Below are 115,343 nucleotides of genomic sequence, written 5' to 3'. Positions count from 1 at the left end.
CTGCCCAAGGCCCCTTCGCGCTTCAACCCCCTGGCCAACCCGGCGCGCAGCAAAGAGCGCCGCGACTGGATCCTGGGGCGCATGTACAAGCTGGGCAAGATCGACCAGGCCGCCTATGAAAGTGCGGTGGCCGAGCCGTTGAACGCCAGCTACCACGTGCCGACGCCGGAGGTGAATGCCCCGTATATCGCTGAAATGGCGCGTGCGGAGATGGTCGGTCGTTACGGCAGCGAGGCCTACACCGAAGGCTTCCGCGTGACCACGACGGTTCCGAGCGACTTGCAGGACATCGCCAATGACTCCGTGCATTCCGGCCTGATCACCTACGACCAGCGCCACGGCTACCGAGGCCCTGAGTCGCGCCTGCCAGGCAAGACCCTGAGCGCCTGGACGGCCGAGCTGGGCAAACAGCGTGCGATCAGCGGCCTGGAACCGGCCATCGTCACCCAGGTGAAGAAAGATGGCGTACAGGTACTGACCCGCACCGGCGAAGCCCACGTGGCCTGGGACAGCATGAAATGGGCACGCCCGTTCCTGAACACCAACAGCATGGGCCCGATGCCGAAGCAACCGTCGGATGTCGCGCAAGTGGGTGACCTGATCCGCGTGCAACGCCAGAAGGACGACAGCCTGAAATTCAGCCAGGTGCCGCTGGCCCAGGGCGCACTGGTATCGCTGGACCCGCAGAACGGTGCAATCCGCGCCCTGGTGGGTGGCTTCGCGTTCGAGCAGAGCAACTACAACCGGGCCACCCAGGCCAAGCGCCAGCCAGGCTCGAGCTTCAAGCCGTTCATCTACAGCGCCGCCCTGGATAACGGCTACACCGCCGCCAGCCTGGTCAACGATGCACCCATCGTGTTCGTCGACGAGTACCTGGACAAAGTCTGGCGCCCCAAGAACGACACCAACACCTTCCTCGGCCCGATCCGTATCCGCGAGGCGCTGTACAAGTCGCGCAACCTGGTGTCGATCCGCTTGCTTCAGGCGATGGGTGTAGGCAAGACCATCGACTACATCACGCGCTTTGGCTTCAACAAGTCGGACCTGCCGCCGAACCTGTCCCTGGCCTTGGGTACCGCGACCCTCACGCCGATGGAAATCGCCACTGGCTGGAGCACCTTTGCCAACGGCGGCTACAAGATCGCGCCGTACCTGATCGACAAGATCGAAAGCCGCAACGGCGACACCCTGTTCACCGCCAACCCACCACGTGTGCCGGGTGATGTGGTCAACGGCATCGCTGCGACGGATGGCCTGGCGGCGCCAGGCAATGGCGGCATCACCATCGAGCCGACTCCAGGCACCGCGCCAGCCACCACCCCCGCTGCAACCGAACCGCAGGCACCCGCCGTGGCCGAGCGCATTGTGGATGGCCGTACCACCTATATCCTCAACAGCATCCTCGAAGACGTAATCAAGAAGGGTACCGGCCGTCGCGCCCTGGCCTTGGGCCGCGCAGATATCGCGGGCAAGACTGGTACCACCAACGAATCCAAGGACGCCTGGTTCTCCGGCTATAACGCCGACTACGTGACCACCGTGTGGACCGGCTACGACCAGCCGGAAAGCCTTGGCCGCCGCGAGTTCGGCGGCACCGTCGCGCTGCCGATCTGGATGAGCTACATGGGCGCCGCCCTGAAAGACAAGCCGCTGCACACCCAACCGGAGCCGGAAGGCATCCTCAGCCTGCGGATCGACCCGATCAGTGGCCGTGCGGCCTCGCCGAGCACGCCGAATGCGTACTTCGAACTGTTCAAGAGCGAAGACACGCCGCCGTCGGTCAATGAGCTGGGCAACGGCATCGTACCGGGCAGCCCGCTGCCGGCGGATGAGGCGGCGCCGATCGATCTCTTTTAGAGAGCGGCAAGCTGTCAGCTACAAGCGGCAAGTTAAGAACTGCGATGTGCCGCTCTTGAACTTGCCGCTTGCAGCTTGAAACTTCCCCATAAAAAAACCCGGCGTTCTGAGCCGGGTTTTTTTATGGGTCTACGGCTTAGCCGTTGAACACATCATCCACGCTTTGCAGCGGGTAGTTTTTCGGATACGGCAGGGTGGCCACACCGGTCTCGATCGCGGCCTTGGCCACGGCATCGGAGATCAGGGTGATCAGGCGCTTATCCATTGGTTTCGGGATGATGTACTCACGACCGAATTCCAGCTTGGCGCCACCGTAGGCGTCGCACACATCCTGAGGCACCGGCAGCTTGGCCAGTTCACGCAGGGCGTTGGCGGCAGCCACTTTCATCTCTTCGTTGATGCGCTTGGCGCGAACGTCCAGGGCACCACGGAAGATGAACGGGAAGCCCAATACGTTGTTGACCTGGTTCGGGTAGTCCGAACGACCGGTGGCCATGATCACGTCGTCGCGGGTGGCGTGGGCCAGTTCCGGGGCGATTTCCGGATCAGGGTTGGAGCAGGCGAACACGATCGGGTTGGCCGCCATGGACTTCAGGCCTTCAGCGCTCAGCAGGTTCGGGCCGGACAGGCCGACGAACACGTCGGCACCGTTCAGGGCGTCAGCCAGGGTACGCTTGGAGGACGGGTGGGCAAACATCGCCTTGTACTGGTTCAGGTCGGTACGCTCGGACTGGATCACGCCCTTGCTGTCGACCATATAGATGTTTTCCAGCTTGGCGCCCATGCTGACGATCAGCTTCATGCAGGAGATGGCCGCAGCGCCGGCGCCCAGGCAGACGATCTTGGCGTCAGCCAGGGTCTTGCCGGCGATTTCCAGGGCGTTGATCATGCCGGCCGCGGTGACGATCGCGGTGCCGTGCTGGTCATCGTGGAATACCGGAATGTCGCACTGCTCGATCAGGGCCTTTTCGATCTCGAAGCACTCAGGTGCCTTGATGTCTTCCAGGTTGATGCCACCGAAGGTGATGGAGATGCGCTTGACCGTGTCGATGAAAGCCTGCGGGCTCTCGGAATCGACTTCGATATCGAAAACGTCGATGCCGGCGAAGCGCTTGAACAGCACGCCCTTACCTTCCATGACTGGCTTGGAGGCCAGTGGGCCGAGGTTACCCAGGCCGAGAATCGCGGTGCCATCGGAAATCACTGCAACCAGGTTGCCTTTGCCGGTGTACTTGTACGCCAGTTCGGGGTCGCGGGCGATTTCACGTACGGGCTCGGCCACGCCAGGGCTGTAGGCCAGCGACAGGTCGCGGGCGGTGGCGGTGGCTTTGGTGAGCTCTACACTCAGCTTTCCTGGACGAGGATGGGCATGATATTCGAGAGCGGCAGTTTTCAAATCAGACATATCGGCATTCCGCTTTTACTGTTGGTCGACGGACCGCCGAGGATACTCGTGTCGTAAAGTCCCTACAAGACTGGGCAGTCACAGGTGTCAAGGGCCCTGCACTAAGACTTTCGGCCAAGAGCCACAGGATACAAGGGCTCAACTGTTCACAATCGACCTAAAAAATGTCTACAATTTTTTCTCAGTGCGTCGATTTGAGCATGCTTGGATCGGTCAACGGCAGAAGCCAGCGCGCCTGACCTTTTTTCAGCCCGCCACGTCGCGAGCGATCCTGTACCCAGCCCCGCGCCTCAACAGTGCGGCCTTGCAGACCATTGAGCCCGACAGCGTCGAATTGACTGACCAGAGCAGGCGAGACACGTAATACCAATGATCCCTGCATTTCAATCCAGATACCGCCGCGATTGCGCTTTACCTGGCTGACCCGGCCACTGACCACGGCAAACCCGGAGCGCTTGAGCTGCGCCACAGACTGTATCGGCGATTGGCGCCACAGGCCCAGGCGCGCGCTACGGGCGCTGTTTTCAGCCGCCTGCTGACAGGCGACGAGATCGACATTCGGCGCCACGCCAACCTGGAACCCCAGGCCCTCGGCCAACAGTTGCGCCTCCAGGTTCTCGCCGTCGGCACCATAGAGGTGGGCCAGGGTGCGACCGTAATGATCCTTGCGCTCACGCCCCGGCACCAGGCCGACACGACCACCGCTGGCACCCACCAATGCCTGCAGGCGTTGACGCGCGGCGACCGCGAAAGGCTCGTCGGCGCGCCCCTTCTTGCCTGTTTCCGGGGCATTGATACCGATCATCCGCACACTGCGGCCATCCTTGAGGCGCACCGTGTCGCCATCCACCACCCGCTGCACTTCCACGCGGGCCAGGGCCGTCGGCGCCGGGCAGAATACCTCGGCCTGCACGGCCGTCACCCAAATTACAGGCACAAAAAAGGCGCCCGCAAGGGACGCCTTTTTCAACAGCTGGCAAAAGCCCATAAGGCTTTTGAGCCTTACTCTGCTGGAGTAGCAGCAGGCTTCTTGCCGAAAGCACCAAAGCGATCTGCGAAGCGCTGTACACGGCCGCCGGTGTCCAGAGTTTTCTGCTTACCGGTGTAGAACGGGTGGCACTCGTTGCATACGTCAGTACCCAGTGGCTTGCACAGGTTCGAGCGAGTTTCGAACTTGTTGCCGCAGCTGCAGGTCACTTCGATGGTTTCGTACGCTGGATGGATATCGGCTTTCATGGTGACTTCCTCGGGCTAGCGTGCCGCCACTCGACACTATTGTCGAATACCGCACGTAATTAGGCCGCGGATTCTACCAGACCTTTTTAAACGCGCAAGCGGCGACACCCATCGCGTGTCAACATAAAAGCACCTTTCATCAGAAAACTGGCGGCTACCCCAAGCCTCCCCCGGTCTGCTAGGCTCCCGCCCCTGCGCCACCGCCTGCCTTTATAGATGAGACCTCTCGCGTGCCCGACGCCATTTTGCGCCTAGCCCTGCCCTCGCCCCTGCGCCGCCTGTTCGACTACCGGGCCCCGGCCGGTGTGCTGCGTGCGCAGTTGCAGCCGGGCATGCGCGTGCGCGTGCCGTTTGGCCGTCGAGAGATGATCGGCATCCTGGTGGAAGTCGCCGACCACAGTGAAGTGCCGGCCGAGAAGCTCAAGCCGGCCATCGCCATGCTCGATGCCACGCCGCCGTTACCGCCCGCGCTGTTCAAGCTGTGCCTGTGGACCGCCCAGTATTACCAGCACAGCCTCGGTGACACGTTGAGCTGGGCACTGCCGGTGCTGTTGCGCCAGGGTGAACTGGCCGAAACGCGCCAGGAACGCTTCTGGTCGACGGTGCCCGGCGCACGCCTCGACGACCCACGCATCGCCCGCGCCCCGCGCCAGCGTGAAGCCCTGGCAACCCTGGCCCAGCACCCCCATGGCGTCGCCCATCAGCTATTGAGCAAGCTGATGCTGAGCAAGGACAGCCTCGACCTGTTGCTGGCCAAGGGCTTGGTGCAGGTGGAAATCCGCAGGCACGCCCCCGACCCGCGCCACGAACACTGGCTGGCCCAGCCCGAACTGCCGCTGAACCCTGAACAACGCGCCGCCTATGAAGCGATTCGCGCAGGTTTCGACAGCTTCCATGCGTTCCTGCTGGCGGGCGTCACCGGCAGCGGCAAGACCGAAGTCTATTTGCAGCTGATCCGCGAAACCCTGCAGGCCGGCAAACAGGCACTGGTGCTGATCCCCGAGATCAACCTGGGCCCGCAGACCCTGGCGCGCTTCGAACAGCGTTTCAATGCGCGCATCGCCCTGGTGCATTCGGCGGTCAATGACCGTGAGCGCCTGGAGTCGTGGCTGGCGGCGCGGGATGGCGAAGCCGACATTATTATCGGCACCCGCTCGGCGCTGTTCACGCCGATGAAAAACCCCGGGCTGATCATCATCGACGAGGAACACGACGGCTCCTATAAGCAACAGGAAGGCCTGCGCTACCACGCCCGCGACCTGGCGCTGGTGCGCGCACGCCAGGAAGACATCCCGATTGTGCTGGGCTCGGCCACACCCTCCCTGGAAAGCCTGCACAATGCCTACACCGGTCGTTACGGGCTGCTGCGCCTGAACGAGCGCGCCGGCGGCGCCAAGCAACCCCGTTTCCTGCGCCTGGACGTAAAAAGCCGGCCGCTGGACAGCGGCATTTCCGGGCCGATGCAACAAGCCATCGGCCAGACCCTGGCGGCCGGCCAGCAGGTCTTGGTGTTTCTCAACCGCCGAGGCTTTGCACCGACGCTGCTGTGCCATGACTGCGGCTGGATGTCCGAGTGCGAGCGTTGCGATGCGCGCATGACCGTGCACCAGCGCCATGGCGAACTACGTTGCCACCATTGCGGCCATGTGGAACGTGTACCGCGCCATTGCCCGCAGTGCGGCAAGGTCGACCTGCGCCCGGTGGGTGCAGGCACCGAGCGCGCCGAGGAGCGCCTGGGGATTCTGTTCCCGGACTACCCGGTTTTGCGGGTCGACCGCGACAGCACCTCGCGCAAGGACGCGATGAACCAACTGTTCGCCACCATCCAGAAGGGCCAGCCGTGCATCCTCGTGGGTACACAGATGCTCGCCAAAGGGCACCACTTCCCACGGGTGACCCTGGTGTCGATCCTGGATGCCGACGGCGGCCTGTTCTCCGGCGACTTCCGCGCCAGCGAGCGCATGGCGCAGTTGATCGTGCAGGTCGCCGGCCGCGCCGGGCGTGCCGAAGAGCCGGGCAAGGTGATTATCCAGACCCACCTGGCCGACCATCCGCTGCTGATTCAACTGACCGAACAAGGCTACTTTGCCTTCGCCGAACAGGCGCTGAGCGAACGTCGCTCCGCCGGCCTGCCGCCCTTTGCGCACCTGGCGCTGTTGCGCGCCGAAGCCCATAAACCAGGGCAGGCCGAGGGTTTTCTGGATGAAGCCTGCAGCGCCGCCGAACGCTTGCTCGGCGAGCTGGGGCTGAGCGGCATCGAACTGCTCGGACCGGTACCCGCGCCCATGGAGCGTCGTGCCGGGCGTTATCGTGCCCAGCTACTCTTGCAGGCCACGTCCCGCGCAACGTTGCATCGGCTATTAAGTAGCTGGTTACTTGCGCTGGAGCAAATGCCCAGTGGCCGCCAGGTGCGATGGTCGTTGGATGTAGACCCGGTAGATTTGTATTAAGCCTGGCCATAGGTCCCGCGAAGGTTGGCAAGCCCGCCCTCGCCACGGATAATGCCCAGTTTTTCCACCTGCGCATCGCGCGCCGCCGCTTGCGGTCGAAAGAGAACACCATGAAAGACACCATTCGCCAGCTGATCCAACAAGCCCTCACCCAACTCGTCAACGAAGGTGTGTTGCCTGAAGGCCTGACGCCGGCGATCCAGGTGGAAAACACCCGCGACAAGACCCACGGCGACTTCGCCAGCAACATCGCGATGATGCTGTCCAAGCCGGCCGGCATGAAACCGCGCGACCTGGCGGAAAAAATCATCGCCGCGCTGCCTGCCGACGAGAGCGTTACCAAGGCCGAAATCGCCGGCCCGGGCTTTATCAACTTCTTCCAGAACACCCAGGCCCTGGCTTCACGCCTGGATGCGGCACTGGCCGACGCCAGGATCGGCGTACGCAAGGCCGGCCCGGCTCAGCGCGTGGCCATCGACCTGTCGGCACCCAACCTGGCCAAGGAGATGCATGTCGGTCACCTGCGCTCGACCATCATCGGCGACGGCGTGGCCCGGGTACTGGAGTTTCTCGGCGACACCGTGATCCGCCAGAACCACGTGGGCGACTGGGGCACCCAGTTCGGCATGCTGATGGCCTACCTGCAGGAAAACCCGATCACCAGCAACGAGCTGTCGGACCTGGAGAACTTCTACCGCGCCGCCAAGAAGCGTTTCGACGAATCCGAAGAGTTCGCCGACCGCGCGCGCGGCCTGGTGGTCAAGCTGCAAGCCGGCGACAAGGAATGCCTGGAACTGTGGGGCCGCTTCCGCGAGATCTCGCTGTCCCACTGCCAGGAAATCTACGAACTGCTCAACGTCAAGCTGACCATGGCCGATGTAATGGGCGAAAGCGCCTACAACGACGACCTGATCAACGTGGTCAACGACCTCAAGGCCAAGGGCCTGTTGGTGGAGAGCAACGGCGCGCAGTGCGTGTTCCTCGAAGAATTCAAGACCGCCGACGGCGAGCCGCTGCCGGTGATCATCGTCAAGGCCGATGGCGGCTACCTCTACGCCACCACCGACCTCGCGGCCGTGCGCTACCGTAGTGGCGTGCTCAAGGCCGACCGTGCGCTGTATTTCGTCGACCAGCGCCAGGCCCTGCACTTCCAACAGGTGTTCGAAGTGGCACGTCGCGCCGGTTTCGTCACCCATCCGATGCACATGGAGCACATGGGCTTCGGCACCATGAACGGCGCCGATGGCCGCCCGTTCAAGACCCGCGACGGCGGCACCGTCAAGCTGATCGACCTGCTCAACGAAGCCCAGGACCGCGCCTACAACCTGGTGAAGGAAAAGAACCCGGAGTTGGCGGAGGCCGACCTGCGCAATATTGCCCGCGTGGTGGGTATTGGCGCGGTGAAATACGCCGACCTGTCCAAGCACCGCACCAGCGACTACAGCTTCAACTTCGAACTGATGCTCAACTTCGAGGGCAACACCGCGCCGTACCTGCTGTACGCCTACACCCGCGTGGCCGGTGTGTTCCGAAAGCTGGGCAAGGACTTCAGCGAAGTCGAAGGCCGGATCGTGCTGGACGCGCCCCATGAACAGGAGCTGGCCGCCAAGCTCGCGCAGTTCGGCGAAGTGCTGAACAGCGTCGGCGAGAAAGGCACGCCGCATATCCTGTGCACCTACCTGTACGAAGTCGCCGGGTTGTTCTCCAGCTTCTACGAGAACTGCCCGATCCTCACCGCCGACGACGAAGCCCAGAAGCAAAGTCGCCTGCGCCTCGCCGCACTGGCTGGACGGACCCTCAAGCAAGGCCTGGAACTGTTGGGCCTGGAAACTCTGGAGCGTATGTAAGTTGGCTGCCAAGAAAAAACCTGCACCCAAGCGCGGCGCCAGCCGCTACCAGGCCCCGGCGAAGAAGCCGATCCCGGGTTGGTTGTGGATGGCGATCGGCCTTACGGTCGGCGCGTTCATTGTGTTCCTGATGAAGCTGGACCCAGGCCAGGGCGATGACGTCAAACGGGTCAAGCAGGAACAGCAGAAGGCCACGAAAATGGCTGAAGCCAACAAGACTGCGCCGAGCCCGACGGCACCGGTAAAGCCGAAGTACGATTTCTATACGCTGCTGCCGGAATCGGAAGTCATCGTGCCGCCTGACGCCGTGCCGGAGAAAACCCTGCCGACGCCGCAAGTGCCGACCACCCCGGTAACCCCTGCGGAAGCGGCGAAAATCGACACGGCGCGGGCCCAGGCGGCGTTGGCCGGGATTACTCCGCCGCCAGCACCACCGGTTGCCGAAACCAAGGCCGCGCCGGTGACCAAGTTCTTCCTGCAGGCGGGCTCGTTCCCGAAGCAGGCGGATGCGGATCGTGTGCGTGCGCAGATCATTCTGCTGGGCCAGACGGTGACGGTGGAGTCCGGCACGGTGAAGGACGCAACCTGGTATCGCGTGCTGGTGGGGCCGTTCAGCAACCGCGAACAGCTGACCGTGGCGCAGAAGCAATTGGCCGGCGCCGGGTTTAGCAACCTGTTGTTACAACAGCGCCAGAGCCGCTGATTCAAACTCAACACCGATCAAAATGTGGGAGGGGGCTTGCCCCCGATAGCGGTGTATCAGTCACCGAAAATATTGACTGATCTACCGCCATCGGGAGCAAGCCCCCTCCCACATTTGGTTTTGCAGCGCCCTGAAATGTGTGTCAGACCGATAAACACCACTCGTCCGCCTTAAACCCCCACGGTTGAAATCCCCCCCGCCACCCCCATATGAGTTTCCATCAGGGCATTTTCGCCCCGCTGCGTGGAGACTCTCCCCTTGACCACCATCGTTTCAGTACGTCGCCACGGCAAAGTCGTCATGGGCGGCGACGGCCAGGTTTCCCTGGGCAATACCGTGATGAAAGGCAACGCCAAGAAAGTCCGTCGCCTGTACCACGGCCAGGTCCTCGCCGGGTTTGCCGGTGCCACCGCCGACGCCTTCACCCTCTTCGAGCGTTTCGAAGGCCAGCTGGAAAAACACCAGGGCCACCTCGTACGCGCCGCGGTCGAACTCGCCAAGGAATGGCGCACCGACCGCTCCCTCAGCCGCCTGGAAGCCATGCTGGCCGTCGCCAACAAAGATGCGTCCCTGATCATCACCGGTAACGGCGATGTGGTTGAGCCTGAACATGGCCTGATCGCCATGGGCTCCGGCGGTGGTTATGCACAAGCCGCAGCCAGCGCACTGTTGAAGAAAACCGACCTGTCGGCCCGCGAAATCGTCGAGACTGCCCTGGGCATCGCCGGCGACATCTGCGTGTTCACCAACCACAACTTCACCATTGAGGAGCAGGACCTCGCCGAGTAAGCCGTAGGCTTATTCCCGCTTGAGGCCGCCAAACACTATGTCCATGACTCCCCGCGAAATCGTCCATGAACTCAATCGCCATATCATCGGCCAGGACGATGCCAAGCGCGCGGTTGCCATCGCGCTGCGTAACCGCTGGCGCCGGATGCAACTGCCCGAAGAATTGCGCGTTGAAGTAACACCGAAGAACATCCTGATGATCGGCCCGACCGGCGTCGGTAAAACCGAGATCGCGCGACGCCTGGCCAAGCTGGCCAACGCGCCGTTCATCAAGGTCGAAGCGACCAAGTTCACCGAAGTCGGCTATGTGGGCCGCGATGTCGAGTCGATCATTCGTGATCTGGCCGACGCTGCCCTGAAGCTGCTGCGCGAGCAGGAAATGACCAAGGTCAGCCACCGCGCCGAAGACGCCGCCGAAGAACGCATCCTCGACGCCCTGCTGCCACCGGCGCGCATGGGCTTCAACGAAGACGCCGCACCGGCCTCGGATTCCAACACCCGCCAGCTGTTCCGCAAGCGCCTGCGTGAAGGCCAGCTGGATGACAAGGAAATCGAGATCGAAGTCGCTGAAGTCTCTGGCGTCGACATTTCCGCACCGCCTGGCATGGAAGAAATGACCAGCCAGTTGCAGAACCTGTTCGCCAACATGGGCAAGGGCAAGAAGAAAAGCCGCAAGCTCAAGGTCAAGGACGCGCTGAAGCTGGTGCGCGATGAAGAAGCCGGACGCCTGGTCAACGACGAAGAGCTCAAGGCCAAGGCCCTGGAAGCCGTTGAGCAGCATGGCATCGTGTTTATCGACGAGATCGACAAGGTCGCCAAGCGCGGCAACTCCGGCGGCGTCGATGTATCCCGCGAAGGTGTGCAGCGCGACCTGCTGCCGCTGATCGAAGGCTGCACCGTCAATACCAAGCTGGGCATGGTCAAGACCGACCACATCCTGTTTATCGCTTCGGGTGCGTTCCACCTGAGCAAGCCAAGCGACCTGGTGCCCGAGCTGCAAGGCCGCCTGCCGATTCGCGTAGAGCTCAAGGCGCTGACCCCCGGCGACTTCGAGCGCATCCTCAGCGAACCCCATGCGTCGCTCACCGAGCAGTACCGTGAGCTGCTGAAAACCGAAGGGCTGGGCATCGAGTTCCTGCCGGACGGCATCAAGCGCCTGGCGGAGATTGCCTGGCAGGTCAACGAGAAGACCGAGAACATCGGTGCGCGCCGCCTGCACACCTTGCTTGAGCGCCTGCTTGAGGAAGTGTCCTTCAGCGCCGGCGACATGGCCGGGGCGCAGAATGGCGTAGCGATCAAGATCGACGCCGACTACGTCAACAGCCACCTGGGTGAATTGGCGCAGAACGAGGACTTGTCACGGTACATTCTGTAAGCCGCAAGCTGTAAGCTACAAGCCGCAAGTTGAGCACATTCAACTCGCAGCTTGTAGCTTGCAGCCAAAGGTGTCCCCAATGCCGAAATTCCCCACCGCTGTTAATTTGCACAAAACCTCCAACACCCTCGGCCTCACCTATGGGCCCGACGAGGTCTACCAGTTGCCCGCCGAACTGCTGCGGGTGCATTCGCCTTCCGCCGAGGTCCAGGGCCACGGCAAACCCATCCTGCAATTCGGCAAGCTCAACGTGCGCCTGACCAAGATCGAACCGGCCGGCCAGTACGCACTGAAATTGACCTTCGACGATGGCCATGACAGCGGACTGTTCACCTGGGACTACCTCTACCAATTGGCCGTGCGTCAGGACGCGTTGTGGGCCGATTATCTTGCCGAGCTCAAGGCAGCCGGCAAAACCCGCGATCCGAGCGAGTCGGTCGTGCGGCTGATGCTCTAGTCCAGGCTTCTTGCTCTTTAGAGGGCATTTTCTAATTTCATCTGCTTGAATGCCCTGTCGCGTGGCCAACGATTGGCCCGCTTGCGAAAAAAATTAAACTCGGGTAACCAATGGAACTGGCAAGTTCCCTGCATTTGACGATGCGGTATCAACGGTCACCCGAGTCGCAGTACCTGGCTTGTGTTGTGTATCGAAACCTGGTGCGCAGCGGTACCCGGTACTCGTCTTTCGGACAATGGAGCGTCGTAGATGAGTAACAAGAACAACGATGACTTGAAACGCCAGGCCTCGGAAAACACCCTGGGGCTTAACCCGATCATCGCGTTACGTAAAAAGGATTTACTGGCCTCGGCCAAGATGGTGCTGACCCAAGCCATCAAGCAACCGTTGCACAGCGTCAAGCACGTCGCCCACTTTGGCGTTGAATTGAAGAACGTGATGTTCGGCAAATCGCAGCTGCAACCCGAAAGCGATGACCGTCGCTTTCACGACCCAGCCTGGAGCCAGAACCCGCTCTACAAACGCTACCTGCAAACCTACCTGGCGTGGCGCAAGGAACTGCACGACTGGATCGGCGACAGTAACCTGTCGGACCAGGACATCAGCCGCGGCCACTTCGTGATCAACCTGATGACCGAAGCCATGGCTCCTACCAACAGCGCGGCCAACCCGGCGGCGGTCAAACGCTTCTTTGAAACCGGCGGCAAGAGCCTGCTCGACGGCCTGTCGCACCTGGCCAAGGACATGGTGCACAACGGCGGCATGCCGAGCCAGGTCAACATGGGCGCGTTCGAAGTGGGCAAGACCCTGGGCATCACCGAAGGGGCGGTGGTATTTCGCAACGACGTGCTGGAGCTGATCCAGTACAAGCCGATCACCGAACAGGTGCACGAACGCCCGTTGCTGGTGGTACCGCCGCAGATCAACAAATTCTATGTATTCGACCTGAGCCCGGAAAAGAGCCTGGCGCGCTTCTGCCTGCGCAATGGGCAGCAGACCTTTATCGTCAGTTGGCGCAACCCGACCAAGGCCCAGCGCGAATGGGGCCTGTCGACCTATATCGAAGCGCTCAAGGAAGCGGTCGATGTAGTCACGGCAATCACCGGAAGCAAGGATATCAACATGCTCGGCGCCTGCTCCGGCGGAATCACCTGCACCGCCCTGCTGGGCCACTACGCGGCGCTGGGTGAGAAGAAGGTCAACGCCCTGACCCTGCTGGTGAGTGTGCTGGACACCACCCTGGACACCCAGGTGGCGCTGTTCGTGGATGAGCAGACCCTGGAAGCGGCCAAGCGCCACTCCTACCAGGCCGGCGTGCTGGAAGGCCGCGACATGGCCAAGGTGTTTGCCTGGATGCGTCCCAACGACCTGATCTGGAACTACTGGGTGAACAACTACCTGCTGGGCAATGAGCCGCCGGTGTTCGACATCCTGTTCTGGAACAACGACACCACGCGCTTACCGGCGGCGTTCCATGGCGACCTGATCGAACTGTTCAAAAACAACCCGCTCGTGCGCGCCAATGCCCTGGAAGTGTGCGGCACGCCGATCGACCTCAAGCAGGTCACGGCCGACATCTATTCACTGGCCGGCACCAACGACCACATCACCCCCTGGCAGTCGTGCTACAAGTCGGCACAGCTGTTTGGTGGCAAAGTGGAATTCGTGCTGTCGAGCAGCGGGCATATCCAGAGCATCCTCAACCCGCCCGGTAACCCCAAGGCGCGCTACCAGACCAGCGACAGCCTGGCGGGCAAGCCACTGGAGTGGCAGGAGAATGCGACCAAGCACACTGATTCGTGGTGGTTGCATTGGCAGGTGTGGCAAGCGGAACGGGCGGGCAAGCTGAAGAAGGCACCGACGGTATTAGGCAACAAGACGTACGCCGCAGCCGAAGCGGCGCCGGGTACCTATGTGCATGAACGCTAGTCCTGTAGGAGCGAGCTTGCTCGCGAAAGGCTCAAGATCAACACGGGACATCAGCTATCCCGCGTTATCGTTGACGACCTTCGCGAGCAAGCTCGCTCCTACAAGGGATTGAAGTACCTATCGAAGGGTTCCCCCATGCCGCAACCGTTCATCTTCCGTACCATCGACCTGGATGGCCAGACCATCCGCACGGCGGTACGCCCGGGCAAGCCCCACTTGACGCCGTTGCTGATCTTCAACGGCATCGGCGCCAACCTTGAGCTGGTGTTTCCGTTCGTCCAGGCTCTGGACCCGGACCTGGAAGTGATCGCCTTCGATGTGCCGGGCGTGGGTGGCTCCTCGACGCCCAACCGACCCTATCGATTTCCCGGCCTGGCCAAGCTCACCGCACGCATGCTGGACTACCTGGACTATGGCCAGGTGAATGCGGTGGGCGTGTCCTGGGGTGGCGCGTTGGCGCAGCAGTTTGCCTATGACTACCCGGAGCGCTGCAAGAAGCTGATCCTGGCGGCGACCGCTGCCGGGGCCTTTATGGTGCCGGGCAAGCCGAAGGTGCTGTGGCTGATGGCGAGCCCCCGGCGTTATATCCAGCCGTCCCACGTGGTGCGCATTGCACCGATGATTTATGGCGGTTCGTTCCGCCGCGATTCGAAACTGGCCGCCGAGCACGCGAGCAAAGTGCGCTCGGCCGGCAAGCTGGGCTACTACTGGCAACTGTTCGCGGGGTTGGGCTGGACCAGCATCCACTGGCTGCACAAGATCCGCCAGCCCACCCTGGTGCTGGCCGGGGACGACGACCCGCTGATCCCGCTGGTCAACATGCGCATGCTGGCCTGGCGCATTCCCAACGCACAGTTGCACATCATCGATGACGGCCACCTGTTCCTGATCACCCGGGCTGAAGCCGTGGCGCCGATCATCATGAAGTTTCTCGAGGAGGAGCGCATGCGGGCCGTGATTCACCCGCGACCAGCGGTGTAAGGAGCACACCGCCGCGCAACTTGCCGAGAACCGACTATGGTTCTGAATTGGCGTGCCTGTTGATGGCTTGACGAAGGAGTGTTGGCTCATGCGAGAAAGACCCGTGACGAACCCGGCGCCCACCCCTGCCGCGTTCATCAACGCACAAAACGCGATCACCGGCCTGCGCGGTCGGGATTTGCTGTCGACCTTGCGCAGCGTTGCCGCCCACGGCTGGCGCAACCCGGTGCATACCGCCCGTCACGCCCTGGCCCTGGGCAGTCAACTGGGTCGTGTGCTGCTGGGTGAGACCGTGCACGAGCCCAACCCACGGGACAGCCGCTTCAGCGACCCGACCTGGACGCTCAACCCGTTCTACCGACGCAGCCTGCAAGCCTATTTGAGCTGGCAGAAGCAGACCCGCCAGTGGATCGATGACAGCTCACTGAGCGCCGACGACCGCGCCCGCGCACACTTTGCCTTCGCCTTGATCAACGACGCCGTGTCGCCCTCCAACACCCTGCTCAACCCGCTGGCCGTCAAGGAGCTGCTCAACTCCGGCGGCAACAGTGTGGTGCGCGGCGTGAGCAACCTGTTCGACGACCTGCTGCACAACAACGGCCTGCCGCGCCAGGTGAGCAAACAGGCCTTTGAAGTCGGCAAGACCGTGGCCACCACCCCAGGCTCGGTGGTATTTCGCAATGAGCTGCTGGAGTTGATCCAATACAAGCCCATGAGCGAAAAACAGTACGCCAGGCCGCTGCTGATCGTGCCGCCGCAAATCAACAAGTACTACATCTTCGACCTGAGCCCGGCCAATAGCTTCGTGCAGTACGCCCTCAAGAACGGCCTGCAGACCTTCATGGTCAGCTGGCGCAACCCGGATGTACGCCACCGCGAATGGGGCCTGTCCACCTATGTGGCGGCGCTGGAGGAAGCGCTCAATGTCTGTCGGGCCATCACCGGCGCCCGCGAGGTCAACCTGATGGGCGCCTGCGCCGGTGGCCTGACCATCGCCGCCCTGCAAGGCCACTTGCAAGCCAAGCGCCAGCTGCGTCGTATCTCCAGCGCCAGCTACCTGGTGAGCCTGCTGGACAGCCAGATCGACAGCCCCGCCATGCTGTTCGCCGATGAGCAAACCCTCGAGGCGGCCAAGCGTCGTTCCTACCAGCAAGGAGTGCTGGACGGCCGCGACATGGCCAAGGTGTTCGCCTGGATGCGCCCCAACGACCTGATCTGGAACTACTGGATCAACAATTACCTGCTGGGCAAGAAACCGCCGGCCTTCGACATTTTGTACTGGAACAACGACAACACGCGCCTGCCCGCCGCACTGCATGGCGACCTGCTCGATTTCTTCAAGCACAACCCGCTGAGCCATCCCGGCGGCCTGGAAGTGTGCGGCACGCCCATCGACCTGCAGAAGGTCACGGTGGACAGCTTCAGCGTGGCCGGGATCAACGACCACATCACGCCGTGGGACGCGGTGTATCGCTCCACGCAATTGCTGGGTGGCGAGCGGCGCTTCGTGCTGTCCAACAGCGGGCATATCCAGAGCATCCTCAACCCGCCGGGCAACCCCAAGGCCAACTACGTCGAAAACCCCAAGCTGAGCAGCGACCCGCGTGCCTGGTACTACGACGCCAACCACGTCGAGGGCAGTTGGTGGCCGCAGTGGCTGGCGTGGATCCAGCAGCGCTCGGGCGTACAGCGCGAAACCCTCACCGCCCTGGGCAACCAGAACTATCCACCGATGGAAGCGGCGCCCGGCACCTACGTGCGAGTGCGCTGAGCTCAACGATCAGATTAAGAAGACTGGATGAAGACCCGCGACCGTATCCTTGAATGTGCCTTGCAGTTGTTCAACCAGAAGGGCGAGCCGAACGTGTCGACCATGGAGGTGGCCAATGAAATGGGGATCAGCCCCGGCAACCTCTACTACCACTTCCATGGCAAGGAGCCACTGGTGCTCGGGCTGTTCGAGCGCTTCCAGGGCGAATTGGCGCCGCTGCTCGACCCGCCGGCGGACGCGCAACTGCAGGCCCAGGATTACTGGCTGTTCCTGCACCTGATCGTCGAACGCATGGCCCAATACCGGTTTTTGTTCCAGGACCTGTCGAACCTGGCGGGGCGCCTGCCGAAACTGGCCAAGGGCATTCGCAACCTGCTGACCGCACTCAAGCGCACCCTCGCGTCCTTGCTGGCGCGCCTGAAGGCGGACGGGCAACTGGTCAGTGACACCCAGGCGCTGGGCCAGTTGGTGGAGCAGATCACCATGACTCTGCTGTTCTCCCTGGACTACCAACGCATTCTCGACCGTAAGGGCGAGGTGCGGGTGGTGGTGTATCAGGTCATGATGCTGGTGGCGCCGCATCTGCTACCTGCGGCGCGGCAGGCCACGGAGCGATTGGCGCTGCGCTATCTGGACGATCATGTTTAAGCATTATCCGAAAACCTGCGGCTGACATTTGAGCCGAATCAATCAAACTCCCCGAATTGCTGGGTAAACTTGAACAACTCACTGTCATTCTTGATTCCCAATTTTCTATAAGCCGATTGTTTCTGCGTACTGATCGTACTCGCACTGCGTGAGAACTTTGCGGCAATCGAATTCACCGACATTCCATCCAGAAAACACCGCAGCACCTCCTGTTCTTTAGGCGTAAGACAGGCGTGCAAGCGCAACGGCGTTGCATAGTCCATTTTCGACTTCATACTCACGACTTCCAGCATTGACTGCATGCCCTGCAAAGCAGGCACCATGCAAGGCTGCAGATAAATTCGACCTTGGGCGACGGTTCGAATAGCCGTGATCAACTCCGTCAGGTTCTGGGTTTTACCCAGGATTCCCCAACAGCCAGCCTTCAGCGACAGTGATACGGTAGCGGGCGTGTAATGCGAACAGACAATCAACGGCCGGCACTGGCTGAAGCGCCGGTTCAGCGCTTGTATAAGACTCAGGCCATCGTTGTCCGAAGGGGCCAGGATGAAGTCCATTACCACCACATCCGCCGGACGCCGCGCAAGGGCTTCCAGTAATTCCTTGGCCGTCCCGAAAGAGCCGACCACATGGAGGTCGGCCTCGTTGCTCAACCCCAACTCGATCCCCTGCCGAAGCATCGCATGGTCATCTAGCAGCATGACGGTATACGTGGTGGATATTGAAGTAGGCATAAATAAACCCGCATAAGTAAATACAACACCGCAACATTATTCGCTGCTGCGAGCACGGTATACCCTGCCCCATCAAGGGATCAACATAGCGGGGCAATAAGCGTTACCCCTTCAGCAACATCCTACAGATAATTCCCAGTACTACAGACAATTCCTAAGTTAACTCGATTATTTTTCGAACTATCACGAGATAAAACTCGCCACTTCGCTATAGATGCCATCTGGCACTGCACGCCAAATTATATAACCGCCATTAGAGACTAGTTCGAAACGAACTACAGGTGCTGCTTTTTACCTGTGGCGGCTCTCGTTTATTAAAATCACGACCGGAATCATCATGAAATTTACCGCTATCTCCACCGCTGCAACACTGCTTGCCCTGACGGCTGCGTTATCACGGCCCGCATTCGCCACCAACGACGGGGTCATCAACTTCACGGGGTTGGTGACCGATGTGACCTGCACCGTCGAGGGTGCCGCACCTGGCACAGGCGCAGTGGTCAAGGACGTCAACCTGGGCGGCGTCTCTGCTTCACGCCTGGCAACCGCTGGCAGTCGCGCCAACCTCACCGGTTTCACCATTCGCATTGGCGGGCCCGGCGAAGGCAGTTGCACCAACGGCCGCACGGCCATGGTGGCTTTCGACCCAACCAGCCCAGCCATTGACGTCGCTACCGGCCGCTTGAACATCGACGGCTACGACGACCCTTCCGACACCACCAACGCCAAGAACGTACAGGTCGAAGTCACTAACCGCGACGGCTCCCCGATCAACGTCTACACCGAAAAATCCGAGGGCGTTGTGATCGCCGATAACCAGGCCATTATCCCGCTGGCAGCCCAAATGTACGCCAGCGGCGCCGCAACCGAAGGCACGGTGAAAACACGCGTCGGCTTCCTGGTCGAATACGCCGAGTAAGGGATAACACGTCTGCACACGCAGACCTCGAAGCCCAGGACCTGCAACTGCGTTGCGGGTCCGCCCCCAGACTCGAAGAGACTTCAAATGATTAAAAGAATGGCCCGCCGTGCTCTCGCCACCTGTGCCCTCGGGCTGCTGTCGCTGCACGCGCTCAACGCCCATGCCGGCATCATTATCCATGGCACACGCGTGATCTACCCCGCTGAGCAGCAGGAGGTCGTTGTGCGCCTGGAGAATAAAGCCGATCGTCCGGCATTGGTACAGACCTGGCTGGATACGGGCGACCGAAACTCGACACCAGCGACTGCGCGGACTCCGTTCACCCTCTCACCGCCGATGTTTCGCATCGAACCGCACCAACAACAGGCATTGCGCCTGCGTTATTCCGGCGCCCCGTTGCCTACTGATCGCGAAAGCCTGTTCTGGTTGAACATATTCGAAGTGCCGCCGACTTCCGCCGACGCCGCGCAAAACAACCAGATCGAATTGTCGTTTCGCACTCGCTTGCGGGTCTTCCTGCGCCCACAAGGATTGCCATACCCCGTCAGCAGCGCGGCAACCAAACTGCAGTGGAAACTGGTCCCCCATAACCATGGGTTCGCCCTGCAAGCGACCAACCCCACGCCCTACCATATTTCGCTGGCATCGGTCGCGTTGCTGAGCGAAGGCAAACGGTTCAACAAGGCGCCGAGCCAGGCGGCCAATGACGGTCTGTTATTGCCGGCCGGAGACATGAAACTGTTTGCATTGCCCCAGTTGCGTATTCGTCCCAACGGCAACCCCCAGGTCGAGTTCGTTTCCGTCAGCGATTTTGGCGCCCGCGTGCAGCACACGGCGGCTGTCACCCTTTCGTCCGCAGGATAACCCGCAGCATGAACGCGACTTTGATCTCACATTGGCTAACCAGACTCAGCCTGTTGACGCTTGCACTGATCTGTCCCGTCATGGCGCAGGCAAGCGTTGTGATCAGCAGCACACGGATCATCTATCCGCAACAGGACAAGGAAGTCACAGTAAGGCTGGAAAGCAAGAATCAGGTACCCGTCCTGATGCAGGCATGGCTGGACAAGGGTGACGAGCACTCCACCCCGGACGCCGGCGGAATCCCCTTTGTCGTTACGCCGCCGATCTTTCGTATCGAGCCAGGCCGGCAACACGTCGTGCGCTTGGCATACACCGGCGAAACGCTGCCGTCTGCGCAGGAAAGCCTGTACTGGTTCAACTTACTCGAAGTGCCTTCGCAGGCCGAAGATGCCGCCCAGGGTAACCAGTTGCAACTTGCCTTCCGCTCCAGGATCAAGGTGTTTCTCCGACCGCCCAGCCTGCCCTTTGCGGCCGAAGCCGCGCCGGCCAAATTGCAGTGGCGCAGCGTAACCACCGAGCACGGCCCGTCACTGGAGGTCTATAACCCGACCCCCTATTACGTGAATTTCGACAAGATCGAAGTGGTCGCGAAGGGGCAGCGCCATGCGCGCAAATCCGCCGCATCGAGCGGCGACAATATGGTGGCGCCCGATAGCCGCAACCACTTCCAGATTGCAGGGCTTGCGTCGTTGCGTACGGCCGAGATGACCGTGGAGTTCCAGACGCTCGACGACTTCGGGCTCACGATCCAGCACAGCGCCAAGGTGTCGCCATGATCGCCCCACCCTGAGTTCATCAGGGTCCAGTCCCTGCCTCTCGAGGTTGATTGACCCGCCGCAGCACAAATCAAACACGTCCGTTCAGTACTTGTTCGTCAGGACAGGGCCGCGCTTTGTCGCAATTCGGACCACAACTTTCCCCGGGAACGGTATCCATGAGTTCGAAAACACCGGCCAGACCCGAAAACGGGTTTATATCGCCTTTCAGGTTGACGCTTGTAGCTCAAGGTCTATTGCTGTTGGGTGGCGCCCACACTGCAGCGGCCCAAGACGCCACGCATTCTGTATTCAACCCGGCCTTTTTTCCCGGCGGGGCAGCGGGCTTGCAGGTCGACATTTCAAAGTTCAACCAAGGCAACGTCGTGCTACCCGGCAGCTACCGTGCGGAGGTTTATCTCAACGGCCAATGGATAGGCAGAGAGACGCTATCGTTCAAGGCCATGGACGGACAAGACACTGCGCAGATGTGCCTTGAGCGTGACGCGCTCTTCAGGTTCGGCATCGACATGGAGGCGGTCGACAGGCAATCGACCGACGCCGTATTTTCCGCATGCGCCGATATTGCCAGCTACCTGCCAGGCGCCAGCAGCCGGTTCGATTCTGGTGAAAATCGCCTTGACCTGCAGATCCCGCAGATTTACCTCGCACGCAAGGCTCGGGGCTATATCGATCCCAAACACTGGGACAGTGGCATCGACGCAGCCTTCGTGCGTTACAACGCCAACACCTTTGCCACCCAAACCAGGCATCAGTCGCTCAACTCCAACTACCTGGGCCTGAACACCGGGCTCAACCTGGGCGACTGGCATTGGCGCCACAACGGCAGCTACAGCCAATCATCGGTGGGCTCTGGCTACCAGAGCAGCAGCACCTACGTTCAGCGTGAAATGAGCTCGCTGCAGTCTCAATTGATGGTCGGCGAAATCTACACGCCGGGCGAGCTGTTCGACAGCGTCCGCCTGCGGGGTGCGAGCCTGTTCAGTGATGACCGGATGCTGCCTGATTCCCAGACCGGTTTTGCCCCCGTGGTGCGCGGCGTTGCCGAGACCAACGCGCGGGTTACCGTGCGCCAGCGCGGGGTACTGCTGGATGAGGTGTCGGTGGCGCCCGGGCCGTTTGTACTCAATGATTTATTCCCTACCGGATATGGCGGCGACCTGACCGTCACGATCACCGAGGCGGATGGCCGTCAGCGGGAGTTCATCGTCCCCTTTGCGGCCAACGCCAACCTCCTGCGACCCGGCCACCACCGCTATTCGCTGAGCATCGGCCAGCTCGATGAACTTGGCCTTCGGCACCCTCCCACACTGATGCAGGCGACCTACCAGCATGGCCTCAGCAATCTACTGACCGGCTATACCGGCGCGGTGGTGGGCCAAGACTACAATTCACAATTATTGGGAACGGCACTCAACACGCCATTGGGTGCGGTGTCGTTTGACTTGACCCACTCCAATGCCCATGTACCTGGGCACGGTTCGCGGGAGGGACAAAGCCTGCAACTGCGCTACAGCAAGAATTTCGCAGACACCGGCACTCACTTCGCATTGGGGGCCTACCGCTATTCCACTGAAGGGTTCCTGAGCGTAGGCGATGCCGCACGGATTCGCGACCTTGCCATCGACGGACTCAGCCTCGACAGCGTCTCGCGCCTGCGCGACAGAATGGACATAAGCCTCAACCAGAGCCTGGGCAACGGCTCGGTTTACCTGACCGGTTCTTCGCAAAACTATTGGAACCGCACAAGTGGCAACCTGACCTTTACCGCGGGATACAGCGGCACCTGGAAGGGCCTTCACTATACCGTCAGTGCACAGCGCACCCGTGACCTGTTGAGCGACCGAGTCGACAAGCAGGTGGATCTGACCTTGAGCCTGCCCCTGGGCAGCGGCGCGCGTTCGCCGACCCTGACCACCACGGTCTATCACGGCGACCAAAACAGTGGCGAGCGCGTGAACGTCGGCGGCAGCCTTGGCGAACGCAGCGAATTCAGCTATGGCCTTGGTGCCAGTCGAACCCGAGGCAGTGGTAACGCCGCGAGTGCCGATATGAAATACCAGGCCAGTCATGGCGTGCTGTCTGCCGGTTACGGGCAGAGCAGCGACTACCGCTCGGTATCGCTGGGGATGACCGGCGGCATCGTTGCCCACGCCGGCGGCGTGACCTTCGCTCCGGAGCTGGGCGACACCATCGGCATCGTCCAGGCGCCCGACGCCCAGGGTGCGCGGATCAACGGTAACCACAGCGCGCAAGTCGGTAACAGCGGCTACGCCGTGGTACCCCACCTTACCCCGTATCGCCAGAACGTCGTGGAGCTGGACCCGAAGGATCTTTCGGTCGATGTGGAACTCAAGACCGCCGCCCAGAACGTAGCGCCCCGTGCCGGTTCGGTGGTGAAGCTTAAGTTCGAGACGGTCAGCGGCCAGGCCATGTTGATCACGGCACTGCGCGAGGATGGCAGCTCCTTGCCGTTTGGTGCGGATGTGTTTGATGAGGACGGCGCGAGCGTCGGGGTGGTCGGGCAGGGTGGTCAAGCCTTTGTTCGAGTGTCTCGTACACAGGGACCATTGACGATCAAGTGGGGCCCCCATGCCGGCGCCGCATGCCAGTTGCATTACGACTTGGGCGCACAGTCGAACATTGCCGGCACCCAACGGTTGCTTAATCTCGACGCGGGCACCTGCCGGCTCGATACAGCACAGCACATGCCACCGTCGAGCGAGCGCAATGCAAGCAGTTGATCCGGCGCAGGCAAGCACGCCCAGTGCACTGCTTGCCTGCAACCGCCCTATTTCTTTTGCGGGACTGAAGATGAAACGCGCCATACAACTCATGTCAACAGTGCTGGTCCTTGGCTCGCCGATTGCGGCTCAAGCGGCGTGTGACAGGTATCAGAACGACACATTCACACTCACCCTTCCGTCCACAATCGTCGTACCGGACAGCCTCCCAGTGGAGTCTGAAATTGTCATTAAGGAATTCACTGGTACGGCACCCAATTACACCATGAATTGCGGCCACACTTTAGGAACGATCACCGGGCGCTACAGCGCAAGGTCTCACGTAAAGTACTACGAGACCGAAGTTCCTGGTGTGGGTGTACACATGCGCATCCGACATTCCGGCGCGCTTTACCCTTTCTTTGCCATGCAGAGCCGACAAAACACCTTCAGTGGCCCCGTCACCAGCTTTATGGCCGCGGAATTAAGGTTCTATAAATCCGGACCTGTGACAGACGGGACAGTGCCTGCCGGAAACATTTGGGTGAAGAGACTGGATAACCGTCCAGAGAGGTTCACCCTGAGGCTCGGCAACGCAGTGCGCTTTGTCAGGCCCGCCGCCACCTGCGACCTGGCGACCGGCGACGTCAACCGCACGATCTCGCTCGACCCGGTGCAAGTCGGCGCATTCAATAACGCAACGACCGCAGGCCCACGCAACTTCGAGTTAACCGCAAACTGCACCAACGCTTCCAACGTGACCTTCCGCTTTTCCGGTACCCCCGCACCTGGCAATGATCGGCTCTTCGCCAATACGGGCACTGCCGGTGGCGTCGCCCTGTGGCTGTATTCACGCATTGGCGGTGGTATCCAGAACATCCTCGCCAACGGCACCGAAAACACCCGCACGGTGCCGGTCTCCGGGGGGCGCGCGGTGCTGCCGCTGGGTGCGGCGTATCACAAGAACGGCACGGTCAGCCAAGGCAGGCTCGAAACGACCGCGACCGTCAACATCACCTATAACTAAAAACCTGAGGAGTATGTAATGAGGATTCGAGCCCTGCCCCTGCTGCTGGCTATCACCGCGAGCCTGGCCGCCACTGCGGTCCAGGCCGCAACCACGGGCACCTTGCGCTTTACCGGCCAGGTCAATGCCGGCACCTGCAACCTGGCCGCCGGTGATGTGACCCGCACCATCACCCTGCCCTCGATCAAAGTATCGGATTTTGATTCATCCGAAGAAGTGGGTACGACAAATTTCGACATTACCGCCGAGTGCGAATCGGACATTCAAAATGTGTTCTTTCTGTTCGCGGGCACTCCGTCCAGCGGCAACGGCGCATTGTTCGCCAACACCGGAACCTCAGCCGGGACGGCGCTCTCGCTTTCCCACCGAAACGTCGCTGACATTCCCGCCAATGGTTCTGTCGCCCAGCGCACCCGCCAGATCGCCACAAGCGGCGCAAGAGCGTTGTTACCGATGAATGCGTCGTACCGGAAAACCGGCTCCGCGATTACCGCAGGTACCCTGGACAGCACTGTCACCGTTTCCATCACTTATAATTGATGGGGTAACCGCGCACAAAAAAAATGCCCAGCTTTTGCAGGCCGGGCATTTTTTGCGCGTCCCGGAAAAATCAGGACTGACTGGTTGGCGTCGGGGTGACCGGCGTTGCAGTCGGGGTGGCGGCAGGCGTGGGTGCCGACACCGAGTTGGCCGCCGAAGCAGCCGGTGCCGTGGTTGCCGGCTTGGCGGCAACAGCAGGCTTAGGCGCTGCCGTTTTTTTCGCTGCAGCTGGCTTTTTCGCCGCAGCAGGTTTGGCGGCTGGCTTGGCCACCGGTTTCGCGGCGGCGGGCTTGGCTGCAGGTTTAGCAGCGGCAGGCTTGGCCGCGGGTTTGGCGGCTGCGGTTTTGGCTGCGGGCTTAGCGGCCGGTTTTGCGGCGGCCTTGGCTGCTGGCTTGGCCGCAGGTTTGGCAGTTGCTTTCGCAGCCACGGGTTTAGCTGTGGTCTTGGCAGCCGGTTTGGCCGCTGCGGTTTTGGCAGCCGGTTTAGCGACTGCTTTTACAGCTGCCTTGGCCGCGGGTTTTGCAGCTGGCTTGGCGGCAGCTTTCACCAGAGGTTTGGCAGCCGTTTTAGCCGCTGGTTTGGCAGCGGCCGTTTTTGCAGCAGGCTTGGCAGCCGGCTTAGCTGCAGCCGCTTTCACAGGAGCCACTTTGGCACCGGTGAGTTTTTCGATCTGCTTGGTCAGGGTATCGACCTTGCCGTGCAATGCCTTCAATTCAGCTTTACTCGGCACACCCAGGCGCGAAATAGCACTGTTGAGGCGCTTGTCCAGCGCCCCTTCGAGTTCGCCCCAAGTACCCAATACCTGTTTCTTCGCATCGCTGATGCGCGAACCGGCAGTCGCTTTAGCAGCGCCTACTTGTTTACCGACTGCGCTCTTGGTCAACTTCTCGGCCTTCTCGCCGTCTTTAACCAAGGTCTCGAAGAGTTTGCTGCCGTCACTGTCGATCTTCGAGTAAACGCCTAAACCAGCCAGCCAGATCTTGCGGGAGTATTCTTCAACTTTCCCGACCCACGAGCTGCCTTCTTTCTGAGTAGTCTTTTTAACAGCCATCCCGATGTCTCCTTAGTGTTTACGCGCGACACGTTCGAGCAATGCCGTCAGCTCTTCGAGCTTAGCAGAGAGTGTCTCCACGTCATGTTTAGACGCAATGCCAATTCGATTCAAGGCACTGGCAACGCGAGTATCAAAAGCTTTTTCAACTTTATCCAGCTGAACTTCTACCAGACCTTTGACCGCGGAGACATTACTCTTTACTTGATCAATCTGACTGTTGGCCGCATCAAGTTGTTCCACTGCAACTTTTTTGCCTTTACTTTCAACATGTTGACCGGTTTTAACCAGCTCTTTGAAGTAGTCGCCGCCCTCGCTGCCGACCTTCGCGTAGGCACCAAGACCCGCCAACCAGATCTTGCGGGCATAGGTTTTAACGTCACTCAACGCGCCGGTCTGAGCATCGATTTTTTTCTTCAGGATAACTTTGGCCATGGTGCACCTCACGCAGAAAAGGGGGGAGGAACGGCCCGCAGGAGTTGAGGACCTGGGCACAAAGTAGGCTGGAAAATTAGAATCGGCACCCTAAGTACTCGCGGATCAGGCCAAGGCTTTATCCAGGGCTTTCTCGATTTCGGACTTGATGGTGCCACTCATGGCCGACATCAACAGGCCCAGTTCCACATCAATGCGCAGCGAATCATCCGCCACCAACACGGTGCCTTTAACCCCCGAACGCTTGAGGTTCAAGGTATCGCCGGACCACGAGGGCTCCAGGCCATATTGCTCCTGGAGTTTATGCGCCAACTTCTCGGCCTTTGCGCGTGCCCCTTCTTTACCCAGGGAATGCGCACGCTCAACGGTTATACGGGCCATTGCAATGACTCCTCTTTATAGGGATTTGAATACCTTGAATGCGGCAAAAGGTCTCGGTGCCTGCCTATCTTACCTGCAGCCTTGCCAAGACAAAGCAGGCCTTGGGGATTATCATGTCCCGCATTCTCTTTTGGTGACAGCGATATGACTGATCAGCGCAAAGGCAGCGATGCCGAACCCACCACTCACTTCGGCTTCAAGAACGTCCCGGAAAGCCAGAAAGCGGAAAAAGTCGCTGAGGTGTTCCACTCCGTAGCGGCCAAGTACGACCTGATGAACGACGTGCTCTCCGGCGGCATGCACCGCTTGTGGAAGCGCTTCACCATCGAGCTGTCGGGTGTACGCACCGGCAACCGCGTGCTGGACATCGCCGGCGGCACGGGCGACCTGGCGGCCAAGTTTTCCAAGCTCGTCGGCCCTACCGGCCAGGTGGTGCTGGCGGACATCAACGGCTCGATGCTCAAGGTCGGCCGTGATCGCCTGCTCGACAAAGGCGTGGCCGGCAATATCGAATTCGTCCAGGCCGACGCTGAAAAGCTGCCGTTCCCCGACAACCATTTCGACTGCGTGACTATCGCCTTCGGCCTGCGCAACGTGACCCACAAGGAAGACGCGATCCGCTCGATGCTGCGCGTCCTCAAGCCGGGCGGTCGCCTGTTGGTACTGGAGTTCTCCAAGCCGACCAACGCGCTGATGTCCAAGGTCTACGACACCTACTCCTTCGCCTTCATGCCGTTGATGGGCAAGCTGATCACCAATGACGCCGAAAGCTACCGCTACCTGGCCGAATCGATCCGCATGCACCCCGACCAGGAAACCCTGAAGTCGATGATGGTAGAAGCCGGTTTCGACCGCGTGACCTACCACAACATGACTTCGGGCATTGTCGCCCTGCACCGTGGCATCAAGCCCTGATGCTGCTCAAAGGCCTTCTCGCCAGCGTCGAACACGGTATCAACCGTGTACTGCGCCTGGACAGCACCGCCCTGGCACGGCTCGCGCACTTGAACGGCAAGGTCATCGCCGTGGACTGCACCAGCCCCGCCCTGCAGCTGTTTATCCTGCCCAGCGATGAAGGCCTGCTGCTCGCCACTCAATGGGCTGCCGAAGCCGACTGCACCCTGCGTGCACCGGCCTCCAGCCTGTTGCACCTAACGCTGAGCCGCAACAAGACCGCCATCCTCCACGGCCCCGAAGTGCACCTGGAAGGCGACAGCGCGGTCCTGATGGACCTGGCCGCCGTACTGCAGGACCTGGAACTGGACTGGGAATACGAGCTGTCCCGCTGGATCGGCCCCGTCGCCACCCAGTTGATCAGCGGGCACCTGCGCAGTCGCACGCGCTGGTACCAGCAGGGGTTCGCCAGCCTCAACCAGAACCTTGCCGAATACCTGAGCGAAGAATCGCGCACCCTGGTCGGAGAACGCGAAGCGCAAGCGCGCTTTCGTGAGCTCGACAAGGCCAAAATCGACCTGGAACGCCTCGAGGCCCGCTTCGAGCGCCTGAGCCGTTCCCTTGATCCAAGCGATAACGCATGAAGCTGCTCGCCGTCCGCCGTTTGTTTCGTATCCAGCGCGTCGTAATCCGCTACCGCCTCGATGACCTGCTGTTCGCCCTGCCCCTGCCGTGGTTCCTGCTGGCAGTGCGCTATGTGCTGCCGTGGCGCTGGTTCCCGCGCAAACAGCTGGAACTAAGCCGGGGCGCGCGCCTGCGCCTGGCCTTGCAGGACCTGGGGCCGATCTTTATCAAATTCGGGCAGATCCTCTCCACGCGCCGCGACCTGCTGCCCGAAGACATCGCCGACGAACTGATGCTGCTGCAGGATCGCGTGCCGCCGTTCGATTCCCAGCAGTCGATGAAGCTGATCGAAGAGCAACTGGGCAAGAAGATCAGCGAGGTGTTCAGCCGCTTCGACGTCGAACCGCTGGCCTCGGCCTCGGTGGCGCAAGTGCACGCCGCACAGTTGAAGAGCGGCGAAGAAGTGGTGGTGAAGGTGATCCGTCCGGGCCTCAAGCCGATCATCGGCCAGGACCTGGCGTGGCTGTTTATCCTGGCCCGCGCCGCCGAACGTTTCTCTGCCGATGCGCGCCTGCTGCACCCGGTGGACGTGGTCGCCGACTACGAGAAAACCATCTACGACGAACTCGACCTGCTGCGCGAAGCAGCCAACGCCAGCCAGCTCAAGCGCAACTTCGAAGGTTCGCCGTTGCTGTACGTGCCGCAGGTGTATTGGGACTGGTGCCGCCCGAAAGTGCTGGTGATGGAGCGCATCTACGGCGTGCAGGTCACCGACCTCGCCACCCTGGCCGACCAGCGCACCGACATGAAGATGCTCGCCGAGCGCGGCGTGGAGATCTTCTTCACCCAGGTGTTCCGCGACAGTTTCTTCCACGCCGACATGCACCCCGGCAATATCTTCGTCAGCACCGTCAATCCGTGGAGCCCGCAGTACATTGCGATCGACTGCGGCATCGTCGGCAGCCTGACCCCGGAAGACCAGGACTACCTGGCGCGCAACCTGTTCGCCTTCTTCAAGCGTGACTACCGCCGCGTGGCGCAGCTGCACATCGATTCGGGCTGGGTGCCGGCGGAAACCAAGCTCAATGAATTCGAAGCGGCGATCCGCACCGTGTGCGAGCCGATCTTTGAAAAGCCACTGAAAGATATCTCCTTCGGCCAGGTGCTGATGCGACTGTTCCAGACCGCGCGGCGCTTCAATATGGAAGTGCAGCCGCAGTTGGTGTTGCTGCAAAAGACCTTGCTCAATATCGAAGGCCTGGGCCGCCAGCTGTACCCGGACCTTGACCTGTGGAACACCGCGCAGCCTTTCCTGGAACGCTGGATGCGCGAGCGCATGAGCCCCAAGACCATGCTGGGCAACTTGCATAGCCAGATGGAACAACTGCCCCACCTGGCCAACATGACCCGCGACCTACTGGAGCGCATGTCCCAGCCCCACGCCAAAGACCCGGAACCGCCATGGCGCAAGCGCAAGGACGATTGGTTCCTGCGCCTGCTGGGCGCCGCGCACCTGGTGGGCGGGGCAATGCTGGCCATTGGCGGACCGCTGAACCAACTGGGCCACTGGCCGGCCGGCATCATGGTCGCCGTGGGTGTTTATCTGATCGTGCGTCGATAGCCCATCCGGTTATACACTGTCGCAAATTGCCGGAGCCGAAGATGAAAGACTGGCTGGACGAGATCAAGTGGGACAGTGACGGCCTGGTGCCGGCCATTGCCCAGGACTACAAGACCGGGCGCGTGCTGATGATGGCCTGGATGAACCGCGAGGCCCTGAGCCTCACCGCCACTGAGCAGCGCGCCATTTACTGGTCACGTTCCCGTGGCAAACTGTGGCGCAAGGGCGAAGAGTCCGGGCACGTGCAGACCCTGCACGAGATGCGCATCGACTGCGACGCCGACGTGGTGATCCTCAAGGTCGAGCAGATCGGCGACATCGCCTGCCACACCGGCCGCCACAGCTGCTTCTATCGCGTGTTCGAGAACGGCGAATGGAAGGTTGTAGAGCCGGTGCTCAAAGACCCGCACGCCATCTACTCGCCAGGACACTGAACATGAGCGATACCCTCAACCGTGTGGCCCAGGTGCTGGAGGACCGCAAAGGTGCGGACGCCGACAGCTCCTACGTCGCCAGCCTGTACCACAAGGGCCTGAACAAGATTCTGGAAAAACTCGGCGAAGAGTCCATCGAGACCATCATCGCCGCCAAGGACGCGCAAATCAGCGGCGATTGCAGCGATGTCATCTATGAGACCGCCGACTTGTGGTTCCATAGCCTGGTCATGCTCGCCCAACTGGGGCAGCATCCACAGGCCGTGCTGGATGAACTGGACCGTCGCTTCGGCTTGTCCGGGCACGCCGAAAAGGCCTCGCGCCCGTCCGCTTGAATAACTTTTACTAGAGGATTTGCAGCATGGGCATTTTTGACTGGAAACACTGGATCGTCATCCTGGTGGTAGTGGTACTGGTATTCGGCACCAAGAAACTCAAAAATCTCGGCACCGACGTGGGCGAGTCGATCAAGGGCTTCCGTAAAGCCATGAACGACGATGAGAAGCCTGCCGACCCGGCCGCCAACCCGGTGCCACCGGCCCAGCCTGTACACCCCCAGGCCACCCAGCCGATCACCGAGCGTCGTACCTTCGACGTGCAGGCTGAAAAAGTCGAAGAGACGACCCGCAAAGACTCGTGAGCACTGACTAATGTTTGGTATCAGCTTCTCTGAACTGCTGCTCGTCGGCCTGGTTGCCTTGCTGGTACTGGGGCCGGAACGCCTGCCCGGTGCCGCGCGCACGGCCGGCCTGTGGATCGGGCGCCTGAAACGCAGTTTCAACGCCATCAAACAGGAAGTTGAACGGGAAATCGGCGCCGACGAGATCCGTCGCCAACTGCACAACGAACATATTCTGTCGCTGGAGCAGGAAGCCCGGAAGATCCTGTCGCCGGTGCAGGAGCCCGCCAAACCGGTGGAGCCTGGGGCCGAGCACAGCATCGCGCCTGCGGTGGATACCCCACCCGCCGCCCCGACCCCGACCGCTCCAACCGAGCCTGCGCCGACGCCCGCTGCGTCGCCCGCGCCCCATGACCCTACATTGCCGCCGCGAGCCCCATGAGCGCTGATAAACCGGAAAACGACCAGCATATGCCGCTGGTCTCGCACCTGACCGAGCTGCGGACCCGCCTGCTGCGTTGCGTGGCCGCGATCTTCGTGATCTTTGCCGGGCTGTTCGCCTTTACCCAGCAGATCTACACCTTCGTCTCCACGCCACTGCGCCAGTACCTGCCGGCCGGCGCGACGATGATTGCCACCGATGTGTCATCGCCCTTCCTGACGCCGTTGAAGCTGACGATGATGGTCTCGCTGTTCCTGGCGATCCCGGTGATCCTGCACCAGATCTGGGGCTTTATCGCACCGGGCCTGTACAAGCATGAGAAGCGCATCGCCGTGCCCTTGCTGGTATCGAGCATCCTGCTGTTCTACACCGGCATGGCCTTCGCCTACTTCCTGGTGTTCCCGTTGATCTTCAAGTTCTTCGCCGCCGCCACCCCGGCCGGCGTGGAGATGATGACCGACATCACCAGCTACCTTGACTTCGTCATGACGCTGTTCTTCGCCTTTGGCGTCGCCTTCGAAATCCCGGTGGCCGTGGTGTTGCTGGTGTGGATCGGCGTGGTCAACGTGCAGTACCTGAAGAAGATCCGCCCGTACGTGATCATCGGCTGCTTCGTGGTCGGCATGATCCTCACGCCGCCGGACATCTTCTCCCAGACCCTGCTGGCCGTGCCGATGTGGATGCTGTTCGAGATCGGCATCCTGTTCAGCGGCCTGATCAGCAAGCGTGGCGATCACCCGGATGACCAACCCGCCGACGACGACCAGCCGCCAGCGACCCAGCCGTGAACCTGCTGCTGCTGTTCGATGCCGACTTTATCGCGGCCGACCGGGTGATCCTGCGTGATCGGCGCCTGGTGCATATGCAGGAAGTCCACCGTGCCGCCGTAGGCGACAGCCTGCGGGTCGGGCGCCTTGGCGGGTTGATGGGCAACGCGCAATTGCTGCGCCTGGAAGCCCGCGAAGCCGAACTGCAAGTGAGCTTCGACCAACCACCGCCGGTCAAACTGCCCCTGACCCTGCTGCTGGCCCTGCCACGTCCGAAGATGCTGCGCCGGGTCCTGCAAACCGTGGCGGCCATGGGCGTGCCGAAAGTGGTGCTGGTCAACAGCTACCGGGTGGAAAAAAGCTTCTGGCAGACCCCCTTCCTGGAGCCCGAGGCCATTCGCGAACAACTGATCCTCGGCCTGGAACAGGCGCGGGACACGGTACTGCCGCAAATCGTTATCGAAAAGCGCTTCAAGCCCTTCGTCGAAGACCGCCTGCCGGCCATGACCGCAGGCACCCTTGGCCTGATTGGCCATCCAGGCGACTACCCAGCCTGCCCCCGTGGGCTGGATGAACCGGTCACCCTGGCCATAGGCCCGGAAGGTGGCTGGATCCCCTATGAGGTGGACCTGCTGGCCAAGGCCGGCTTGCAGCCGGTGCAATTGGGCGCCCGCATCCTGCGCGTCGAAACGGCCGTCACCGCCCTGCTCGCCCGCCTTTTCTAACCACACCGCATAACCCTGTGGGAGGGGGCTTGCTCCCCCCCACAGGGGACAGCGTCGCTACAGAATTCCGTATGCAAGCCGATAACCCGTGAATAAGTCCAAGCTTTGTTCCAGGGGAGTTCGCAGCATGTATCGTTGGTTAGCCGAAAAACTGGGAAATGTCAGCGTCAAAACCAAGCTGGCGGTGGGCTTTGGCCTGGTATTGCTGTTGACACTGATGATCACCTTCACCGGCTGGAGCGGCCTGGGCGACGTGATCAGCCGTGGTGACAAGCTGGGTTACATCTCCAGCCTCAACGGCTTGACCAAAGACCTGCGCCTGGCACGCCTCGACTACGAGATGCGCCGTGGCGAACAAGGCCCGACCGCCGTCAGCGAGCTGCTGAACAAGCTGGACACTGGCCTGAAGACCGCACGCAGCCTGATCGAACAACCCACGGATGCCGCCCTGGTCGATGAGCAATTGGCCGCCGTGGACCAGTACAAGCGCGCGTTCAACGATATGGTGCAGGCAGGCACCAACCGCGAAAATGCCCGCAGCAAGCTGGGCGATACCGCCGATAATGCGGTACTCAAGGTCAGCGAAGTGGAGAAATCCCTGCTGCAAGGCGACAGTGTCACGCTGTTCAACAGCGTGGTGGACCTGAGCAAACTGATCCAGCAAGCGCGCTTCCAAGTACGGGGCTACACCTACAGCGGCAAGGTCGAGGCCGAGCAGCCCGCGCTGGATGCCATCGACAACGCGCTGAAAAAAATCACCAGCCTCACCAGCCAAATACCTGATCAGTATTCAGCCAACCTGCAACAGGCCAGCGTCTCACTGCAAGCCTACCGCGCCGCCGTCAGCCAATACCGCGACTCTCAAGTGGCCAGCGCAGCGGCACTCAAGACCATGTCTGCCCAGGGCGATATCCTGCTGGGCCACAGTGACAAACTGACGGTTTCCCAGACCGCGGTACGCGATGCGGATGCCGCGCAAGCCAAATACTTGCTGCTAATGGCCACCGTGCTGGCGCTGATCTTCGGCCTGGTTGCCGCCTGGGCCATCACCCGCCAGATCATCCTCCCCCTGAACCAGACCCTGCAGGTCGCCGAGCGTGTCGCGTCGGGCGACCTGAGCCACAACCTCACCTCCTTGCGCCAGGATGAGCTGGGCCAATTGCAACGCGCCATGCAAAGCATGACCATGGGCCTGCGCGAGTTGATCGGCGGCATCAGTGAAGGGGTCACCCAGATCGCCAGCGCTGCCGAGCAACTGTCGGCCGTGACCGAACAGACCAGCGCCGGGGTCAACAGCCAGAAAGTCGAGACCGACCAGGTGGCCACCGCCATGAATGAAATGGCCGCTACCGTGCAGGAAGTGGCGCGCAATGCCGAGGAAGCCTCGGAAGCCGCGCTGGCCGCCGACCAGCAGGCCCGTGAAGGCGACAAAGTGGTCGGCGAAGCGATCGCCCAGATCGAACGCCTCGCCACTGAAGTCGGCAACTCCACGGTCGCCATGGCCGATCTGAAGCGCGAAAGCGACAAGATCGGCAGCGTGCTCGATGTGATCAAGTCCGTGGCCCAGCAAACCAACCTGCTGGCCCTCAACGCAGCCATTGAAGCGGCACGGGCCGGTGAGGCCGGACGCGGTTTCGCGGTGGTGGCCGATGAAGTACGCAGCCTGGCCCAGCGCACCCAGAAGTCCACCGAAGAGATCGAAGAGCTGATCGTCGGCCTGCAAAGCGGCACCCAGCAGGTGGCGAACATCATGGACAACAGCCGTGGCCTCACCGACAGCAGTGTCGAGTTGACGCGCCGCGCCGGCAGCGCCTTGGAGAACATCACACGCACGGTCTCGACCATCCAGGCGATGAACTCCCAGATCGCCACCGCCGCCGAGCAGCAAAGCGCCGTGGCGGAAGAGATCAATCGCAGTGTGTTGAACGTGCGTGATATCTCCGAGCAGACCGCTTCGGCCAGTGAAGAGACTGCCGCATCGAGTACCGAACTGGCGCGCCTGGGCACCCATCTCCAGGCGCTGGTCGGCCGCTTCCGGGTCTGACCCCTTCCCCGCGTGGCGACCCGCCCTGGGTCGCCGCCTGCAATCTGTGAAATTTCCTACGCGTTTATCAGCCCCACCTCTGCGCCGAGAGAACTAGCGTTCAATTCAGCTCAATGTGCCTGCGCATGTTGAGAACGCCCACTGTTCACTTGTCGGAGGTTGATCATGCTTCGTCGAATGACTTACCTGTTGGGTGACGCCAGTGTCACTCTCAAACTGGCCCTGGGCTTCTCCCTGGTCCTGGCATTGAGCCTTGTGATTGCCGTGACTGGCTGGCAGGCGCTGGCCGCGTCCCTTTACCGCTCGCAAACCCTGACCGTGCTCGCGCAACTGGCCGTGACGGGTGAAGAACTGCGGGCCGACAGAATCGTCTACCGAACCCTGGACGATACCAACAGCCTCAACAAATTGAGCGTGAGCATAGAAAAAATCGACGGATTCCTGAGCGAGCTTTCCAACCGGCTCAAAGTCCCCAAATCCATTCAATACCTGCAGGAGATGACCCGCCTCTCCGCAACGTTCAAAACCACGCTCAAGGAGGTGCCTGCCCTGGTCGAGAAACGTGAGAGTGCCCGTGAACAACTGAAGCAGAGCTCCGTACGCACCGGTGACGTGCTGGCACAACTGGCCAGCGACTTACCCGACCAGGAGGATGAAAAAGCCCTCGATGCCATCGAAAACCTGCGCCAGGCCATAGAGCAGGCGGAGGATCGCGCCCAAACCCCTGCCTGGGCCGCCAGCTCGCTGGATGCCTACGCCCAGGCCGTCAGCGACGCCGAGCGTAACCTCGAACTCGCCCAGGCTGGCGTAGCAAAATTGCCGGTCGACAGCGGCGCCCTGAAAAATACCGTGCTCAGTATCCGCACCCACCTCACACGCCTCAAGGACACGCAACTCACAACCGAAGGCGCGCAAAATCAATTGGAACAGCAGCTGGACCAACTGCTCGCCCAGAGCGATCTCTTGAGCCAGGACCAGACTCAACGACGCGAACGCGAAGCCGAACAAGCCCGCACCCAAACCCTTGGTACGACCGCTGCAGCCTTGCTCCTCGGAGCCCTGGCGGCCTGGCTGATTGCCGGGCAAATCGTGAAACCGCTGCGCAAAGCGCTGTCCGCCGCCAATCGCATTGCGCAAGGCGACCTGAGCCATGACGTGCAATCCCGACGGCGTGACGAGTTGGGTCAACTGCAACGCAGCATGAGCCAAATGACGCTGAACCTGCGGGGGCTGATTGGCAACATCAGCGACAACGCGCGGCAAATTGCCAGCGCCGCCGAGGAGCTCTCCACCGTGACCGAACAAACTCGCGCAGGGGTGAATAATCAGCGCGATGAAACCGAGCAGGTCGCCGCCGCCATGAACCAGATGCTCGCCACCGCCCAGGAGGTTGCGCGCCACGCCGAGCAGGCGTCCCTCGCCGCCGGACAGGCCAATCAACAGACTGAGCTGGGCGATCAGGTGGTGACGGATGTCGTGGCGCAAATCGAGCACCTTGCCCATGAAATGGCGCGCGCAGGCCAGGCCATGATTGGGCTGCAACGGGAAAGCCAGAAAATCAGCAGCGTGCTGGATGTGATCAAGTCCGTGTCACAGCAGACCAACCTGCTGGCGCTCAACGCTGCGATAGAAGCCGCACGGGCCGGCGAGGCCGGTCAAGGCTTCGCGGTGGTCGCCGATGAGGTGCGCGGTCTCGCCCAACGGACCCAGCAGTCCGCCGAGGAAATCGAAGAGCTGATTGGCGGCCTGCACAGCGGAACCCAACAAGTGGCCGACATCATGGATTACAGCCGCACCCTGACCGACAACAGCGTCGGCCTGGCCCGCAACGCCGGGGACTCCCTGACGGAGATAGCCCGCACGGTGTCGGTCATCCAGGAAATGAACCCGCAGATCGCCGCTGCCGCCGAGGAGCAAAGTGCGGTGGCCGAAGAGATCAATCGCAGCGTATTGAAAGTACGCGACGCCTCGGAGCAAACCGCCGCCGCCAGTGAACAGACGGCAGCGGCCAGTATCGAACTGGCGCGGTTGGGAACGGATTTGCAGCAATGCGTGGGGCGGTTCAAGGTATGAACGCCCCGCGCCCTATAGCACCTGGCGCAGGAACGCCTGGGCACGCGGGTCTTTGGGCGCCGCGAAGAACTCGGCCGGGGCCGCATCTTCCAGCAACTTGCCATGATCGAAGAACAGCACCCGGTCCGCCACTTCACGGGCAAAACCCATTTCGTGAGTGACGCAGACCATGGTCATGCCTTCCAGGGCCAGGGTCTTCATCACGTCCAGCACCTCGCCGACCATTTCCGGGTCGAGGGCCGAGGTGGGCTCGTCGAACAGCATCACCTTGGGCTCCATCGCCAACGCCCGGGCAATCGCCACGCGCTGTTGCTGGCCACCGGAAAGCCGCGACGGGAACTCGTTGGCTTTCTGCGCAATGCCGACCTTTTCCAGCAGCGCCAGGGCCTTGGCTTCGCGCTCTTTCTTACCGCGCTTGCGCACGACTTTTTGCGCCAGGCACAGGTTTTCCAGCACGGTCATGTGGGGGAACAGGTTGAAGTGCTGGAACACCATGCCGACTTCACGGCGATAGGCATTCACATCGGTTTTCGGGTCGGCCAGTTGCAGGCCATCGATGCTCACCGAGCCGGAATCGAACTCTTCCAGGCCATTGAGGCAACGCAGGAACGTGGACTTGCCGGAGCCGGACGGGCCGATCACCACCAACACTTCGCCCTTGGCCACCTGGGTGGTCACATGGTCCACCGCGCGCACCACATGCCCGCGGGTATCGAAGACTTTTACCAGATCGCGGACTTCAATCACTTTGGGCGAGCCTCCGCTCAAGCCGGCTGGCCATTTTCGACAGCGGCAGGTTGATCAGCAGGTACAACCCTGCGACGCAGAACAGGATTTCAAACGGCGAGAACGAGGTGGTGATCACTTCGCGACCGCTTTTGAGCAGCTCGGTAATCGCGATCACCGAGACCAGCGAGGTGTCTTTCACCAGGCTGATAAATTGCCCGGCCAGCGGCGGCAACACGCGCTTGAAGGCCTGCGGCAGCACCACATGACGCATCGACTGGCTGGCGCTCAGGCCCAGGGAGCGAGCCGCCTCGTTCTGGCCACGGGTGATGGACTGCACCCCCGCGCGGACGATTTCCGCCACATAGGCGCCGGTGAACAACGACAGGGCGGCGATCCCGGCGAATTCCCGGGACAGGTTGAGCACCGTGCCGATAAAAAAGTAGAAAATGAAGATCTGCACCAACAGTGGCGTACCACGCACCAGCTCGACGTAGATCGTCGACAGATCGCGCAGGGTCGGGTTATTGGACAGTCGGCACAACCCGGTTGCAAGACCGATCGCCAGGCCGAGAATCCCGGATACCACCGACAGCCACAACGTGGTCCACAGCCCCCACATCAAGGGGCCCAACGCCCAATGGCGGTTAACCCCGATGACATCGCCTTCGGCCACATCATCGCCGCGCGCCACTTGCAGGCTGTTGTCGGCCACGCTCACGCGTTGTTCGACGCCGGCATCGTTGCGCAGGGTGACTTCGGCCACATCGCCCTTGCGGACCAGCTCCACGACAGTGGAGATGTCCGCAGCGCGCTGGGACTCTTCGGCCTGGTAAGCGAAGTATTGCGGGACCCGGTTCCAGCGCCATTCGTAGGACATCAGCGAGGTAGCGTAGTACAAGGCGCCAGCCAGGCCGACCAGCACGACGACGGTCAGCAGGTGCCAGGGCCATTGGGCTTTTTTCTGTTTCATCTACTCAGCATCCAAAAAATTCGAGGCCCGCACACTTGAGGTGGCAAGCCCGCTCCCCACATCAAGCCCTCTCACAACAGAAAACAGTCCCGCTTTATTCCATGTCCTTGAGCCACTCGGAGCTCTTGAACCACTTGTCATGGATGCGATCGTAGGTGCCGTCGTTCTTGATCTGGTGCAGGAAATTGTTGATGAAGTTGATGCTGTCGTAGTCACCCTTCTTCAGGCCGAACGCCAGGGGTTCAAAGGTGAAGGGTTCTTCGAGGAACACCAGCTTGCCGTTACCGACTTTTTTCTCGGCGACCACGTTGTATGGCGCGTCATACACAAAGGCATCGGCCTTGCCGTTGACCACGTCCAGCACACCTTCCTGCTCGTTGTCATAGCCGTGGTACTTGGCCTTGGAGATCAGCTTCTTGGCGACCATCTCACCGGTGGTGCCGAGCTTGGAGGTCAGGCGGTACTTCTCGTCGTTCAGGTCTTTGTAGGACTTGATGGTGCCTTCCAGCTCCTTGCGGATCAGCAGGGTCTGGCCAACCACAATGAAGGGTTCGCTGAAGTTCAGGCGCAGGTTGCGTTCCTGAGTCAGGGTCATGCCGCTGCCGATCATGTCGAACTTGCCGGTGAGGAACGCCGGGATGATGCCGTCATAGCCGGTGGACACCAGCTCCAGCTTGACACCCATGGACTTGGCCATGGCCTTGAGGATATCGACCTCGAACCCAATGATTTCGCCGCGTTTGTCGGTCATTTCGAACGGCATGTAGGTCGGGTCCATGCCGACTTTCAGCGTGCCGCGCTTGACCGCATCATCGATGGCACCGGCCTGGGCGGCATTGGCCGCAACCAGCGCGGCGACGCCGAGCAGCAGCATCGAAAGATACTTTTTCATCATCAAGTCCCCTGAACGATTCTTATACGGTCGGCGCGCAAAAGGGCTGCACCAATTCGGGGTGCGATCCTAACCCACTCATTGCCTGTCACAAAGGTTTCACGGGTATTTGTTATCTGCGTATGTCGGAAAAGTCCCACAACAACGCAGCCAACTGCTGGGATAGACGCTTGCGTTGGTAGCGCTGGCAACGGATTGATGTGTAAGAAGTTATGACTTCCAGTCGACCTCTACCAGCCAGTCCATGTCCTTGAACCACTTGTCGTGCAAGCGATCGTAGGTCCCGTCCTGGGCGACTTGATTGAGGAAATGGTTGATCCAGTTGAGGCTGTCAAAATCGCCTTTCTTCACGCCAAACGCCAAGGGTTCAAAGGTGAACGGCTGTTCAAGCGCCAGCAGCTCGCGGTTTTCCGGCAAGCTCAGGGCGATCAGGTTGTAGGGCGCATCGTAAATAAAGGCATCGGCGGCACCGTTCACCACTTGGCGCACAGCTTCCCGGGGCGTTGCAAAACTGCTCAAGCGCGCCGCCCCCAGGAAGCGTTGCGCCGCCGCCTCGCCAGTGGTGCCCTGGACGGTGGTGACACGGTAAGTGGCGTCGTCCAGGTCTTCGACACTGGCGACCTTGTCCTTCAGGCTGGGGTGCAGCAACACGGTTTGCCCCACCACGATAAAGGAGTCGCTGAAATTCAGCTTCAGGTTGCGCTCCTGGGTGACGGTCATGCCGCTGCCGATCAGGTCGAACTTTTTCGCCTGTAGCCCAGGCAGCAACTCGGTATAGGGCACGCTGACCAATTCAAGCTCAACGCCCAGGGCCTGGCTCATCACCTTGAGCAGGTCGATTTCAAAGCCAACGATACGGCCCTCTTTATCGGTCATTTCAAAGGGGACATAGGTGGGCGTAGTACCCACTTTCAACACACCACGCCGAACCGCATCGTCGATGGCACCGGCCTGCACCAGACCAGCGTGAATCAATGCAATAACGCCGATCAGCAATGCCGAACAATACCTTTTGATCATGAATCCCCCTGTGACCGAGTCAAATTTGGGGGGCGATCCTACCCCACTCGCGGGCACGCAAATACGCCTCGGACAAGGGACTTTTGTTTCGAAATAACAAGGAGTTAGAGCGATAGAGAAACGCTGTAGGACCAGCGCTTCGAACGCCCCCGAAGTGAACCCTCGGGGGCGCCTGAATCAGGCCGGTTGGGCCTGGGACGACAGCGGTTGCAGCGGCAGTAACGGCGCGTGCGGGTCGGCCTTGATCGAATTACGCCAGGCAGCGAGCCACTCGGCATGCCCTTCGCTCCAGATCTGCTCATGCAAGCGGGCCAGGGCTACCGGGTCGCTGAGCAACGCCAGGCGTTCGCCGTTGTTGAGGCCGGCAGGGCCGACTTTCAACGCGTGGCGCACACGCTCGGCACGCAGGTACTCGATCGGCTCGGCCTGACCGTGACGCGAGGTCGCCAGGGCACAGGCCAGGGCGTTCTGCTGCGGGTCGACCACCGAGCGCACAAAGCCGTCTTTCAGCGCGTGCCAACGGTTTTCGTGGGTGTACTTGTCGGTGGACAGCAACGCTTGCGGCGGATTGTATTCCTCAGGGATCAGGAACAGGCTCTCATCGCGGGACTTCAGGCCAAGGTTGACCCGGCTGGAGATCACCGACACCGGGATCGACAGCATCAACGAACCGACGATCGGTACCAGCCACCACAGGAAGCTCGGGTTCAACCACACCACCAGCAGGGCCCAGAAGAAGCCCAGCAGGGTCTGCGTGCCGTGACGCTTGATCGCTTCGCCCCACGGGGTGGAGTCGTCGTCACGCTGCGGCGAGTTCCAGGTCGCGGCCCAGCCGAGGAACGCGGCGAGCACGAAACGGGTGTGGAAAATCATCCGCACCGGCGCCAGCAGCATGGAGAACAGCATCTCCAGCAGCATGGACATCGTCACCTTGAACTTGCCACCGAACTCCTTCGCACCTTTGGCCCAGATCAGGATGATGCTCAGCAACTTCGGCAGGAACAGCAGCACGATGGTGGTGGAGAACAGCGCCACCGCCTTGTCCGGATGCCATTGCGGCCACAGTGGGTACAACTGGCGTGGCGCCATGAAGTACTGCGGCTCCATCAGGGTGTTGACCGCCAGCAAGGCCGTCGACAGCACCAGGAACAGGAACCACAACGGCGCCGACAGGTAGGACATCACACCGGTCAGGAACACCGCGCGGTGCACCGGGTGCATGCCCTTGACCAGGAACAGGCGGAAGTTCATCAGGTTGCCGTGGCACCAGCGACGGTCACGCTTGAGTTCATCCAGCAGGTTCGGCGGCAGTTCTTCGTAGCTGCCCGGCAGGTCGTAGGCAATCCACACGCCCCAGCCGGCACGGCGCATCAGCGCCGCTTCAACGAAGTCGTGGGACAGGATGGAACCTGCGAACGCACCTTTACCCGGCAATGGCGCCAAGGCGCAGTGCTCGATAAACGGTTTCATGCGGATGATCGCGTTGTGACCCCAGTAGTGGGATTCACCCAACTGCCAGAAGTGCAGGCCGGCGGTGAACAGCGGGCCGTACACCCGGGTGGCGAATTGCTGCATGCGCGCATACAGGGTGTCCATGCCCGACGCACGCGGAGCGGTCTGGATAATCCCGGCATCCGGCGTGGCTTCCATCAGGCGCACCAGGCTGGTCAGGCATTCGCCGCTCATCACGCTGTCGGCGTCGAGAACCACCATGTACTTGTAGTCGCCGCCCCAACGACGGCAGAAGTCGTCGAGGTTGCCGCTTTTACGCTTCACGCGACGGCGACGGCGGCGATAGAAGATCTTGCCGAAGCCACCCGCCTCACGGCAGACGTCGAGCCAGGCTTGCTGCTCGGCGATGCAGATGTCGGCCTCGTTACTGTCGCTGAGCACGAAGAAGTCGAAACGATCGAGGTCACCGGTGGCGGCCACCGATTCGAACGTCGCGCGCAAACCGGCGAATACCCGCGGCACGTCTTCGTTGCAGATCGGCATGACCAGCGCGGTGCGCGCCTCTTTCGGGATCGGCTCGTCGCCGGCACTTTTACCGGAAATCCGGTATTTATCGTGGCCGGTGAGCAGTTCGAGGAAGCCCATCAATGCAGTCCAGAAACCGGCCGAGACCCAGCAGAACAAGATTCCGAACATGATCAGGATGCTGGTCTGCAGGGCGTAAGGCAGCACCTGGGTGGCGGTTTGCAGCAGGGTCTGGTTGCGGATCTCGTCGAAGTCGACCAGCGACCAGCCCTGGTACGGCATGATGCCTTTCATGTACCAGCCGGCCACGATGGTCTGGCCGAGCATCAGCACCAGCAGGATGTAACGACGAATCGAACCCACGGTACGCCAGCGGGCCGCCGGCAATACGCGCTCATCCTTCGGCGGGGTCGGCGGGTTGCTGCGGCCGGTGATCCGTCGCCAGCCGCGCACCAGGATATTGGTGCGCCACGGTTCAGGCACCACGCGGGTACGGCGGATGGGCGGCGTGGCCTTGAGGCACACGCGCCCACTGGCGTCGAGCCCGAGCATTTCGGCGTCTTGCAGCTCTTCGGCCGTGCTGAGGGTCAAGCGGCGACCCACCGACGCCTGGGCGGCGTCGACGGGTGCATCGAACGCCTTGGACGACAAGCGCTCGTGCAACTCGGTGAAGGATGTGCAGCCCGCCAACTCGGCGCGCTGCTCAGCGGTCATCGGAAGATGCGCCAGGTACTCGGAGAGAGTCTCTGGCTGGACTTGAGAATTACTCATCGGCAGGCAACTGATAGCTCCAGGTTTCGGTCAGGACTTGCTCGGTCTTGATCGGCTCCGGTGTGGCTGGGGCAGCTTCTGGCTGCTTGGCTTCCTTGTCTTTCGCGTCTTTCTTGGCCTGTTTATCATGCTGCTTGGCCAGGACCTTGTCGGCCTTCAGCACCTGGGTGGAAACATGCTCAGGCTCAGGCGGCGTGATGTCCTGGACCAGGGCTGCACGCATCTCGGTCGGCTTGCCTGCGTCCTTGATCTTCATACGCAGGGTCAGGCGCCAGCCTTTGGTGTGTTCGTTGTAGCGCACGCTGTTTTCTACCAGCTCCGCGTTGTCACTCACGCTCACCTGGCTGCGCACCGGGGCGTCCGGCAGCAGTTTCTTCAAGGACGGGCCCTCGAAGTCCACCAGGTAAGCCACGCTGCCATCCGGCTGACGGATCAGGTTGGATTGCTTCACGTCACCGGTGGAGCGCAGGGTCTGCTTGACCCAGGCGCTGTCCGGCGAATGGAACGCGGCATCATCGAGGGTCCAGTGCAGGCGGTAGGCCACTTCCAGCGGCTTGCCGACTTCCGGTAACTCGGCCGGGCTCCAGAACGCAACGATGTTGTCGTTGGTTTCATCGGCAGTCGGGATCTCGACCAGGTCGACGGAGCCCTTGCCCCAGTCGCCTTCAGGCTCGATCCACGCGCTTGGACGCTTGTCGTAGTTGTCGTCGAGGTCTTCGTAGTGGCTGAAGTTGCGACCGCGTTGCAGCAGGCCGAACCCACGCGGGTTCTCCACGGTGAAGTTGCTGACCGACAGGTGTTTAGGGTTGTTCAGGGGGCGCCAGATCCACTCGCCGTTGCCGGCATGGATCGACAGGCCGCTGGAGTCATGCAACTCGCGACGGTAGTTGAGCACCTTGGACGGCTGGTTGGCGCCGAACAGGAACATGGAGGTCAACGGGGCAACGCCCAGCTTGCTGACCTTGTCACGCAGGAACATCTGGGATTTCACATCGACAACCGTGTCGGTGCCCGGACGCAGGATCAGGCGATAGGCGCCGGTCGCACGTGGGGAATCCAGCAGGGCAAAGATCACCAGGTGCTTGTCACCCGGTTTTGGACGTTCGATCCAGAACTCGGTGAAACGCGGGAATTCTTCACCCGACGGCAGCGCGGTATCGATCGCCATGCCACGGGCGGACAGGCCATAGACCTGGTCCTTGCCGACGACGCGGAAATAGCTGGCGCCGAGCATGGTCATGATTTCGTCTTGCTTGTCGCCCTTGTTGATCGGGTACAGCACACGGAAACCGGCGTAACCCAGCTGTTCGGTGGCTTTAGGATCAAACTTCACGTCGCCGAAATCGAAGCGAGTCGGGTCGTATTTGATTTCCTGGACGCTGTCGGCGGTCACTTCGTTGATTTTCACCGGTGTATCGAAATGCATACCCTGGTGATAGAAGGACAACTTGAACGGGGTGTTCTGATCGGCCCATTCGGCTTTTTCATTGCGGAAACGAATCTTCTGGTAGTCCGCGAACTTCATTTCGCGGAACTCGTTCGGCAGATTGCTGCGCGGAGCTTCGTATTTCTGCCCGGCCAGCTCTTTTGCCTTGGCCGACACATCATCCAGACTGAATGCCCACAGTTGACCCGCGCCGAACAGGCAAAACAGGGCTGAGCCCGTCACCAGTGCGTTTCGTAACCGTTTGGCAGACAATTTTGGTGCATTACAGGGACTAACAATCACGAGCAACCCTCGCCGAAAACAGATCAAAAAACCAACGGCCAGCTATCTATATGCCAGGTTGGCGAGCATTGTTCCGACTCCCCAGGGTCCAAATGATTCCCCTGAGGCCGTCGGACAAGTCTCTACCTAAGTCAAAAATGGACCAAACAACGCTGATCCCCGTAGCGCGCGATTATCTAGTAGCCCGCGAGACAACGCATCAGGGACAACGAAGTATTTGTAGCGAAACCCTACGTTTTTAGGCATTAAAGTCGTTTTTAATACATTCATGTCTGTAAGAGAAAGGTCACAGGGCCATCATTGACCAGATGCACCTGCATATCTGCGCCAAAACGCCCCGAGGCCACCTTGCCATGCAATTGTTGCGCTTGTAACAGCAAGTGATCAAAAAGCGCCGCTCCCAGGGCCGGCGGTGCAGCGGTTGAGAAGCTTGGCCGCAGGCCGCTCTTGGTATCCGCCGCCAGGGTGAACTGCGACACCAGCAGCAATCCGCCATCGATATCCTTCAACGACAGGTTCATCTTGCCCTCGTCGTCGCTGAACACCCGGTAGTTAAGCAGCTTGTGCAGCAGTTTGTCGGCGCTCTCGGGCGTATCTGCAGGTTCGACGGCCACCAGCACCAGCAAACCTTGGTCAATCGCTCCGACGATTTCGTCCGCCACTTCGACCCGGGCGCTACGCACCCGTTGCAGCAAGGCCTTCATGCTTCTTCTGGCGGCAGATCAAGCAGGCGCCGTGCCATTTCGCCGGTCGCGCGCACCAGTGCATCGGTAATCCCGGGCTCGGACGCCGCATGACCCGCTTCACGAATGACCTGCAGTTCGCTGTTCGGCCAGGCCTGATGCAGCTCCCAGGCGTTATCCAACGGGCAGATCATATCGTAGCGGCCATGGATGATGACGCCAGGCAGATGGGCGATCTTGTGCATATCGCGAATCAGCTGGTTGGGCTCCAGGAAGGAGTTGTTGGTGAAGTAGTGGCACTCGATACGGGCGATGGACAGCGCGCGCTGAGGCTCGGAAAAACGCTCCACGTGCTGCGGGCTCGGGCACAGGCCGAGCATGCGCCCTTCCCAGCCGGACCAGGCCTTGGCGGCGTGCATCTGGGCGATCTGGTCGTTGCCGGTCAGGCGCTTGTGGTAGGCCGCGATCATGTCGTGACGCTCATCGGCGGGAATCGGCGCGATGTAGTCCTGCCAGTAGTCCGGGAACAGGCGGCTGGCACCAGCCTGGTAGAACCATTCGATGTCCTGGGGGCGGGCGAGGAAAATACCGCGCACGATCAGGCCATGCACACGTTCGGGGTGGGTTTGCGCGTAGGCCAGGGCCAGGGTCGAGCCCCAGGAGCCGCCGAACAGCACCCATTTGTCGATGCCAAGATGTTCGCGGATGCGCTCGAGGTCGGCGACCAGGTCCCAGGTGGTGTTGTTTTCCAGGCTCGCGCGCGGGGTGGAACGGCCGCAGCCACGCTGGTCGAAGGTGACGATGCGGTACAGGTTGGGATCGAAATAGCAGCGGCTCTGGGCATCGCAACCGGCGCCAGGGCCACCGTGGATGAATACGACAGGCAAGCCTTCGGGGGAGCCACTTTCATCGACGTACAGCGTGTGGGTGTCATCGACGGCCAGATCGTGCCGGGCGTAGGGTTTGATCTGCGGGTACCAAGTCTGCATTGCGCGCTCCGTAGGGGGTCGGGTTCATCCCTGGGGGGACGTCTTTTATTTTGCCGTCTGGCACTATAAACCCGAATTGTGCAATGAGCATGTCCTTGAGCGCTTAGAGCTGCGTCAGTAGTTCGCTCCTCAGGTAATCCAACAGGTAGCCGTACAGCCGATCCACCTCCGGGGCCTGGCCCTTTGCGCGCAGACAGCCGTGGACCAGGCCTTTGCCCGGATACAACCGCGCAGGCACACCGGCCTGTTGCAGGCGCTCGGCGTACAGCATGCCGTCGTCGCGCAGCGGGTCGAATTGGGCTACTGCGATCAAGGCCTTGGGCAAACCACTGAAATCCTCGGCCAGCAGCGGCATAGCATAGGGCGATGGTTTAGCCAAACCACGCAGGTAGAGCGCCAGGTAGTAGTCGGTGTCGGCAGTGCTGAGCAGCGGCGCGTCCATGCAGTCACGGCGCGAGGGCAAATCAGCCGGGCCGCCCAGTCCGGGGTAAATAAGGACCTGGGCCCGCGGCATAGGCTGGCCATCATCGCGCAACCCCAGGCACAACGCCGCCGTCAGGTTGCCGCCCGCACTGTCACCGACCACTGCCAGGCGTTGCCGATCGATGGCGTGTGGCGCCTGCCCTTTCTGGATCGCCTGCCACACTGCGCGGCAATCGTCGTAGGCGGCCGGGAATGGGTGCTCGGGCGCCAGGCGGTAGTCGATGGCGATCACCAGCACCCGGAGGGCATTGGCCAGCTCGAAGCAGATGACGTCGTGGGAATCCAGGCCGCCGACCACCCAGCCACCGCCGTGTATATAGAGGAGACATGGCCAGCCGTCGGCGGGTGGCGGTGTGGGGGGCAGATAACTGCGCACGTCCACGCCGGCCAGGGTGAAGTCCGTGAGCTGCAAGCCTTCCGGTTTCGGCGGGGTGAATGCCTGGCACATGCGTTCGTAACTTTGGCGCAGGCTCGCCAGGGAAGAGTCGGCGCTGGTGAAAGACTCGGTTTTTTCAACGAACGCGACAAGTTGCGGGGATATCGGGTACATACGCAATGATCTCTGGCGCGGCAGGTTCAAGGTCGGAGGTTTCCGATTGCGATGGATCAGTCACTTGATAGGTGGCCCGGCATGGCGCTATCGGGGCAGTCGTATCTACACATCTTCGGTGAAAGCATAACCTGAGGTAATGAAGCCCTTGTGGTGAGCGGGGGCTGCACTTGGCTTAGGGTTTGAGGTAGGCCTGGAGCGACGCCAAGCCATCGCTGCCATCAAATGCTGTAACCCCGGCCAACCAGCGCTGCAAATCCTCGGGGTGGTCGCGCAGCCATTGCCTGGCCACGTCCTGCGGTGACTGGCGCTCCATGATCGGCACCATGAGCTGGCTTTCCTGGGCCGCGGTGAAGGTCAGGTTCTCGAGCAATCGGTTAGCGTTGGGGCAGCGTTCGGCGAAGTCCGGCGCGGTCACGGTGGAGACCGTGGCGCGCCCTTCGTCAGGACCGAACACGTCTTCGCTGCCAGTGAGATAGGCCATTTTCATATTGATGTTCATGGGGTGCGGGGTCCACCCGACAAATACCACGAACTCCTTGCGGTTCACCGCGCGCTGCACCGCCGCCAACATGCCAGCCTCACCGGAAGCCACCAGCTTGAAGCCGCCCAGGCCGAAGTGGTTGGTGTCGATCATTTTCTGGATATCGGTATTGGCGCCGCTGCCGGGCTCGATGCCGTAGATCTTGCCGCCCAGCTTGTCCTTGAAGCGGGCGATGTCGGCAAAGGTCTTCAGCCCGGCGTCAGCCACGTATTGCGGTACGGCCAGGGTGGCCTGGGCGTCGGCGAGGCTGGGTTTATCAAAGACTTTGACCTGCCTGGCGGCCAGAAACGGCGCGATGTTGTTGTCCATCGCCGGCTTCCAATAGCCGAGGAACACGTCCAGGCGTTTATCGCGGATACCGGCAAAGATGATCTGCTGCACGGCGCTGGTCTGCTTGCTGTCATAGCCCAGGCCGCTGAGCAGCACGTCGGCCATGCCCGAGGTGGCGACCACATCGGTCCAACTGACCACGCCCATGCGAATGGATTTGCAGGAGGCCGGTTCGGCGGCCATGGCTTGGGCACTGAGGAGTGCGGCGCCGGTGAGGGTCAACAGGTAACGGTTGAACAGTCTTCTCATGAAAGAGGTCTCACTCGGCAGCTTTTATTATGGGAAGTGGCGTCTGGTGCGCCATAACCACAACCTTACCGAGCGAGACCTCTCCCAACACGACCTGTGGCGACTGTGAGTTGCACAGGGGCGACCGTTCGTCACTCGTAGCGCTTGCGCCCCCACGCCAGCAAGCCTTCCAGCAGCTGCTTCAACACCACCTGCGTCGGCTCGGCCAGATCCGGGCGATAGCGGAACGGCTCGAACTCTTCCATATACGTGCTCTGGCACAATTCCAGCTGCACCGCATGGATATCCTGCGCCGGATTGCCGTAATGGCGGGTGATATGGCCGCCCTTGAAGCGCCCGTTCAATACATGGGTGTACTGAGGATGGGTGGCACAAATGGCCTCGAGCTGGCTGGCCAGTTCCGGATCACAGGCGGCGCCGTTGAAGGTGCCCAGGTTGAAATCCGGCAGTTTGCCGTCGAACAGGTGCGGGATCACCGAGCGGATCGAGTGCGCATCGAACAGCAACGCATAACCGAACTCGGCCTTGAGCCGCGCCAGTTCCTCTTGCAGCGCGCGGTGATACGGGCCCCAGATCTTTTGCAGGTAACTGGCGCGCTCTGTCTCGCTCGGCTCCAGACCTTCGCGGAACAACGGCACGCCATCGAACAGGGTCGCCGGGTACAGGCCCGTGGTGGCACCGGCGTACAGCGGCTTGTCGTCCGAGGGCCGGTTCAGGTCAATGACAAACCGCGAGTACTCCGCCGACAGGGTGCTGGCACCCAGCGCTTCGGCGAAGTCATACAGCGTGGGGATGTGCCAATCGGTGTCCGGCAGGCTTTGCGCTTCGGGGATCAACCCGGCTTCCACCGCAGGCGTCAGGCGCAGGCCGGCGTGGGGCATGCTGATCAGCAGCGGCACACGGCCTTGTTTGAAGTTCAGAACCTTATCCACAGCAGTGCTCCTTATAGGGTGACGTCGACGCCGTGGCGCACGACGCGTTTATCCAGCTCACCGCCCAGCCAATAGGCGAGGTCGGCGGGGCGATCAATCTGCCAGGCGACAAAGTCGGCGACCTTGCCCACTTCCAGGGACCCATGGGTGTCGCCCATGCCCAGGGCGGTGGCCGCATGTTGTGTGACACCGGCCAGGGCTTCTTCCGGGGTCATACGGAACAGGGTGCAGGCCATGTTCAGCATCAGGCGTACCGACAACGCCGGCGAGGTGCCGGGGTTGAGGTCACTGGCGATGGCGATCTTCACGCCGTGCCTGCGCAGGGCGTCCATCGGCGGCAGTTGGGTTTCGCGCAGGAAGTAGAACGCCCCCGGCAGCAACACGGCGACGGTGCCGGCAGCGGCCATGGCGATGGCGTCTTCTTCGGTCATGAATTCCAGGTGATCCGCCGACAGCGCGTGGTAACGCGCCGCCAGGCTGGAGCCGTGCAGCGACGACAGCTGCTCGGCATGCAGTTTCACCGGCAGGCCGAGTTGCTGGGCGACCTTGAACACCCGCTCCACCTGCTCGGTGGAAAACGCCAGGTATTCGCAGAACGCATCCACCGCGTCCACCAACCCCTGCGCCGCCAAGGCCGGCAGCATTTCATTGCAGATGTGCTCGATGTAATCGTCGGCGCGGTCCTTGTACTCCGGCGGCAATGCATGGGCCGCCAGGCACGTGGCACGCACGCTGACCGGCAGCGCTTCGCCCAGGCGCCGAGCCACACGCAACATCTTGCGCTCGTTGGCCAGGTCCAGGCCGTAGCCGGACTTGATCTCCACCGTGGTCACGCCATCGCGCAGCAGGCTGCGCAGGCGCTTATGGGCGCTGGCGAAGAGTTCATCCTCCGTGGCGGCGCGGGTGGCGCGCACGGTGCTGGCAATACCGCCGCCCTTGGCCGCGATGTCGGCATAGCTCACGCCCTCGAGGCGCTGCTCGAATTCGCCGCTGCGATTGCCGCCAAACACCGCGTGGGTGTGGCAGTCGATCAGCCCGGGGGTGACCCACGCGCCTTGCAGGTCATGCACCTGGGCGTAATCCGCCGTCGGTACTTCGCTGCGCGGACCGATCCACTCGATGAGCGAACCGGCGGTGACCAGGGCGGCATCCTCGATGATCGAGTATTTGCCCTGGGCCATGGTTGCGACGTGGCAGTGTTGCCAAAGGGTTTTCATCAACGCCTCCCTAAGTTATCGATGAGACAAGGCCGGGTCGTAATGGACCTTGGCCGCTTGCCCGGCGGCGGGCTTGACCCACAGCAGATAGGCAACGACCAGCAACACGATCCACACCGCACCGACCAGCAAGGCCGCCTGGGTGTCCGGGAAGTAACCGAGCACGCCAAACACAAACAGCATGAACACGATGGCCGCAGCCGGCGCGTAGGGCCAGAACGGCACCGGGAATTTCAATTCGGCGACCTGCTCTTTCGTCATCGAGCGGCGCATGGCGACCTGGGTGAACAGGATCATCAGCCACACCCATACGGTGGCGAAGGTGGCAATCGACGCGATCAGCAGGAACACGTTTTCCGGGATCAGGTAGTTGAGCAGCACACCGCCGAGCAAGGCGGCGCCCATCACCACCACCGTCATCCACGGTACGCCTTGCCTGGACAACCGGGCAAAGCCCTTGGGCGCCTGCCCTTGCTGCGCCAGGCCGTACATCATGCGGCCGGCACCGAAGATGTCGCTGTTGATAGCCGACACGGCCGCCGAAATCACCACGATATTGAGGAGGGTCGCCGCCGAGCCTATCCCGAGGTTGCTGAAGATCTGCACGAACGGACTGCCCTGGCTGCCGATCTGCGGCCATGGGTAGATGGCCATCAAGACAAACAACGTCAGCACGTAGAACAACAGGATGCGCAGCGGCACGGCGTTGATCGCCTTGGGGATCACGCGCTGCGGATCCTTGGCTTCACCGGCGGTGATGCCGATGATCTCGATGCCGCCAAACGCGAACATCACCACTGCAAACGAGGCGATCAGCCCACCAATGCCGTTGGGCATGAAGCCGCCGTGGGCCCACAGGTTGCTCAGGCCGCTGGCCTGGGTTTCGCCGGCCGAGTGGATGCCGAACAGCATGATGCCGAAACCGCCGAGGATCATCGCCACGATGGCGCCGACCTTGAGCAGCGACAGCCAGAACTCCATCTCGCCAAAGACCTTGACGTTGCACAGGTTCAGGCCGCCGATCAAAAACACGATGCCGAGCACCCAGACCCAGCGTGCGACCTCGGGAAACCAGAAGCCCATGTAGATGCCGAAGGCGGTGACGTCGGCGAGACAGACGATGATCATTTCAAAGGCGTAGGTCCAGCCCAGGATAAAACCGGCCAACGGGCCCAGGTAGGTGCTGGCGTATTGGCCGAAGGAGCCGGAGACCGGGTTGTGCACGGCCATTTCACCGAGGGCGCGCATCACCATGAACACCGCGGCGCCGCCGATCAGGTAGGCCAGCAGCACGGCGGGGCCAGCCATCTGGATGGCCGAGGCGGACCCGTAGAACAGCCCGGTGCCGATCGCGGAACCGAGGGCCATGAAGCGAATATGTCGGGCGCTCAGCCCGCGTTTCAAACCCTTTTCTTGCTGGTGCATTTCTCGTCCCTAATTATTTTTATCCTGAGAAAGTTGTTTGTGGTGAGCGAGCCTGCTCGCGCTCGAGTGCGAAGCGCTCGCGGCCTTTTTTGGGGCTGCTGCGCAGCCCGGCGCGAGCAAGCTCGCTCACCACAGAGAGCCATGCCGTTGTCTGAACCGCTTACAGGCTCGGCAGCAACGTGGCCGGCACCAGCTCATTCAGGCAGCGGCTGGCGAGCAGTTCGCTGGCGGCGATGATGTCCGGGGCGAAGAAGCGGTCCTTGTCGTAGAACGCCACTTTGTCGCGCAGGATGCCACGGGCTTTTTCCAGCTTCGGCGAGGTTTTCAGGCCTTCGCGCAGGTCCAGGCCCTGGCACGCGGCCAGCCATTCCACGGCGAGGATGCCGCGAGTGTTCTCGGCCATTTCCCACAGGCGCTTGCCGGCAGCCGGGGCCATCGACACGTGGTCTTCCTGGTTGGCGGACGTCGGGATGCTGTCGACGCTATGGGGATGAGCCAATGCCTTGTTCTCACTGGCGAGGGCGGCGGCGGTCACCTGGGCGATCATGAAACCGGAGTTCACCCCACCATTGCCCACCAGGAACGGCGGCAGTTGCGACATGTGCTTGTCCATCATCAGCGAAATACGACGCTCGCTCAGGGAGCCGATTTCAGCGATGGCCAGGGCCATGTTGTCAGCGGCCATGGCCACCGGTTCGGCGTGGAAGTTGCCACCGGAGATCACGTCACCCTCAGCGGCAAATACCAACGGGTTATCGGACACGGCGTTGGCTTCGACCACCAGTACCTCGGCCGCCTGGCGCAACTGGGTCAGGCAGGCGCCCATGACTTGTGGCTGGCAGCGCAGGGAGTACGGGTCCTGCACCTTGTCGCAGTTCTGGTGCGACTGCGACACCTGGCTGCTCTCACCCAGCAGGTCACGGTAGGCCGCCGCCGAATCGATCTGCCCACGTTGACCGCGAGCCGCATGAATACGGGCGTCGAACGGCGAGCGCGAACCCAGCACCGCTTCCACGGTAAGGCCGCCGCACGCCAGGGCGCCAGCGAACAGGTCTTCGCCTTCGAACAGGCCACGCAAGGCATAGGCGGTGGACACCTGGGTGCCGTTGAGCAGCGCCAGGCCTTCCTTGGCGGCGAGGGTCAGCGGCGTCAGGCCGGCGACTTTCAGCGCGTCGGTGGCCTCCAGCCATTCGCCCTTGTAGCGCGCCTTGCCTTCGCCCAGCAGCACCAGGGACATGTGCGCCAACGGCGCCAGGTCACCGGAAGCACCAACGGAGCCTTTCAGAGGAATATGCGGGTACACCTCGGCATTGATCAGCGCAATCAGCGCGTCGATCACCTGCCGGCGAATCCCGGAGAACCCACGGCTGAGGCTGTTGACCTTGAGCACCATGACCAGCCGCACCAGCGCATCGCTGATCGGCTCACCGACGCCGGCGGCGTGGGACAACACCAGGGAACGCTGGAGGTTTTCCAGGTCTTCGCTGGCGATGCGGGTCGAGGCCAGCAGGCCGAAACCAGTGTTGATGCCATAGGCGGTGCGGTTCTCGGCGAGAATCTGTTCCACGCAGGCCACACTGGCTTCGATCTGGGCCGAGGCACTGTCATCCAGACTGAGGGTTACCGGCTGCTGGTAGATGGCCCGCAGTTGGGCGAGGCTCAGTTGGCCTGGAATCAGGTTTAGCGCAGTCACATTCATACTCCTTGTGAATTATTCTTTTGAAATAAGTATTCAGTACAGATTCGGTAATGCGGTGTCCTTGAGCACCTTGGCGGCGGCCGCAATATCCGGCGCCAGCCAACGGTCCTGCTCATAGGCCGGCACCACTTCACGCAACAGGCGCCAGGCGCGATCGGTGCCCGCGCCGAAGCGTTGGTTTTTCAGGAATTCGAAGGCCTGGGCCGCCAACAGGTACTCGATGGCGAGGATCTGGGTGACGTTGGCCACTACCTGGTGCAGCTTGAGCGCGGCGTTGGTGCCCATGCTCAGGTGGTCTTCCTGCAGCCCCGAGGTGACGAAGTTGTCGAGCACCGCCGGTTGCGCCAACTGGCGGTTTTGCCCGCACAGCGAGGCGGCGACGTACTGCACGATCATCATCCCGGAATTGACCCCTGGGTTGCTCACCAGGAACGCCGGCAGGCCGCTGACGTGGGGGTTGATCAGGCGGTCGAGGCGGCGCTCGGCCACCGAGCCGATTTCGGCCAGGGCAATCGCCAGCATGTCGGCGGCCAGGGCGACGGACTGGCCGTGGGGGTTGGCCTGGGACACCACGCGGTAGTGGTCCGGCGTGCCGAGCACCAGCGGGTTGTCGGTGGCGCTGTTGAGTTCGGTCTCGATCTGGCGAGTGGCGTGTTCCACCTGGTCGCGCGCCGCGCCGTGGATCTGCGGGATCGAGCGCAGGCTCAGGGCGTCCTGGGTGCGGATGCCTTTGCTGCTCGCAATCACTTCACTGCCATCGAGCAACGCACGCAGGTTGCGGCCGACATGCTGCATGCCCGGGTGCGGCTTGAGGGCGATGATTTCTTCGTCGAAGGCGTCGATCTGGCCGCGCTGGGCTTCGAAGCTCATGGCACCGATCACGTCGGCCCATTGCAGCAAATGATGGGCGTCGGCCAGGGCCAGGCAGCTCAGGCCGGTCATGCACGGCGTGCCGTTGACCAGGCACAGGCCGTCCTTGGCGCCGAGGACCACCGGCTGCAAACCTTCTTCGTCCAGGGCCTGTTGCGCCGGGACGATCCGGCCGCGATAGCTCACATTTCCGACACCCAGCAGCGCCACGCCGACATGGGCCATATGGGTCAGGTAACCCACCGAGCCCTGGGACGGTACTTGTGGCGTGATGCCGTGGTTGAGCAGCGCCAGCAGCGAATGCACCACCTGCGGATGCAGGCCGGATTTGCCGTGGCTGTAGTTGATGACCGCCGCGCAGATGATCGCGCGGGTCTGCTCGTCGCTGAGGACCGGGCCGACGCCACAGGCGTGACTCAACAGGGTATTGCGCGACAGCTGGCTCAGTTGCTCGCCTTTAAGCGACACGTTGCACAATGCGCCCAACCCGGTGTTCACGCCGTAGGCGCGTTCGCCGCTGGTAACGATGCGCTGCACGATGGCCTGGGCATTGTCGATACGCGCCCAGGCCTGGCCCGAGAGTTCGAGCACCGCACCGTGACGGGCCACGGCGACCACGTCCTGCCAGCGCAGGGGGGTGTCGGCGATGATGATTTTTGCTGCCTGGGACATTGTTGACCTCTTCATATTCTCTACAGCTTTGCCGGCCTCACCACAGAACCTGGGTCAGACCACCGCCGCACGCCGCTGGACAAACCGATCCACATACTCATCCGCCGGCGAATGCAGGATCTCCCGCGGCGTGCCGACCTGGATCAGCCGGCCGTCCTTGAGAATCGCGATGCGGTTGCCGATACGCACGGCCTCGTCGAGGTCGTGGGTGATGAACACGATGGTCTTGTGCAGGGTCTTTTGCAGCTCGAGCAACTGGTCCTGCATCTCGGCGCGGATCAGCGGGTCGAGGGCGCTGAAGGCTTCGTCCATCAGGATGATGTCGGTGTCAGCGGCCAGGGCGCGGGCCAGGCCGACACGCTGGCGCATGCCGCCGGAGAGCTGGTGCGGGTACTTGTTTTCGTAGCCCTTGAGGCCCACGGTTTCGATCCAGTGCAGCGCGCGTTCAGCGCAGACCTGCTTGGTTTCGCCACGCACCTTGAGGCCGTAGGCGACGTTGTCGAGCACGCTCTTGTGGGGCAGCAGGCCGAAGCTCTGGAACACCATGCTGATCTTGTGCCGACGGAATTGGCGCAGGGCGTCCATGTCCAGTTGCAGGATGTCTTCGCCGTCCACCAGGATCGCGCCGCTGGTGGGGTCGATCAGGCGGTTGAAGTGGCGCACCAGCGTGGATTTGCCCGAGCCCGACAGGCCCATGATCACGAAGATCTCACCGGTGCCGATGCTCAGGGACAAATCGTTCACGCCGACCACGCAGCCGGTCTCGGCCAGCACCTGGTCCTTGGTCTTGCCCTGGCCAACCATCGCCAGCGCCTCCTTGGAGCGGGCGCCGAAGATCTTGAAGACGTTTTTAACTTCGATTTTGCTGACAGTAGTCATTTGCTCGCCTCATGCCGTGGACGACCATAGGCCTGAGTAATGCGGTCGATGACCACGGCGAGAATCACGATCGCCAGCCCGGCTTCGAGGCCACGGCCGACGTTGAGGGTCTGGATGCCGACCAGGACGTCTTCACCCAAGCCACGGGCGCCGATCATCGAGGCGATCACTACCATCGACAACGCCATCATGGTGGTCTGGTTGATACCGGCCATGATGCTCGGCAGCGCCAGCGGCAATTGCACGCCGAACAGCTGTTGCCAGCGGTTGGCACCAAAGGCGTTGATGGCTTCCATGACTTCGCCGTCGACCTGGCGAATCCCCAGGTCGGTCAAGCGAATCAGCGGCGGTGCGGCATAGATCACCGTGGCGAAAATCGCCGGCACCTTGCCCAGGCCGAACAGCATCAGCACCGGGATCAGGTACACGAAGCTGGGCATGGTCTGCATGATGTCGAGCAGCGGCATCAGCACCGAACGCAGGCGATTGCTGCGCGCCGATAGGATGCCCAGCGGGATGCCGATCAACACCGAGATCACCGTGGCAACCATCATCAGCGCCAGGGTCTGCATCAGCTTGTCCCACAGGCCGACCGCGCCCACCAGGAACAGCAAACCAACGATCACCGCCGTGGTCAGCACCTTGCGGGTGGCATGCCAGGCAACGGCGCCGACGATGGCCAGCATCAGCCACCAGGGGGCGGCGCGCAGCAGCCCTTCCAGGTTGACGATGGCCCACAGCAGGGTGTCGGAGATGTGCCGGAACACATCGCCGTAGTTGGTGACCAGTGAATCCACCCAACCATTGACCCAGTCGGCGATGGAAAACGTAAAACTCTCAGGAAACATAGCGTGCTCTCGATCCAGTGGGTTGTGGCCAGGCGCCCGGCTACCCATGAGGGTAGCCGTGCACACTTGACCTACAAGGCCGCGTCGATTTTCTTGGCTGCGTCTTCACTGACCCAGGCGTGCCAGACTTCAGGATGTTCCTTGAGGAAAATTTTCGCCAGTTTCGGCGACTCAATGCGTTCCTTGGCCATGCGCCCCAGGTTCTGGTTCAGCAGGTCGATGGGCAGGTTGACTTTTTCCAGCACGGCCACCAGTTCCGGGGCTTGTTCGTGGAAGGTCTTGGACAGGCCGACCTTGATGCTCACGGTCTTATCCACACCAGGTTTTTCTTCCAGCTTGACCAGGTCGACCTGGCCCATCAGCGGGGTTGGCGACCAGTAGTAGAACAGGATCGGCTCGCCGCGCTTGTAGCTCGACAGCACCGCCGCATCCAGCGCCGGGCCGGTGCCTGGGCGGAAGTTGGTGTAGGTGCTTTCCAGGCCGTAGCTCTTGAGCATTTCGCTGTTGTCCAGCTCGCAGGTCCAGCCGGCCGGGCAGTTGTAGAAACGGCCCTTGGACGGTTCTTCCTGGTCCTTGAACACCGCGGCGTACTTGGCCAGGTCGGCGATGTTTTTCAGGTCCGGCGCCTTGGCTTCCAGCTTGCGCTTGGCGTCGCCTTCGATCACGTAGCGCGGTACGTACCAGCCTTCGACGGCGCCCACCACCGGGGCACCGACACCGACGACTTTGCCGGCCTTCTCGGCCTTGTTCCAGACTTCGCTGCGGCCGACCCATTCTTCGGCAAACACTTGGATGTCGTTGCTGCTCAGGGCGTTTTCCATGGTGATGGAGTTGCCTGGCAAGCTGTCGGTTTTGCAGTCGTAGCCTTTTTCCAGCACGGTTTGCAGGATGTCGGTGAGCAACATGCCGCTTTCCCAGTTCAGGCCGGCGAATTTCACCGGTTTGCCGGATTCACACCAACCGGCCGCCTGGGCGCCAGCAGTGGCCAGCAAGCCCGCGGAAAACACGGTGGCCAACAGGGTCTTATGCATTTTCATTGTTGTGACGCTCCCAAATCTTGAAATGGATTACGGCAGTCAGTAGGCATCCTGCCCTGTCCACGTCCCATCAGGCCTGTGCAACCAGCCCGTTTGTCGTCGTCGGTGCAGCGCCCTGCTCTGTCGGCAGGGTCAGGTGTTCAGGCGTTGCGCGAGGCCACTTTTTCGCCGCCCAGTAATAGAGCGCGGCGGGAAGAACCAGGCCGATGATCCAGGAAATATCCACATCCCCCAGGGCCGCCACCAGGGGACCGGTGTAGAACTTGGTGGAGATGAACGGCAATTGCACCAGCACACCGAAGACATACACGCTGATACCGAGCAGGTTCCAACGGCCATAGCGCCCGTTCGGATCGGCCAGCGCCGGCACGTCGTAGCGATCGCGGGTGATGCAGTAGTAGTCGACCAGATTGATCGCGCTCCATGGGGTAAAAAACGCCAGCAGGAACAGGATGAAGGACTTGAACGCCCCCAGGAACGAGTGCTGCCCGAGCAAGGCGATCAGGGTCGCCGTACCGACGATGGCCAGTACGAAAAACAGGCGCTGCAAGCGCGTGACCTCGAGGCGACCGCGAAAGCCGCTGATGATCGTGGCAATGCACATGAAGCTGCCGTAGGAGTTCAGCGTGGAGATGGTGACCTTGCCGAACGCGATGCTGAAATACAGCAGCGCCGCAGTGGCTCCGGTACCGCCCAGGCCGACGATGTAGGCCACTTCGTGACCGGCAAATTGCCCGTTGGACATGGCCGCGGCAAACACGCCGAGGATCATCGCCACTTGTGCACCCACCACCGAACCTGCGCCTGCGGCAAGAAAGGTTTTCAGCGAGGACGTGTTGCTCGGCAGGTAGCGTGAATAGTCCGCCACGTACGGGCCGAAGGCGATTTGCCAGGAGGCCGCGAGCGACACCGCCAGCAGGAAGCTGCTCCAGCTGAAGTGGCGGATTTGCAGGAGTGCGCCTACGTCGGCCTGGCTCATCAGACGGCTGAACAGGTAGACAAAGGCAATCACGCCAATGACGCTGGCAACGCGGCCGATGAAGTGGATCACCCGGTAACCGAGCACCGTGACCAGCACGATGACACTGGCGAAGATCAGGATCCCGACGCTGTCGCTGACACCAAACAACTGGCCCAGGGCCTGGCCGGAAAGCACGGTGCCGGTTGCGGTGAAACCAAGGTACATCAGGCAGACCAGCACGATCGGAATCGCCGCGCCGTACACACCGAACTGCACCCGGCTGGAGATCATCTGCGGCAGGCCCAGCCTGGGCCCTTGCGCCGCATGCAACGCCATGACGCCACCGCCCAGCAGTTGACCGATCAACAGACCGAGCAACGACCAGAACACATCACCGCCCAGCACCACGGCCAGGGCCCCGGTGACGATCGCGGTGATCTGCAGGTTGGCACCCAGCCACAGGGTGAACTGGCTCAAGAGACGACCGTGTCTTTCCGCTTCCGGGATGTAGTCGATCGAACGCCTTTCGATCAACGGGGTGGTGCTTGCACGCGCGTCACTTGCAGCCATGGGTGTTCAACCTCTGATGGATTGTCTTGGGGGTCGCCGCCGCTCAACTGTGGGAGGGGGCTTGCTCCCGATAGCAGTGGGTCAGTCACCAGACCTATTGGCTGATACACCGCCATCGGGAGCAAGCCCCCTCCCACATTGGTTACTTGATCATTGGAAGATTGAGGCCCTGCTCTTTGGCGCAGTCGATGGCGATCTGGTAACCGGCGTCCGCATGACGCATCACACCGGTGGCCGGGTCGTTGTGCAGCACGCGGGCGATGCGCTCGGCCGCTTCGTCGGTCCCGTCACAGACGATCACCATGCCGGAGTGCTGGGAGAAGCCCATGCCCACGCCGCCACCGTGGTGCAGCGAAACCCAGGTCGCGCCGCTGGCGGTGTTGAGCAAGGCGTTGAGCAGCGGCCAGTCGGACACGGCGTCGGAACCGTCCTGCATGGATTCGGTTTCGCGGTTGGGGCTGGCGACCGAACCGGAGTCCAAGTGGTCACGACCGATCACCACCGGTGCCGACAGCTCGCCGCTACGCACCATCTCGTTGAACGCCAGGCCGAGCTTGGCGCGTTGGCCCAGGCCAACCCAGCAGATACGCGCTGGCAGGCCCTGGAAGCTGATGCGCTCGCGCGCCATGTCCAACCAGTTGTGCAGGTGCGCGTCATCGGGGATCAGCTCTTTGACCTTGGCGTCGGTCTTGTAGATGTCCTGCGGGTCGCCCGACAGCGCAGCCCAGCGGAACGGGCCGATGCCACGGCAGAACAGCGGACGGATGTACGCCGGTACGAAGCCTGGGAAGTCGAAGGCATTTTCCACGCCCTCTTCCTGGGCCATCTGGCGGATGTTGTTGCCGTAGTCGAAGGTCGGGATGCCTTGCTTCTGGAAGTCCAGCATGGCTTTGACGTGCACTGCCATCGACTGCTTGGCGGCCTTGATCACGGCAGCCGGTTCGGTCTTGGCGCGGGCGCGGTATTCGTCCCAGGTCCAGCCGGCCGGCAGGTAACCGTTGAGCGGGTCGTGGGCGCTGGTCTGGTCGGTAACCATGTCCGGGCGCACGCCACGCTTGACCAGTTCCGGCAGGATTTCAGCGGCGTTACCCAGCAACGCGATGGAGATGGCCTTGCCTTCCTTTGTGTACTTGGCGATGCGGGCCAGGGCGTCATCGAGGTCGGTGGCCTGCTCGTCGACATAGCGGCTATTGAGGCGGAAATCGATGCTGACCTGCTGGCATTCAATGTTCAGCGAGCACGCGCCAGCGAGGGTTGCGGCCAGAGGCTGGGCACCGCCCATGCCGCCGAGGCCGGCGGTGAGGACCCAACGACCCTTCAAGTTGCTGTCGTAATGCTGGCGACCGGCTTCGACGAAGGTTTCGTAGGTGCCCTGGACGATGCCCTGGCTGCCTATGTAGATCCAGCTGCCGGCGGTCATCTGGCCGTACATGGCCAGGCCCTTGGCATCCAGTTCATTGAAGTGCTCCCAGCTGGCCCAGTGCGGTACCAGGTTGGAGTTGGCGATCAGCACACGCGGGGCATTGCTGTGGGTCTTGAACACGCCGACCGGCTTGCCGGATTGCACCAGCAGGGTTTCGTCGTCATTCAGGTGGGTGAGGCTCTCGACGATCTGGTCGTAGCACTCCCAGTTGCGCGCTGCACGGCCAATACCGCCGTACACCACCAGTTCCTTGGGGTTCTCGGCCACTTGCGGATCGAGGTTGTTCATGAGCATGCGCAGCGGTGCTTCAGTCAGCCAGCTTTTGGCGGTGAGCTTGTTACCGCGGGCGGCGCGGATTTCGACGTCACGGTATTTTGTAGGCTTGGTCACAACAAGAACTCCTCGGCGATCGATGCGCGAACATGGATGGTGCGAAGGAGAGTCTTACGCACACATCTTTACTTGTACATACAAGCATATGCAATCAAGCGGCCAACTTTCCGAGAGAGGTGTTAGGATTTTTCCGAAAAGCGTGTGCGAGCCTTGTAAATTAAGGCTTCGAGGCGTGATGAAATTTCTTGCGAAGGGGTTTTATAGCGAGGGAGGTGTGTCACGACAGCGCGGTTTTGCGCCGAGCTGGGGCGTTCGGTAACAAATTGGTGCAGGGACTGGAAACAGATTCTATAAGCGACACAAAAACAAATGTGGGAGGGGGCTTGCTCCCGATTGCGGTGTGTCAGCCCAGGATATACCCACTGATCCACCGCTATCGGGAGCAAGCCCCCTCCCACATTTTTTAACCCCGCGGGGTCAGTTCGATGATGCAGCAGCGACCCGTGACGGAAATATCCAGCAGACCGCTGTTACCGTCCACTTGCAGGCAATCGTGATGGCCCAGTACCTCGTCCAGCACCTTCACTTCATCCGCCACACTGAACACCAGCACCGTCTGCGCCGTGCTGAAAAACCGTTGCACACCATCCACCCACTGCAACCGCGCATGGTAACGCTGGGGCGAGTAGATCAGGTTGAAGTCGCGGATCGGCCCGGTAATCAAGCGGCATGAAACCTGGCTGTCGCCTTTGAAGGCGAACGGTTGCAGCGGTAACAACCCGCGCTGCTCCTCGCCATCCACGGTCAGCACCATGCCTGCGCCTTTGATCACGGTGATCACGCGCTGGTAGCCGGCGAAGGTGGAAAACCCACCCGACTCGCCGATATCGGCAATCGACAGGCGCCAGCCGAAGCCTTCCAGGCCCTCGCCGGCATCGCGGGTGATTTCTTCGGTGCTGCCGCCGCCGTTTTTCCACGGCATGCGCACGTAATCGGCGGCGCGCCAGACTTTCACTGCACTCATTTACTGAACCGTCCTTCCAGGCTGTGACGGGAACCGGGGTGGATCAAACGTGCGGCAGTCACCGGCTGACGGCCGGACCAGGTACGCCGGCGAATCAACAGGCACGGCTCGCTCGGCTCGATCTGCAGCAACTTGCACTCGGCAACGTCGGCGAGAATCGCTTCGACCACATGCTCGCCTTCGGTCAACGGCGCCACCTGGTTGAGATAGGCATAGGGGGTTTGCAGGGTGAAGTCCTGTTGCAGGTACTCCGGCGCGACCAGGGCGTTGACGAAACGGTCCTCGATTTGCACGGGAATATCGTTTTCGTAATGCACGATCAACGAGTGGAACACCCGCCCGCCTTCGCGCATTTCCAGGGCGACGGCGCGCTCGGAACCGGCAGCCTCTTCGCCCAGGGTGATGACCTGGCAGGTATGCCGATGACCGCGGGAGGCGATCTCATCGGCAATGTTGTGCACTTCGAACAGCGCCGACTGGCTCTTGGGCTCGGCGACGAACGTACCGACACCTTGCATGCGCACCAGCAAACCTTCGGCGGTAAGCTCGCGCAGGGCACGGTTGATGGTCATGCGGCTGAAGCCCAACTGGCTGACCAGTTCGCTCTCCGACGGTACGCGGTAATGGGGCGGCCAGTTGCCGTTGAGGATCTGCTGGCTGATCATCTGTTTGACGCGGGCATACAAGGGCGCCGGACTTTCGTCCATGTGGGCAGCCAGTGAAGACTTGGCGGGCGGAGTCGGCACAGGGAATCCTTGCAAGGGGAAAAGATGCATAGATTGCCGGAGTTTACCGAGCAGGCAAACGTCTGTATATGTATATACAAATAAACACACGACCGGGGTGCTCTAATCATGTCCGCTTTCTTTGCCGAACGCGCGCTGCTGCCTAGTGGATGGGCCAACGATGTACGTCTTGAAGTCAGCGCCGATGGCCTGCTGACACAGGTTGAGGCCAACGCCAGCGCAGACGGTGCCGAACGGCTCAGGGGCCCGGTATTGGCGGGCATGCCGAACCTGCACTCCCACGCCTTTCAGCGCGCCATGGCCGGGTTGGCCGAAGTGGCCGGCAACCCGAATGACAGTTTCTGGACCTGGCGCGACCTAATGTACCGCATGGTCGGCAAGATCAGCCCGGAGCAACTGCAGGTGATTGCCCGCCAGCTGTACATGGAGATGCTCAAGGCCGGCTACACCTCGGTGGCCGAATTCCACTACGTGCATCATGACGTCAGCGGTCAGCCGTACGCCGACCGCACGGAACTGTCGCGGCAGATCAGCCAAGCCGCAGCGAGCAGCGGTATCGGGCTGACGCTGGTACCGGTGCTCTATACCCACTCCGGGTTCGGCGGCCAGGCGCCCAATGAGGGCCAGCGACGGTTTATCAACAGCACCGAAAACTACCTGGACCTGCAGGCGCGCCTCAAACCGATCCTCGCGGCGCAACCGGCGCAGCAACTGGGGCTGTGCTTCCACTCGCTGCGCGCGGTTACGCCACAGCAGATCAATGAGGTATTGGCTGCCAGCGACAAGACGTGCCCGGTGCATATCCATATCGCCGAACAGCAAAAGGAAGTCGACGACTGCCTGGCCTGGAGCGGCAAACGCCCGTTGCAATGGCTGTACGACAACGCCGAGGTCGATGAGCGCTGGTGCCTGGTCCACGCCACCCATGCCAACCCGGAAGAAGTGACACGCATGGCCACGAGCCGCGCGATTGCCGGCTTGTGCCTGACCACCGAAGCCAACCTGGGCGACGGGATTTTCCCGGCCGTGGATTTCCTCGCCCAGGGCGGACGCCTGGGAATCGGTTCCGACAGCCATGTATCACTGAGCGTGGTGGAAGAACTGCGCTGGCTGGAATACGGCCAACGCCTGCGCGATCAACGGCGCAATCGCTTGTATCGCAGCGACCAGCCGATGGTCGGCCGTACGTTGTTCGATGCGGCGCTGGACGGCGGCGCACAAGCGCTGGGGCAGCCGATAGGTCGACTGGAAGTGGGCAAGCGTGCGGATTGGATCGTGCTGGACGGTAACGACCCTTACCTGGCGACAGCGACACAAGACGGCATCCTCAATCGCTGGCTGTTTGCCGGCGGTGATCGGCAGGTGCGCGATGTGCTGGTGAACGGCAAGTGGGTGGTGCGCGATGGGCGGCATGCCGGCGAGGAAGAAAGCAACCGGGCGTTCACTGAAGTCTTGAGAGATTTGCTGAGCTGACAGGCAACACATAACAAATATGGGAGGGGGCTTGCTCCCGATTGCGGTGTGTCAGCTAGAAATAATCTGCTGATACACCGCAATCGGGAGCAAGCCCCCTCCCACAATTGGATCTGTAGTGATCCTGGGTTATTGCGAAGTCTTGGCCATCTGCTTATCCGACGTGCGCCAGATCAACCGCGTGGTGTCATACCCTTGCTGCCGCGCCCTGCTCAACAGGTCTTCACGGGTGTCCGCACTGACCGTCGGCGTGCGCGACAGGATCCACATATAGCGCCGGCTCGGGCTGCCGACAATGGCGGTCTTGTAGTCATCGCTGACGTACAGCACCCAGTAATCGCCCTTGGCGACGCCTGGCAGCAGTGACGTAAACCAGTTGTTGAATTCCACCCAGAGCTTGTCGGTCTTGCCAGGCACCTGCGGCGTGGCCGTGCCCTTGGCTTCTTCCCACTTCCACTCGGTGGTGAGGCAGCGGTTGAATACCGACATATCGCCATCAGGCAGCAATGTGTAGCGGGCTTCGGACTGCGCGCAGTTGCGCTGGAAGTACATCGGCAATCGAGCCAACTCATACCAGGTGCCCTGGTAACGCTTGAGGTTGACGTTGCTCGCTGTCTTGGGTTGCAGATCATCGCCAGAATGGCTGGCGCAGCCCGCCAAAAACAGGCTGGCGCAAAGGAACAAAACAAAACGCATCATTCTTCTTCTCCCGCAGGCTTTCGCCCCGGTTTACTTCAGGCCTTGCCCGGAAAACATCAGAACTTTGTCACCGGCATATTGAACGCTGATAAAGCTGTTTTTATCGCCCCATGTGCAGCTGGACATGCCCAGTGCGCCGGAACAATCGGTCGGCTTGCCCAGCAGCGACTCCACCTCGGCCTTAGGCATGCCGGCCGACAACTTTGCGTAGTTTTCTTGATTGACCTTGCTGCAAGCGGCCAACAGCACGCAAAAGGCCAGCAAAGCGAGACGGCGTAACGACATGGAATAACTCCTGGAGGGACGAAGCAGCTTGGGTATCTGCCAGAAGCTTAGAAGGGAAAAGAGGTGTCTGGTTCCCGACGAACGAAAACAAAAAAGCCCCGAAAACGCTGAAACGTTTCGGGGCTTCTTTAAGGGTGAACCGGCTCACAACAACGCCGTTCACTTATCGCCGCAGCTTACTTCTTGTGGTAGGCGGTCACACGCTCAACTTCTTCCTTGGAACCCAGGAACACCGCCACACGCTGGTGCAAGCCGTCGGGCTGGATATCGAGGATGCGCTGGTGGCCGTCGGTGGACGCACCGCCCGCCTGTTCTACCAGGAAGGACATCGGGTTGGCTTCGTACATCAGGCGCAGTTTGCCCGGTTTGGACGGCTCGCGGCTGTCGCGTGGGTACATGAACAGGCCGCCACGGGTCAGGATACGGTGTACGTCGGCTACCATCGCCGCGACCCAACGCATGTTGAAGTTCTTCTTCAACGGGCCTTCTTCGCCTTCCATCAACTCGTTCACATAGCGCTTGACCGGCTCTTCCCAGTGGCGCTGGTTGGACATGTTGATCGCGAATTCCTGGGTGGAAGCCGGAATGGTGATGTCTTCATGGGTGAGGACGAAGCTGCCCATTTCACGGTCCAGGGTGAAGCCTTTGACTCCATCGCCCAGGGTCAGCACCAGCATGGTCTGTGGGCCGTAGATCGCGTAGCCGGCAGCGACCTGCTCAGTGCCCGGCTGCAGGAAGGCCTTTTCGTTCAGGGCTTCGTTCTGGCTCAGGTATTCGTTCGGGCAACGCAGTACCGAGAAGATGGTGCCGACCGGGGCGTTGATGTCGATGTTGGACGAACCGTCCAGTGGGTCGAACACCAGCAGGTAGGCGCCCTTCGGGTATTTGCCCGGGATCTGGTAGGCATTGTCCATTTCTTCGGACGCCATGCCGGCCAGGTGACCGCCCCATTCGTTGGCTTCGAGCAGGATTTCGTTGGAAATCACGTCGAGCTTCTTCTGCACTTCGCCCTGCACGTTTTCAGTGCCCATGCTGCCCAGGACACCACCCAATGCGCCTTTGGACACGGCGTGGCTGATTTCCTTGCAAGCACGCGCCACCACTTCGATAAGGAAGCGCAGATCGGCAGGCGTGTTGTTGCTGCGGGTCTGCTCAATCAAATAGCGACTCAAGGTAACGCGGGACATGGAAGGCTCCGATGAAGGGGGGGGCTAAAAACCCGCGCAGTTTAACGCGAGTCTGGGGTGTATTTCCTCCTATCAGAGGATTTAAACCCAATAGAGTTCATGGACTTTATTTAACGTGCCTCCGGCGGCTTGCGCAGCAAACTGTAGGCCATGCCTCCCAGCGCCGCCACGCCGAGCAGTAATACGGCCCAGAGTCCGAGTTTTTTCCAGTTCGGCCCGCTGTCGACAGCCGCCGGGACCGCTGGCGAAGTGACCGCGACGGCCCCGGCCACCTTGGCCTGTCCCAAGGTGTTGAGGCGCTCGGCGGTGTAATCCGGGATCAGCGTCGACAACGGCAGGTTCGCCGCCTTCACCGAAGCATTCCCCAGCGCCAGCGTGAACGGCGGCTCGCCCCGCGCCAGGAACACCAACTGCGTGGCGCGCACCGCGAAGCGCAGGGACGGCGCTTCGACGCCCAGGCCGCCGCCGCGCTCGTCGACCTGCAACTTGAGTTCGGTGACCGTCTGGCCGGGCAGTTGCAACTCGTCCTGCACCACGTCCTGGCCATTCTGGGTCAGGCGGTAGAGCAGACCATTGCTCAGCGGCTGCCAGGCTTGATTGCCATCGCGTCGCCCCGCCAAGGTCACCGGCGCCAGCGTATTGGCCTGCTTCAGCTCGACACGCAAGCGCTCGACACCCAGCCCGGTGGGCAACTTCCAAGTGTACTCACCCGCCTTGAGCCGCGTGCCCGAGAGCGGCTGCGACCATACCAGCGGCAGCGGCAGGCTGCTGCTGGTGGCACTGGCCAACCTGGCCGAGGTCAGCAATGGTGCCGCCTGCCCCTTCCACACCAGACGCAGGTAACGCGCGGACTGGCCCGGCAAACTGACGTCATGCTGCTCGACCCGCTCGTCGGCAAACGACAAACGCGCCACTTGCCCATCCCCCCAGGATTGCCAGTGCTGCAAATCATCACTGGCTTCAATGCTGAAGCGCTGGAAGCCGTCCTGCTCGCGGCTCCAGTCCAGGCTCAACTGCTGCAACGGCGCCTTGATTTTACTGGCATCGAGCACCCAGCCGCGCAGCACCTGCTTGCCGGGCTTGGGTGCGGTGGACGGTTTGATTTCCACCAGGGTGCCTTCGGCCGTGGTTTTCATCACCACACCGGGCAAGGTTGCCTGGGTGTCGGCGGCATACAGCGGGAACCACTTCACGTCGGTGACTTCACGACTTTCGGTGCGTTGCGACGCTTGACGCGCCAGCGCGTAGGCCTGGGGTTCACCGGCGGCGTTGAACACGCGCACATCGCTGAGGTCAGCCTGGCGCGCATTCAGTTGCACGGCCAAGGGCAACTCAAGGCGATACCAGGGGCCGTTGCCGCTGACGCTCAGCGGCACCTGGCTGCTGAAGTCGGCCGGCGTTTCCTGCGCCCACGCCGACAACGCCGTACACATGCCCAGCACGACCACGCTCAACTTACCGATCAAGAGGATGCTCCTTCAGTGTCCAACACAGGTTCGGCACGCTTGGGCGGCAGCGGCGCAAAGTAGCCCACCACCAGCAACAACCCGCCCACGCCGATAAACGACACGATCCGCGCCAGGCCGCCACGGTTGCTCAGCTCGACAAAGAACAGCTTGGCCACCACCACCGCGATCAGCGCCGCGCCGATCAGCCACACTTCGCGACGATGGCGCAGGTGACCGCCGATCATCAGGCCGAGGGCGATCAGGGTCCAGACAATCGACAGGCCGGCTTGCACCAACATCGATTCCAGCAACCCATCCAGATGGAACGGCACGCCGCCCCAGTGGTGTGCGGTGCGCATCACCAGGGCCGTAAAGAACGCGAACAGCGAAATACCGGCAATGCCTTGGGCGATCAATTCAGCACGCGGCCCGCGTTGCGGCGCCACGCTGCGCGACCACAGGTACACGCCCAGCAGCGCAAACAGCAAGCCGAGGTCCAGCGGGTTGAGCAACGGCACATAGGGCAGCGGCCTGGCCGTGCCGTCGCTGAAGGTATTCGCCAGCCAGAACCAGCCCAGCATCAGCACCGCCAATGGGAGTGCCGCCAGCACTCGATATTCCCGTGGATACGCCGACACCGGCCACGGCCAGCGACGCGGTGCAGCAGCCAGCACCAGGTACAGACTTGGCAGGATTGCCCAGCCCAGCCAGCGCCAGGCGTTGTATTCGCTCGACAGCAACAACAGGCCGTAGCGCAGCTCCAGCGCCAATACGCCGATCAGCATCCAGCAACCCAACACGTGAGCAACGCTCAGGACGGTGGCCGGCACCAGCGTCGCCAAACGCCGCAGCGCGATGAAATGCACCCCGAACACCGCCAGCCAGGCCAGCCAGCCGTAGTGCGCTGCCGGGTGGTAATAATTATGCGCAGACACCAGCAATACCATCCCCGCCGCCGGCATCAACAGGGTGCAGAGCATGCCCAGGGACGCCCAGCGCAGGCGCGTCGCGAGCAACGCCCAGATCGCCACGCTGACCGCCGCACTACCCAGCAGGAGCGCACCCCGCAGCTCATCGGGTATAAACCGCAGCACTTCAGCGATCAGCGCCAACGCCCACCACGCCGCGCCCCACACCAGCAGCAGGTCCGACAGGCGTTGCAGCTTGAGTACGGCAAACACCGGCGCATGGGGTTCACGCTGCAGGCGCCAGGCACCGATCAAGGCGGCCAGGCCCAACACCATCGGTGTCCAGAACCCGCTATGCCCCAGGGGACGCAGGCCCTCGCTGGCCAAAGGCCCGAGCAGCTCCGGCACCGCCAGCAGGAACGACGCGCCGCCGATCACTTGCAGCAGTAACCCGAACACGAAACTGACGCGCTGTTGCAGGTACAGGCTCAACCAGATGATCAACAACCCACTGGCCGCCCACACACCGCTGGCGCTTTCCCATGGCAGTACAAACAGCACGGCAAGGTTGATCAGCACCAACCCGGCCAGCAGCACCACGGACAGCCCGCGCAACAGCCGTACATCGCTGCGCACCATGTCATCGCGCGCCGCCAGCAGCATGCCGCCGATCAACGCCAGGCCGATCAACGACGCGCTGAGCAGGCCGCTCCAGCCGGCGTTGAATACCGCTGCCGAGTCGCCGCCTTGCAAGCGCAGCAGGAACAACGCCCCGCCCAGCAGTTGCACGGCAAACGCCGTGAACAGGAAGGTGCGCGAGCCAATCCGCAAGCCGATGAACAGGGTCGCCAGGCCGGCGAGCGCCCAACTGATGGCAGTGCCTTGAGTCAGCAACAACAGCGGCGCGAGCAGGTACACAAAGGCCAGGCCGAGGCTGGCCAGAACCGGCAGGCCCTTGCGCTCCCACTCCGCCGCCTGCTCCGTCGCGGCCCTGCGCAGTTGGTCGAAGCTGAACAGCAACGCCGCGCCCAGCAGCAACGCCCCCAGGGGCGCCCCCTCCAGCAGCGTGTGTTCGCCGATGCGCAGCTCACTGAGAAACGCCAGCGCCGAGCCCAATTGCAGCAACAGGCCAAATGCCCGCGCCAACGGCCGCTGCTGGCGCAAGCCGAGCCAGAAGATCCCGGCACCTTCCACCGCCCAGGCGGCTGCGGTCCATCGGGCATCGAGGCCCAGGGGAATCGCCAGGCTGGCAAAGATCACCCCCAGGGCCAGGCAGGTTTCCGCCAGCAGCAAGGCGCGCCCGCCATTGAGCACGCGGGCCAGGCCCATGTAGAGGATGCCCAGGCCCAGCGCGCTGAATGCTGCGGCGAACTCAAGGTGCTGCACCAGCGCGAACTGCAGGCCAAACCCCACCAGCGGCGGGCCGAACAGCATGCTGCCATCAACGTAATCGCCCTTGGCCGCCGACCAGCGCAACAACGCATCGCGACCTTCGGGGGCGTCGCCCATCTCCCGCAATTTGCGCCGGGCGAACAACAGGCCGATAGCCAGGTACATCAGGAAAAACAGGATCAGGAACGGCTCGGTACTCCACAGCAACTCAGGCGTATAGGAACGCATGCCCCAGGCAAAGCCGATACCGAAGGTGCCGACAAAGCCGATCAGGTTGAGCAGGCGCCAGGCCTTGAACCAGGCGATGGCGAGGATACCGGCATTGAGCAGGGCAAAATAACTGAACAGCGCGACATGATTACCGGCGCCGGTGGACGTGAGGATCGGCGCCGCGAAGCCGCCGAGCGCTGCCGCACAGGCCAGTCCCAGCGCATCCTGGGTAATCGCCAGGATCGCCGAGAACACCGTGACCGCCACCAGCAGGCCCAGCGCCGCGCTCGGGTCGATCAACGGGTGCAGGCGCATCGCGGCAAACACCGTCAGGTACAGCACCGCGATCCCGGTGCCTTGCAGCATCAAGCCGTAGTTGCTGTTGCGCAGCCGCAGCCACCAGCCCAGGCCCAGCAGGCCAAGGGCCGCCGCCGCAACGCCGGCGTAACGCAGTTCGATCGGCACCACCACACCTTCGGTGGCGTAGCGCAGCAGGAACGCCAGGCCGAGGAACAACAGCACCACGCCGACACGCAGCACGGTGTTGCCACCAAACAGCCAATTGCGTGCACCGCTGATGGCGCGTTCGATCAGGTTGGGGCCACGTGGAGCGGCAGGTTCTTGAGGCGGGCGTGGCGTCGGGGCAGGCGTCCAGACGTCATCCGGCAAGGGCTGGCTCGGTTCGGCGACCATGGCGACAGGCGTCAATTCAGCCGGCAGCTCCCACACCAGTTCAGGCGCCTTGGCGACAGGTGCCGCCTCAGGGACAGGCGGCTCGACGATGACAGTGCGTGTCGGCGTGGGTACTTCCAGTTGCCGCAGGCGCTCACCCAGGGCGATCAACGCCTTCTGCGTGGCTTCCAACTGAACAGCCTGTTGCTGCGCCTGGGCCGCCAGCTTCGACAGGCGAATCGCCTGGCCAATGCCCAACCCCAACAGCGCACCAATGCCCGCATCATAGAACGACTCATCGAGCGTCCAGCCGAGCACCAGGCCAATCAGCATGAAAATCCATTGCATGGTCGATATTCCCTAAACAAACCGTGCTGTAGGAGCGAGCTTGCTCGCGAAGAACGCAAAGATACCGCGTTAAATCAGAAAGCACGCGTTATCGTTGGCGTTTTTCGCGAGCAAGCTCGCTCCTACAGTAGATCTAGTCGAGGGCTTTCCAGATTTCCGTAGCGTACTCGCGGATCGTCCGGTCCGACGAGAACCAGCCCATCCGTGCGGTATTGAGCACCGCCGAACGCCACCACGCCTTGGAATCATGCCAATGCGCTTCGACCCGCGCCTGGGCGTCCCAGTAGGAATCGAAGTCGGCGCAGACCAGGAAGCGGTCGTAGTCGATCAACCCGTCGATCAAGCCCACATAGCGGCCCGGATCGTCCGGCGAGAACACCCCGCCCCGAATCGCTTGCAGCACATCGTTCAGACGATGGGACGCCGCAATATCGGGCCCGGCGTTGAATTCCCCGGCGTGTTTACGTGCCTCGACCTGCTGTGCGCTGAGACCGAAGATAAACATGTGATCGGCGCCCACGCGCTCGTGCATCTCCACGTTGGCGCCGTCCATGGTGCCGATGGTCAGCGCGCCGTTGAGGCCGAACTTCATGTTGCTGGTGCCCGAGGCTTCAAAGCCGGCGGTGGAGATCTGCTCCGACAAGTCCGCCGCCGGGATGATGCTTTCCGCCAGGCTGACGTTGTAGTTGGGCAGGAACACCACCTTGAGCAGCCCACGTACGGTCGGGTCGTTGTTGACGGTGCGCGCGATGTCGTTGGTCAGCTTGATGATCAACTTGGCCTGGTGATAGCTGGCCGCCGCCTTGCCCGCGAAGATCTTCACCCGTGGCACCCAGTCGGTGCCCGGCTCGGCACGGATCGCCTGGTACAGCGCCACGGTGTGCAGCAGGTTCAGCAGTTGGCGCTTGTATTCGTGGATACGCTTGACCTGCACGTCGAACATCGCCGCCGGGTTCACCGAAATGCCCAGGCGCTCATGGATGATCTCGGCCAGCGCACGCTTGCTGTGCAGGCGCTGGTCGGCAAAGGCTTTGCGGAAGGTCTGTTTCTCGGCGAAGGTTTCCAGCTCGCCCAGGCGGGTTTCGATGTTGTCGAGAATGTCCGGGCCCAAGGCTTCCACCAGCATATCGGTGAGCTTGGGGTTGGCCTGGTACAGCCAGCGGCGGAAGGTAATGCCGTTGGTCTTGTTGTTGATGCGCTCCGGGTAGAGCTTGTGCAGTTCGGAGAACACCGTGCTGCGCATCAGTTGGGTGTGCAGGCCGGACACGCCGTTGACGCTGTGGGAGCCGAGGAACGCCAGATTGCCCATGCGCACACGGCGGCCGTTGTCTTCTTCGATCAGGGACACAGCGCGCAGCACGTCGAAGTCATGGATGCCCTTGGCGCGCAGCGCATCGATGTGCTGGGCGTTGATCAGGTAGATGATCTGCATGTGCCGGGGCAGCATGCGCTCCATCAGGCCGACCGGCCAGGTTTCCAGGGCTTCGGGCAACAGGGTGTGGTTGGTGTACGACAGGGTTTCGACGGTCACATCCCACGCGGCTTCCCACGGAATGTCGTGCAGGTCGACCAACTGGCGCATCAACTCAGCCACGGCGATCGAGGGGTGGGTGTCGTTGAGTTGGATCGCCGCGTGTTCGCCCAGGCTCAGGACCGAGCCGTGCATGTTTTTGTGGCGGCGCAACAGGTCTTGCAAGGAGGCGGCGACGAAGAAGTATTCCTGGCGCAGGCGCAGTTCCTGCCCCGCTTCGGTGCTGTCCGCCGGGTAAAGCACTCGGGAGATGCTCTCGGCGCGGGCCACTTCGGCGACGGCGCCCAGGTGGTCACCGGCGTTGAAGCGCTCCAGGTGCAGGTCTTCCACCGCACGGGCACGCCACAGGCGCAAGGTATTCACGCTGGCGCCGCGCCAGCCGACCACCGGGGTGTCGTAGGCAACGGCACGCACGGTTTCGTTGGGCGTCCACACCTGGATCAGCTTGCCGGAGGCATCCGGCAGGGTCTCGACGCTGCCGCCAAAGCCAATCGGGTAAATCACCTCGGCCCGCTCGAATTCCCACGGGTTGCCGAAATCCAGCCAGCGTTCGGTCTGTTCCTGCTGCCAGCCATCGACAATCGCCTGGCGGAACAAGCCGTGCTCATAACGAATGCCATAACCATGGCCGGCGATGCCCAAGGTCGACATGCTTTCCATAAAGCACGCGGCCAGACGGCCGAGGCCGCCGTTGCCAAGCGCCGCGTCGGGCTCCAGCAGGCGAATGCGTTCGAGGTCCACACCCAGCTCGGACAAGGCTTCGCGAGCGATCTCCAGCACGCCGAGGTTGCTCAGGCTGTCGTAGAGCAGGCGGCCGATAAGGAATTCCAGGGAGAGGTAATAAACCCGCTTCTGGCCTTTGCGGTAGATACGCCGCGTGTGATCCATCCAGTGGTCGACCATCTGGTCGCGGGCGGCCAGGGCAATGGCTTCGAACCAGTCATGGTCGAAGGCATGGTCCGGGTCTTTGCCCACCGCGTAGGTGAGTTTGGTCAAGACAGCATCGCGGAATGCGGCTACCTCTGCTTCTCGTGCAAGCGGTTCCTGAGACATCGGTGTGACCTCGGGCGAGATTGAAAGAGTTGCTAGAGCCTAGTCGGTCTGACAGACGGTAGACGCTCTGGTTCGGCAGTTTTTTAACTCATTCACCTTTACAGGCATTTGATGCAGGGGTCGTGCCCGATCGGCCCATGTCCAGCCTTTGAGCTGAAATACGCAAAATATTGTTCAAAAAACCACCAATCCCGGTATGATCGCGCGCCCGGATACAGCCCCACCTTTTGGAACCCCGATGAAGCCTCAACTGATCGCCGCCGCGGAACTCGACCGTCTCGAGACTTGGCAGAAATATTCCGCCCATATGTGCGGCGGCTGCGTGTCCAGCTGCTGCACGCTGCCGGTTGAGGTGAAGATCAAGGACCTGATCCGCATTGGCATCGTCGATGAATTCGAGCGCGGCGACCCGCCGAAGAACATCGCCAAGCGGTTGCAGAAGGAAGGCATCGTCGAGCGCTACAACAACAAATCCGAGATTTTTACCCTGCAGCGCATGAGCAACAACGACTGCCTGTACCTGGATCGTAAGACGCGCTTCTGCACTATTTATGACAAGCGCCCGGATACTTGCCGCAACCACCCGAAGATCGGGCCGCGCCCGGGGTATTGCGCGTACAAGCCGAAGGAAGTGGTGCGCGAGACCAAGTTCAAGACCCTCGACAAGTTCTGATCACAACCTTGTAGTTAGCGGGCTTGTTGTGGTGAGCGGGCTTGCCCCGCGCTGGGCTGCGAAGCGGCCCTAACCCGGTCTCTGCATTTTTCCAGATAAAACTCAGGTTCCTGGATTTGGGGTGGCTTCGCCACCCAGCGCGGGGCAAGCCCGCTCACTACAAGAGCCCGCACAACACAAATTGCAGGCATAAAAAAACGCCCCCGGCCTTTCGACCGGGGGCGTTTTTCATTCAGCCTGAGTTAACTCAGTTCTTGGCTTTCTTGGCAGCGCGGGTACGCTCGCCTTCGTCCAGGATCTTCTTACGCAGGCGGATCGACTTAGGCGTGACTTCGCACAGCTCGTCGTCCTGGATGAATTCCAGGGCCTGTTCCAGGGTGAAGCGAACAGGTGGGACCAGGGCGATGGTTTCGTCTTTGCCCGAAGCACGCATGTTGTCGAGCTTCTTGCCTTTGGTTGGGTTGACGCCCATGTCGTTGTCACGGCTGTTCAGACCAACGATCTGACCGTTGTAGATCTCTTGACCGTGCTCAACGAACAGCTTGCCACGCGCCTGGAGGGTTTCCAGGGAGTAGGTCAGGGCCTTGCCGGTTTCTACCGATACCAGAACACCGTTCTGACGGCCGGACATGTCGCCGGACTTCATGGTGTCGTAGCGATCGAAGATCGAGGTCAGGATGCCAGCACCGTTGGTCAGGGTCAGGAACTGGTTACGGAAACCGATCAGACCACGAGCAGGAATGTTGTATTCCAGACGCACACGGCCTTTGCCATCCGGCACCATGTTGGTCAGGTCGCCTTTACGCAGACCCATCTCTTCCATGACCTTGCCCTGGGATTCTTCCGGGGTGTCGATGGTGACGTTTTCGAACGGTTCCTGCTTCACGCCGTCAACCTGACGGATGATCACTTCTGGACGACCAACGCCCATTTCGAAGCCTTCGCGACGCATGGTTTCGATCAGTACCGAGAGGTGCAGCTCACCACGGCCGGAAACCTTGAACTTGTCAGCCGAGTCGCCTTCTTCAACGCGCAGTGCAACGTTGTACAGCAGCTCTTTGTCCAGACGTTCCTTGATGTTACGGGAAGTCACGAACTTGCCTTCTTTACCGCAGAAAGGCGAGTCGTTTACCTGGAAGGTCATGGAAACGGTTGGCTCGTCGACGGTCAGAGGCTTCATCGCCTCAACGTTGTCCGGCTGGCACAGGGTGTCGGAGATGAACAGGGAGTCCATGCCGCTCACGCAGACGATGTCGCCAGCGAAAGCTTCTTCAACGTCGATACGGTGCAGACCGTGGTGACCCATCAGCTTCAGGATACGACCGTTACGCTTCTTGCCGTCGGCGCCGATAGCAACAACCGGGGTGTTCGGCTTGACGCTACCACGAGCGATACGGCCAACGCCGATAACACCCAGGAAGCTGTTGTAGTCCAGTGCCGAGATTTGCATCTGGAACGGACCATCACGGTCAACTTTAGGCGCCGGTACGTTGTCGACGATCGACTGGTACAGCGGGGTCATGTCTTCAGCCATGTCGGTGTGTTCCAGACCGGCAATGCCGTTCAGGGCCGAGGCGTAGACGACTTTGAAGTCCAGCTGTTCTTCGGTGGCACCCAGGTTGTCGAACAGGTCGAAGATCTGGTCCAGAACCCAGTCCGGACGCGCGCCTGGACGGTCAACCTTGTTGATGCACACGATCGGACGCAGGCCGGCTTCGAAAGCCTTCTTGGTCACGAAACGGGTTTGCGGCATAGGGCCGTCTTGAGCGTCAACCAGCAGCAGAACGGAGTCAACCATCGACATTACGCGTTCTACTTCGCCGCCGAAGTCGGCGTGGCCCGGGGTATCCACGATGTTGATGTGGTAGCCGTTCCAGTTGATAGCGGTGTTTTTTGCCAGGATGGTAATACCGCGCTCTTTTTCCTGGTCGTTGGAGTCCATCACGCGCTCGTCGTTGAGCTCGTTGCGCTCCAGGGTGCCGGATTGACGCAGGAGTTTGTCTACCAGGGTGGTTTTACCATGGTCAACGTGGGCAATGATGGCGATGTTACGTAGATTTTCGATCACTTGTGTATCTCGATCAGAGGATTCGGTGTGCTGACAGGTCGTGGCAGCGATTAACAGTAGAGTCAGGCCTTGCCGTTACAGCTTGACGGCAGAGTCGGGGGGCCGGTGACGCAGGCCACAGGCAAACAGCCCCGGGCTCTTAGCTCGGTCGATAAACGCGCACATTGGCATGCCCCTCACTGAGCAAATGGTGGGCATGCAGGCGACTCATCACGCCTTTGTCGCAATACAACAGGTACTGACGGCTGTTATCCAGTTCCTTGAAACGCGCGTTCAATGCATAGAACGGCAGCGTTTGTACGTCGATGCCGGCGACTTCCAGCGGCTCATCTTCAGCGGCATCCGGGTGACGGATGTCGATGACGATTTGTCCGGCCAGGGCTTCGCTGACTTCTTCGATCTGCACATCCTGGCCCAGTTCGTCGATAACACGATCGATCGGGACCAGCTTGGCGTTCTCGAGCGCACGCTCCAGAACCGCCATATCAAACTGTTGTTCTTCGTACTCCACGCGGTTGCGCTTGGCGTGGGTCTTGGGGTTCACCGAAATGACCCCGCAATATTCAGGCATGTGCTTGGCAAAGTCGGCGGTGCCGATTTCTTCTGCCAAGTCGATGATGTCCTGCTTGTGGCTGGCGATCAGCGGACGCAGTACCAGCTTTTCAGTCACGCAATCGATCAGTGACAGGTTCGGCAGCGTCTGACTGGAAACCTGGGAAATCGCTTCACCGGTCACCAGCGCGTCGATCTGCAACTGATCGGCGATTCGGGACGCAGCGCGCAACATCATACGCTTCAAAACTACGCCCATATGACTGTTATCGACTTTACCGAGAATTTCGCCCAGCACTTCCTCGAACGGTACGCTCACAAATAGCACGCGCTGGGAGCTGCCGTACTTCTTCCAGATAAAGTGCGCAACCTCCATCACGCCCAATTCGTGTGCACGCCCGCCCAGGTTAAAGAAGCAGAAGTGGCTCATCAGGCCGCGGCGCATGATCTGGTAGGCCGCCACCGTGGAATCGAAACCGCCGGACATGAGGACCAGGGTCTGTTCCAGGGCGCCCAGCGGGTAGCCGCCGATGCTGTCGTGCTGGCTGTGAATCACAAACAACCGTTGGTCGCGAATTTCCATGCGCACTTCAATTTGCGGCGCCTTGAGGGAAATTCCGGCGGCGCCGCACTCGCGACGCAGCTTGCTGCCGACGTATTTCTCGACGTCCATGGAGCTGAACGGGTGCTTGCCGGCACGCTTGCACCGCACCGAAAAAATCTTGCCTTCAAGGCTGTCGCCGAAGTGCCGTTTGCATTTTTCGGTGATGTCGTCGAAGTCCCCCAGCGGGTACTCATCCACCTGCAGGAAATGCGCGATACCCGGCATGCAGCTCAGGCGCTCGGTCATGTCCTTCAAGGCTTTGACGTCGGTCAGGCGGGTTTCCAGCTCGAGGTTGTCCCACACACCGTTCACCACCACAGCCGGGTCCAGATCGCGGAGCACGGCACGGATGTTCTTGGCCAACTGACGGATGAAACGCATCCGTACCGGTCGGCTCTTGATGGTGATCTCGGGGAAGACTTTAACGATTAATTTCATGGAAACAGCGCGCGCAGGGCCTGCCGAAAAAGGGGGGCGCGGATTATAGCGGAAATCGCTCAAGGTTTAACCAGTTAATATGCACAACACTCGACTCGCACTAAAGAGGTGCATTTGCATCGCCTTGCGCCACATTTCGGTGCTCGTATTTCAGGCTTTTGTCGCTATGTACCCTTTATAGGGCGTTTTTGGAGCAAAAAACCCATGTTGGCGCACTGGCATGCAATTTGCTCTCTTGTGAGGCAGGTTGCCATGGCGGACTATCCGCGCCGGCATCACCCACATTCTAAGGGCTAACTCCACTACCCCAGCCCGAAGCCACCCGGAGGACACTATGTCGAAGTCGGTTCAACTCATCAAAGATCATGACGTTAAATGGATTGATCTGCGCTTCACGGACACCAAAGGCACTCAGCACCACGTGACCATGCCGGCTCGCGACGCGCTGGATGATGCTTTCTTCGAAGAAGGCAAAATGTTCGACGGCTCCTCCATCGCTGGCTGGAAAGGCATCGAAGCCTCCGACATGATCCTGATGCCGGACGACAGCACTGCCGTCCTCGACCCGTTCACCGAAGACCCAACCCTGATCATCGTCTGCGACGTGATCGAGCCTTCGACCATGCAAGGCTACGACCGCGACCCACGTGCGATCGCCAAGCGTGCCGAGGAATACCTGAAGTCCACCGGTATCGGCGACACCGTATTCGTAGGCCCGGAGCCGGAATTCTTCATCTTTGATTCGGTCAAGTTCAAGTCCGACATCTCCGGTTCGATGTTCAAGATCTTCTCCGAACAAGGTTCGTGGATGTCCGACCAGGACGTGGAAGGCGGCAACAAAGGCCACCGTCCAGGCATCAAAGGTGGCTACTTCCCGGTTCCGCCGTTCGACCACGACCACGAAATCCGTACCTCCATGTGCAACGCCATGGAAGAAATGGGCCTGGTCATCGAAGTTCACCACCACGAAGTGGCGACTGCCGGCCAGAACGAAATCGGTGTGAAGTTCAACACCCTGGTCGCCAAGGCTGACGAAGTCCAGACCCTGAAGTACTGCGTACACAACGTGGCTGATGCCTACGGCCGTACCGCTACCTTCATGCCTAAGCCACTGTACGGCGATAACGGTTCGGGTATGCACGTTCACCTGTCCATCGCCAAAGAAGGCAAGAACACCTTCGCTGGCGAAGGTTATGCCGGCCTGTCCGACACCGCCCTGTACTTCATCGGCGGCATCATCAAGCACGGTAAGGCCCTGAACGGCTTCACCAACCCGTCGACCAACTCCTACAAGCGTCTGGTCCCAGGTTTCGAAGCACCGGTCATGCTGGCCTACTCGGCTCGCAACCGTTCCGCCTCGATCCGTATTCCTTACGTATCCAGCCCGCGCGCTCGCCGTATCGAAGCTCGCTTCCCGGATCCAGCAGCCAACCCATACCTGGCCTTCGCTGCCCTGGTCATGGCCGGCCTGGACGGTATCCAGAACAAGATCCACCCTGGCGACGCCGCCGACAAAAACTTGTACGACCTGCCGCCTGAAGAGGCCAAAGAGATCCCACAAGTGTGCGGCAGCCTGAAAGAAGCCCTGGAAGAGCTGGACAAGGGCCGTGCGTTCCTGACCAAAGGCGGCGTATTCAGCGACGACTTCATCGATGCCTACATCGAGCTGAAAAGCGAAGAAGAAATCAAAGTACGCACCTTCGTACACCCACTGGAATACGAGCTGTACTACAGCTGCTGATCCGGTAGCGCTGCTTAAGGTGGCGTGATGCGAAAAGACCTCCTTCGGGAGGTCTTTTTTTGCCTGGGGATTGTCAGGTGGCTGCTCGGCGGTCGAGCATATGGCTGACCATCGAAGACGGAGGGCGGTGGATTTGGGGTTGGCTTGAGCCCTACGCGACCACTGTAGGAGCGAGCTTGCTCGCGAAAAACGCCAGGGCACCGCATTTCTTCAACATTTACGCGTTATCGTTAACGACCTTCGCGAGCAAGCTCGCTCCTACAGGGGGATTTCCTTTGAAACATCGACTTGCGTTCACTTTGTTCTTTATCAGCGCCAGTGCATTGGCTGCGCCACCTACGCTTGAGCCTTTACTCAACAGCATCGCCGAGCGCCTGGAGATCGCCGACCAGGTGGCCTTGAGCAAATGGGACAGCAAAAAACCTGTAGAGGATAAGAAGCGCGAGCAAGAGGTGATCGCCAGCGTCATTGGCCAGGCACCGGGCTACAAACTGGCACCCGCCGCCGCCGAGCAATTCTTCTCGGCCCAGATCGAGGCAAACAAGCTGGTGCAGTACACCCACCTGTCCGATTGGCAGTTCCAGGGCAAGGCACCCGACGATCCGCGCCCGGACCTGGTGAAGCAGATTCGCCCGCAGCTGGATCAATTGCAAACACGCCTGCTGCAACAACTGGCGGACTTCACCCCCCAACGTACCGACCCGCAGTGCCCTCACTGGCTGGCCGAAGCGGTGCATGAGCCGCTGAACGACCCGCTGCGGCAACTGGCGATGATCCGCGCCACGGCCGAGCTGTGTATTCGCACAGGCCAATAACGGATGACACCCACATTATTTTAGGCACCTTCCGGCATCCCTCCCCGAACAGCGATCGTAGCCTGACCGGCCACTCAGCGAACGGGATGAAACCAACCATGGAAGCCCTCAAATGCTTGATCGCAACAGCGGCCTGCTTGTCTGCCCTAGGCTGCAGCAGCCAGCCGAAAGTCGTCGTGCAAATCGAAAAGGAAATCCTGCTGCAGAGCAGCGCTTCATGGGACGGAACACCTTACAAGGCTTATCCCTCCGGCCCGCCGGAACTCACGCTGTTGCGACTCAAGATCCCCGCGAATACGCAGTTACCCTGGCACAGCCACCCCATGCCGAACGCAGCGTATATCCTCTCGGGCGAGTTGATCGTTGAAGCCCGTAAAGGTGGGCAAGCCCTCACCCTGACACAAGGGCAAACCCTGGCCGAGATGGTAGGCACAGTCCATCGCGGCAGAACCGGGAGCACACCGGTGGAACTGCTGGTCTTTTACGCCGGCAGCGCGGGCATGCCACTCTCCCAGCCACACTGATAAAGCCCCACCACTGAGATCGCTCTCGCACAGCCGCCGAGAGCCCTCTCTCATCACTTCCTGAACAAACCTCACAAAACCGCACTATATTGGTGCGACGACCTGCACCCTTCCCACTGACTCACCCCATTTTGGTTCGAAACTTCCCGGCCAAGCTGGCAGAACGCCACAGTTTCGCGCCTTAAACCCCTATTTCAGGGGATTAACGCTTCTTTTCGGAGCCTTGGTTTGGTTTTTGCATTTTCCTTGTATCAGCGCGTGCCTCAAGCCCGCGCCTTGCTCCAAAAGAGGTCCCGATGACCATCAGCGATGCACTGCACCGTTTGTTACTCGACAATCTGACTACCGCGACCATCCTGCTCAATGACGACCTGCGCCTTGAGTACATGAACCCGGCGGCGGAGATGCTCCTGGCCATCAGCGGCCAGCGCAGCCATGGGCAGTTCATCAGCGAATTGTTCACCGAGTCGGCCGAAGCCTTGAGTTCATTGCGCCAGGCGGTGGAGCAGGCACATCCGTTCACCAAGCGTGAAGCGATGCTCACGGCACTGACCGGCCAGACGCTGACCGTCGACTACGCCGTCACCCCGATCCTGAGCAACGGCGCGACCCTGCTGCTGCTCGAAGTGCACCCCCGCGACCGCCTGTTGCGCATCACCAAGGAAGAAGCCCAGCTGTCCAAGCAGGAGACCAGCAAGATGCTGGTGCGCGGCCTGGCCCATGAGATCAAGAACCCGCTGGGCGGCATTCGCGGCGCGGCGCAGTTGCTGGCCCGCGAGCTGCCGGACGAGCACCTCAAGGACTACACCAACGTCATCATCGAAGAGGCTGACCGCCTGCGTAACCTGGTGGACCGCATGCTCGGCTCCAACAAGCTGCCGTCGCTGGCGATGACCAACGTGCACGAAGTACTTGAGCGCGTCTGTCAGTTGGTAGAAGCCGAAAGCCAGGGCTGCATCACCTTGGTGCGCGACTACGACCCGAGCATTCCCGACGTGTTGATCGACCGCGAGCAGATGATCCAGGCGGTGCTCAACATCGTGCGCAACGCCATGCAGGCCATCAGCAGCCAGAACGAGCTGCGCCTTGGCCGCATCAGCCTGCGCACCCGTGCCCTGCGCCAGTTCACCATCGGCCACGTGCGCCATCGCCTGGTGACCAAGGTCGAGATCATCGACAACGGCCCAGGCATTCCTGCGGAACTTCAGGAAACCATCTTCTTTCCCATGGTCAGCGGCCGCCCGGACGGTACCGGGCTGGGCCTGGCCATTACCCAGAACATCATCAGCCAGCACCAGGGTCTGATCGAATGTGAAAGCCATCCCGGCCACACCACGTTCTCGATCTTTCTGCCTCTGGAACAAGGAGCCCCATCGACATGAGCCGTAGTGAAACTGTGTGGATCGTCGATGACGACCGTTCTATCCGCTGGGTCCTCGAGAAAGCCTTGCAACAGGAAGGCATGACCACCCAGAGCTTCGACAGCGCCGACGGGGTGATGAGCCGCCTGGCGCGCCAGCAGCCCGACGTGATCATCTCCGACATCCGCATGCCCGGCGCCAGTGGCCTGGACCTGCTGGCGCGGATTCGCGAGCAGCACCCGCGCCTGCCGGTGATCATCATGACTGCGCACTCCGACCTGGACAGCGCTGTCGCGTCCTATCAGGGCGGCGCCTTCGAGTACCTGCCCAAGCCATTTGATGTGGACGAGGCCGTGGCGCTGGTCAAGCGCGCCAACCAGCACGCCCAGGAACAGCAGAACCAGGAAGCCCCGCCGACCCTGACCCGCACCCCGGAAATCATCGGTGAAGCGCCGGCGATGCAGGAAGTGTTTCGCGCCATCGGGCGCTTGAGCCATTCCAACATCACCGTGCTGATCAACGGCGAGTCGGGTACCGGTAAAGAGTTGGTGGCCCACGCCCTGCACCGCCACAGCCCGCGGGCGGCCTCGCCGTTTATCGCGCTGAACATGGCGGCGATCCCCAAGGATCTGATGGAGTCCGAGCTGTTCGGCCATGAGAAAGGCGCGTTCACCGGCGCCGCCAACCTGCGTCGCGGCCGCTTCGAACAGGCGGACGGCGGCACGCTGTTCCTCGATGAAATCGGCGACATGCCGGCCGACACCCAGACCCGCCTGCTGCGCGTACTGGCGGACGGCGAGTTCTACCGCGTGGGCGGGCACACACCGGTCAAGGTCGATGTGCGCATCATCGCCGCGACTCACCAGAACCTGGAAACCCTGGTGCACGCCGGCAAGTTCCGTGAAGACTTGTTCCACCGTCTCAACGTGATCCGCATCCACATCCCACGTATGTCGGACCGCCGCGAAGATATCCCGACCCTCGCCCGCCACTTCCTCAGCCGCGCCGCCCAGGAGCTGGCCGTCGAGCCGAAGCTGCTGAAAAGCGAGACCGAGGAATACCTGAAGAACCTGCCATGGCCCGGCAACGTGCGCCAGCTGGAGAACACCTGCCGCTGGATCACCGTGATGGCGTCCGGCCGCGAAGTGCATATCGGCGACCTGCCGCCGGAGCTGTTGAGCCTGCCGCAGGATTCGGCACCGGTGACCAACTGGGAACAGGCGCTGCGCCAATGGGCCGACCAGGCCCTGGCACGCGGCCAGTCGAACCTGCTGGACAGCGCCGTACCGGCCTTCGAGCGGATCATGATCGAAACCGCCCTCAAGCACACCGCCGGCCGCCGTCGCGATGCCGCCGTGTTGCTGGGTTGGGGTCGCAATACCCTGACGCGCAAGATCAAGGAGCTGGGCATGAAGGTCGATGGTGGTGATGACGATGAGGGCGACGACGCCTGATCTCCAATCTACCGAGGTCTAATGTGGGAGGGGGCTTGCTCCCGATAGCGGTGGATCAGTCAGATAGATATCGACTGACACTCCGCCATCGGGAGCAAGCCCCCTCTCACATTTGGACCTCCACACGGACTCAGAACCGTGCACCGCTTCAATGCACCCTGTTCTAGCATCGCGCACACGTTCCAAGCCCGAGGCAAGCCTCTTGTTAAAAAAATGCTGAACCCCGAAAACACCAAAGCCCCGTATTCCGGGGCTTTGCGCTTTCTGGAGAAATTTTTTGGCACAACTCAGCCACTCTGGCACGCGCCCTGCAATAACCCCAGTACAACCCAGTTTCGGGGACCTTGGTACAGGCAGGCCGAGAATCCCCTCTTTACACCCGGGGTGCTTGATGCGAACCGCGTCGCGCTCCACACCGCTTTCGGGAACCTCGGTACAGGCAGGCCGGGGATTCCCTCTTTAACACCGAAGCCTCTGGCTTCACCCCGTTTTGGGAGCCCTGGTACAGGCAGGCCGGGAACTCCCTCTTTTATTGCTCTTGGAGATGGATCTCCAGCCGCCAGCGGTCATCGACCTCCTCGCCCTTCCACTCCCCGCGCAACGGCCGAGCCGCCACCAGGTTCAGCAGCAAGCCCGCATCGGTCTTGCGCACGCGCCAGTTCACATCCTTGTCGTTGACCTTGAGCTGCCCGCTGGCGGCTTTGCCTTGTGCATCGAACAACAGCGCCACGGTGCCGTCGATGTGCTCGCCGTGCAGCTTGGGTTCGCTGTTGAACCACACCACCACACCGTCCGCCGCCGTCTCTATCTGCTGCAACTCGACCGGGTCAGGGGTGGTCAGGCGGCCGATCATCAGGCCCACCATCAGGCCGACAATCGCCAATGAGCCCATGACCCTCGGCATTAGCTTCGGTCTTGGGTCTTCTTCAGGGGTAGAATGCAGCGCATCTTTGCCTTCGGAGCCGTGCATGTTTCACGTCATCCTTTTTCAACCAGAAATTCCGCCGAATACCGGCAACGTTATCAGGCTGTGCGCCAACAGTGGCTGCCACCTGCATTTGATCGAGCCCCTGGGCTTCGACATGGACGACAAGCGCCTGCGCCGTGCCGGCCTGGACTACCACGAGTATGCCACCCTGCAGCGCCATGCCGACCTGGCCAGCTGCCTGGAAAGCCTGGGCCACCCACGGCTGTTCGCGTTCACCACCAAGGGTTCGCGACCGTTCCATGATGCCAGCTTCGCCGAAGGCGACGCCTTCCTGTTCGGCCCGGAAAGCCGTGGCCTGCCGGCCGACGTACTCGACGCCCTGCCGGACGGGCATCGCCTGCGCCTGCCGATGCGCGAAGGCTGCCGCAGCCTGAACCTGTCGAACACCGTCGCCGTTGCCGTCTACGAAGGCTGGCGCCAACTCGGCTTCAAGTAACACACATAACAAATGTGGGAGGGGGCTTGCCCCCGATGGCGGAGTGTCAGTCGACATCTACGTGACTGATCCACCGCTATCGGGAGCAAGCCCCCTCCCACATTGGGTTCTGCGTCGGGTTCGAGATTACTGAACCGTCGGTGCGCCTTCCTGTTGCATGCGCTGCAGCTCTTGAGCGTACAGGGCATCGAAGTTCACCGGAGCCAGCATCAACGCCGGGAACGAACCACGGGTGACCAGGCTGTCCAGGGTCTCGCGGGCATACGGGAACAGGATGTTCGGGCAGAACGCACCCAGGGTGTGGCTCATGGACGCTTCGTCCAGGCCCTGGATCAGGAAGATACCGGCCTGTTGCACTTCAGCGATGAAGGCCACTTCTTCGCCATTCTTGACGGTGACCGACAAGGTCAGCACGACTTCGTGGAAATCGCCTTCCAGTGCCTTTTGACGGGTGTTCAGGTCCAGGGCAACGCTTGGGGTCCATTCCTGGCGGAAGATAGCCGGGCTTTTCGGCGCTTCGAACGACAAGTCACGCACATAGATACGCTGCAGCGAAAATTGTGGGCCTTGGGCTTCTGCTGCTTCGGTGTTCTGTTGGTCAGTCATCGCAGATCCTTCTTGATCTTGGGGTCTTTTAGGGGTTAGGAGTCAGACGAGCAGCAGCGCATCGAGTTTACCGGCGCGCTCCAGGGCAAACAGGTCGTCGCAACCACCGATGTGTTTGGCGCCGATCCAGATCTGCGGCACTGACGTGCGCCCCGCCTTCTGGGCCATTTCGGCACGCACCTGGGGTTTGCCATCGACCTTGATCTCTTCGAAGGCAACGCCCTTTTTCTCCAGCAGGGCCTTGGCCCGCATGCAGTAAGGGCACCAATCGCTGGAATATACGACGACCTGGCTCATATCACTTCACCAGCGGCAGGTTATCGGCGCGCCAGCTGCTGATGCCACCGGACAGCTTGGCGGCGGTGAAACCGGTCTTGAGCATCTCGCGGGCGTGGGTACCGGCGTGCTGGCCCTGGGCGTCGACCAGGATGATGGTCTTGGCCTTGTGCTTTTCCAGCTCGGCCAGGCGCGCGATCAGCTTGTCCTGAGGAATGTTCAGGGCACCGACGATGTGGCCGGCGGCGAAATCCTTGACTGGGCGGATATCCACCACAATGGCCTCATCCTTGTTGACCAGCGCGGTCAGCTCCGACGTGCTAAGGCTGCGGCCACCACGGCTCAATTCGTGAGCGATCAGCAGCGCCAGCAGGATGACGAAGGCACCCACGAGCAGATAGTGGGCAGTGGCAAATGCAATCAGGTGATCAACCATCAAGGAGGTTCCAGGGCGTTAAAATGGCGGTAAGTATACACAGCCGTCAGGGGGGGCCAACCCCCGTAAAGCGGTGACGTGGTCGGAACTTCGCTTTAAACTGCCACTCCCTTTTCAATTGCCTTCCTTTATTACCGCCGCGAGAGGATCTATGACTACCACGCCTAAACCTTTGGTCCTGATAATTCTCGATGGCTTCGGACACAGTGAAAGCCACCACGACAACGCGGTGTACGCGGCCAAGAAGCCCGTACTCGACCGCCTGACCGCGACGGTGCCCAACGGCCTGATCTCCGGCTCGGGCATGGACGTGGGCCTGCCGGACGGCCAGATGGGCAACTCGGAAGTCGGCCACATGAACCTCGGCGCCGGACGAGTGGTCTATCAAGACTTCACTCGCGTGACCAAATCGATCCGCGATGGCGAGTTCTTCGAGAACCCGACCCTCTGCGCAGCGGTAGATAAAGCAGTGGCCGCCGGCAAAGCCGTACACTTCATGGGCCTGCTGTCCGACGGCGGCGTTCACAGTCACCAGGACCATCTGGTGGCAATGGCCGAGCTGGCCTTCAAGCGCGGCGCCGACAAGATCTACCTGCACGCCTTCCTCGATGGCCGCGACACCCCGCCAAAAAGCGCGCAATCCTCCATCGAGCTGCTGGACGCCACCTTCGCCGCTCTGGGCAAGGGCCGCATCGCCAGCCTGGTGGGCCGCTACTTCGCCATGGACCGCGACAACCGTTGGGACCGCGTGTCCCAGGCCTACAACCTGATCGTCGACGGCCAGGCCGAATTCCACGCCGCCACCGCCCAGGAAGGCCTGGAAGCTGCCTACGCCCGTGGCGAGAGCGATGAATTCGTCAAGGCCACCACCATCGGCGAGCCGGTCAAGGTCGAAGACGGCGACGCCGTGGTGTTCATGAACTTCCGCGCCGACCGTGCCCGCGAGCTGAGCCGTGTGTTTGTCGAAGACGGTTTCAAGGAATTCGAGCGGGCGCGCCAGCCAAAAGTCCAATACGTCGGCCTGACCCAATACGCCGCCAGCATCCCGGCCCCCGCTGCCTTTGCTGCCGGCAGCCTGGACAACGTGCTGGGCGACTACCTGGCGAAGAACGGCAAGACCCAGCTGCGTATCGCTGAAACCGAAAAATACGCCCACGTGACCTTCTTCTTCTCCGGCGGCCGTGAAGAACCGTTCCCAGGCGAAGAACGCATCCTGATCCCTTCGCCGAAAGTCGCCACCTACGACCTGCAGCCGGAAATGAGCGCGCCGGAAGTCACCGACAAGATCGTCGACGCCATTGACCACCAGCGTTACGACGTGATCGTGGTCAACTACGCCAACGGTGACATGGTCGGCCACAGCGGCAATCTGGAAGCTGCGACCAAGGCCGTGGAATGCCTGGACCTGTGCGTCGGCCGCATTGTCGAGGCCCTGGAAAAAGTCGGCGGCGAAGCGCTGATCACCGCCGACCACGGCAACTGCGAGCAGATGTCCGACGAAACCACCGGCCAGGCCCATACCGCCCACACCACCGAGCCGGTGCCGTTCATCTACGTCGGCAAGCGCGACTTCAAAGTGCGTGAAGGCGGCGTGCTGGCGGATGTGGCACCGACCATGCTGATGCTGATGGGGTTGGAGAAGCCCAAAGAGATGACCGGGACCTCAATTCTGGTCTGATCTCAACAAACATGTGGGAGGGGCTTGTCCCTTCCCACATGGGATCTGCGGAGTTTGGTAGATGTCTTTTTGCCATACCACCGCCGCTCGGCACCTATCTTGCCTTCCAGGCCGAATTGGACGTTTTTTTTGCAGCGCTTGGCGGGCATACTAGGCCGTCCCTTTCCCTGGTGTCGCCCGCCTCTATGCTTCGCGCCTTGATTACCCTCGCTCTTGTCTGCCTGCTCCAACCGGCGTTTGCCGACGAGCGCGCACAAACTCAACAACAGTTGGACGCTACGCGTCAGGACATTACCGAGCTGAAAAAACTGCTCGGCAAGCTCCAGGAAGAAAAATCCGGGGTGCAGAAAGATCTGCGCGGCACGGAAACCGAAATGGGCAAGCTGGAGAAGCAGGTCCAGGAGCTGCAAAAAGAACTAAAGAAGAGCGAGTCGGAACTGGAGCGACTCGACGCTGAGAAAAAAAAACTCCAGAGCGCACGCGTTGAACAGCAACGCTTGATCGCGATCCAGGCCCGCGCCGCCTACCAGAGCGGCCGCCAGGAATACCTCAAGTTGCTGCTCAACCAGCAGAACCCGGAGAAATTCGCGCGCACCCTGACCTACTACGACTACCTGAGCAAGGCCCGCCTGGAGCAATTGAAAAGCTTCAACGAGACCCTGCGCCAGTTGGCCAACGTCGAACAGGAAATCGCCAACCAGCAGTCGCAGCTGGAGGACCAGAAAGCCAGCCTCAACGCCCAGCGCGACGAGCTGGACAAGGTCCGTAAGGAGCGCCAGCTGGCCCTGGCCAAGCTCAATGACGACGTGAAGGCCCGCGACGCCAAGCTGCAGGCCCGCGAGCAGGACCAGGCCGACCTGGCCAAAGTGCTCAAGACCATCGAAGAAACCCTGGCACGCCAGGCACGCGAGGCCGAAGAGGCGCGACAGAAAGCGCTGATCGCCCAGCAGGAAGCGGAAAAAAAGCGCCAGCGTGAGGCCGAACTGGCAGCCACCACCGATGCCCCGGGGCCGCGCAAACCGGTACATGCCGCCCCTGGCCCGCTGGTTTCCAGTGCCGGCGAGTCGTTCGGCGGCCCTTTTGCTTCAGCCCGCGGCAAACTTCCATGGCCGGTTGATGGTCGACTGCTGGCACGCTTTGGGGAAACCCGGGGCGATGACACCCGTGCCAAGTGGGACGGGGTGATGATCAGCGCCTCTGCCGGCAGCCAGGTCCACGCCGTACATGGCGGGCGCGTGGTGTTTGCCGATTGGCTGCGGGGCGCCGGTTTGCTGGTGATTCTCGACCACGGTAATGGCTATTTAAGCCTTTATGGCCACAATCAGACGTTACTCAAGTCGGCAGGTGATGTTGTAAAAGCCGGTGAATCTATCTCCACTGTCGGTAACAGTGGTGGCCAGGACACCCCGGCGCTGTACTTCGCTATTCGTCAGCAGGGTCGCCCGAGCGATCCCGCACAATGGTGCCGGTCCCAAGGATAGGGTCGCATCTACATTAGGAGTTCGTTCGACATGCTGCATTTGTCCCGCCTCACTTCGCTGGCCCTGACGATCGCCCTGGTCATCGGCGCGCCTCTGGCTTTTGCCGACCAGGCCGCCCCGGCTGCACCCGCCGCCACGGCCGCGACCACCAAGGCGCCATTGCCGCTGGACGAGCTGCGCACCTTTGCCGAGGTCATGGACCGGATCAAGGCCGCCTATGTCGAACCTGTAGACGACAAGACCTTGCTGGAGAATGCCATCAAGGGCATGCTCAGCAACCTTGATCCGCACTCCGCCTACCTGGGTCCGGAAGATTTTGCCGAGCTGCAGGAAAGCACCAGCGGTGAGTTCGGCGGCCTGGGCATTGAAGTCGGCGCCGAAGACGGCAATATCAAGGTGGTCTCGCCCATCGATGACACCCCGGCGTCCAAGGCCGGCATCCAGGCCGGTGACTTTATCGTCAAGATCAACGGCCAGCCGACCCGCGGCCAGACCATGACCGAAGCCGTCGACAAGATGCGCGGCAAGATCGGCCAGAAAATCACCCTGACCCTGGTGCGCGACGGCGGCAACCCGTTTGACGTGACACTCACCCGTGCGACCATCGTGGTCAAGAGCGTGAAGAGCCAGCTGCTGGAGTCTGGCTACGGTTACATCCGCATCACCCAGTTCCAGGTCAAGACCGGCGACGAAGTGGCCAAGGCCCTGGCTAAGCTGCGCAAGGACAACGGCAAGAAACTCAGCGGCATCGTGCTCGACCTGCGCAACAACCCGGGCGGCGTGCTGCAGTCGGCGGTGGAAGTGGTCGACCACTTCATCACCAAGGGCCTGATCGTCTACACCAAGGGCCGTATCGCCAACTCCGAGCTGCGCTTCTCGGCCACCGGCAACGATCTCAGCGAGAACGTGCCATTGGCCGTGCTGATCAACGGCGGCAGCGCCTCGGCCTCGGAAATCGTCGCTGGCGCCCTGCAAGACCAGAAGCGCGGCGTGCTGATGGGCACCACCAGCTTCGGCAAAGGCTCGGTACAAACCGTGCTGCCGCTGAACAACGATCGCGCCCTGAAGATCACCACCGCGCTGTACTACACGCCGAACGGCCGCTCGATCCAGGCCCAGGGCATCGTGCCGGACATCGAAGTGCGCAAGGCCAAGATCACCAACGAAATCGACAGCGAGTACTACAAGGAAGCAGACCTGCAAGGTCACCTGGGCAATGGCAACGGCGGTGCCGACCAGCCAACCGGCAGCAGCAAGAAAGCCAAGCCGATGCCGCAGGACGATGACTACCAGCTGGCCCAGGCGCTGAGCCTGCTCAAGGGCCTGAGCATTACGCGCAGCCGTTGATATGCGTGTTGCCCTGATCATCGCTGTGCTGTGCAGCCTGGCAGGGGTCGCCCAAGCGGCCCCTGCCGGCGAATCCCACAAAGCCTACCTGACCCTCATCATCGACGACCTGGGGCAAAACCTGCCCCGGGATCGTCGCGTGCTGGCCCTGCCTGGGCCGGTGACCACGGCGATCATGCCCGACACGCCCCACGCCGCCGAATTCGCCCGCGAAGCGCACAAGGCCGGCAAGATCGTGATCCTGCACATGCCCATGGACCCCGCCACCGGCCCGTTCGCCTGGCACCCGGAACTCTCCATGGAAGAACTTGGCCAACGCCTGGACGCCGCCTTCAAGGCCGTGCCCTACACCGCCGGCATCAACAACCATATGGGCAGTCGCATGACCGCCCAGCCGGCCGCCATGGCCTGGCTGATGGCGGAACTGCAGCGGCGCAACAAATTCTTCGTCGACAGCCGCACCAGCGCACAGACCGTGGCCGCCGCCGAGGCGCAGAAGATCGGCCTGGCCCATGTCTCGCGGGATGTATTCCTCGATGATGAGCGCACCGAAGCGGCGATTGCCACGCAGCTGCAAACCGCGATCAAGCTGGCGCATAAACAGGGTTCGGCGGTGATGATCGGCCACCCCTATCCGCAGACGCTGGCGGTGCTCGAGCGCGAATTGCCCAAGCTCCAGGCCCAGGGCATCGAGTGGATTGATATCAAGCTGATGATCAGTGTGCGCAGCAATCAAGCCATGCCGGGGCACGGCAAGAACGGCGTCTACCGCTACAAATAGTCCGCCATGATCTGTTCCACCCGCCCTTCAGAGCGCAACTGATCCAACGCTTCCTGCAGCCTGGCTACCGTCTCATCCGGCACATCCTTGTTCAGCGCCAGGTACAACTGGGCACTGTTGAACCGCAGCACAGTCTTGAGCCCGGTCACACCGACCTGGCGCGCCAGGTAACGCCCGGCCGGGTCGCCGGTGGCCCACAGGTCGATCTGGCCATCCACGAGCTTTTGCGCGTTGTCCTGGTCACGCAACACCACCACCGGGTTAAGGCCCTGCTTCTCCAGGGTCTCGGCGATGGCATCGCCTTTATAGGCGCCGATCCTGTAGCGGCGCGCATGCTCCAGGTCGTCGAGCTGGATCTTGCTGTCGGCCTTGGCCAGCAGCACCCAGTCGTCCGGGCCGATGGGGCCGACCCACTTGAACAGCGCTTCACGATCCGGCAGGCGCGCCATCACAAACACGCCATAGCCGGGTTTCTCCAGGGCGAGCTTATAGATTCGCTCCCAGGGAAAACGCAGGGTGAGATTGTAGGAAATGCCGGCACGCTTGAAGGTTTCGCGCACGATGTCCACGGCGATGCCTTCGATGTTCTCGTCCCTGGCGAAGTTCTTGCCGTTCTTGGCCATGTTGTAGGGCGGGAAATTTTCCGTCAGCAACACCAGGGAGGCGTCGGACGGCTCTTCGGCGTGGGCCGCACTCACCATGAAGATGGAGGTGCTGGCGAGGGCAAGCAGCAGGGTCTTGAACATGAAGGCTACCGGAATCCATGGCAAGCGCAGAGAGTGCCGCGCGCCTGCCATGGTGTCCAGCAACGTTTAGCGAACGACGATACCGCGCGCCGCCATGTAGGCCTTGGCCTCGGGAACGGTGTATTCACCAAAGTGAAAAATACTCGCCGCCAGCACCGCGCTGGCATGGCCTTCGATGACGCCGTCGGCCAGGTGTTGCAGGTTACCGACGCCGCCGGAAGCGATCACCGGAATACCCAGCGCATCGCTGATGGCGCGGGTCACGCCCAGGTCGAAGCCGTTCTTCATGCCGTCCTGGTCCATGCTGGTCAGCAGGATTTCCCCGGCGCCCAGGCCTTCCATCTTCATCGCCCACTCCACCGCGTCCAGGCCGGTCGGCTTGCGACCGCCATGGGTGAAGATCTCCCAGCGCGGGGTTTCGCCAGGGCCGGAGACTTTCTTGGCGTCGATGGCGACCACGATGCATTGCGAGCCGAAGTGCTGCGCGGCTTCGCCGACGAACTCCGGGTTGAACACCGCAGCAGTGTTGATCGAGACCTTGTCCGCACCGGCATTGAGCAGGTTGCGGATGTCCTGCACGGTGCGCACGCCACCGCCCACGGTCAGCGGGATAAACACCTGGCTGGCCATGCGCTCGACGGTATGCAACGTGGTGTCGCGGCCGTCGACGCTGGCGGTGATGTCGAGAAAGGTAATTTCGTCGGCACCTTGCTCATCGTAGCGACGGGCGATTTCCACCGGGTCGCCGGCGTCACGGATGTTCTCGAACTTGACGCCCTTGACCACGCGACCGTTGTCGACGTCCAGGCAAGGGATGATGCGTTTGGCCAGCGCCATGGTCAGTCCTCAGCCGTTGTAGGCATCGCAGTAAGCCTGGGCTTCGGCGACGTCCAGGGTACCTTCGTAGATCGCACGGCCGGTGATGGCGCCGATGATGCCGGGGGCCTTGGCGTCCAGCAGCGACTTGATGTCGCCCAGGTTGTGAATGCCGCCGGAAGCGATCACCGGAATCTTCGTCGCCGCCGCCAGCGCCGCGGTGAACGGCACGTTGCAGCCCTGCATCATGCCGTCTTTGGCGATGTCGGTATAAACGATGGCGGACACGCCGTCGGCTTCGAACTGCCTGGCCAGGTCGATGACTTGCACGGTGCTGATTTCAGCCCAGCCGTCGGTGGCGACGAAACCATCTTTAGCGTCCAGGCCCACGATCACTTTGCCCGGGAACGCGCGGCAGGCTTCGGCGACGAAGGCCGGGTCTTTCACGGCCTTGGTGCCGATGATCACGTAGCTCACGCCGGCCTTGACGTAATGCTCGATGGTTTCCAGGGAGCGGATACCGCCGCCGATCTGGATCGGCAGGTTCGGGTAGCGCCTGGCGATCGCGGTGACCACCTCGCCGTTGACCGGCTGGCCTTCGAAGGCGCCGTTCAAGTCCACCAGATGCAGACGCCGGCAGCCCCCTTCCACCCATTTGGCAGCCATGCTCACCGGGTCATCGGAGAACACGGTGGAATCTTCCATACGGCCTTGGCGCAGACGGACGCAGGCGCCGTCCTTGAGATCGATAGCGGGGATAATCAGCATCTGGCAAACCTTATTCGATATTCAGCAATGCTTGGGAAATCAGGGTTTCTCAAGCGACCACAGGTCGCTTTCGATGCTTTCGAACCTTTCTTTAAGGAGCGTCTGCGTATCGAAAATCGCCCTGTTGTAATAGTGCGGAGCCACTTCGGTGGTGAACAGCTCAAGAATCTCGGCGACCTCGAACGAGCCCAGCTTGAGCTCGAAGCGGTCTTCCATGAAGCGCTTGATCTTGAGGGTAGCCTCACTTTCCTGCTCTGGCGTGAGGTTCAAGATCGGCAGCTTCGGCTTCCTGGCCATTTACCAGCGCCCATCCCAGGCGGCGAAGTTCTGCAGCAATTGCAGGCCATGGGTATGGCTCTTCTCCGGGTGGAACTGCACGGCAAAACGCGAACCTTCGGCCAACGCAGCGGCGAAGTCGACGCCGTAGTGCCCACCACCCACCACCTGGCGCGGTTTACCGGCGGCGATGTAGTAGCTGTGCACGAAGTAGAAGCGCGCCATGTCCGGAATGTCGTGCCACAGCGGGTGATCCACTGTCTGGCTGACTTCGTTCCAGCCCATGTGCGGGACTTTCAGGTGGGCGCCGTCTTCGTGCAGGTCCTTGCCGAAGAACTTCACCTGGCCGGGGAACAGGCCGATGCAGTCGACGCCGTCGTTCTCTTCACTGCGATCGAGCAAGGCTTGCATGCCCACGCAGATGCCGAGGAACGGACGATCCTGGCTGACTTCGCGCACCAGGCTGTCAAAGCCCAGGCGACGGATCTCGGCCATGCAATCGCGGATCGCCCCCACACCGGGGAACACCACGCGGTCGGCTTCGCGAATCACGCTGGCATCGCTGGTGATCAGCACCTTGCCGGCCCCTACGTGTTCGAGGGCCTTGGCCACCGAGTGCAGGTTGCCCATGCCGTAATCGATAACCGCGACCGTCTGCATTACAGGACGCCCTTGGTCGAGGGCATCTGCCCGGCCATGCGCTCATCCAGCTCCACGGCCATGCGCAGCGCGCGGCCGAAAGCCTTGAACACGGTTTCGATCTGGTGGTGGGTGTTGGTGCCACGCAGGTTGTCGATGTGCAGGCTGACAAGTGCGTGGTTGACGAAGCCCTGGAAAAATTCCTGGAACAGGTCGACGTCGAAGCCGCCCACGGTGGCGCGGGTGTACGGCACGTGCATCTGCAGGCCTGGGCGGCCGGAGAAGTCGATGACCACACGCGACAGCGCTTCGTCCAGCGGGACATAGGCGTGGCCGTAGCGACGGATGCCTTTTTTGTCGCCGATGGCCTTGGCAAACGCCTGGCCGAGGGTGATGCCTACGTCTTCCACCGTGTGGTGGTCGTCGATATGCAGGTCGCCCTTGCTGACGATATCCAGGTCGATCAGCCCGTGACGGGCGATCTGGTCCAGCATGTGCTCAAGAAAAGGTACACCGATATCAAATCGGGCCTTTCCGGTGCCATCCAGGTTGATCGAGGCTTTGATCTGGGTTTCCAGAGTGTCGCGCTCGACGGACGCCTTACGTTCGGCCATCACCAGCTCCGCAAAATCATTGGGCGAAAAAGGCAGCCATTATAGGGGCGCGGGCGCTAAACAGAAACATCGAAGGGGATAAGACTGACGAGTTGAGGCGGGGAATGTCGGGGATAGACATGTATACACAAGCGGGCGCTCCAGGATGGTGCGCCCGCTTGTATTCAACTTAGTGGAACAGTACCGCCGTCTTCTGCAGGGTCACCCACACACCCCACGCCAACGGAATACCCACCACCAGCCAGGCGGCAATTGCCAATGGCACGGTGCCGGAGGCCGCTTTCCACTCCAGGGAAGTACTGGCATCGGCACCCTTGTCATGGCCCAGCGCTTGCTCTGCGGCAAGCTCTGCATCGGTCATGAAGTACTTGTCGGCCACCGGGCGGACCAGCATGTTGCAGATAAAGCCCAGCACCAGCAGGCCGGCGAGGATGTACAAGGTGATGTCATAGGCCGCAGCGCGTTCAACGCCGATGCTCAGTTGATACTCACGCAGGTAGTTCACCAGCACCGGGCCCAGCACGCCCGCCGCTGCCCAGGCGGTCAGCAGGCGACCGTGGATCGCGCCGACCATCTGGGTACCGAACAGGTCGGCCAGGTAGGCCGGGACGGTCGCAAAGCCACCGCCGTACATCGACAGGATGATGCAGAACGCCGCCACGAACAGCGCCACGTTGCCCAGGTGCCCCAGGTTCGGGATCAGCGCATACAGGGCAAAGCCCAGGGCGAAGAACACGAAGTAGGTGTTTTTACGCCCCAGGTAGTCGGAGAACGACGCCCAGAAGAACCGACCACCGATGTTGAACAGGCTCAGCAGGCCGGTGAAGCCCGCAGCGATGGCGGCAATCGACGCCAATTGCCCGGCGTCCAGTTGGCCAAACGGCACATCGACACCCAGCAGCTTGCCACCGAACACTTCCTGCAGCAGCGGCGAAGCCATGCCGAGGATGCCGATACCGGCCGACACGTTCAGGCACAGCACCAGCCATACCAGACGGAATTGCGGGGTTTTCCACGCCACATTCACGTGCACGTGACGGTGGGTGATCATCGCGTTACTGGCTTTTTTCGCCGGTGCGGTCCAGCCCTCAGGCTTCCAGCCAGTGGGTGGAACGCGGTAGGACAGCGCGCCGCCGATCATGAACACGAAGTAGATCGCAGCCATGACCAGGAAACTCTGCCATACGCCCACGCTAGTCGGCGAAGCAAAATGCCCCATCAGCGCAGCAGCCAGCGGGGCGCCAACCATTGCGCCGCCGCCGAAGCCCATGATCGCCATGCCGGTGGCCATGCCGCGCTTGTCCGGGAACCACTTGATCAGGGTCGATACGGGCGAGATATAGCCCAGGCCCAGGCCGATACCGCCAATGACCCCGGAGCCGATCCACATCAGCCAGATCTGGTGGGTATAGATACCCAGCGCCGAGATCAGCAGGCCGCCGCACCAGCACAACGCCGACACAACACCGGCCTTGCGCGGCCCGGCATGTTCCAGCCAGCCACCCCAGATCGCTGCCGAGCAGCCCAGGAAGATGAAGAACAGGGTGTAGATCCAGCCCAGCATGGAGATGGGCCAGTCGCATTGGGACGAGAAGACTTGGGCGATGAAGCTCATGTCCGGCGCACAGGCAACCGGTTTAGTGATACCCAGCGCCTTGGACAGCGGCAGCCAGAACACCGAAAAGCCGTAGGCCATGCCGATGCACAGGTGGATGGCCAGGGCGGCCGGTGGAACCAGCCAGCGGTTGAAGCCGGGCTTGGCGATAATGCGCTCCTTGGACAGGAACGCAGGCTGGGCGGCAGTAGTGCCGGCCACAGTGCTAGTGCTCATTGATGAATCCCCCAGTTATTAGTATGCGTTCGTCAGGCGCTCTCTCCCTCGGCCTTGCACGCAAAGCGTGGCCGTTTTTGTAGAGTGAAGCTCCATTTTGGCGCGACGATAAGTCGCAGAAGGCGAACGAACGGCCGAAGATTAGCATTAGCGAGTGACAGAAAAACCAAAATGACATCATCTTTTTGCGATTTTTCGGTTTTATTGGCGTCAAAAACCCGTTTTCGCCCCTATGGATACAATGTAACGATCGGTGACCTGACGCAGGCCGTCGGGCGTTATACTCTGCGGCTAAATTTTGAAATCGACATACAAGGACTCGCCCATGAAAGCGTTCGGCAAAATCCTGGGTCTGGTACTTCTCGGGCTGTTGCTGATCATTGTGGCTCTGGGCTTCGCCCTGACCCATCTCTTCGATCCCAACGACTATAAAGACGAGATTCGCCAGATTGCCCGCGACAAGGCCCACATCGAGCTGACGCTCAATGGCGATATCGGCTGGAGCCTGTTCCCCTGGCTCGGCCTGGAACTGCACGAAGCCAGCGTGGCGACCCTGACCACGCCGACCCAACCCTTCGCCGACCTGCAAATGCTTGGCCTGTCGGTACGCGTGCTGCCGCTGCTGCGTCGCGAGGTGCAAATGAGCGATGTGCGTGTCGAAGGCCTGAACCTGCGCCTCAACCGCGACAAGCAGGGCCATGGCAACTGGGAAGACATCGGCAAGACCGCGCCGGTGGCAACTGCCGGAACCCCCGCGCCAGCGCAAGCGCCTGCCGAGCCCGAAGCGGAAAAACCGTCCAAGCCGATCCGCCTGGATATCGACAGCCTGACGGTCAACAACGCCCGCGTCGAATACAACGATGAACAGACCGGCAAGCAATTCAGCGCCGAAAGTATCCAGCTGAGCACCGGCGCCGTGCACGAAGGTGCGAGCATCCCGGTGAAACTCACCGCCTTCTTCGGCAGCAACCAGCCAGTGATGCGCGTCAAGACCGAGCTCAACGGCAACCTGCGTATCGAACGCGCGCTCAAGCGCTACCAGTTCGAAGACATGAAAGTCACCGGCGAAGCCACTGGCGAGCCGCTGCAAGGCAAGACCGTGACCTTCTCCACACAAGGCCAGTTACTGGTGGACCAGGCGGCCAATATCGCCGAATGGACCAACCTGAAGCTCTCGGCCAACCAGTTGCGCGCCTTGGGCGAACTGAAGGTCAACGACCTGGACAAGACCCCGCAACTCAGCGGCGCGCTGTCCATCGCCCAGTTTGACCTGGCCAAGTTCCTCGACAGCGTCGGCAACCCGCTGCCGCCCATGGCCGAGGGCAGCCTGAGCAAGGTCGAGCTGGTCAGCCGCCTCAAGGGCACGCCGACCAGCCTGGCGCTGGAAGACCTGAACCTGAAACTCGATGGCAGCACCTTTACCGGTCGTATCGCCGTGGACGACTTTGCCAAGCAGGCGCTGCGCGTGCAGCTCAAGGGCGATACCTTCAACGCCGACAACTACCTGCCGGCCAAGTCCGAATCCGCCAAGGGCGCGACCGCCGCCCGCCAGGCCGAAGTGCAGAACAGCGAAGCCGGCGCCATGGCGGCCGGGGGCACCACGCCACTGCCGGAAGCACCGACCAAAGGCGCCTGGAGCACCGACAAACTGCTGCCATTGGCCCATCTGCGCAAGCTGGATGTGAATGCCGACCTCGCCTTCGGCCAACTGACCCTGAGTAAATTGCCGATCCAGAATGCCGTGCTGAAAGCGTCCGGCGTCGACGGCCAACTCAAGCTCGACACCCTGAGCGGCGGGCTCTACAACGGCACCTTCCAGGCCAACGGCAGCCTGGACGTGCGCCAGGACATTCCGCTGCTGGCCCTGCAAAGCCGGATCAGGCAGGTGCCGGTCGAACGCATCCTGCAGGCCCAGGGGCAAACGCCGCCGGTGAAAGGCCAGGTCACCCTCGACAGCAACCTCAGCGGCCGCGGCAACAGCCAGAAAGCCCTGATCGACAGCCTCAACGGTACCGCCAGCTTTGTGATCAACAACGGCGTGCTGCTCAACGCCAACCTCGAGCAGCAACTGTGCACCGGTATCGCCCTGCTCAACCGCAAGACCTTGAGCGGCGAACAACGCGGCAAGGACACCCCGTTCCAGGAGTTGAAGGGCAACCTGACCTTCCGTAACGGCGTCGCCAACAACCCCGACCTGAAAGTGCGCATCCCCGGGCTGGCGGTCAATGGCAACGGTGACATCGACCTGCGCGTGCTGGGCATGGATTACCGCGTCGGCATCATCGTCGAAGGCGACCAGCGCGAAGTACCGGACCCGGCCTGCGAAGTCGGCGCCAACTTCCAGGGCATCGAAGTGCCGTTGCGCTGCCGTGGCCCACTGGAACTCGGTGCCAAGGCCTGCCGCCTGGACAAGGACGGCCTGAGCCAGGTCGCGATCAAGGCGGCCGGCAACAAGCTCAGCGAGAAGCTGGAAGAGAAGCTCGACAAGGTCAATCCGCAGCTCAAAGATGCTTTGAAAGGCCTGTTCAAACGATGAAAAACGAGCAGTTTTCAACGGCGGTGCTGGACTGGTACGACCGCCACGGCCGCCATGACCTGCCCTGGCAACAGGGCATCACGCCTTACCGGGTGTGGGTTTCGGAGATCATGCTGCAGCAGACCCAGGTCAGCACGGTGCTCAATTACTTCGACCGCTTCATGGCCTCCCTGCCAACGGTCGAAGCCCTGGCCGCCGCGCCGGAGGACGAAGTGCTGCACCTGTGGACCGGCCTGGGTTATTACACTCGGGCGCGCAACCTGCAAAAGACCGCGAAAATCATCGTGGCCGAGTACGGCGGCGAGTTTCCCAGGGATGTGGAAAAACTCACCGAGTTGCCCGGCATCGGCCTGTCCACCGCCGGCGCGATTGCCAGCCTGAGCATGGGCCTGCGCGCGCCGATCCTCGATGGCAACGTCAAACGCGTGCTGGCGCGCTTCACCGCACAAGAGGGCTACCCCGGCGAACCCAAGGTGGCCAAGCAGCTGTGGGCCACCGCGGAGCGCTTCACACCCCATGATCGTGTCAACGCCTACACCCAGGCGATGATGGACATGGGCGCCACCCTCTGCACCCGCAGCAAGCCCAGCTGCCTGCTGTGCCCGCTGGAAAAAGGCTGCGAAGCCCACCTGCTCGGCCTGGAGACACGCTACCCGATCCCCAAGCCGCGCAAGAGCATCCCGCAGAAGCGCACGCTGATGCCGATGCTGGCCAATGCCGAAGGCGCCATCCTGCTTTACCGCCGCCCCTCCACCGGCCTGTGGGGCGGCTTGTGGAGCCTGCCCGAACTGGACGACCTGCAAGACCTCGAACACCTGGCCAACCAGCACGCTCTCGAGCTGGGCGAGCACCAGGCACTGCCGGGGCTGATCCACACCTTCAGCCACTTCCAGCTGGCCATCGAACCCTGGCTGGTGCAGGTCGAGGAATCCGCCCATCACGTGGCCGAGGCCGACTGGCTCTGGTATAACCTCGCCACCCCGCCGCGCCTGGGCCTTGCCGCCCCGGTAAAGAAACTGCTGAAACGCGCGGCCGATGTATTGAACGCAGGAGAGTCGTCATGACCCGCACCGTAATGTGCCGCAAGTACAACGAAGAATTGCCAGGCCTGGAACGCCCTCCGTACCCAGGTGCGAAGGGCCAGGACATTTTCGATCACATCTCCGCCCAGGCATGGGGCGACTGGCTGAAACACCAGACGCTGCTGATCAATGAAAAACGCCTGAACATGATGAACGCCGAAGACCGTAAATACCTGTCAGGCGAAATGGACAAGTTCTTTTCCGGCGAGGATTACGCCAAGGCTGACGGCTACGTGCCGCCTGCTCAATAATTGATCAAAAATCGGGGTCGGCACGTAAGCGACGGTAATAATTAAATATTTTTTGAAAACTTGCTTGACGACCCCCTGAAAAACCCGTTTAATGCGCCCCGTTGCCCAGATAGCTCAGTCGGTAGAGCAGGGGATTGAAAATCCCCGTGTCGGCGGTTCGATTCCGTCTCTGGGCACCACTAATTAGTTTCAGGTGGTGCAAAAACCACCCGAAAGCCCACAAGAAGCCCGCCCAGTGCGGGCTTTTTGTTGTCGGGGATTTATAGATGCCGCCTGGGGCGATCGAGCATCGCCCCAGGGGATTTCAGTTAGCTGCGATCCGACATCAATGTGAACACTGCCACCCGCTCCTGATCGGATATCTCAAAGCCGCGCTCTTCCACCCGATCCAGCCAGCCCTGGGCTGACAGCTGCTCGCCAAAGCGTACCAGGCGCCCGTAACGCTCGAAGACCGCCCTTAACACATTGATCATCGCCGGATAGCTGCAACCGCCATCAAAGCCAATGCTCAGCCTTCCGATTCGCGAGCGCTCAATTACGTAGCCACTGACGGGCCGCTTAAAGTCCTTTTTCGTCATATCCCTGTGCTTCCAATACGGCAAGTTCAAAAAACGGCACAGCCAATTTGACCGACCGGTCACTCGATCGGCAAACATACAGCAAGGTGCCAGGTCACTTCAGCAAAAACACCATCAGCGGGTTGTCGTTCAATCGCCCCTCTAGGCTCGGCTGCAGGCGCTCCAGGGGCGTTCCCGGCAACAGCGCCGTTTCCTTGCGTGCCACGATCACCCAGGCAGGACGGGGCAAAGCATCCAGCCGTCCAACCTCGTTACCCGCGATAAACACGGGCTGCTCGTCGTGGTCCAGGTTCATCATGTAGCGCACGGCCCAGGTATCACGCCCCAGGTTGAGAAACACCAAGGTACCCGGCTGCTTCACGCGAAGCGCCTCCACCTGCCCCACGAATCTCCGGGTATCGAACTGCAAATCCTTGGCCGGCTCCACGACAGCCACCAACACCAGCCATTGCGCCGCCAATGCAACGAGGCTAAGCCACACCAGTCGCTGCGGCCGTCGCCAGACACCCAGCGCAGCCACTTGCAGCACCAACAGGACAGCAATCAGTAGCGGCAACGAAACGTTAGGCCAGTAACCGTGCTTCTGCCACCCATGCCGACAGACAAACACGGCAACCACGCACAGCGCCGGCAGCGCCGCGACAAGCCATTCATAGCCCCTGCGCACGCCCAAGAGCCAGCCTTGCGCCTGAAGCAGCCCATAGGCCGCGACAGCCGCAAACATCGGCACCATGGGCAGAATGTAATAGGCACGCTTGAAATGCGGCACCGACAAGCCAAGCAGGATCATCACCCCACAGGCACCGAGCCGCACCACCAATTGCACCGGATCATCAAACCGCTCCGCCCAACGATGACGCAGCGCAACCAATGTGACCAACGCCAGCGGCACCACGGGGAAGTAACGGTACAGGCTCAGCTGGAAGTAGAAATAGAACGGCTCGCCGCTTTCATCAAGGCGCCCGCCCACTTGCATCTTGAACACTTCATCGGCAAACCCATCGCCGCCGCTGATGCGCGCCAGCTTCACCAACAGCCACCAACAGGCCGCCAGCAACACCAGGCCGACGATGCCGTGGATCAACACCTGCCTGACCCGCGCTCCAGGTCTGCCCAGCGCCCAATACACGCACACCACGCCGCAGACTTCGATCAAGCCCAGCGGGCCGCGTATCGCGAAACCCAGGATGAACAGCGGGAACACCGCAAGTTGCCTGAGCCGCGAACCCAGGCGCTCACCACTGTGCAGCAGGTAGAAACTGCCGACACACAGCACCGCCACCATCTGGTCCAGGCATACCGAGCGGGACTTCTCGAGCAATTGGGTGGTGAGCAACGTCAGCAGCACCGTGAGCAACGCCCACGGGCGACTCGCCGGGACCAGCAAGCGATAGATCAAGGCTACGACCCCGGCGGATGCAAGGGCAGTGGGCAGCACATTGGCCAAATGGTTGGGCGCACCGAACAACCGGGCAAATACGTAACTGAAGAAGGTCGCGGTACCAGGGTAGTCCGCGTAAGGCTGCCCATAGGTGGTGGGGAAAAGACTCGCGCCATGGCGAAACATTTCCTGCAGGAACAGCGCCCAGCGCCCGTCAAAGCCCTGGGGTTGCTGGTCCCAGATACCCAGCGTGAACAGCAACAGCGCGAACAGGAAAATGCCCAGGGACTCCAGGCGGAAACGGTTGCAGTGATCCATGGGTTGGCCTGTCAGGTAGGGAACGCCGACCTAGGGTGCCGAACGTATCCCTAATAGCACCTGAACAAACCTGAACATTCACGTTTCACCGACCTGCAGGCCACACCAGCCTCGGGATCAGGCGCACGTAGATCAACTCGCCCACCAACTCGACCAGGGTTTGCAGGATCACCGCCGTCGCCGCCACGCCGCGCACGTCTTCTGGCAACGCCAGGGCCAGCGGCAACACCACCAATGAGTTACGCGTCGATGCGCTGAACGTCACCGCCCGCGCCGTCGCCGCCGGCAGCGCGAACAGCCTCGCAGCCAACGCCCCGATCACCGGCGCCAGCAACAGGAACGCCACGTACACCGGGATCACCGGCAGCAACAGGTTAATGTCACGCACTACCGAAGTGATTTGCGAACCGATCACCACCACCAACACCAGCGCCATCGCCGGCACCGGCAACCATGCCCAAGCGTCGCTCCACGCACTGACGCCCGATGAGCGCCGTGCCAGGAATGTGGTGATCACCGCCAGCCCCATGGGCAGCACGATCAACAACAGGAACGCCTCGATAAACGGCCCCGCCTGCACCACCACCCCGGACTGCGCCCCCAGCATCAACCCCAGGTACACCGGCAACAGCAGCAACTGCAGCAACAACAGCACCGGCGTCGCCGCCAGCATCAAGCGCGAGTCGCCTTTACCGATATGGGTAAACACCACCACATAGTCGATACACGGCGTCAGCAACACCAGCAATGCGCCTACCAGCAACGCCGGGCGCTCCACCAGGCCACGGGTCAACACCCACACCAGCAGCGGCACGAGGATGAAATTGGCCAGCAGCAGCGCCGACAGAAAGCGCTTATGGCCCAAGCCCTGGCGCAGGTCCAGAAAAGGAATTTGCAGGAACATCGCATACATCAACACCGCGATGGCGGGCGTGACCAGCGCGCCGAGGCCCTGGGCCAACGAAGGCGCGAGCAGGCCGAACGCACCAGCCAGGAGGACAGCGGCGAAGTAGAGGGGGATCTGGTTGTGTTCGAGGGTGTCGCGGGTCATGAAAACGCTCTGGTGGATCGCAGAGGTGCAAGCCTATGCGTCTACTGGCGCGAGGTCGAGTGCAGCGGACCGGTCGCCTCTGAAGGATATTCTTGGCGTGTATGCAATACGGTCAGGATCTCGACCTGTTCCATAACGCGATAGACGACCCGATAGTTTGGATGAACAACCATTTCACGAGTGCCGGACAAGCGCCCTTGCCTGAATCCGTATGGCATTGACGATAAACCCTCAGCGGCCGCCACAATCGTACGGTGCAACGAAGCGGCGGAAGCGGCGTTGTACTGCTCGATGTAATCAATAATTTCGGTCAAGGCGACGATAGCCTCAGGTCGCTATTTAACGAGCAGCACGACGAGCCTTGCGCCTCTCTTCCAGCATCCTCTCGACTTCTGCCATTGCCTCATCGTGTGGAATACTTGGGCGAGGATCATCAATGGAAGCCTGTACCTTGGCACGAAACCAACGGTCGTAGCTGGCAGCCCGCTCTTCAGTTTCAAACTCTGAAACGATGGGAGAACGTGGGATGCTCATGGAGACCTCCGGAATAGGTGCCTGCCAGTCTAATCTGTCCATGGTTTGCTGTCGTTTCTCTCGGATCTATGGCTTTCGCCGGGGCTCTGCACGCTTTGCGAGCGCCGAAGGTTAATGACCCAATCAAAGGGCAGACAAGTGCTGGCAAACTGGCTAGCTGTTACTAAAAAATAATAATCCACGCAGGGGCTTCGAAACGATGAATTTGAATGACGCCTCTTCAGTAGAACTTGCAACTACACCCCAAAATAGCCAAAGCGAATCCTTCAAGGAATCCGCCGCAGACGGCCACCCCCTCGGCGGCTTCACCTGGCGCCACCCGCGCACCGACCGCGAACGGCCGGTCGTCATCATCAACGCCGCCACCTCCGTGCGTTGCCACCACTACTCACGTTTCGCCGACTACCTGTTTGCCAACGGCTTTGACGTGATCACCTACGACTATCGCGGCATCGGCGAGTCCCGCAGCGGTTCGTTGCGTGGGTTCAAGGCGTCGTGGTCGGATTGGGGCACGCTGGATTTCGAAGCGATCCTGCTGCGGGCGCAGCGGGAGTTTCCAGGCCAGCCGATTGATGTGGTCGGCCACAGTTTTGGTGGCTGTGCGGCGGGGCTGGGCGCATCCGGCGCGGTGATCCGGCGAATCGTGACCGTGGGCGCGCAGTTCGCCTACTGGCGCGATTACGCCGCCGCCGGGCGCTGGCAGATGTTTGCCAAATGGCATGTGGTCATGCCGATGGTCACGGCACTCTGCGGGTATTTCCCCGGCAAGCGCCTGGGTTGGCTGGAGGATACGCCGGCAGGCGTGGTGCGCGACTGGAGCACGCCAACGCCCAGGTATGAGACGCGGCCCAGCGGGCGGGCCCTGGCGGACTTGCCATTCAGTCGCGTGAAGGCGCAGGTGCTGGCGATCAGCATCACCGATGACCCCTTCGGCACCGTGGCGGCGATTGAACGGTTGCTGGGTTACTTCGACGGCAGCGAGCGCACCCATCTGCGCATCGCCCCGGAAGACATCGGCGAAAAACAGGTCGGACATTTCGCGTTCTTTCGCAGGGAGTATCAGGATCGGTTGTGGCCGATTGCACTGGCCTGGCTGCAACACGGTCAATTAACGGCGGATACCCTTGGGATTTCCCTCAACCTGCGCTTCAATACCCCACCCAGATCCTGACCCAAGGACGTGAGCCCATGGCCTCGCCGAACAAGCAGCAAAAACGTGCCCACCGGGCCAAGGCCAAGGCCAAGCAGAACCGCACCCAGCGCGCCGTCGCGAGCAAACCGGATGCGTTTGCCGGCGATGACGACCGGATTGACCTTGAGTCAGTGGATTTGACCGAGCTGTTCGTGGAGATGCGCACCGCCGGCGAGACCAGCCAGCAGGCCCTCTGCGCGGTATTCCTGGCCCACCCGCTGCTCGCGCTGGTGCTGGAGCAGGAAGGCGAAGAAGAAGCCACCGACTTTATCCTGGCGGCACTGATCGAGTATCGGCAGTGGGCCACCGACAGCGACGATGAAGCCGCCGCACTGGCGTGGATCGAATCGCCGCAGTTCCAGGCGGATTACGTCGCCGCATCCGAGGCCCTCACCAACTAAAACCAAATGTGGGAGGGGGCTTGCCCCCTCCCACATTTGAACTGCGGCGCAATCGAGCACCGCATTCCATCACATCAATTCAGCACCGCAGCGCCCACTCTCTGCGCCTTGCGACGGCTGGACACAAACAACCCCGCCGCCACTACCAGCAAGCTCAAGACCCCGGTCGCGATGATCTCGACCCGATGCGCTTCCTGGAACAGCATGATGGTCAATGTGCCGACGATGAATACCATCACCGCGTAGGTCAGGCCTGGGAACAGCCACATCTTGAAGACAATTTTCTCGCCCGCCGCCATGCGCTTCTGGCGCATGCGCAGTTGCGACACCGCAATCACCAGGTACACCAGCAGCGCGATGGCGCCAGAGCTGGCCAGCAGGAATTCGAACACCGCTGCCGGCGCCACGTAGTTGGCAAATACCGCCAGGAACGCCGCGCCGGTGGACAGCAATACCGCCCAGTAAGGCGTGCCGCTTTTGTTGGTGCGCTTGGCCACGGCCGGTGCATCGCCGCGACGGCCCAGGGAGAACAGCATGCGCGAAGCGGTGTACAGCGCCGAGTTCAGGCAGCTGGTCACGGCAACCAGAACCACCAGGTCGACGATCAGCTTGGCGTTCGGGATACCCATGCGTTCCAGCACGGTCTGGTAGGAACCTACCGCCGCCAGGGTCGGATCATTCCAAGGCACCAGGGACACGACGATGAAGATCGACAACAGGTAGAACAAACCAATCCGCCAGATCACCGAGTTGGTGGCCTTGGTGATTTGCTGGCCCGGGTTCTTCGATTCAGCGGCGGCGATGGTGACGATCTCGGTGCCCATGAAGGAGAACATGGTGGTCAGGATCGCTGCCAATACCGCGCCCATGCCGTTGGGCATAAAGCCTTGGGTGTCAAAGAGGTGGGAAACGCCGCTGACCTGGCTGGTCGGCAGGAAGCCGAAAATCGCCGCCAGGCCGAGGATCACAAAGCCCACGATCGCCACGACCTTGATCAACGCGAACCAGAACTCGAACTCACCGTAGTTCTTCACGCTGAACAGGTTGGTGGCCGTCAGCAGCAACGTGATGATCAGCGTGAAGGCCCAGATGGCCACATCCGGGAACCAGGCGTTGAGAATGGTCGCGGCGGCGTTGGCTTCCAATGGAATCACCAGCACCCAGAACCACCAGTACAGCCAGCCGATGGTAAAGCCGGCCCAGTGACCGATCGCACGGTCGGCATAGGTGGAGAACGAACCGGTGTCCGGCGACGCCACGGCCATTTCGGCCAGCATGCGCATCACCAAGACCACCAGCGTACCCGCTGCGGCATATGCCAGCAGGACCGCAGGGCCAGCGGCAGCAATCGCGTGGCCGGAGCCGACAAACAAACCGGCACCAATGACGCCGGCAATCGACAGCATGGTGACGTGACGCGGTTTGAGCCCCTGTTCGAGGTCATTGGAGCTTTGCGTACTACTCATTGACACACCTTTGCGAGGAATTGCGAAAACGGTCCGCCCGGCCTGGGCTCTTCCTCGTGAAAAGAAACCAACAGGGCGTTCTTTATTTTTTACGCAAGATTTGCGCCAAAATGTTACAAAACCGCGATTGACGCGGCCTGCAGGATGATTCACCAGTCATCGCAAGTCATTGAGAACAATGGCATTTCGCTATAGCGTTACCGTGCGACTCACTTTCAAGACGAACAAGCGCACCAAAAACACACACGAAAAGTACGCGGCGCGCCATAAAAGGGCCGATAGCTACCGTTTGCCCGTTTAACCCTTCCAACACCCGGCCAAAGCTGGCACCATCGCGCCCTTTTTCACGCGAAGCCTGCGGATTCACGGGTTAAAACGGTTGTTCGGTTGTTGATGGCGCGACACCCTGCTGTGTCGATGCGACACCCTGCCGCACACCGCCCGTTTACCGCCCGCCGCGCTGTTGGCCGCCATCAGGACGCTATGCTAGCTTGGCGCCTCGCCAGGAAGGCGGCCCAACAGCGAAGATCGCAATGAACACAATGAGGACCCCACATGGCCGAGGCCACGCCCGCGCTTGAAATCCGCAACTTGCATAAACGCTATGGTGAGCTGGAGGTACTCAAAGGTATCTCGCTGACCGCTCGCGACGGCGATGTGATCTCGATCCTGGGTTCCTCCGGTTCCGGCAAGTCCACGTTCCTGCGCTGCATCAACCTGCTGGAAAACCCGCACCAGGGCCAGATCCTCGTGGCCGGCGAAGAGCTCAAGCTCAAGGCCGCGAAAAACGGCGAGCTGATGGCCGCAGACGGCAAGCAGATCAACCGCCTGCGCAGCGAAATCGGTTTTGTGTTTCAAAACTTTAACCTGTGGCCGCACATGAGCATCCTCGACAACATCATCGAGGCCCCTCGCCGTGTGCTCGGCCAGAGCAAGGCCGAGGCAATAGAAGTGGCCGAAGCCCTGCTGGACAAGGTCGGCATCGCCGACAAGCGCCATGCCTACCCCGCGCAATTGTCCGGCGGCCAGCAACAACGGGCGGCCATCGCGCGCACCCTGGCGATGCAGCCCAAGGTCATCCTGTTCGACGAACCCACTTCAGCCCTTGACCCGGAAATGGTCCAGGAAGTACTTAATGTGATCCGCGCGCTGGCCGAAGAAGGCCGCACCATGCTGCTGGTCACCCACGAAATGGGCTTCGCCCGTCAGGTCTCCAGTGAAGTGGTGTTCCTCCACCAGGGCCTGATCGAAGAGCAAGGATCGCCACAGCAGGTGTTTGAAAACCCGCTTTCGGCGCGCTGCAAACAATTCATGTCCAGCAACCGCTAACGGAGCAACATGCATGCAGAACTATAAAAAATTCCTTCTGGCCGCGGCCGTCTCGATGGCGTTCAGCGCCACGGCCATGGCAGAAACCTTGACCATGGGGATCGAAGCGGCCTACCCGCCGTTCAACAATAAAGACGCCAGCGGCCAAGTGGTCGGCTTCGACAAAGACATCGGCGACGCCCTGTGCGCCAAGATGAAAGTCGAAAAGTGCGACGTGTATGTGTCCGACTGGGACGGCATCATCCCGGCCCTGAATGCCAAGAAGTTCGACTTCCTGGTGTCCTCGCTGTCGATCACCGACGAGCGCAAGCAAGCCGTCGACTTCACCGACCCGTACTACTCCAACAAGCTGCAGTTCATCGCGCCCAAAGCCACCGCAGACTTCAAGACCGACGCCGCCTACCTGAAGGGCAAGGTCATCGGCGCCCAACGCGCGACGCTGGCCGGCACCTACCTGGAAGACAAGCTGCCTGACACCGAAGCCAAGCTCTACGACACCCAGGAAAACGCCTACCTTGACCTGACGTCCGGCCGCCTCGACGGGATCCTCGCCGACAAGTACGTGCAGTACGAATGGCTCAAGAGCAAAGACGGCCTGGCCTACGAGTTCAAGGGCGACCCGGTTGTCGAGAGCGACAAGATCGGTATCGCCGTACGCAAGGGCGACCCGCTGCGCGAGCGCCTGAACAAAGCCTTGGCAGAGATCAAGGCAGACGGCACCTACAAGAAGATCAACGACAAGTACTTCCCGTTCAGCATCGAATGACCTGAACGGCCTGCCCGGCGCGCTCACTTGAGCGCGCCGGCTTTCAGCAATGCCTGCCGCGATATGAAGACACCATGAATTTCGATCTCTACGGATTCGGCCCGGCGCTCGCTGCCGGCGCGCTGATGACCGTCAAACTGGCGCTCACGGCGTTATGCCTGGGGCTGGTACTCGGCCTCGCCGGTGCCCTGGCCAAGACTTCCCCGTACAAGCCGTTGCAATGGCTGGGCGGTACTTACTCGACAATCGTTCGCGGTGTGCCGGAGCTGCTGTGGGTGCTGCTGATCTACTTCGGCACGATCAACGCCATGCGCTCACTGGGTGAGTTGCTCGATATTCCCGACCTGTCCCTCAGCGCCTTTGCCGCTGGCGTGATCGCCCTGGGCCTGTGTTTCGGCGCCTACGCCACGGAAGTGCTGCGGGGTGCAATCATCTCCATTCCCAAAGGCCACCGCGAAGCGGGTGTGGCGCTGGGTCTGTCGAAGTTTCGTATCTTTACCCGGTTGATCATGCCGCAGATGTGGCGCATCGCCCTGCCGGGCCTGGGCAATCTGTTCCTGATCCTGATGAAAGATACCGCGCTGGTCACGGTCATCGGCCTCGAGGAAATCATGCGCCATGCGCAGATCGCCGTAACCGTCACCAAACAACCTTTCACCTTCTATATGGTCGCCGCGTTCATCTACCTGGGCCTGACGTCGCTGTCGATGGTGGCCATGCACTTCCTGGAACAACGCGCCGCCCGCGGCTTCGTGAGGACGACGTAATGGAATGGGAAGTCATCATCAAGTGGCTGCCGAAGTTTATCCAGGGCGCCATCCTGACCCTGGAGCTGGTGAGCATCGCTGTGATCCTCGGCCTGATCCTGGCCATCCCCCTGGGTATCGCGCGCTCGTCCAGGCACCTGTCTGTGCGCGCCCTGCCCTACGCCTATATCTTTTTCTTTCGCGGCACGCCGCTGCTGGTGCAGTTGTTCCTGGTCTATTACGGCCTGGCCCAATTCGACAGCATCCGCTCAAGCTTCATGTGGAAGTACCTGCGCGATCCGTTCTGGTGTGCCACCGCCACCATGACGCTACACACCGCCGCGTACATCGCCGAGATCCTGCGGGGTGCCATCCAGGCCATTCCGCCTGGGGAAATCGAAGCCGCCCGTGCGTTGGGCATGTCCAGGCCCAAGACGCTGTTCTACATCGTACTGCCCCGGGCCGCGCGCATCGGATTGCCGGCCTACAGCAACGAAGTGATCCTGATGCTCAAGGCCAGCTCGCTGGCGAGCACCGTGACCCTGCTGGAACTGACCGGCATGGCCAGGACGATCATCGCGCGCAACTACCTGACGGTGGAGATGTTCTTCACCGCCGGCGTGTTCTACCTGCTGATCTCCTTCCTGCTGGTACGCGGCTTCAGGCTGCTGGAACGCTGGCTGCGCGTCGATGCCTGCCAGGGACGTTGAAGCCCGCTTCGAGGCGCTGGATGCGTTTCTGATCGAGCACCAAGGGCTGTGGCGACCACGGCCCTTTACTCATCGGCAGTTGCCTTGGGAAACCGAGCATCCGCAACTGGCCCGATGGCTGCGTCAACGCTCGTTGTCCGACGCGGAAACCAGCCACAACCATCCCCACACCCTACCGGCGCCGGCGCCTTTTCCCTCACTGGCCCGCGAAGCCTTGCGCCTCAGTGCTGTGGATAAGTTACCGACGCAGCCCCTGCAACCGGCGGCGCGCCGCCTGAATGTCGACGTACCCGGGCGCAAGTGGCAGCAAATCGAAGCCTTCGGCGCCGCGCTGCAGTTTGCGCAAACACCCCGGCATTGGCTGGACTGGTGCGCCGGCAAGGGCCACCTCGGCCGCCGCCTGCTGGACACCAACCAACAGCTGACCTGCCTGGAATGCGACCCGGCGCTGATCGCGGCAGGCCAGGCCTTGAGCGACCACCACGGCCTGCCCGTCACCCACCGCCTGCAAGATGTCATGGCGGACGTGAGCCTAGACCCCGAGCACACCTCCGTCGCCCTGCATGCCTGCGGCGACCTGCATGTGCGCCTGCTGCAATTGGCCAGTGCCGCCGGCTGCAAGCAACTGGCCGTGGCGCCGTGCTGCTACAACCGCATCAACACGGACGCCTACCAGCCGCTGTCCGAAGCGGGCCGTGCTTCAGCCTTGCAGTTGTCGGTCGACGATCTTGGCCTGCCCCTCAGCGAAACCGTCACGGCCGGTAAACGCGTGCGGCTGCAGCGGGACATCTCCATGGCGCGCCGCCTGGGCTTCGATCAGTTACAACGCCAATTACGCCACTGCGACGAGTACCTGCCCACACCGTCCCTGCCAGCCGGTTGGCTGGACAAACCCTTCGCCGACTACTGCCAGGCGTTGGCCAGTCTCAAAGGGTTATCCACAGGTGAACAGGATTGGGCGGCGCTGGAAGCGCACGGCTGGCAACGTTTGGCCGAGGTCAGGAACCTGGAGTTGCTGCGTGGGCTGTTTAGGCGCCCACTTGAAGTGTGGCTGGTACTGGATCGGGCACTGTTTCTTGGCGAACGTGGCTACAGGGTCGAAGTGGGCAGCTTCTGCGAAACCACACTGACACCACGCAACTTGATGGTGCTTGCCGAGCGCGATTAAGGGGCAGGATTGTCGCACCCCAGCCTGTGGATAACTCTGTTGATGGAATCTTTACAAGGCCTGTGGCTACCTGCGCTACAGGCAAAAAGCCACGTTGTTCATTTTTTGTTCACAGAATAAAACGCACGTAAAACAGGCAGTTGCGGGGTGTTGAGAATGGCTCCACAACCTGATCATTTCGCGACAGCCCAAACAACCAATTGTGCATAAGCATCTGGCGTCAAGCACATAAACCGGCATTTACAGTTGCTTTTTGCGGGCAATCAGCAGACGGCAAAGCTCATTGATATCGTCACCGGCCAGGCTCAACGCCTGGCTGTCCAGCGGGTCGGCGCCGAACGCCAGGGCTTCGCTGATCCCTACGTCGTGATGCACCTCAAACGGCTCTTTCGTCCCCAGTCGCTGCCGGAATGCCTCAACCATATCCAGGCTGAAGGCACTGTCCTCATCCAGCTGGTTAAGCACGTAGTGAACGTGCGGCGCTCGGTCGCGCTCAAGGTGCGGCGCCAGCAGCCCATCGAGTTGGTCCAGGGTTCCCAGGGACGCCGCGTCGGCCTGGGCGACCACCAGCACCACATCCGCCACGCTCACGGCTTGATGGAAATAGACGCTATTACCGGCGGGGGTATCGAGGATCACCGTGTGGCGGGCGTCCAGGCCCAAGGCGTGCAGCCGCTGCGCCAGCCAGTACGGTTCATGTTTCAGCCAGCGCTGCAGGGTGTCCTGCTGCTGGATATCGGTGTCGCCAAAGGTAATGACGCGGCTGCCGACAAAACCGGGCTGCTGGATGTGTTTCCAATGCGCATTCTGCAGGCTGGCGAGGCCGATGCCCGGTGAGGTCGGAGCGACACCGAAGTGACGGCGCAAGGCGTTTTGCGGGTCCAGGTCCACCGCCACCACCGATTCGCCCAGGCGCTGCAAACCACTGCTCAACAGGGTGGCCAGGGTGCTGCGCCCCACGCCTCCGTTGACCGACACCAGCG

At 61.4% G+C, this 115,343-nt stretch carries 105 protein-coding genes, 1 tRNA gene and 1 pseudogene (2 of these 107 running past the window's edge); 52 read left to right on the top strand and 55 right to left on the bottom strand.

The window, feature by feature from the left end:
* On the top strand, positions 1–1,857 hold the 3' portion of the coding sequence (locus F6S08_RS02730) for a penicillin-binding protein 1A (protein WP_370671260.1). 603 nt of this gene lie to the left of the window's left edge; only the last 1,857 of its 2,460 coding nucleotides appear in the window; the start codon falls outside the window, past its left edge; it ends in the stop codon at positions 1,855–1,857.
* Positions 1,858–1,993: 136 nt separating this feature from the next.
* Here F6S08_RS02730 and F6S08_RS02725 read toward each other — a convergent pair whose 3' ends face one another.
* From F6S08_RS02725 to rpmE, 3 genes are all read right to left on the bottom strand, one after another.
* A complete protein-coding gene (locus F6S08_RS02725; protein WP_027605010.1) occupies positions 1,994–3,262 on the bottom strand; it encodes a malic enzyme-like NAD(P)-binding protein in 1,269 nt (422 codons plus the stop codon).
* A 181-nt stretch (positions 3,263–3,443) separates the two neighbouring features.
* Positions 3,444–4,250, bottom strand: coding sequence for a thermonuclease family protein (locus F6S08_RS02720; protein ID WP_315871247.1), 807 nt, complete (start codon positions 4,248–4,250; stop codon positions 3,444–3,446).
* Between the two features lie 14 nt (positions 4,251–4,264).
* Complete coding sequence (rpmE, locus tag F6S08_RS02715) at positions 4,265–4,498, bottom strand: 50S ribosomal protein L31 (RefSeq protein ID WP_005784030.1); 234 nt, start codon at positions 4,496–4,498, stop codon at positions 4,265–4,267.
* A gap of 230 nt (positions 4,499–4,728) precedes the next feature.
* Here rpmE and F6S08_RS02710 point away from each other — a divergent pair, with 230 nt between their 5' ends.
* The 10 genes from F6S08_RS02710 (at position 4,729) to F6S08_RS02665 (ending at position 17,448) form a co-directional block, all read left to right on the top strand.
* Positions 4,729–6,948: a primosomal protein N' gene (locus tag F6S08_RS02710; protein WP_315871246.1), complete on the top strand. Its 2,220-nt coding sequence runs from the start codon at positions 4,729–4,731 to the stop codon at positions 6,946–6,948.
* A gap of 110 nt (positions 6,949–7,058) precedes the next feature.
* Positions 7,059–8,795: an arginine--tRNA ligase gene (gene argS, locus F6S08_RS02705; protein ID WP_027605013.1), complete on the top strand. Its 1,737-nt coding sequence runs from the start codon at positions 7,059–7,061 to the stop codon at positions 8,793–8,795.
* A gap of 1 nt (position 8,796) precedes the next feature.
* Complete coding sequence (locus F6S08_RS02700) at positions 8,797–9,498, top strand: SPOR domain-containing protein (protein WP_027605014.1); 702 nt, start codon at positions 8,797–8,799, stop codon at positions 9,496–9,498.
* A 258-nt stretch (positions 9,499–9,756) separates the two neighbouring features.
* Positions 9,757–10,287, top strand: coding sequence for an ATP-dependent protease subunit HslV (gene hslV / locus F6S08_RS02695; RefSeq protein ID WP_010563201.1), 531 nt, complete (start codon positions 9,757–9,759; stop codon positions 10,285–10,287).
* Positions 10,288–10,324: 37 nt separating this feature from the next.
* Positions 10,325–11,662 carry an ATP-dependent protease ATPase subunit HslU gene (gene hslU / locus F6S08_RS02690; RefSeq protein ID WP_027605015.1) on the top strand — a complete coding sequence of 446 codons (1,338 nt, stop codon included), beginning with the start codon at positions 10,325–10,327 and terminating at the stop codon, positions 11,660–11,662.
* Between the two features lie 79 nt (positions 11,663–11,741).
* Positions 11,742–12,119 carry a gamma-butyrobetaine hydroxylase-like domain-containing protein gene (locus F6S08_RS02685; protein ID WP_065925716.1) on the top strand — a complete coding sequence of 126 codons (378 nt, stop codon included), beginning with the start codon at positions 11,742–11,744 and terminating at the stop codon, positions 12,117–12,119.
* Positions 12,120–12,368: 249 nt separating this feature from the next.
* The gene (phaC, locus tag F6S08_RS02680; protein ID WP_065925717.1) at positions 12,369–14,048 is read left to right on the top strand and encodes a class II poly(R)-hydroxyalkanoic acid synthase; all 1,680 of its coding nucleotides are present in this window, start codon (positions 12,369–12,371) and stop codon (positions 14,046–14,048) included.
* A gap of 135 nt (positions 14,049–14,183) precedes the next feature.
* The gene (phaZ, locus tag F6S08_RS02675; RefSeq protein ID WP_027605018.1) at positions 14,184–15,029 is read left to right on the top strand and encodes a poly(3-hydroxyalkanoate) depolymerase; all 846 of its coding nucleotides are present in this window, start codon (positions 14,184–14,186) and stop codon (positions 15,027–15,029) included.
* Between the two features lie 88 nt (positions 15,030–15,117).
* Positions 15,118–16,800: a class II poly(R)-hydroxyalkanoic acid synthase gene (gene phaC, locus F6S08_RS02670; protein WP_065925718.1), complete on the top strand. Its 1,683-nt coding sequence runs from the start codon at positions 15,118–15,120 to the stop codon at positions 16,798–16,800.
* Positions 16,801–16,827: 27 nt separating this feature from the next.
* Positions 16,828–17,448, top strand: coding sequence for a TetR/AcrR family transcriptional regulator (locus tag F6S08_RS02665; RefSeq protein ID WP_315871245.1), 621 nt, complete (start codon positions 16,828–16,830; stop codon positions 17,446–17,448).
* A 38-nt stretch (positions 17,449–17,486) separates the two neighbouring features.
* Here F6S08_RS02665 and F6S08_RS02660 read toward each other — a convergent pair whose 3' ends face one another.
* Complete coding sequence (locus tag F6S08_RS02660) at positions 17,487–18,149, bottom strand: response regulator transcription factor (RefSeq protein WP_065925846.1); 663 nt, start codon at positions 18,147–18,149, stop codon at positions 17,487–17,489.
* Between the two features lie 370 nt (positions 18,150–18,519).
* Here F6S08_RS02660 and F6S08_RS02655 point away from each other — a divergent pair, with 370 nt between their 5' ends.
* From F6S08_RS02655 to F6S08_RS02630, 6 genes are all read left to right on the top strand, one after another.
* Positions 18,520–19,101 carry a fimbrial protein gene (locus F6S08_RS02655; RefSeq protein ID WP_065925847.1) on the top strand — a complete coding sequence of 194 codons (582 nt, stop codon included), beginning with the start codon at positions 18,520–18,522 and terminating at the stop codon, positions 19,099–19,101.
* A gap of 99 nt (positions 19,102–19,200) precedes the next feature.
* Complete coding sequence (locus tag F6S08_RS02650; protein WP_315871244.1) at positions 19,201–19,968, top strand: molecular chaperone; 768 nt, start codon at positions 19,201–19,203, stop codon at positions 19,966–19,968.
* A gap of 8 nt (positions 19,969–19,976) precedes the next feature.
* Positions 19,977–20,744 (top strand): molecular chaperone, encoded by a 768-nt coding sequence (locus F6S08_RS02645; RefSeq protein WP_098480519.1) that lies wholly within the window; start codon positions 19,977–19,979, stop codon positions 20,742–20,744.
* 158 nt (positions 20,745–20,902) lie between these two features.
* A complete protein-coding gene (locus F6S08_RS02640) occupies positions 20,903–23,488 on the top strand; it encodes a fimbria/pilus outer membrane usher protein (RefSeq protein ID WP_083244881.1) in 2,586 nt (861 codons plus the stop codon).
* Between the two features lie 70 nt (positions 23,489–23,558).
* Positions 23,559–24,494, top strand: a complete 936-nt coding sequence (locus F6S08_RS02635; protein ID WP_315871313.1) for a fimbrial protein — start codon at positions 23,559–23,561, stop codon at positions 24,492–24,494.
* An 18-nt stretch (positions 24,495–24,512) separates the two neighbouring features.
* Positions 24,513–25,034 (top strand): fimbrial protein, encoded by a 522-nt coding sequence (locus F6S08_RS02630; protein WP_065925722.1) that lies wholly within the window; start codon positions 24,513–24,515, stop codon positions 25,032–25,034.
* 70 nt (positions 25,035–25,104) lie between these two features.
* Here the strand turns inward: F6S08_RS02630 and F6S08_RS02625 are convergent, their stop codons facing one another.
* The 3 genes from F6S08_RS02625 to F6S08_RS02615 form a co-directional block, all read right to left on the bottom strand.
* Complete coding sequence (locus F6S08_RS02625) at positions 25,105–26,085, bottom strand: phasin family protein (RefSeq protein ID WP_065946663.1); 981 nt, start codon at positions 26,083–26,085, stop codon at positions 25,105–25,107.
* 12 nt (positions 26,086–26,097) lie between these two features.
* Positions 26,098–26,520, bottom strand: coding sequence for a phasin family protein (locus F6S08_RS02620; RefSeq protein WP_027605028.1), 423 nt, complete (start codon positions 26,518–26,520; stop codon positions 26,098–26,100).
* Positions 26,521–26,625: 105 nt separating this feature from the next.
* Positions 26,626–26,901 carry a polyhydroxyalkanoic acid system family protein gene (locus F6S08_RS02615; RefSeq protein ID WP_027605029.1) on the bottom strand — a complete coding sequence of 92 codons (276 nt, stop codon included), beginning with the start codon at positions 26,899–26,901 and terminating at the stop codon, positions 26,626–26,628.
* A 144-nt stretch (positions 26,902–27,045) separates the two neighbouring features.
* Between F6S08_RS02615 and ubiE the strand changes: the two genes are divergently transcribed.
* From ubiE to F6S08_RS02560, 12 genes and pseudogenes are all read left to right on the top strand, one after another.
* A complete protein-coding gene (gene ubiE / locus F6S08_RS02610) occupies positions 27,046–27,816 on the top strand; it encodes a bifunctional demethylmenaquinone methyltransferase/2-methoxy-6-polyprenyl-1,4-benzoquinol methylase UbiE (protein ID WP_003171186.1) in 771 nt (256 codons plus the stop codon).
* Positions 27,816–28,439 carry an SCP2 domain-containing protein gene (locus F6S08_RS02605; RefSeq protein ID WP_065925724.1) on the top strand — a complete coding sequence of 208 codons (624 nt, stop codon included), beginning with the start codon at positions 27,816–27,818 and terminating at the stop codon, positions 28,437–28,439. The genes ubiE and F6S08_RS02605 overlap by 1 nt, the downstream gene beginning before the upstream one ends.
* Positions 28,436–30,040, top strand: coding sequence for a ubiquinone biosynthesis regulatory protein kinase UbiB (gene ubiB, locus F6S08_RS02600; protein WP_065925725.1), 1,605 nt, complete (start codon positions 28,436–28,438; stop codon positions 30,038–30,040). The genes F6S08_RS02605 and ubiB overlap by 4 nt, the downstream gene beginning before the upstream one ends.
* Positions 30,041–30,081: 41 nt before the next feature.
* On the top strand, positions 30,082–30,474 hold the full coding sequence (gene hisI / locus F6S08_RS02595; protein WP_065946664.1) for a phosphoribosyl-AMP cyclohydrolase: 393 nt from the start codon (positions 30,082–30,084) through the stop codon (positions 30,472–30,474).
* Positions 30,475–30,476: 2 nt separating this feature from the next.
* Positions 30,477–30,809, top strand: a complete 333-nt coding sequence (locus F6S08_RS02590) for a phosphoribosyl-ATP diphosphatase (protein WP_027605032.1) — start codon at positions 30,477–30,479, stop codon at positions 30,807–30,809.
* 26 nt (positions 30,810–30,835) lie between these two features.
* Positions 30,836–31,114 carry a twin-arginine translocase TatA/TatE family subunit gene (locus tag F6S08_RS02585; RefSeq protein WP_315871243.1) on the top strand — a complete coding sequence of 93 codons (279 nt, stop codon included), beginning with the start codon at positions 30,836–30,838 and terminating at the stop codon, positions 31,112–31,114.
* A 10-nt stretch (positions 31,115–31,124) separates the two neighbouring features.
* On the top strand, positions 31,125–31,535 hold the full coding sequence (gene tatB / locus F6S08_RS02580) for a Sec-independent protein translocase protein TatB (RefSeq protein WP_065946665.1): 411 nt from the start codon (positions 31,125–31,127) through the stop codon (positions 31,533–31,535).
* Entirely contained in the window at positions 31,532–32,323 is a 792-nt protein-coding gene (gene tatC / locus F6S08_RS02575; RefSeq protein WP_027605034.1) for a twin-arginine translocase subunit TatC, read from the top strand. Before tatB ends, tatC begins: the two co-directional genes overlap by 4 nt.
* Positions 32,320–33,027 carry a 16S rRNA (uracil(1498)-N(3))-methyltransferase gene (locus F6S08_RS02570; RefSeq protein WP_065946666.1) on the top strand — a complete coding sequence of 236 codons (708 nt, stop codon included), beginning with the start codon at positions 32,320–32,322 and terminating at the stop codon, positions 33,025–33,027. The genes tatC and F6S08_RS02570 overlap by 4 nt, the downstream gene beginning before the upstream one ends.
* 127 nt (positions 33,028–33,154) lie before the next feature.
* Positions 33,155–34,216, top strand: a pseudogene (locus F6S08_RS31320) (methyl-accepting chemotaxis protein); the annotation flags it as partial.
* Positions 34,199–35,071 (top strand): methyl-accepting chemotaxis protein, encoded by an 873-nt coding sequence (locus tag F6S08_RS31315; protein ID WP_407693626.1) that lies wholly within the window; start codon positions 34,199–34,201, stop codon positions 35,069–35,071. The pseudogene F6S08_RS31320 and the gene F6S08_RS31315, both read left to right, overlap by 18 nt.
* Before the next feature lie 165 nt (positions 35,072–35,236).
* Positions 35,237–37,144 carry a methyl-accepting chemotaxis protein gene (locus F6S08_RS02560; RefSeq protein ID WP_065925729.1) on the top strand — a complete coding sequence of 636 codons (1,908 nt, stop codon included), beginning with the start codon at positions 35,237–35,239 and terminating at the stop codon, positions 37,142–37,144.
* A gap of 12 nt (positions 37,145–37,156) precedes the next feature.
* Here the strand turns inward: F6S08_RS02560 and F6S08_RS02555 are convergent, their stop codons facing one another.
* From F6S08_RS02555 to hutC, 22 genes are all read right to left on the bottom strand, one after another.
* Positions 37,157–37,891, bottom strand: a complete 735-nt coding sequence (locus F6S08_RS02555; RefSeq protein WP_027605038.1) for an amino acid ABC transporter ATP-binding protein — start codon at positions 37,889–37,891, stop codon at positions 37,157–37,159.
* Positions 37,884–38,843 carry an amino acid ABC transporter permease gene (locus F6S08_RS02550; RefSeq protein ID WP_065925730.1) on the bottom strand — a complete coding sequence of 320 codons (960 nt, stop codon included), beginning with the start codon at positions 38,841–38,843 and terminating at the stop codon, positions 37,884–37,886. The genes F6S08_RS02555 and F6S08_RS02550 overlap by 8 nt, the downstream gene beginning before the upstream one ends.
* Before the next feature lie 94 nt (positions 38,844–38,937).
* Positions 38,938–39,735 carry a transporter substrate-binding domain-containing protein gene (locus tag F6S08_RS02545; RefSeq protein ID WP_065925731.1) on the bottom strand — a complete coding sequence of 266 codons (798 nt, stop codon included), beginning with the start codon at positions 39,733–39,735 and terminating at the stop codon, positions 38,938–38,940.
* Positions 39,736–39,945: 210 nt separating this feature from the next.
* Positions 39,946–40,755, bottom strand: coding sequence for a transporter substrate-binding domain-containing protein (locus F6S08_RS02540; protein ID WP_027605041.1), 810 nt, complete (start codon positions 40,753–40,755; stop codon positions 39,946–39,948).
* Between the two features lie 177 nt (positions 40,756–40,932).
* A complete protein-coding gene (mdoH, locus tag F6S08_RS02535) occupies positions 40,933–43,503 on the bottom strand; it encodes a glucans biosynthesis glucosyltransferase MdoH (RefSeq protein WP_065946670.1) in 2,571 nt (856 codons plus the stop codon).
* Positions 43,496–45,175, bottom strand: a complete 1,680-nt coding sequence (locus tag F6S08_RS02530; RefSeq protein ID WP_235865643.1) for a glucan biosynthesis protein G — start codon at positions 45,173–45,175, stop codon at positions 43,496–43,498. The genes mdoH and F6S08_RS02530 overlap by 8 nt, the downstream gene beginning before the upstream one ends.
* A 323-nt stretch (positions 45,176–45,498) precedes the next feature.
* The gene (gene dtd / locus F6S08_RS02525) at positions 45,499–45,936 is read right to left on the bottom strand and encodes a D-aminoacyl-tRNA deacylase (protein WP_065925734.1); all 438 of its coding nucleotides are present in this window, start codon (positions 45,934–45,936) and stop codon (positions 45,499–45,501) included.
* On the bottom strand, positions 45,933–46,904 hold the full coding sequence (gene pip / locus F6S08_RS02520) for a prolyl aminopeptidase (RefSeq protein ID WP_027605045.1): 972 nt from the start codon (positions 46,902–46,904) through the stop codon (positions 45,933–45,935). Before pip ends, dtd begins: the two co-directional genes overlap by 4 nt.
* A 103-nt stretch (positions 46,905–47,007) precedes the next feature.
* On the bottom strand, positions 47,008–47,937 hold the full coding sequence (locus F6S08_RS02515) for an alpha/beta hydrolase (RefSeq protein ID WP_315871242.1): 930 nt from the start codon (positions 47,935–47,937) through the stop codon (positions 47,008–47,010).
* 175 nt (positions 47,938–48,112) lie between these two features.
* A complete protein-coding gene (locus F6S08_RS02510; protein WP_065925737.1) occupies positions 48,113–49,060 on the bottom strand; it encodes a choline ABC transporter substrate-binding protein in 948 nt (315 codons plus the stop codon).
* A 131-nt stretch (positions 49,061–49,191) separates the two neighbouring features.
* Positions 49,192–49,992: an N-formylglutamate deformylase gene (gene hutG, locus F6S08_RS02505; protein ID WP_065925738.1), complete on the bottom strand. Its 801-nt coding sequence runs from the start codon at positions 49,990–49,992 to the stop codon at positions 49,192–49,194.
* Positions 49,993–50,003: 11 nt separating this feature from the next.
* On the bottom strand, positions 50,004–51,209 hold the full coding sequence (gene hutI, locus F6S08_RS02500) for an imidazolonepropionase (protein ID WP_065946672.1): 1,206 nt from the start codon (positions 51,207–51,209) through the stop codon (positions 50,004–50,006).
* A gap of 15 nt (positions 51,210–51,224) precedes the next feature.
* A complete protein-coding gene (locus F6S08_RS02495; protein WP_065925740.1) occupies positions 51,225–52,634 on the bottom strand; it encodes an amino acid permease in 1,410 nt (469 codons plus the stop codon).
* A gap of 160 nt (positions 52,635–52,794) precedes the next feature.
* Positions 52,795–54,333, bottom strand: coding sequence for a histidine ammonia-lyase (gene hutH / locus F6S08_RS02490; RefSeq protein ID WP_315871241.1), 1,539 nt, complete (start codon positions 54,331–54,333; stop codon positions 52,795–52,797).
* Positions 54,334–54,366: 33 nt separating this feature from the next.
* Entirely contained in the window at positions 54,367–55,875 is a 1,509-nt protein-coding gene (gene hutH / locus F6S08_RS02485) for a histidine ammonia-lyase (protein ID WP_315871240.1), read from the bottom strand.
* Between the two features lie 54 nt (positions 55,876–55,929).
* Complete coding sequence (locus F6S08_RS02480; RefSeq protein ID WP_051429333.1) at positions 55,930–56,754, bottom strand: glycine betaine/L-proline ABC transporter ATP-binding protein; 825 nt, start codon at positions 56,752–56,754, stop codon at positions 55,930–55,932.
* On the bottom strand, positions 56,751–57,602 hold the full coding sequence (locus F6S08_RS02475; protein ID WP_027605053.1) for an ABC transporter permease: 852 nt from the start codon (positions 57,600–57,602) through the stop codon (positions 56,751–56,753). Before F6S08_RS02475 ends, F6S08_RS02480 begins: the two co-directional genes overlap by 4 nt.
* Positions 57,603–57,673: 71 nt before the next feature.
* A complete protein-coding gene (locus F6S08_RS02470) occupies positions 57,674–58,639 on the bottom strand; it encodes an ABC transporter substrate-binding protein (protein ID WP_315871239.1) in 966 nt (321 codons plus the stop codon).
* Positions 58,640–58,709: 70 nt separating this feature from the next.
* A complete protein-coding gene (locus tag F6S08_RS02465) occupies positions 58,710–60,170 on the bottom strand; it encodes a purine-cytosine permease family protein (RefSeq protein WP_074848462.1) in 1,461 nt (486 codons plus the stop codon).
* 142 nt (positions 60,171–60,312) lie between these two features.
* Positions 60,313–61,983 (bottom strand): urocanate hydratase, encoded by a 1,671-nt coding sequence (gene hutU, locus F6S08_RS02460; protein ID WP_027605056.1) that lies wholly within the window; start codon positions 61,981–61,983, stop codon positions 60,313–60,315.
* 406 nt (positions 61,984–62,389) lie between these two features.
* Positions 62,390–62,950 (bottom strand): HutD family protein, encoded by a 561-nt coding sequence (locus F6S08_RS02455; protein WP_315871238.1) that lies wholly within the window; start codon positions 62,948–62,950, stop codon positions 62,390–62,392.
* A complete protein-coding gene (gene hutC / locus F6S08_RS02450; RefSeq protein ID WP_223841674.1) occupies positions 62,947–63,657 on the bottom strand; it encodes a histidine utilization repressor in 711 nt (236 codons plus the stop codon). The genes F6S08_RS02455 and hutC overlap by 4 nt, the downstream gene beginning before the upstream one ends.
* Positions 63,658–63,804: 147 nt before the next feature.
* Here hutC and F6S08_RS02445 point away from each other — a divergent pair, with 147 nt between their 5' ends.
* Entirely contained in the window at positions 63,805–65,169 is a 1,365-nt protein-coding gene (locus F6S08_RS02445) for a formimidoylglutamate deiminase (RefSeq protein WP_315871237.1), read from the top strand.
* Positions 65,170–65,298: 129 nt separating this feature from the next.
* Here the strand turns inward: F6S08_RS02445 and F6S08_RS02440 are convergent, their stop codons facing one another.
* From F6S08_RS02440 to F6S08_RS02415, 6 genes are all read right to left on the bottom strand, one after another.
* The gene (locus F6S08_RS02440) at positions 65,299–65,868 is read right to left on the bottom strand and encodes a lipocalin family protein (RefSeq protein WP_027605060.1); all 570 of its coding nucleotides are present in this window, start codon (positions 65,866–65,868) and stop codon (positions 65,299–65,301) included.
* A gap of 30 nt (positions 65,869–65,898) precedes the next feature.
* Positions 65,899–66,153, bottom strand: coding sequence for a hypothetical protein (locus F6S08_RS02435; protein ID WP_027605061.1), 255 nt, complete (start codon positions 66,151–66,153; stop codon positions 65,899–65,901).
* Between the two features lie 176 nt (positions 66,154–66,329).
* The gene (locus F6S08_RS02430; protein WP_027605062.1) at positions 66,330–67,340 is read right to left on the bottom strand and encodes a class 1 fructose-bisphosphatase; all 1,011 of its coding nucleotides are present in this window, start codon (positions 67,338–67,340) and stop codon (positions 66,330–66,332) included.
* Positions 67,341–67,450: 110 nt separating this feature from the next.
* Positions 67,451–68,803 (bottom strand): DUF3999 domain-containing protein, encoded by a 1,353-nt coding sequence (locus tag F6S08_RS02425; protein WP_315871312.1) that lies wholly within the window; start codon positions 68,801–68,803, stop codon positions 67,451–67,453.
* Entirely contained in the window at positions 68,803–72,318 is a 3,516-nt protein-coding gene (locus tag F6S08_RS02420) for a DUF2339 domain-containing protein (protein WP_315871236.1), read from the bottom strand. The genes F6S08_RS02425 and F6S08_RS02420 overlap by 1 nt, the downstream gene beginning before the upstream one ends.
* Before the next feature lie 133 nt (positions 72,319–72,451).
* The gene (locus tag F6S08_RS02415; RefSeq protein WP_065925746.1) at positions 72,452–74,902 is read right to left on the bottom strand and encodes a glycogen/starch/alpha-glucan phosphorylase; all 2,451 of its coding nucleotides are present in this window, start codon (positions 74,900–74,902) and stop codon (positions 72,452–72,454) included.
* A 238-nt stretch (positions 74,903–75,140) separates the two neighbouring features.
* Here F6S08_RS02415 and F6S08_RS02410 point away from each other — a divergent pair, with 238 nt between their 5' ends.
* On the top strand, positions 75,141–75,575 hold the full coding sequence (locus F6S08_RS02410) for a YkgJ family cysteine cluster protein (RefSeq protein WP_024072902.1): 435 nt from the start codon (positions 75,141–75,143) through the stop codon (positions 75,573–75,575).
* A gap of 247 nt (positions 75,576–75,822) precedes the next feature.
* Here F6S08_RS02410 and typA read toward each other — a convergent pair whose 3' ends face one another.
* Both typA and thiI read right to left on the bottom strand, forming a co-directional pair.
* Entirely contained in the window at positions 75,823–77,643 is a 1,821-nt protein-coding gene (gene typA, locus F6S08_RS02405; RefSeq protein WP_032890153.1) for a translational GTPase TypA, read from the bottom strand.
* A 139-nt stretch (positions 77,644–77,782) separates the two neighbouring features.
* Positions 77,783–79,237 (bottom strand): tRNA uracil 4-sulfurtransferase ThiI, encoded by a 1,455-nt coding sequence (gene thiI, locus F6S08_RS02400; RefSeq protein ID WP_065925747.1) that lies wholly within the window; start codon positions 79,235–79,237, stop codon positions 77,783–77,785.
* Between the two features lie 334 nt (positions 79,238–79,571).
* On the opposite strand from thiI, the gene glnA reads away from it, so the two are divergent.
* The 5 genes from glnA to ntrC all read left to right on the top strand — a co-directional run bounded on the left by glnA (position 79,572) and on the right by ntrC (position 85,132).
* Positions 79,572–80,978, top strand: coding sequence for a glutamate--ammonia ligase (glnA, locus tag F6S08_RS02395; RefSeq protein ID WP_024072899.1), 1,407 nt, complete (start codon positions 79,572–79,574; stop codon positions 80,976–80,978).
* A gap of 275 nt (positions 80,979–81,253) precedes the next feature.
* A complete protein-coding gene (locus F6S08_RS02390) occupies positions 81,254–81,793 on the top strand; it encodes a chorismate mutase (protein WP_315871235.1) in 540 nt (179 codons plus the stop codon).
* A gap of 98 nt (positions 81,794–81,891) precedes the next feature.
* A complete protein-coding gene (locus F6S08_RS02385) occupies positions 81,892–82,317 on the top strand; it encodes a cupin domain-containing protein (RefSeq protein ID WP_065925749.1) in 426 nt (141 codons plus the stop codon).
* A 296-nt stretch (positions 82,318–82,613) separates the two neighbouring features.
* Positions 82,614–83,699, top strand: coding sequence for a nitrogen regulation protein NR(II) (gene glnL / locus F6S08_RS02380; RefSeq protein ID WP_024072896.1), 1,086 nt, complete (start codon positions 82,614–82,616; stop codon positions 83,697–83,699).
* Positions 83,696–85,132 carry a nitrogen regulation protein NR(I) gene (gene ntrC / locus F6S08_RS02375; protein WP_027605069.1) on the top strand — a complete coding sequence of 479 codons (1,437 nt, stop codon included), beginning with the start codon at positions 83,696–83,698 and terminating at the stop codon, positions 85,130–85,132. Before glnL ends, ntrC begins: the two co-directional genes overlap by 4 nt.
* A 529-nt stretch (positions 85,133–85,661) precedes the next feature.
* Here the strand turns inward: ntrC and F6S08_RS02370 are convergent.
* Positions 85,662–86,102, bottom strand: coding sequence for a hypothetical protein (locus tag F6S08_RS02370; protein WP_053140400.1), 441 nt, complete (start codon positions 86,100–86,102; stop codon positions 85,662–85,664).
* On the opposite strand from F6S08_RS02370, the gene F6S08_RS02365 reads away from it, so the two are divergent.
* Positions 86,101–86,556: a tRNA (cytidine(34)-2'-O)-methyltransferase gene (locus F6S08_RS02365; RefSeq protein ID WP_046070509.1), complete on the top strand. Its 456-nt coding sequence runs from the start codon at positions 86,101–86,103 to the stop codon at positions 86,554–86,556. The two genes, F6S08_RS02370 and F6S08_RS02365, sit on opposite strands and share 2 nt — an antisense overlap.
* A gap of 126 nt (positions 86,557–86,682) precedes the next feature.
* On the opposite strand, the gene secB is transcribed toward F6S08_RS02365, so the two are convergent.
* Genes secB through F6S08_RS02350 form a run of 3 tightly spaced genes read right to left on the bottom strand, consistent with a single transcriptional unit; the run spans position 86,683 to position 87,874 of the window.
* Positions 86,683–87,162, bottom strand: coding sequence for a protein-export chaperone SecB (gene secB, locus F6S08_RS02360; protein WP_014716520.1), 480 nt, complete (start codon positions 87,160–87,162; stop codon positions 86,683–86,685).
* 42 nt (positions 87,163–87,204) lie between these two features.
* Positions 87,205–87,459: a glutaredoxin 3 gene (grxC, locus tag F6S08_RS02355; protein WP_010213876.1), complete on the bottom strand. Its 255-nt coding sequence runs from the start codon at positions 87,457–87,459 to the stop codon at positions 87,205–87,207.
* 1 nt (position 87,460) lies between these two features.
* Complete coding sequence (locus tag F6S08_RS02350) at positions 87,461–87,874, bottom strand: rhodanese-like domain-containing protein (RefSeq protein WP_065925750.1); 414 nt, start codon at positions 87,872–87,874, stop codon at positions 87,461–87,463.
* Positions 87,875–88,025: 151 nt separating this feature from the next.
* Between F6S08_RS02350 and gpmI the strand changes: the two genes are divergently transcribed.
* The 4 genes from gpmI to F6S08_RS02330 all read left to right on the top strand — a co-directional run bounded on the left by gpmI (position 88,026) and on the right by F6S08_RS02330 (position 93,161).
* On the top strand, positions 88,026–89,552 hold the full coding sequence (gene gpmI, locus F6S08_RS02345; RefSeq protein WP_065925751.1) for a 2,3-bisphosphoglycerate-independent phosphoglycerate mutase: 1,527 nt from the start codon (positions 88,026–88,028) through the stop codon (positions 89,550–89,552).
* 185 nt (positions 89,553–89,737) lie between these two features.
* Positions 89,738–91,033, top strand: coding sequence for a murein hydrolase activator EnvC (locus tag F6S08_RS02340; RefSeq protein WP_315871234.1), 1,296 nt, complete (start codon positions 89,738–89,740; stop codon positions 91,031–91,033).
* 30 nt (positions 91,034–91,063) lie between these two features.
* Entirely contained in the window at positions 91,064–92,380 is a 1,317-nt protein-coding gene (locus F6S08_RS02335; protein WP_027605074.1) for a S41 family peptidase, read from the top strand.
* 1 nt (position 92,381) lies between these two features.
* The gene (locus F6S08_RS02330; protein WP_315871233.1) at positions 92,382–93,161 is read left to right on the top strand and encodes a divergent polysaccharide deacetylase family protein; all 780 of its coding nucleotides are present in this window, start codon (positions 92,382–92,384) and stop codon (positions 93,159–93,161) included.
* Here the strand turns inward: F6S08_RS02330 and F6S08_RS02325 are convergent.
* From F6S08_RS02325 to F6S08_RS02295, 7 genes are all read right to left on the bottom strand, one after another.
* The gene (locus tag F6S08_RS02325; protein WP_315871232.1) at positions 93,152–93,907 is read right to left on the bottom strand and encodes an ABC transporter substrate-binding protein; all 756 of its coding nucleotides are present in this window, start codon (positions 93,905–93,907) and stop codon (positions 93,152–93,154) included. The genes F6S08_RS02330 and F6S08_RS02325 overlap by 10 nt on opposite strands.
* A gap of 66 nt (positions 93,908–93,973) precedes the next feature.
* Positions 93,974–94,744 carry an imidazole glycerol phosphate synthase subunit HisF gene (gene hisF, locus F6S08_RS02320; RefSeq protein WP_003171107.1) on the bottom strand — a complete coding sequence of 257 codons (771 nt, stop codon included), beginning with the start codon at positions 94,742–94,744 and terminating at the stop codon, positions 93,974–93,976.
* 9 nt (positions 94,745–94,753) lie between these two features.
* A complete protein-coding gene (hisA, locus tag F6S08_RS02315; protein ID WP_027605077.1) occupies positions 94,754–95,491 on the bottom strand; it encodes a 1-(5-phosphoribosyl)-5-[(5-phosphoribosylamino)methylideneamino]imidazole-4-carboxamide isomerase in 738 nt (245 codons plus the stop codon).
* 39 nt (positions 95,492–95,530) lie between these two features.
* Positions 95,531–95,788 carry a DUF2164 domain-containing protein gene (locus F6S08_RS02310; protein ID WP_065925755.1) on the bottom strand — a complete coding sequence of 86 codons (258 nt, stop codon included), beginning with the start codon at positions 95,786–95,788 and terminating at the stop codon, positions 95,531–95,533.
* Positions 95,789–96,427 carry an imidazole glycerol phosphate synthase subunit HisH gene (gene hisH, locus F6S08_RS02305; protein WP_315871231.1) on the bottom strand — a complete coding sequence of 213 codons (639 nt, stop codon included), beginning with the start codon at positions 96,425–96,427 and terminating at the stop codon, positions 95,789–95,791.
* Positions 96,427–97,020 (bottom strand): imidazoleglycerol-phosphate dehydratase HisB, encoded by a 594-nt coding sequence (gene hisB, locus F6S08_RS02300; protein WP_017849940.1) that lies wholly within the window; start codon positions 97,018–97,020, stop codon positions 96,427–96,429. Before hisB ends, hisH begins: the two co-directional genes overlap by 1 nt.
* A gap of 169 nt (positions 97,021–97,189) precedes the next feature.
* Positions 97,190–98,851, bottom strand: a complete 1,662-nt coding sequence (locus F6S08_RS02295) for an OFA family MFS transporter (protein WP_074848444.1) — start codon at positions 98,849–98,851, stop codon at positions 97,190–97,192.
* A gap of 325 nt (positions 98,852–99,176) precedes the next feature.
* Between F6S08_RS02295 and F6S08_RS02290 the strand changes: the two genes are divergently transcribed.
* From F6S08_RS02290 to F6S08_RS02275, 4 genes are all read left to right on the top strand, one after another.
* Positions 99,177–101,387 (top strand): AsmA family protein, encoded by a 2,211-nt coding sequence (locus tag F6S08_RS02290; protein ID WP_137211657.1) that lies wholly within the window; start codon positions 99,177–99,179, stop codon positions 101,385–101,387.
* The gene (gene mutY, locus F6S08_RS02285; protein ID WP_065925759.1) at positions 101,384–102,451 is read left to right on the top strand and encodes an A/G-specific adenine glycosylase; all 1,068 of its coding nucleotides are present in this window, start codon (positions 101,384–101,386) and stop codon (positions 102,449–102,451) included. Before F6S08_RS02290 ends, mutY begins: the two co-directional genes overlap by 4 nt.
* Positions 102,448–102,720, top strand: coding sequence for an oxidative damage protection protein (locus F6S08_RS02280; RefSeq protein ID WP_027605083.1), 273 nt, complete (start codon positions 102,448–102,450; stop codon positions 102,718–102,720). The genes mutY and F6S08_RS02280 overlap by 4 nt, the downstream gene beginning before the upstream one ends.
* 103 nt (positions 102,721–102,823) lie before the next feature.
* Positions 102,824–102,899, top strand: a tRNA-Phe gene (locus F6S08_RS02275).
* Positions 102,900–103,028: 129 nt separating this feature from the next.
* Here F6S08_RS02275 and F6S08_RS02270 read toward each other — a convergent pair.
* The 5 genes from F6S08_RS02270 to F6S08_RS02250 all read right to left on the bottom strand — a co-directional run bounded on the left by F6S08_RS02270 (position 103,029) and on the right by F6S08_RS02250 (position 106,582).
* Positions 103,029–103,298 carry a hypothetical protein gene (locus F6S08_RS02270; RefSeq protein WP_027605084.1) on the bottom strand — a complete coding sequence of 90 codons (270 nt, stop codon included), beginning with the start codon at positions 103,296–103,298 and terminating at the stop codon, positions 103,029–103,031.
* 94 nt (positions 103,299–103,392) lie between these two features.
* A complete protein-coding gene (locus F6S08_RS02265) occupies positions 103,393–104,997 on the bottom strand; it encodes a hypothetical protein (protein ID WP_315871230.1) in 1,605 nt (534 codons plus the stop codon).
* Between the two features lie 85 nt (positions 104,998–105,082).
* Positions 105,083–106,048, bottom strand: coding sequence for an arsenic resistance protein (locus F6S08_RS02260; protein ID WP_065946683.1), 966 nt, complete (start codon positions 106,046–106,048; stop codon positions 105,083–105,085).
* A gap of 41 nt (positions 106,049–106,089) precedes the next feature.
* Positions 106,090–106,371: a type II toxin-antitoxin system RelE/ParE family toxin gene (locus tag F6S08_RS02255; protein WP_315871311.1), complete on the bottom strand. Its 282-nt coding sequence runs from the start codon at positions 106,369–106,371 to the stop codon at positions 106,090–106,092.
* Between the two features lie 16 nt (positions 106,372–106,387).
* Positions 106,388–106,582 (bottom strand): stability determinant, encoded by a 195-nt coding sequence (locus F6S08_RS02250; RefSeq protein ID WP_083221133.1) that lies wholly within the window; start codon positions 106,580–106,582, stop codon positions 106,388–106,390.
* Between the two features lie 199 nt (positions 106,583–106,781).
* On the opposite strand from F6S08_RS02250, the gene F6S08_RS02245 reads away from it, so the two are divergent.
* Together F6S08_RS02245 and F6S08_RS02240 are read left to right on the top strand one after the other, a co-directional pair.
* Positions 106,782–107,753, top strand: coding sequence for an alpha/beta fold hydrolase (locus F6S08_RS02245; protein ID WP_065946684.1), 972 nt, complete (start codon positions 106,782–106,784; stop codon positions 107,751–107,753).
* Between the two features lie 17 nt (positions 107,754–107,770).
* Positions 107,771–108,175 carry a hypothetical protein gene (locus F6S08_RS02240; protein ID WP_027605088.1) on the top strand — a complete coding sequence of 135 codons (405 nt, stop codon included), beginning with the start codon at positions 107,771–107,773 and terminating at the stop codon, positions 108,173–108,175.
* A gap of 74 nt (positions 108,176–108,249) precedes the next feature.
* Here F6S08_RS02240 and gabP read toward each other — a convergent pair whose 3' ends face one another.
* Positions 108,250–109,641, bottom strand: a complete 1,392-nt coding sequence (gene gabP, locus F6S08_RS02235) for a GABA permease (protein ID WP_065925763.1) — start codon at positions 109,639–109,641, stop codon at positions 108,250–108,252.
* Positions 109,642–110,196: 555 nt separating this feature from the next.
* Here gabP and F6S08_RS02230 point away from each other — a divergent pair.
* The 5 genes from F6S08_RS02230 (at position 110,197) to F6S08_RS02210 (ending at position 114,360) form a co-directional block, all read left to right on the top strand.
* Positions 110,197–110,970 carry an ABC transporter ATP-binding protein gene (locus tag F6S08_RS02230; RefSeq protein WP_065925764.1) on the top strand — a complete coding sequence of 258 codons (774 nt, stop codon included), beginning with the start codon at positions 110,197–110,199 and terminating at the stop codon, positions 110,968–110,970.
* Between the two features lie 13 nt (positions 110,971–110,983).
* Positions 110,984–111,736: an ABC transporter substrate-binding protein gene (locus F6S08_RS02225; RefSeq protein ID WP_065925765.1), complete on the top strand. Its 753-nt coding sequence runs from the start codon at positions 110,984–110,986 to the stop codon at positions 111,734–111,736.
* 74 nt (positions 111,737–111,810) lie between these two features.
* On the top strand, positions 111,811–112,503 hold the full coding sequence (locus F6S08_RS02220; protein WP_027605092.1) for an ABC transporter permease: 693 nt from the start codon (positions 111,811–111,813) through the stop codon (positions 112,501–112,503).
* Positions 112,503–113,192: an ABC transporter permease gene (locus tag F6S08_RS02215; RefSeq protein ID WP_315871229.1), complete on the top strand. Its 690-nt coding sequence runs from the start codon at positions 112,503–112,505 to the stop codon at positions 113,190–113,192. The genes F6S08_RS02220 and F6S08_RS02215 overlap by 1 nt, the downstream gene beginning before the upstream one ends.
* Positions 113,173–114,360, top strand: a complete 1,188-nt coding sequence (locus tag F6S08_RS02210; RefSeq protein WP_315871228.1) for a methyltransferase — start codon at positions 113,173–113,175, stop codon at positions 114,358–114,360. Before F6S08_RS02215 ends, F6S08_RS02210 begins: the two co-directional genes overlap by 20 nt.
* Positions 114,361–114,600: 240 nt before the next feature.
* Here the strand turns inward: F6S08_RS02210 and bcsQ are convergent, their stop codons facing one another.
* Positions 114,601–115,343, bottom strand: the 3' portion of a protein-coding gene (gene bcsQ, locus F6S08_RS02205; protein WP_065925768.1) for a cellulose biosynthesis protein BcsQ. It continues 187 nt past the right edge of the window; the window shows 743 of its 930 coding nt (coding positions 188–930); its start codon lies off the right edge, out of view; the stop codon is at positions 114,601–114,603.

Origin of the sequence: Pseudomonas sp. JV449 (assembly GCF_032424295.1) — a bacterium.
In the GTDB taxonomy this organism is placed as follows: Bacteria; Pseudomonadota; Gammaproteobacteria; order Pseudomonadales; family Pseudomonadaceae; genus Aquipseudomonas; species Aquipseudomonas marginalis.
This window is presented reverse-complemented; position numbering and strand designations above follow the sequence as displayed.

Excerpts from the sequence above, each read along its gene's own strand:
- F6S08_RS02685 (WP_065925716.1), top strand. The coding sequence starts at position 11,742 with ATGCCGAAATTCCCCACCGCTGTTAATTTGCACAAAACCTCCAACACC.
- F6S08_RS02630 (WP_065925722.1), top strand. The coding sequence starts at position 24,513 with ATGAGGATTCGAGCCCTGCCCCTGCTGCTGGCTATCACCGCGAGCCTG.
- hutH (WP_315871240.1), bottom strand. The coding sequence starts at position 55,875 with ATGTCCCAGGCAGCAAAAATCATCATCGCCGACACCCCCCTGCGCTGG.
- F6S08_RS02430 (WP_027605062.1), bottom strand. The coding sequence starts at position 67,340 with ATGTCCCGCGTTACCTTGAGTCGCTATTTGATTGAGCAGACCCGCAGC.
- F6S08_RS02640 (WP_083244881.1), top strand. The coding sequence starts at position 20,903 with ATGAGTTCGAAAACACCGGCCAGACCCGAAAACGGGTTTATATCGCCT.
- F6S08_RS02725 (WP_027605010.1), bottom strand. The coding sequence starts at position 3,262 with ATGTCTGATTTGAAAACTGCCGCTCTCGAATATCATGCCCATCCTCGT.
- gabP (WP_065925763.1), bottom strand. The coding sequence starts at position 109,641 with ATGAGTAGTACGCAAAGCTCCAATGACCTCGAACAGGGGCTCAAACCG.
- hisA (WP_027605077.1), bottom strand. The coding sequence starts at position 95,491 with ATGCTGATTATCCCCGCTATCGATCTCAAGGACGGCGCCTGCGTCCGT.
- F6S08_RS02280 (WP_027605083.1), top strand. The coding sequence starts at position 102,448 with ATGACCCGCACCGTAATGTGCCGCAAGTACAACGAAGAATTGCCAGGC.
- F6S08_RS02290 (WP_137211657.1), top strand. The coding sequence starts at position 99,177 with ATGAAAGCGTTCGGCAAAATCCTGGGTCTGGTACTTCTCGGGCTGTTG.
- ntrC (WP_027605069.1), top strand. The coding sequence starts at position 83,696 with ATGAGCCGTAGTGAAACTGTGTGGATCGTCGATGACGACCGTTCTATC.
- F6S08_RS02590 (WP_027605032.1), top strand. The coding sequence starts at position 30,477 with ATGAGCGATACCCTCAACCGTGTGGCCCAGGTGCTGGAGGACCGCAAA.
- F6S08_RS02225 (WP_065925765.1), top strand. The coding sequence starts at position 110,984 with ATGCAGAACTATAAAAAATTCCTTCTGGCCGCGGCCGTCTCGATGGCG.
- pip (WP_027605045.1), bottom strand. The coding sequence starts at position 46,904 with ATGCAGACTTGGTACCCGCAGATCAAACCCTACGCCCGGCACGATCTG.
- F6S08_RS02665 (WP_315871245.1), top strand. The coding sequence starts at position 16,828 with ATGAAGACCCGCGACCGTATCCTTGAATGTGCCTTGCAGTTGTTCAAC.
- hisB (WP_017849940.1), bottom strand. The coding sequence starts at position 97,020 with ATGGCCGAACGTAAGGCGTCCGTCGAGCGCGACACTCTGGAAACCCAG.
- F6S08_RS02605 (WP_065925724.1), top strand. The coding sequence starts at position 27,816 with ATGCTGCTCAAAGGCCTTCTCGCCAGCGTCGAACACGGTATCAACCGT.
- F6S08_RS02510 (WP_065925737.1), bottom strand. The coding sequence starts at position 49,060 with ATGAGAAGACTGTTCAACCGTTACCTGTTGACCCTCACCGGCGCCGCA.
- F6S08_RS02310 (WP_065925755.1), bottom strand. The coding sequence starts at position 95,788 with ATGGCCAGGAAGCCGAAGCTGCCGATCTTGAACCTCACGCCAGAGCAG.
- F6S08_RS02335 (WP_027605074.1), top strand. The coding sequence starts at position 91,064 with ATGCTGCATTTGTCCCGCCTCACTTCGCTGGCCCTGACGATCGCCCTG.
- F6S08_RS02545 (WP_065925731.1), bottom strand. The coding sequence starts at position 39,735 with ATGAAAAAGTATCTTTCGATGCTGCTGCTCGGCGTCGCCGCGCTGGTT.
- F6S08_RS02650 (WP_315871244.1), top strand. The coding sequence starts at position 19,201 with ATGGCCCGCCGTGCTCTCGCCACCTGTGCCCTCGGGCTGCTGTCGCTG.
- rpmE (WP_005784030.1), bottom strand. The coding sequence starts at position 4,498 with ATGAAAGCCGATATCCATCCAGCGTACGAAACCATCGAAGTGACCTGC.
- hisI (WP_065946664.1), top strand. The coding sequence starts at position 30,082 with ATGAAAGACTGGCTGGACGAGATCAAGTGGGACAGTGACGGCCTGGTG.
- F6S08_RS02480 (WP_051429333.1), bottom strand. The coding sequence starts at position 56,754 with ATGACTACTGTCAGCAAAATCGAAGTTAAAAACGTCTTCAAGATCTTC.
- F6S08_RS02540 (WP_027605041.1), bottom strand. The coding sequence starts at position 40,755 with ATGATCAAAAGGTATTGTTCGGCATTGCTGATCGGCGTTATTGCATTG.
- F6S08_RS02440 (WP_027605060.1), bottom strand. The coding sequence starts at position 65,868 with ATGATGCGTTTTGTTTTGTTCCTTTGCGCCAGCCTGTTTTTGGCGGGC.
- secB (WP_014716520.1), bottom strand. The coding sequence starts at position 87,162 with ATGACTGACCAACAGAACACCGAAGCAGCAGAAGCCCAAGGCCCACAA.
- ubiE (WP_003171186.1), top strand. The coding sequence starts at position 27,046 with ATGACTGATCAGCGCAAAGGCAGCGATGCCGAACCCACCACTCACTTC.
- hisH (WP_315871231.1), bottom strand. The coding sequence starts at position 96,427 with ATGCAGACGGTCGCGGTTATCGATTACGGCATGGGCAACCTGCACTCG.
- F6S08_RS02370 (WP_053140400.1), bottom strand. The coding sequence starts at position 86,102 with ATGCACGGCTCCGAAGGCAAAGATGCGCTGCATTCTACCCCTGAAGAA.
- thiI (WP_065925747.1), bottom strand. The coding sequence starts at position 79,237 with ATGAAATTAATCGTTAAAGTCTTCCCCGAGATCACCATCAAGAGCCGA.
- tatC (WP_027605034.1), top strand. The coding sequence starts at position 31,532 with ATGAGCGCTGATAAACCGGAAAACGACCAGCATATGCCGCTGGTCTCG.
- F6S08_RS02265 (WP_315871230.1), bottom strand. The coding sequence starts at position 104,997 with ATGGATCACTGCAACCGTTTCCGCCTGGAGTCCCTGGGCATTTTCCTG.
- F6S08_RS02410 (WP_024072902.1), top strand. The coding sequence starts at position 75,141 with ATGAAGCCTCAACTGATCGCCGCCGCGGAACTCGACCGTCTCGAGACT.
- F6S08_RS02250 (WP_083221133.1), bottom strand. The coding sequence starts at position 106,582 with ATGAGCATCCCACGTTCTCCCATCGTTTCAGAGTTTGAAACTGAAGAG.
- tatB (WP_065946665.1), top strand. The coding sequence starts at position 31,125 with ATGTTTGGTATCAGCTTCTCTGAACTGCTGCTCGTCGGCCTGGTTGCC.
- phaZ (WP_027605018.1), top strand. The coding sequence starts at position 14,184 with ATGCCGCAACCGTTCATCTTCCGTACCATCGACCTGGATGGCCAGACC.
- F6S08_RS02615 (WP_027605029.1), bottom strand. The coding sequence starts at position 26,901 with ATGGCCCGTATAACCGTTGAGCGTGCGCATTCCCTGGGTAAAGAAGGG.
- grxC (WP_010213876.1), bottom strand. The coding sequence starts at position 87,459 with ATGAGCCAGGTCGTCGTATATTCCAGCGATTGGTGCCCTTACTGCATG.
- F6S08_RS02635 (WP_315871313.1), top strand. The coding sequence starts at position 23,559 with ATGAAACGCGCCATACAACTCATGTCAACAGTGCTGGTCCTTGGCTCG.
- F6S08_RS02245 (WP_065946684.1), top strand. The coding sequence starts at position 106,782 with ATGAATTTGAATGACGCCTCTTCAGTAGAACTTGCAACTACACCCCAA.
- F6S08_RS02295 (WP_074848444.1), bottom strand. The coding sequence starts at position 98,851 with ATGAGCACTAGCACTGTGGCCGGCACTACTGCCGCCCAGCCTGCGTTC.
- ubiB (WP_065925725.1), top strand. The coding sequence starts at position 28,436 with ATGAAGCTGCTCGCCGTCCGCCGTTTGTTTCGTATCCAGCGCGTCGTA.
- F6S08_RS02240 (WP_027605088.1), top strand. The coding sequence starts at position 107,771 with ATGGCCTCGCCGAACAAGCAGCAAAAACGTGCCCACCGGGCCAAGGCC.
- F6S08_RS02475 (WP_027605053.1), bottom strand. The coding sequence starts at position 57,602 with ATGTTTCCTGAGAGTTTTACGTTTTCCATCGCCGACTGGGTCAATGGT.
- F6S08_RS02625 (WP_065946663.1), bottom strand. The coding sequence starts at position 26,085 with ATGGCTGTTAAAAAGACTACTCAGAAAGAAGGCAGCTCGTGGGTCGGG.
- F6S08_RS02325 (WP_315871232.1), bottom strand. The coding sequence starts at position 93,907 with ATGTTCAAGACCCTGCTGCTTGCCCTCGCCAGCACCTCCATCTTCATG.
- F6S08_RS02215 (WP_315871229.1), top strand. The coding sequence starts at position 112,503 with ATGGAATGGGAAGTCATCATCAAGTGGCTGCCGAAGTTTATCCAGGGC.
- glnA (WP_024072899.1), top strand. The coding sequence starts at position 79,572 with ATGTCGAAGTCGGTTCAACTCATCAAAGATCATGACGTTAAATGGATT.
- dtd (WP_065925734.1), bottom strand. The coding sequence starts at position 45,936 with ATGAAGGCCTTGCTGCAACGGGTGCGTAGCGCCCGGGTCGAAGTGGCG.
- F6S08_RS02550 (WP_065925730.1), bottom strand. The coding sequence starts at position 38,843 with ATGAAACAGAAAAAAGCCCAATGGCCCTGGCACCTGCTGACCGTCGTC.
- F6S08_RS02515 (WP_315871242.1), bottom strand. The coding sequence starts at position 47,937 with ATGTACCCGATATCCCCGCAACTTGTCGCGTTCGTTGAAAAAACCGAG.
- F6S08_RS02420 (WP_315871236.1), bottom strand. The coding sequence starts at position 72,318 with ATGCAATGGATTTTCATGCTGATTGGCCTGGTGCTCGGCTGGACGCTC.
- hisF (WP_003171107.1), bottom strand. The coding sequence starts at position 94,744 with ATGGCGCTGGCCAAACGCATCATCCCTTGCCTGGACGTCGACAACGGT.
- mutY (WP_065925759.1), top strand. The coding sequence starts at position 101,384 with ATGAAAAACGAGCAGTTTTCAACGGCGGTGCTGGACTGGTACGACCGC.
- hutH (WP_315871241.1), bottom strand. The coding sequence starts at position 54,333 with ATGAATGTGACTGCGCTAAACCTGATTCCAGGCCAACTGAGCCTCGCC.
- F6S08_RS02340 (WP_315871234.1), top strand. The coding sequence starts at position 89,738 with ATGCTTCGCGCCTTGATTACCCTCGCTCTTGTCTGCCTGCTCCAACCG.
- phaC (WP_065925717.1), top strand. The coding sequence starts at position 12,369 with ATGAGTAACAAGAACAACGATGACTTGAAACGCCAGGCCTCGGAAAAC.
- F6S08_RS02655 (WP_065925847.1), top strand. The coding sequence starts at position 18,520 with ATGAAATTTACCGCTATCTCCACCGCTGCAACACTGCTTGCCCTGACG.
- F6S08_RS02350 (WP_065925750.1), bottom strand. The coding sequence starts at position 87,874 with ATGGTTGATCACCTGATTGCATTTGCCACTGCCCACTATCTGCTCGTG.
- F6S08_RS02470 (WP_315871239.1), bottom strand. The coding sequence starts at position 58,639 with ATGAAAATGCATAAGACCCTGTTGGCCACCGTGTTTTCCGCGGGCTTG.
- F6S08_RS02385 (WP_065925749.1), top strand. The coding sequence starts at position 81,892 with ATGGAAGCCCTCAAATGCTTGATCGCAACAGCGGCCTGCTTGTCTGCC.
- hutC (WP_223841674.1), bottom strand. The coding sequence starts at position 63,657 with ATGGACGAAAGTCCGGCGCCCTTGTATGCCCGCGTCAAACAGATGATC.
- F6S08_RS02495 (WP_065925740.1), bottom strand. The coding sequence starts at position 52,634 with ATGCACCAGCAAGAAAAGGGTTTGAAACGCGGGCTGAGCGCCCGACAT.
- mdoH (WP_065946670.1), bottom strand. The coding sequence starts at position 43,503 with ATGAGTAATTCTCAAGTCCAGCCAGAGACTCTCTCCGAGTACCTGGCG.
- F6S08_RS31315 (WP_407693626.1), top strand. The coding sequence starts at position 34,199 with ATGCAAAGCATGACCATGGGCCTGCGCGAGTTGATCGGCGGCATCAGT.
- F6S08_RS02365 (WP_046070509.1), top strand. The coding sequence starts at position 86,101 with ATGTTTCACGTCATCCTTTTTCAACCAGAAATTCCGCCGAATACCGGC.
- phaC (WP_065925718.1), top strand. The coding sequence starts at position 15,118 with ATGCGAGAAAGACCCGTGACGAACCCGGCGCCCACCCCTGCCGCGTTC.
- F6S08_RS02585 (WP_315871243.1), top strand. The coding sequence starts at position 30,836 with ATGGGCATTTTTGACTGGAAACACTGGATCGTCATCCTGGTGGTAGTG.
- hutI (WP_065946672.1), bottom strand. The coding sequence starts at position 51,209 with ATGAAAACCCTTTGGCAACACTGCCACGTCGCAACCATGGCCCAGGGC.
- F6S08_RS02620 (WP_027605028.1), bottom strand. The coding sequence starts at position 26,520 with ATGGCCAAAGTTATCCTGAAGAAAAAAATCGATGCTCAGACCGGCGCG.
- F6S08_RS02660 (WP_065925846.1), bottom strand. The coding sequence starts at position 18,149 with ATGCTGCTAGATGACCATGCGATGCTTCGGCAGGGGATCGAGTTGGGG.
- glnL (WP_024072896.1), top strand. The coding sequence starts at position 82,614 with ATGACCATCAGCGATGCACTGCACCGTTTGTTACTCGACAATCTGACT.
- F6S08_RS02330 (WP_315871233.1), top strand. The coding sequence starts at position 92,382 with ATGCGTGTTGCCCTGATCATCGCTGTGCTGTGCAGCCTGGCAGGGGTC.
- F6S08_RS02260 (WP_065946683.1), bottom strand. The coding sequence starts at position 106,048 with ATGACCCGCGACACCCTCGAACACAACCAGATCCCCCTCTACTTCGCC.
- F6S08_RS02220 (WP_027605092.1), top strand. The coding sequence starts at position 111,811 with ATGAATTTCGATCTCTACGGATTCGGCCCGGCGCTCGCTGCCGGCGCG.
- F6S08_RS02435 (WP_027605061.1), bottom strand. The coding sequence starts at position 66,153 with ATGTCGTTACGCCGTCTCGCTTTGCTGGCCTTTTGCGTGCTGTTGGCC.
- F6S08_RS02560 (WP_065925729.1), top strand. The coding sequence starts at position 35,237 with ATGCTTCGTCGAATGACTTACCTGTTGGGTGACGCCAGTGTCACTCTC.
- hslU (WP_027605015.1), top strand. The coding sequence starts at position 10,325 with ATGTCCATGACTCCCCGCGAAATCGTCCATGAACTCAATCGCCATATC.
- F6S08_RS02210 (WP_315871228.1), top strand. The coding sequence starts at position 113,173 with ATGCCTGCCAGGGACGTTGAAGCCCGCTTCGAGGCGCTGGATGCGTTT.
- argS (WP_027605013.1), top strand. The coding sequence starts at position 7,059 with ATGAAAGACACCATTCGCCAGCTGATCCAACAAGCCCTCACCCAACTC.
- F6S08_RS02445 (WP_315871237.1), top strand. The coding sequence starts at position 63,805 with ATGTCCGCTTTCTTTGCCGAACGCGCGCTGCTGCCTAGTGGATGGGCC.
- F6S08_RS02465 (WP_074848462.1), bottom strand. The coding sequence starts at position 60,170 with ATGGCTGCAAGTGACGCGCGTGCAAGCACCACCCCGTTGATCGAAAGG.
- F6S08_RS02415 (WP_065925746.1), bottom strand. The coding sequence starts at position 74,902 with ATGTCTCAGGAACCGCTTGCACGAGAAGCAGAGGTAGCCGCATTCCGC.
- F6S08_RS02270 (WP_027605084.1), bottom strand. The coding sequence starts at position 103,298 with ATGACGAAAAAGGACTTTAAGCGGCCCGTCAGTGGCTACGTAATTGAG.
- gpmI (WP_065925751.1), top strand. The coding sequence starts at position 88,026 with ATGACTACCACGCCTAAACCTTTGGTCCTGATAATTCTCGATGGCTTC.
- F6S08_RS02230 (WP_065925764.1), top strand. The coding sequence starts at position 110,197 with ATGGCCGAGGCCACGCCCGCGCTTGAAATCCGCAACTTGCATAAACGC.
- F6S08_RS02720 (WP_315871247.1), bottom strand. The coding sequence starts at position 4,250 with ATGGGCTTTTGCCAGCTGTTGAAAAAGGCGTCCCTTGCGGGCGCCTTT.
- F6S08_RS02455 (WP_315871238.1), bottom strand. The coding sequence starts at position 62,950 with ATGAGTGCAGTGAAAGTCTGGCGCGCCGCCGATTACGTGCGCATGCCG.
- F6S08_RS02645 (WP_098480519.1), top strand. The coding sequence starts at position 19,977 with ATGAACGCGACTTTGATCTCACATTGGCTAACCAGACTCAGCCTGTTG.